94 protein-coding genes and 3 pseudogenes (1 of these 97 running past the window's edge) are annotated in these 115,343 nt (G+C 71.5%); 56 read left to right on the top strand and 41 right to left on the bottom strand.

Going from position 1 to position 115,343, the window contains the following annotated elements; genetic code table 11:
- Positions 1 to 145 precede the first annotated feature (145 nt).
- Together AB0877_RS06090 and AB0877_RS06095 are read right to left on the bottom strand one after the other, a co-directional pair.
- Positions 146 to 379 (bottom strand): hypothetical protein, encoded by a 234-nt coding sequence (locus AB0877_RS06090; protein WP_091402071.1) that lies wholly within the window; start codon positions 377 to 379, stop codon positions 146 to 148.
- A gap of 245 nt (positions 380 to 624) precedes the next feature.
- Positions 625 to 2,229 carry an RNA polymerase sigma factor gene (locus AB0877_RS06095; RefSeq protein ID WP_366607129.1) on the bottom strand — a complete coding sequence of 535 codons (1,605 nt, stop codon included), beginning with the start codon at positions 2,227 to 2,229 and terminating at the stop codon, positions 625 to 627.
- 657 nt (positions 2,230 to 2,886) lie between these two features.
- On the opposite strand from AB0877_RS06095, the gene AB0877_RS06100 reads away from it, so the two are divergent.
- Positions 2,887 to 3,702, top strand: coding sequence for an inositol monophosphatase family protein (locus AB0877_RS06100; RefSeq protein ID WP_366607131.1), 816 nt, complete (start codon positions 2,887 to 2,889; stop codon positions 3,700 to 3,702).
- 228 nt (positions 3,703 to 3,930) lie between these two features.
- Here the strand turns inward: AB0877_RS06100 and AB0877_RS06105 are convergent, their stop codons facing one another.
- Positions 3,931 to 4,443: a LytR C-terminal domain-containing protein gene (locus tag AB0877_RS06105; RefSeq protein WP_366607668.1), complete on the bottom strand. Its 513-nt coding sequence runs from the start codon at positions 4,441 to 4,443 to the stop codon at positions 3,931 to 3,933.
- A gap of 432 nt (positions 4,444 to 4,875) precedes the next feature.
- Between AB0877_RS06105 and AB0877_RS06110 the strand changes: the two genes are divergently transcribed.
- Together AB0877_RS06110 and AB0877_RS06115 are read left to right on the top strand one after the other, a co-directional pair.
- Positions 4,876 to 5,172, top strand: a complete 297-nt coding sequence (locus AB0877_RS06110) for a DUF4193 domain-containing protein (protein WP_007075406.1) — start codon at positions 4,876 to 4,878, stop codon at positions 5,170 to 5,172.
- A gap of 119 nt (positions 5,173 to 5,291) precedes the next feature.
- Positions 5,292 to 6,170, top strand: a complete 879-nt coding sequence (locus AB0877_RS06115) for a hypothetical protein (RefSeq protein WP_366607133.1) — start codon at positions 5,292 to 5,294, stop codon at positions 6,168 to 6,170.
- Between the two features lie 80 nt (positions 6,171 to 6,250).
- On the opposite strand, the gene AB0877_RS06120 is transcribed toward AB0877_RS06115, so the two are convergent.
- Positions 6,251 to 6,778, bottom strand: coding sequence for a DUF3093 domain-containing protein (locus AB0877_RS06120; RefSeq protein WP_366607670.1), 528 nt, complete (start codon positions 6,776 to 6,778; stop codon positions 6,251 to 6,253).
- Between the two features lie 89 nt (positions 6,779 to 6,867).
- On the opposite strand from AB0877_RS06120, the gene dut reads away from it, so the two are divergent.
- The 4 genes from dut to AB0877_RS06140 all read left to right on the top strand — a co-directional run bounded on the left by dut (position 6,868) and on the right by AB0877_RS06140 (position 9,296).
- Positions 6,868 to 7,404 (top strand): dUTP diphosphatase, encoded by a 537-nt coding sequence (gene dut, locus AB0877_RS06125; RefSeq protein ID WP_366607135.1) that lies wholly within the window; start codon positions 6,868 to 6,870, stop codon positions 7,402 to 7,404.
- 25 nt (positions 7,405 to 7,429) lie between these two features.
- Positions 7,430 to 8,092 carry a DUF3710 domain-containing protein gene (locus AB0877_RS06130; RefSeq protein ID WP_366607137.1) on the top strand — a complete coding sequence of 221 codons (663 nt, stop codon included), beginning with the start codon at positions 7,430 to 7,432 and terminating at the stop codon, positions 8,090 to 8,092.
- A gap of 114 nt (positions 8,093 to 8,206) precedes the next feature.
- Positions 8,207 to 8,587, top strand: coding sequence for an OB-fold nucleic acid binding domain-containing protein (locus tag AB0877_RS06135; protein WP_124816055.1), 381 nt, complete (start codon positions 8,207 to 8,209; stop codon positions 8,585 to 8,587).
- Between the two features lie 25 nt (positions 8,588 to 8,612).
- Complete coding sequence (locus tag AB0877_RS06140) at positions 8,613 to 9,296, top strand: DUF3159 domain-containing protein (protein WP_366607139.1); 684 nt, start codon at positions 8,613 to 8,615, stop codon at positions 9,294 to 9,296.
- 38 nt (positions 9,297 to 9,334) lie between these two features.
- Here the strand turns inward: AB0877_RS06140 and AB0877_RS06145 are convergent, their stop codons facing one another.
- Positions 9,335 to 10,024 carry a TrkA family potassium uptake protein gene (locus AB0877_RS06145; RefSeq protein WP_366607141.1) on the bottom strand — a complete coding sequence of 230 codons (690 nt, stop codon included), beginning with the start codon at positions 10,022 to 10,024 and terminating at the stop codon, positions 9,335 to 9,337.
- Between the two features lie 3 nt (positions 10,025 to 10,027).
- On the bottom strand, positions 10,028 to 10,693 hold the full coding sequence (locus tag AB0877_RS06150) for a TrkA family potassium uptake protein (RefSeq protein WP_366607143.1): 666 nt from the start codon (positions 10,691 to 10,693) through the stop codon (positions 10,028 to 10,030).
- 163 nt (positions 10,694 to 10,856) lie between these two features.
- Here AB0877_RS06150 and AB0877_RS06155 point away from each other — a divergent pair, with 163 nt between their 5' ends.
- From AB0877_RS06155 to dxs, 3 genes are all read left to right on the top strand, one after another.
- A complete protein-coding gene (locus tag AB0877_RS06155) occupies positions 10,857 to 12,941 on the top strand; it encodes an APC family permease (RefSeq protein WP_366607145.1) in 2,085 nt (694 codons plus the stop codon).
- A 94-nt stretch (positions 12,942 to 13,035) separates the two neighbouring features.
- The gene (locus tag AB0877_RS06160) at positions 13,036 to 14,232 is read left to right on the top strand and encodes a TRAM domain-containing protein (RefSeq protein WP_366607672.1); all 1,197 of its coding nucleotides are present in this window, start codon (positions 13,036 to 13,038) and stop codon (positions 14,230 to 14,232) included.
- 114 nt (positions 14,233 to 14,346) lie between these two features.
- On the top strand, positions 14,347 to 16,293 hold the full coding sequence (dxs, locus tag AB0877_RS06165) for a 1-deoxy-D-xylulose-5-phosphate synthase (RefSeq protein WP_366607146.1): 1,947 nt from the start codon (positions 14,347 to 14,349) through the stop codon (positions 16,291 to 16,293).
- A 619-nt stretch (positions 16,294 to 16,912) separates the two neighbouring features.
- On the opposite strand, the gene AB0877_RS06170 is transcribed toward dxs, so the two are convergent.
- Positions 16,913 to 18,106, bottom strand: coding sequence for a hypothetical protein (locus AB0877_RS06170; protein WP_366607148.1), 1,194 nt, complete (start codon positions 18,104 to 18,106; stop codon positions 16,913 to 16,915).
- A 454-nt stretch (positions 18,107 to 18,560) separates the two neighbouring features.
- On the opposite strand from AB0877_RS06170, the gene AB0877_RS06175 reads away from it, so the two are divergent.
- A complete protein-coding gene (locus AB0877_RS06175; protein WP_366607674.1) occupies positions 18,561 to 20,324 on the top strand; it encodes a hypothetical protein in 1,764 nt (587 codons plus the stop codon).
- Positions 20,324 to 22,120, top strand: coding sequence for a hypothetical protein (locus AB0877_RS06180; RefSeq protein WP_366607149.1), 1,797 nt, complete (start codon positions 20,324 to 20,326; stop codon positions 22,118 to 22,120). Before AB0877_RS06175 ends, AB0877_RS06180 begins: the two co-directional genes overlap by 1 nt.
- Here AB0877_RS06180 and AB0877_RS06185 read toward each other — a convergent pair whose 3' ends face one another.
- The gene (locus AB0877_RS06185; protein ID WP_366607151.1) at positions 22,121 to 23,983 is read right to left on the bottom strand and encodes a hypothetical protein; all 1,863 of its coding nucleotides are present in this window, start codon (positions 23,981 to 23,983) and stop codon (positions 22,121 to 22,123) included. It lies immediately after the preceding gene.
- Positions 23,984 to 24,116: 133 nt separating this feature from the next.
- Here AB0877_RS06185 and AB0877_RS06190 point away from each other — a divergent pair, with 133 nt between their 5' ends.
- Together AB0877_RS06190 and AB0877_RS06195 are read left to right on the top strand one after the other, a co-directional pair.
- Positions 24,117 to 25,415, top strand: a complete 1,299-nt coding sequence (locus tag AB0877_RS06190; protein ID WP_366607152.1) for a PQQ-binding-like beta-propeller repeat protein — start codon at positions 24,117 to 24,119, stop codon at positions 25,413 to 25,415.
- Positions 25,412 to 26,689 (top strand): PQQ-binding-like beta-propeller repeat protein, encoded by a 1,278-nt coding sequence (locus AB0877_RS06195; protein ID WP_366607153.1) that lies wholly within the window; start codon positions 25,412 to 25,414, stop codon positions 26,687 to 26,689. The genes AB0877_RS06190 and AB0877_RS06195 overlap by 4 nt, the downstream gene beginning before the upstream one ends.
- Here AB0877_RS06195 and AB0877_RS06200 read toward each other — a convergent pair whose 3' ends face one another.
- Positions 26,690 to 27,844, bottom strand: coding sequence for a peptidase C39 family protein (locus tag AB0877_RS06200; RefSeq protein ID WP_366607154.1), 1,155 nt, complete (start codon positions 27,842 to 27,844; stop codon positions 26,690 to 26,692).
- A 141-nt stretch (positions 27,845 to 27,985) separates the two neighbouring features.
- Here AB0877_RS06200 and AB0877_RS06205 point away from each other — a divergent pair, with 141 nt between their 5' ends.
- The 3 genes from AB0877_RS06205 (at position 27,986) to AB0877_RS06215 (ending at position 30,492) form a co-directional block, all read left to right on the top strand.
- Positions 27,986 to 28,654 carry a response regulator transcription factor gene (locus tag AB0877_RS06205; protein ID WP_366607156.1) on the top strand — a complete coding sequence of 223 codons (669 nt, stop codon included), beginning with the start codon at positions 27,986 to 27,988 and terminating at the stop codon, positions 28,652 to 28,654.
- On the top strand, positions 28,651 to 29,814 hold the full coding sequence (locus tag AB0877_RS06210) for a HAMP domain-containing sensor histidine kinase (protein WP_366607158.1): 1,164 nt from the start codon (positions 28,651 to 28,653) through the stop codon (positions 29,812 to 29,814). The genes AB0877_RS06205 and AB0877_RS06210 overlap by 4 nt, the downstream gene beginning before the upstream one ends.
- Before the next feature lie 240 nt (positions 29,815 to 30,054).
- A complete protein-coding gene (locus AB0877_RS06215) occupies positions 30,055 to 30,492 on the top strand; it encodes a VOC family protein (RefSeq protein WP_366607160.1) in 438 nt (145 codons plus the stop codon).
- A 64-nt stretch (positions 30,493 to 30,556) separates the two neighbouring features.
- Here the strand turns inward: AB0877_RS06215 and AB0877_RS06220 are convergent, their stop codons facing one another.
- The 5 genes from AB0877_RS06220 to AB0877_RS06240 all read right to left on the bottom strand — a co-directional run bounded on the left by AB0877_RS06220 (position 30,557) and on the right by AB0877_RS06240 (position 37,051).
- The gene (locus AB0877_RS06220) at positions 30,557 to 31,396 is read right to left on the bottom strand and encodes a hypothetical protein (RefSeq protein WP_366607162.1); all 840 of its coding nucleotides are present in this window, start codon (positions 31,394 to 31,396) and stop codon (positions 30,557 to 30,559) included.
- Positions 31,397 to 31,565: 169 nt separating this feature from the next.
- Complete coding sequence (locus tag AB0877_RS06225) at positions 31,566 to 33,626, bottom strand: 3-hydroxyacyl-CoA dehydrogenase NAD-binding domain-containing protein (RefSeq protein ID WP_366607164.1); 2,061 nt, start codon at positions 33,624 to 33,626, stop codon at positions 31,566 to 31,568.
- Positions 33,623 to 34,819: a thiolase family protein gene (locus tag AB0877_RS06230; RefSeq protein ID WP_366607166.1), complete on the bottom strand. Its 1,197-nt coding sequence runs from the start codon at positions 34,817 to 34,819 to the stop codon at positions 33,623 to 33,625. Before AB0877_RS06230 ends, AB0877_RS06225 begins: the two co-directional genes overlap by 4 nt.
- Positions 34,820 to 35,054: 235 nt before the next feature.
- Positions 35,055 to 36,302: a ribonuclease D gene (locus tag AB0877_RS06235; protein ID WP_366607675.1), complete on the bottom strand. Its 1,248-nt coding sequence runs from the start codon at positions 36,300 to 36,302 to the stop codon at positions 35,055 to 35,057.
- Positions 36,303 to 36,478: 176 nt separating this feature from the next.
- Positions 36,479 to 37,051, bottom strand: a complete 573-nt coding sequence (locus tag AB0877_RS06240) for a DUF3000 domain-containing protein (RefSeq protein ID WP_366607168.1) — start codon at positions 37,049 to 37,051, stop codon at positions 36,479 to 36,481.
- Between the two features lie 137 nt (positions 37,052 to 37,188).
- Between AB0877_RS06240 and hemE the strand changes: the two genes are divergently transcribed.
- The 3 genes from hemE to hemQ are packed head-to-tail and all read left to right on the top strand — an operon-like array spanning position 37,189 to position 40,401.
- Positions 37,189 to 38,286: a uroporphyrinogen decarboxylase gene (gene hemE, locus AB0877_RS06245; RefSeq protein ID WP_366607169.1), complete on the top strand. Its 1,098-nt coding sequence runs from the start codon at positions 37,189 to 37,191 to the stop codon at positions 38,284 to 38,286.
- Positions 38,287 to 38,293: 7 nt separating this feature from the next.
- Positions 38,294 to 39,703: a protoporphyrinogen oxidase gene (gene hemG, locus AB0877_RS06250; protein WP_366607171.1), complete on the top strand. Its 1,410-nt coding sequence runs from the start codon at positions 38,294 to 38,296 to the stop codon at positions 39,701 to 39,703.
- A complete protein-coding gene (gene hemQ / locus AB0877_RS06255; protein WP_366607173.1) occupies positions 39,700 to 40,401 on the top strand; it encodes a hydrogen peroxide-dependent heme synthase in 702 nt (233 codons plus the stop codon). The genes hemG and hemQ overlap by 4 nt, the downstream gene beginning before the upstream one ends.
- A 277-nt stretch (positions 40,402 to 40,678) precedes the next feature.
- Here the strand turns inward: hemQ and AB0877_RS06260 are convergent, their stop codons facing one another.
- The 4 genes from AB0877_RS06260 to AB0877_RS06275 form a co-directional block, all read right to left on the bottom strand.
- A complete protein-coding gene (locus AB0877_RS06260; RefSeq protein WP_366607175.1) occupies positions 40,679 to 41,185 on the bottom strand; it encodes a GNAT family N-acetyltransferase in 507 nt (168 codons plus the stop codon).
- 91 nt (positions 41,186 to 41,276) lie between these two features.
- Entirely contained in the window at positions 41,277 to 42,371 is a 1,095-nt protein-coding gene (locus tag AB0877_RS06265; RefSeq protein ID WP_366607177.1) for a lytic polysaccharide monooxygenase, read from the bottom strand.
- A gap of 117 nt (positions 42,372 to 42,488) precedes the next feature.
- Positions 42,489 to 42,944 (bottom strand): GNAT family N-acetyltransferase, encoded by a 456-nt coding sequence (locus tag AB0877_RS06270; RefSeq protein WP_366607179.1) that lies wholly within the window; start codon positions 42,942 to 42,944, stop codon positions 42,489 to 42,491.
- A gap of 97 nt (positions 42,945 to 43,041) precedes the next feature.
- A complete protein-coding gene (locus tag AB0877_RS06275) occupies positions 43,042 to 43,302 on the bottom strand; it encodes a Prokaryotic metallothionein (protein ID WP_355009369.1) in 261 nt (86 codons plus the stop codon).
- Between the two features lie 123 nt (positions 43,303 to 43,425).
- Between AB0877_RS06275 and AB0877_RS06280 the strand changes: the two are divergent.
- From AB0877_RS06280 to AB0877_RS06290, 3 genes and pseudogenes are all read left to right on the top strand, one after another.
- Positions 43,426 to 43,575, top strand: a pseudogene (locus tag AB0877_RS06280) (glycoside hydrolase); the annotation flags it as partial.
- 109 nt (positions 43,576 to 43,684) lie between these two features.
- A complete protein-coding gene (locus AB0877_RS06285; protein WP_366607181.1) occupies positions 43,685 to 44,425 on the top strand; it encodes a lytic polysaccharide monooxygenase in 741 nt (246 codons plus the stop codon).
- Between the two features lie 64 nt (positions 44,426 to 44,489).
- On the top strand, positions 44,490 to 45,098 hold the full coding sequence (locus AB0877_RS06290; RefSeq protein WP_366607183.1) for a DUF305 domain-containing protein: 609 nt from the start codon (positions 44,490 to 44,492) through the stop codon (positions 45,096 to 45,098).
- Positions 45,099 to 45,110: 12 nt separating this feature from the next.
- Here the strand turns inward: AB0877_RS06290 and msrB are convergent, their stop codons facing one another.
- Positions 45,111 to 45,515 carry a peptide-methionine (R)-S-oxide reductase MsrB gene (msrB, locus tag AB0877_RS06295; protein ID WP_030336225.1) on the bottom strand — a complete coding sequence of 135 codons (405 nt, stop codon included), beginning with the start codon at positions 45,513 to 45,515 and terminating at the stop codon, positions 45,111 to 45,113.
- A gap of 47 nt (positions 45,516 to 45,562) precedes the next feature.
- Here msrB and ligD point away from each other — a divergent pair, with 47 nt between their 5' ends.
- The gene (gene ligD, locus AB0877_RS06300; RefSeq protein WP_366607185.1) at positions 45,563 to 46,594 is read left to right on the top strand and encodes a non-homologous end-joining DNA ligase; all 1,032 of its coding nucleotides are present in this window, start codon (positions 45,563 to 45,565) and stop codon (positions 46,592 to 46,594) included.
- 12 nt (positions 46,595 to 46,606) lie between these two features.
- Here the strand turns inward: ligD and AB0877_RS06305 are convergent.
- Positions 46,607 to 46,862 (bottom strand): annotated as a pseudogene (locus tag AB0877_RS06305) (hypothetical protein).
- Positions 46,863 to 47,028: 166 nt separating this feature from the next.
- Here AB0877_RS06305 and AB0877_RS06310 point away from each other — a divergent pair.
- The 11 genes from AB0877_RS06310 (at position 47,029) to AB0877_RS06360 (ending at position 59,268) form a co-directional block, all read left to right on the top strand.
- Positions 47,029 to 47,184 carry a hypothetical protein gene (locus AB0877_RS06310; RefSeq protein WP_357203258.1) on the top strand — a complete coding sequence of 52 codons (156 nt, stop codon included), beginning with the start codon at positions 47,029 to 47,031 and terminating at the stop codon, positions 47,182 to 47,184.
- Between the two features lie 74 nt (positions 47,185 to 47,258).
- Complete coding sequence (locus tag AB0877_RS06315; RefSeq protein ID WP_366607187.1) at positions 47,259 to 48,509, top strand: DUF222 domain-containing protein; 1,251 nt, start codon at positions 47,259 to 47,261, stop codon at positions 48,507 to 48,509.
- Positions 48,510 to 49,124: 615 nt separating this feature from the next.
- Entirely contained in the window at positions 49,125 to 49,835 is a 711-nt protein-coding gene (locus AB0877_RS06320; RefSeq protein WP_366607189.1) for a hypothetical protein, read from the top strand.
- Positions 49,836 to 49,992: 157 nt separating this feature from the next.
- Positions 49,993 to 50,607 carry a YdeI/OmpD-associated family protein gene (locus AB0877_RS06325; protein WP_366607191.1) on the top strand — a complete coding sequence of 205 codons (615 nt, stop codon included), beginning with the start codon at positions 49,993 to 49,995 and terminating at the stop codon, positions 50,605 to 50,607.
- 62 nt (positions 50,608 to 50,669) lie between these two features.
- Positions 50,670 to 51,149: a DUF2975 domain-containing protein gene (locus tag AB0877_RS06330; protein ID WP_366607193.1), complete on the top strand. Its 480-nt coding sequence runs from the start codon at positions 50,670 to 50,672 to the stop codon at positions 51,147 to 51,149.
- Complete coding sequence (locus AB0877_RS06335) at positions 51,149 to 51,364, top strand: helix-turn-helix transcriptional regulator (RefSeq protein ID WP_030336216.1); 216 nt, start codon at positions 51,149 to 51,151, stop codon at positions 51,362 to 51,364. Before AB0877_RS06330 ends, AB0877_RS06335 begins: the two co-directional genes overlap by 1 nt.
- On the top strand, positions 51,361 to 51,525 hold the full coding sequence (locus AB0877_RS06340) for a hypothetical protein (RefSeq protein ID WP_366607196.1): 165 nt from the start codon (positions 51,361 to 51,363) through the stop codon (positions 51,523 to 51,525). Before AB0877_RS06335 ends, AB0877_RS06340 begins: the two co-directional genes overlap by 4 nt.
- 115 nt (positions 51,526 to 51,640) lie before the next feature.
- A complete protein-coding gene (locus AB0877_RS06345) occupies positions 51,641 to 54,829 on the top strand; it encodes an ABC transporter permease (protein WP_366607198.1) in 3,189 nt (1,062 codons plus the stop codon).
- Entirely contained in the window at positions 54,826 to 57,534 is a 2,709-nt protein-coding gene (locus tag AB0877_RS06350) for an FtsX-like permease family protein (RefSeq protein ID WP_366607200.1), read from the top strand. The genes AB0877_RS06345 and AB0877_RS06350 overlap by 4 nt, the downstream gene beginning before the upstream one ends.
- A 1-nt stretch (position 57,535) precedes the next feature.
- A complete protein-coding gene (locus AB0877_RS06355; protein ID WP_366607201.1) occupies positions 57,536 to 58,531 on the top strand; it encodes an ABC transporter ATP-binding protein in 996 nt (331 codons plus the stop codon).
- An 11-nt stretch (positions 58,532 to 58,542) separates the two neighbouring features.
- Positions 58,543 to 59,268, top strand: coding sequence for an ABC transporter ATP-binding protein (locus tag AB0877_RS06360; protein ID WP_366607677.1), 726 nt, complete (start codon positions 58,543 to 58,545; stop codon positions 59,266 to 59,268).
- A gap of 214 nt (positions 59,269 to 59,482) precedes the next feature.
- Here the strand turns inward: AB0877_RS06360 and AB0877_RS06365 are convergent, their stop codons facing one another.
- On the bottom strand, positions 59,483 to 59,935 hold the full coding sequence (locus AB0877_RS06365; protein ID WP_366607203.1) for a GNAT family N-acetyltransferase: 453 nt from the start codon (positions 59,933 to 59,935) through the stop codon (positions 59,483 to 59,485).
- A 297-nt stretch (positions 59,936 to 60,232) separates the two neighbouring features.
- On the opposite strand from AB0877_RS06365, the gene AB0877_RS06370 reads away from it, so the two are divergent.
- The 4 genes from AB0877_RS06370 to AB0877_RS06385 all read left to right on the top strand — a co-directional run bounded on the left by AB0877_RS06370 (position 60,233) and on the right by AB0877_RS06385 (position 72,271).
- Positions 60,233 to 64,213 (top strand): LamG domain-containing protein, encoded by a 3,981-nt coding sequence (locus AB0877_RS06370; RefSeq protein WP_366607205.1) that lies wholly within the window; start codon positions 60,233 to 60,235, stop codon positions 64,211 to 64,213.
- 89 nt (positions 64,214 to 64,302) lie between these two features.
- Positions 64,303 to 70,944 carry a polymorphic toxin-type HINT domain-containing protein gene (locus tag AB0877_RS06375; RefSeq protein ID WP_366607207.1) on the top strand — a complete coding sequence of 2,214 codons (6,642 nt, stop codon included), beginning with the start codon at positions 64,303 to 64,305 and terminating at the stop codon, positions 70,942 to 70,944.
- Positions 70,945 to 71,087: 143 nt separating this feature from the next.
- Positions 71,088 to 71,384, top strand: coding sequence for a DUF2695 domain-containing protein (locus AB0877_RS06380; RefSeq protein WP_366607209.1), 297 nt, complete (start codon positions 71,088 to 71,090; stop codon positions 71,382 to 71,384).
- A gap of 386 nt (positions 71,385 to 71,770) precedes the next feature.
- A complete protein-coding gene (locus AB0877_RS06385) occupies positions 71,771 to 72,271 on the top strand; it encodes an ion channel (RefSeq protein ID WP_366607211.1) in 501 nt (166 codons plus the stop codon).
- Here the strand turns inward: AB0877_RS06385 and AB0877_RS06390 are convergent.
- Entirely contained in the window at positions 72,210 to 73,751 is a 1,542-nt protein-coding gene (locus tag AB0877_RS06390; RefSeq protein ID WP_366607679.1) for an alpha/beta hydrolase, read from the bottom strand. The two genes, AB0877_RS06385 and AB0877_RS06390, sit on opposite strands and share 62 nt — an antisense overlap.
- An 88-nt stretch (positions 73,752 to 73,839) precedes the next feature.
- Positions 73,840 to 74,955: an ATP-dependent DNA ligase gene (locus AB0877_RS06395; protein ID WP_366607214.1), complete on the bottom strand. Its 1,116-nt coding sequence runs from the start codon at positions 74,953 to 74,955 to the stop codon at positions 73,840 to 73,842.
- A gap of 135 nt (positions 74,956 to 75,090) precedes the next feature.
- On the opposite strand from AB0877_RS06395, the gene AB0877_RS06400 reads away from it, so the two are divergent.
- Together AB0877_RS06400 and AB0877_RS06405 are read left to right on the top strand one after the other, a co-directional pair.
- The gene (locus AB0877_RS06400) at positions 75,091 to 75,303 is read left to right on the top strand and encodes a hypothetical protein (protein WP_124858806.1); all 213 of its coding nucleotides are present in this window, start codon (positions 75,091 to 75,093) and stop codon (positions 75,301 to 75,303) included.
- A 147-nt stretch (positions 75,304 to 75,450) separates the two neighbouring features.
- On the top strand, positions 75,451 to 75,873 hold the full coding sequence (locus AB0877_RS06405; RefSeq protein WP_366607216.1) for an SRPBCC family protein: 423 nt from the start codon (positions 75,451 to 75,453) through the stop codon (positions 75,871 to 75,873).
- On the opposite strand, the pseudogene AB0877_RS06410 reads toward AB0877_RS06405, so the two are convergent.
- Positions 75,848 to 76,099, bottom strand: a pseudogene (locus tag AB0877_RS06410) (GNAT family N-acetyltransferase); the annotation flags it as partial. The gene AB0877_RS06405 and the pseudogene AB0877_RS06410 overlap by 26 nt on opposite strands.
- A gap of 87 nt (positions 76,100 to 76,186) precedes the next feature.
- Between AB0877_RS06410 and AB0877_RS06415 the strand changes: the two are divergent.
- Positions 76,187 to 76,690 (top strand): DUF1990 domain-containing protein, encoded by a 504-nt coding sequence (locus AB0877_RS06415; RefSeq protein WP_366607218.1) that lies wholly within the window; start codon positions 76,187 to 76,189, stop codon positions 76,688 to 76,690.
- Between the two features lie 21 nt (positions 76,691 to 76,711).
- Here the strand turns inward: AB0877_RS06415 and AB0877_RS06420 are convergent, their stop codons facing one another.
- Positions 76,712 to 77,632 (bottom strand): DNA-3-methyladenine glycosylase 2 family protein, encoded by a 921-nt coding sequence (locus AB0877_RS06420; RefSeq protein WP_366607220.1) that lies wholly within the window; start codon positions 77,630 to 77,632, stop codon positions 76,712 to 76,714.
- A 399-nt stretch (positions 77,633 to 78,031) separates the two neighbouring features.
- Between AB0877_RS06420 and AB0877_RS06425 the strand changes: the two genes are divergently transcribed.
- From AB0877_RS06425 to AB0877_RS06435, 3 genes are all read left to right on the top strand, one after another.
- Complete coding sequence (locus AB0877_RS06425) at positions 78,032 to 79,849, top strand: stealth family protein (protein WP_366607222.1); 1,818 nt, start codon at positions 78,032 to 78,034, stop codon at positions 79,847 to 79,849.
- Between the two features lie 67 nt (positions 79,850 to 79,916).
- A complete protein-coding gene (locus AB0877_RS06430; RefSeq protein ID WP_366607224.1) occupies positions 79,917 to 82,646 on the top strand; it encodes a CDP-glycerol glycerophosphotransferase family protein in 2,730 nt (909 codons plus the stop codon).
- Positions 82,643 to 84,400: a stealth family protein gene (locus tag AB0877_RS06435; RefSeq protein ID WP_366607226.1), complete on the top strand. Its 1,758-nt coding sequence runs from the start codon at positions 82,643 to 82,645 to the stop codon at positions 84,398 to 84,400. The genes AB0877_RS06430 and AB0877_RS06435 overlap by 4 nt, the downstream gene beginning before the upstream one ends.
- A 79-nt stretch (positions 84,401 to 84,479) precedes the next feature.
- Here the strand turns inward: AB0877_RS06435 and AB0877_RS06440 are convergent, their stop codons facing one another.
- The 8 genes from AB0877_RS06440 to AB0877_RS06475 all read right to left on the bottom strand — a co-directional run bounded on the left by AB0877_RS06440 (position 84,480) and on the right by AB0877_RS06475 (position 94,214).
- Positions 84,480 to 85,127, bottom strand: a complete 648-nt coding sequence (locus tag AB0877_RS06440; RefSeq protein WP_366607228.1) for a hypothetical protein — start codon at positions 85,125 to 85,127, stop codon at positions 84,480 to 84,482.
- Positions 85,128 to 85,333: 206 nt separating this feature from the next.
- On the bottom strand, positions 85,334 to 86,116 hold the full coding sequence (locus AB0877_RS06445; protein ID WP_366607230.1) for a zf-HC2 domain-containing protein: 783 nt from the start codon (positions 86,114 to 86,116) through the stop codon (positions 85,334 to 85,336).
- Positions 86,113 to 86,805 carry a sigma-70 family RNA polymerase sigma factor gene (locus tag AB0877_RS06450; RefSeq protein ID WP_030488630.1) on the bottom strand — a complete coding sequence of 231 codons (693 nt, stop codon included), beginning with the start codon at positions 86,803 to 86,805 and terminating at the stop codon, positions 86,113 to 86,115. Before AB0877_RS06450 ends, AB0877_RS06445 begins: the two co-directional genes overlap by 4 nt.
- A gap of 125 nt (positions 86,806 to 86,930) precedes the next feature.
- Complete coding sequence (locus AB0877_RS06455) at positions 86,931 to 87,788, bottom strand: fused MFS/spermidine synthase (RefSeq protein ID WP_366607232.1); 858 nt, start codon at positions 87,786 to 87,788, stop codon at positions 86,931 to 86,933.
- 18 nt (positions 87,789 to 87,806) lie between these two features.
- Positions 87,807 to 88,766: a hypothetical protein gene (locus AB0877_RS06460; RefSeq protein WP_366607234.1), complete on the bottom strand. Its 960-nt coding sequence runs from the start codon at positions 88,764 to 88,766 to the stop codon at positions 87,807 to 87,809.
- A gap of 55 nt (positions 88,767 to 88,821) precedes the next feature.
- The gene (locus AB0877_RS06465; protein ID WP_366607236.1) at positions 88,822 to 91,296 is read right to left on the bottom strand and encodes an SMC family ATPase; all 2,475 of its coding nucleotides are present in this window, start codon (positions 91,294 to 91,296) and stop codon (positions 88,822 to 88,824) included.
- The gene (locus tag AB0877_RS06470) at positions 91,296 to 92,444 is read right to left on the bottom strand and encodes an exonuclease SbcCD subunit D (protein ID WP_366607238.1); all 1,149 of its coding nucleotides are present in this window, start codon (positions 92,442 to 92,444) and stop codon (positions 91,296 to 91,298) included. The genes AB0877_RS06465 and AB0877_RS06470 overlap by 1 nt, the downstream gene beginning before the upstream one ends.
- An 18-nt stretch (positions 92,445 to 92,462) precedes the next feature.
- The gene (locus tag AB0877_RS06475; RefSeq protein ID WP_366607240.1) at positions 92,463 to 94,214 is read right to left on the bottom strand and encodes an ATP-binding protein; all 1,752 of its coding nucleotides are present in this window, start codon (positions 94,212 to 94,214) and stop codon (positions 92,463 to 92,465) included.
- A gap of 234 nt (positions 94,215 to 94,448) precedes the next feature.
- Between AB0877_RS06475 and AB0877_RS06480 the strand changes: the two genes are divergently transcribed.
- Together AB0877_RS06480 and AB0877_RS06485 are read left to right on the top strand one after the other, a co-directional pair.
- The gene (locus AB0877_RS06480; protein WP_366607242.1) at positions 94,449 to 94,967 is read left to right on the top strand and encodes a SigE family RNA polymerase sigma factor; all 519 of its coding nucleotides are present in this window, start codon (positions 94,449 to 94,451) and stop codon (positions 94,965 to 94,967) included.
- Positions 94,960 to 95,709 (top strand): hypothetical protein, encoded by a 750-nt coding sequence (locus tag AB0877_RS06485; protein WP_366607244.1) that lies wholly within the window; start codon positions 94,960 to 94,962, stop codon positions 95,707 to 95,709. Before AB0877_RS06480 ends, AB0877_RS06485 begins: the two co-directional genes overlap by 8 nt.
- A gap of 4 nt (positions 95,710 to 95,713) precedes the next feature.
- Here AB0877_RS06485 and AB0877_RS06490 read toward each other — a convergent pair whose 3' ends face one another.
- Positions 95,714 to 96,460, bottom strand: coding sequence for a pyrimidine reductase family protein (locus AB0877_RS06490; RefSeq protein ID WP_366607246.1), 747 nt, complete (start codon positions 96,458 to 96,460; stop codon positions 95,714 to 95,716).
- Between the two features lie 150 nt (positions 96,461 to 96,610).
- Between AB0877_RS06490 and AB0877_RS06495 the strand changes: the two genes are divergently transcribed.
- From AB0877_RS06495 to AB0877_RS06520, 6 genes are all read left to right on the top strand, one after another.
- A complete protein-coding gene (locus AB0877_RS06495; protein WP_366607248.1) occupies positions 96,611 to 97,174 on the top strand; it encodes a plasmid pRiA4b ORF-3 family protein in 564 nt (187 codons plus the stop codon).
- 325 nt (positions 97,175 to 97,499) lie between these two features.
- Positions 97,500 to 98,789: an extracellular solute-binding protein gene (locus tag AB0877_RS06500; RefSeq protein WP_366607250.1), complete on the top strand. Its 1,290-nt coding sequence runs from the start codon at positions 97,500 to 97,502 to the stop codon at positions 98,787 to 98,789.
- A 109-nt stretch (positions 98,790 to 98,898) separates the two neighbouring features.
- Entirely contained in the window at positions 98,899 to 99,870 is a 972-nt protein-coding gene (locus tag AB0877_RS06505) for a sugar ABC transporter permease (RefSeq protein WP_366607252.1), read from the top strand.
- 10 nt (positions 99,871 to 99,880) lie between these two features.
- Positions 99,881 to 100,723: a carbohydrate ABC transporter permease gene (locus AB0877_RS06510; RefSeq protein ID WP_357206990.1), complete on the top strand. Its 843-nt coding sequence runs from the start codon at positions 99,881 to 99,883 to the stop codon at positions 100,721 to 100,723.
- Positions 100,720 to 102,141 (top strand): GH1 family beta-glucosidase, encoded by a 1,422-nt coding sequence (locus tag AB0877_RS06515; protein ID WP_366607255.1) that lies wholly within the window; start codon positions 100,720 to 100,722, stop codon positions 102,139 to 102,141. The genes AB0877_RS06510 and AB0877_RS06515 overlap by 4 nt, the downstream gene beginning before the upstream one ends.
- 82 nt (positions 102,142 to 102,223) lie before the next feature.
- On the top strand, positions 102,224 to 103,270 hold the full coding sequence (locus AB0877_RS06520) for a LacI family DNA-binding transcriptional regulator (protein ID WP_366607257.1): 1,047 nt from the start codon (positions 102,224 to 102,226) through the stop codon (positions 103,268 to 103,270).
- A gap of 234 nt (positions 103,271 to 103,504) precedes the next feature.
- Here the strand turns inward: AB0877_RS06520 and AB0877_RS06525 are convergent, their stop codons facing one another.
- Both AB0877_RS06525 and AB0877_RS06530 read right to left on the bottom strand, forming a co-directional pair.
- Entirely contained in the window at positions 103,505 to 104,716 is a 1,212-nt protein-coding gene (locus tag AB0877_RS06525; RefSeq protein ID WP_366607259.1) for an acyl-CoA dehydrogenase family protein, read from the bottom strand.
- Positions 104,716 to 105,795 (bottom strand): phosphotransferase family protein, encoded by a 1,080-nt coding sequence (locus AB0877_RS06530; RefSeq protein ID WP_366607261.1) that lies wholly within the window; start codon positions 105,793 to 105,795, stop codon positions 104,716 to 104,718. Before AB0877_RS06530 ends, AB0877_RS06525 begins: the two co-directional genes overlap by 1 nt.
- A 150-nt stretch (positions 105,796 to 105,945) precedes the next feature.
- Here AB0877_RS06530 and AB0877_RS06535 point away from each other — a divergent pair, with 150 nt between their 5' ends.
- Both AB0877_RS06535 and AB0877_RS06540 read left to right on the top strand, forming a co-directional pair.
- Entirely contained in the window at positions 105,946 to 106,647 is a 702-nt protein-coding gene (locus AB0877_RS06535) for an amino acid-binding protein (protein ID WP_366607263.1), read from the top strand.
- An 89-nt stretch (positions 106,648 to 106,736) separates the two neighbouring features.
- Complete coding sequence (locus tag AB0877_RS06540; protein WP_366607265.1) at positions 106,737 to 107,801, top strand: GNAT family N-acetyltransferase; 1,065 nt, start codon at positions 106,737 to 106,739, stop codon at positions 107,799 to 107,801.
- A 10-nt stretch (positions 107,802 to 107,811) separates the two neighbouring features.
- On the opposite strand, the gene AB0877_RS06545 is transcribed toward AB0877_RS06540, so the two are convergent.
- Positions 107,812 to 108,210 carry a VOC family protein gene (locus tag AB0877_RS06545; protein ID WP_366607267.1) on the bottom strand — a complete coding sequence of 133 codons (399 nt, stop codon included), beginning with the start codon at positions 108,208 to 108,210 and terminating at the stop codon, positions 107,812 to 107,814.
- Between the two features lie 262 nt (positions 108,211 to 108,472).
- Between AB0877_RS06545 and AB0877_RS06550 the strand changes: the two genes are divergently transcribed.
- On the top strand, positions 108,473 to 111,403 hold the full coding sequence (locus tag AB0877_RS06550) for a glycoside hydrolase family 9 protein (RefSeq protein ID WP_366607269.1): 2,931 nt from the start codon (positions 108,473 to 108,475) through the stop codon (positions 111,401 to 111,403).
- A 68-nt stretch (positions 111,404 to 111,471) separates the two neighbouring features.
- On the opposite strand, the gene AB0877_RS06555 is transcribed toward AB0877_RS06550, so the two are convergent.
- From AB0877_RS06555 to bioB, 4 genes are all read right to left on the bottom strand, one after another.
- The gene (locus tag AB0877_RS06555; protein WP_366607271.1) at positions 111,472 to 113,625 is read right to left on the bottom strand and encodes an acyltransferase family protein; all 2,154 of its coding nucleotides are present in this window, start codon (positions 113,623 to 113,625) and stop codon (positions 111,472 to 111,474) included.
- Positions 113,626 to 113,702: 77 nt separating this feature from the next.
- Positions 113,703 to 114,209 carry a GNAT family protein gene (locus AB0877_RS06560; RefSeq protein ID WP_355007074.1) on the bottom strand — a complete coding sequence of 169 codons (507 nt, stop codon included), beginning with the start codon at positions 114,207 to 114,209 and terminating at the stop codon, positions 113,703 to 113,705.
- Between the two features lie 5 nt (positions 114,210 to 114,214).
- Complete coding sequence (locus AB0877_RS06565) at positions 114,215 to 114,406, bottom strand: hypothetical protein (protein ID WP_366607273.1); 192 nt, start codon at positions 114,404 to 114,406, stop codon at positions 114,215 to 114,217.
- A gap of 5 nt (positions 114,407 to 114,411) precedes the next feature.
- On the bottom strand, positions 114,412 to 115,343 hold the 3' portion of the coding sequence (bioB, locus tag AB0877_RS06570) for a biotin synthase BioB (RefSeq protein ID WP_366607275.1). Its footprint extends 64 nt past the window's final position; only the last 932 of its 996 coding nucleotides appear in the window; the start codon falls outside the window, past its right edge; it ends in the stop codon at positions 114,412 to 114,414.

A 115,343-nucleotide genomic window follows, 5' to 3' on the forward strand; every position in this document is an offset into this window, starting at 1 on the left:
GGGGGGGGGGGGGGGGGGGGGGGGGCGGGGGGCGGGGGGCGCGGGGCGCGGGGCGCGGGGCGCGGGGCGCGGGGGTGTCCAGGCAGAAAAAGCTGACCGGAGGCACCCTCGGGGTGCCTCCGGTCAGCTATGTCGGTTTGCGGATTTAGTTCGCCATCAGATCGGCGCCACGCCAGCTGAAATCGGGCTCCGTTGCGAACCGCTCGGTGATCTTCACGAGATCCTCCGCGTACTTGTTCGCGTGGTGCCCGCAGAACACCAGCTCGCTCCCACCCGCAAGAGTGATCCGGAGCTTTCCGGCAGCATTGCAGCGGTCGCACCGTTCATCGGCGGCTGGGGGAGCCGCCGTGACGGGCGGCGGCGTGAGGGTCGGGGTCATCGCCTTCCTCCTCTGGTCGTCACCGATGAACAATCTCTTCGGTCGTTGCTCACCTATCGTGCAACACCCTTACTAGGCACTGCCTTCCCTGTGTGCCCGCGGGGGACCGAGGTCACACCTGGAAGGAACAGTGTGCCGTGCACCCAGGGTGCCACGTCAACGATCACATTCGTGCATCCGGACGATCACCATCTGGTGTTGCACACCAGGTGGTCAAAACGACACGTTCGGTTGACGAAACCCGCTCAGTCCAGGTAATCCCGGAGGACCTGCGACCGGGACGGGTGACGCAGCTTGGACATCGTCTTGGACTCGATCTGCCGGATCCGCTCCCGGGTCACCCCGTAGACCTGGCCGATCTCGTCGAGCGTGCGCGGCTGGCCGTCGGTCAGGCCGAAGCGCAGACGTACCACACCCGCCTCACGCTCGGAGAGCGTCTGCAGCACCTGCTGGAGCTGGTCCTGCAGGAGCGAGAACGAGACGGCGTCGACGGCGACAACGGCCTCGGAATCCTCGATGAAGTCCCCGAGCTGGCTGTCGCCCTCGTCACCGATGGTCTGGTCCAGTGAGATGGGCTCCCGAGCGTACTGCTGGATCTCCAGCACCTTCTCGGGTGTGATGTCCATCTCCTTGGCCAGCTCCTCCGGAGTGGGCTCGCGGCCCAGGTCCTGAAGCAGCTCACGCTGTATGCGGCCGAGTTTGTTGATGACCTCGACCATGTGCACGGGGATGCGGATGGTGCGGGCCTGGTCGGCCATGGCGCGGGTGATGGCCTGTCGGATCCACCAGGTGGCGTACGTGGAGAACTTGTAGCCCTTGGTGTAGTCGAACTTCTCCACGGCCCGGATCAGACCGAGGTTGCCCTCCTGGATCAGGTCGAGGAAGGCCATGCCACGGCCCGTGTAGCGCTTGGCCAGCGACACCACCAGTCGGAGGTTCGCCTCCAGGAGGTGGTTCTTGGCCCGCTCGCCGTCGCGGGAGATCCAGCCCAGGTCACGGACCATCTCCCGGACGAGCTTCTCCTCGCCCTCGTCGGCGGCCCGCAGCCGCTCGGCGGCGTAGAGCCCGGCCTCGATCCGCTTGGCCAGCTCCACCTCCTGCTCGGCGTTGAGCAGCGGAACCTTGCCGATCTGCTTCAGGTACGCCCGGACGGAGTCGGCGGAGGCGGTCAGCTCGGCGTCGCGTCGCGCCTGCTTGAGGGCCTCGGACTCCTCGTCGTCCCACTCGAAGTCGTTGTCGGTCGCCGAGGCGGCGGCGTCGGTCTCGGCTGCCTGGGCCAGCTCGGCCGGCTCCTCGACCACCACGTCCTCGATCGCGGCGGCCAGCTCCTCCGGGTCGATCTCGCCCTCGGCGCCCTCGCCCTTGGCCTTGCCGCCAGCCTTGGTCGGTTTGGCTCCCGCAGCCGCTGCCACCGTCGCCTTGGTGGCTCGGGTCGACTTGGTCGCCTTCGTCGGCGTCGCCGTTGCGGCCTCGGCACCGGTCACCTTGCGAGCGGCCACCTTGCGCGGGGCCGACGTCGCCGGGGCGTCGTCGCCGGCGGGGGCCTGCTTCGGGGCCGGCGCGGCGGCCTTCTTGGTGGTCTTGGCGGTGGTGGCCCGGGACGCCGGCGTGGTCGAGCGCGCCGCGGCGACGCGGCGGCGGGTGCTCGCCGAGCCGTCCACCACGACGGTCACTCCCGCCTCGGAGAGCGCCCGCAGGATCTTCTTGGCCTGGGCCGGAGTCACCTCGGCGGACTCGACGGTGCGCGCGAGCTGAGCCGACGTGAGCTGACCACCGGCGCTCTGGGCGTGGGCGATCAGGGTGTCGGTGAGCGAGCGAACGTCGGCGCCGGGCTGGCGGGGTTCTGTCACGAATGACCTTCCGGAGGCGAAGAGCGGGCACGGCGGGTTCGTCCAGCGCAGCGAGGGTTACCGTGCCGGGCGATGTGGTTGAGGGACCCTCGTGTCACGGTCCGGCCGGTGGTCGGCGGTCCGTGCCGCGTGGGCAGGGGTGAATTGTAACGCCGTCTGCGGCGATCATCCTGCTCCGCACCGCGTACCGCCGGTGGGGACCGTCGGTGGGGTGGAGATATGGGCTTCGCGGCAATGATAGCCGCGCGGCCGGCGAAGGGTTTCCGTCGTCGCGCCCGGCGGCGCGTACAACGTGTCCGAACTGCCGCTTGAGCAGGCAGTACGTGGTCGACGTGGCGTTTGCGAGGGTGCGCGTGTGGATCACCGTGATCGTTGTCGGCCCGGCCGGTGGCGTCCCAACCAGGTCGCGGTTGGGCATCGGTTGTGAGCCGAGCGTGGACAGGGTGGTAAGCACTTAAACGACATTACCAACCGAAAGGGGCATATTGCCGGAGGTCGGCCGCTCAAGCTGCGTGGACGGTGCGGTGCGCCCACGTCACGGCGGTTCCCGACGCCAAAAGATCCTGCTCTGGCGCCGTTGCGCGGCGTCGGGAACGATGATCTTCGGAGGTAGTTTCACCCACTCACATGCACCCGGAGTGCGGAAAGAGGCGAATCATGACCAACTCGGCTACGACACCGTCGGAGCTGCTGACCATCGCGGTGAAGGTGGCCCGGGACGCGGCGGACACCGCGTACCGGATGCGCGCCGAGGGGGTCGTCGTCGCCGCCACCAAGAGCACCGTCACCGACGTGGTCACCGCCGCCGACCGCGCGGTCGAGCGGCAGATCCTCGCCGCGTTGGCCGCGCTACGCCCCGGCGACTCGGTGCTGGGCGAGGAGTACGGCGAGGAAGCCGGAGCGGCGCGCAGCGGAGTGCGTTGGATCGTCGACCCGATCGACGGCACGGTGAACTACCTCTACGGGCTGCCGTACTCGGCTGTCTCGCTGGCCGCCGAGGTGAACGGGGTGGTGGTTGCCGGGGTCGTGCGCAACGTGAGCACCGGCGAGGAATGGACCGCCACGGCCGGCGGCGGGGCCTGGCGTGACGGTGCGCGGCTGCGCTGCTCCGGCGAAATGGACCTGGGGCAGGCGCTGGTCGGCACCGGCTTCGGGTACGACGCCGGCCGTCGGGCGCACCAGGCGCAGGTGGTGGCCGGGCTGATCGCACACGTCCGGGACATCCGCCGGCTCGGTGCCGCGGCGCTGGACCTCTGCCTGGTCGCCGAGGGGCGGCTCGACGCGTACTTCGAGAAGGGTCTTGCGGCTTGGGACCTGGCGGCTGGCGGACTGGTGGCCGCGGAGGCGGGGGTCCGGGTCGCCGGCCTGGCCGGCCGGCCGCCGGGACCCGACCTGGTGGTCGCGGCCCCTCCTGCGCTCTTCGCGCCGCTGCACGACCGGTTGGCTGCGCTGGACGCCGCCGGCGGTCCCTGATCGGCGGGCCAGGTCAGCCGGCTCTGAGTGGCCGGCTCCGCCCTCCTGGCACCTGGTTCCGGCCTTCCGGCTCCGGTCGGTGGGCCCGGCTCCGGCTCCGGTGGGTGGGCCTGGCTCCGGTGGGTGGGCCTGGCTCCGGTGGGTGGGCCCGGCTCCGGCGGTCGGGCATGGCATGGCACCGGCCGCTGCCGGTCGCCGGCCTGGCGTTGCGGGGGACCGGTTACGGCGTCACTTGGCGGGTGGGGACGCGCAGGCGCCCTTGGGTGCCTCCGGGGGGCCCGAGTCGCCGAGCGACTGGTTGACCTCGGTCGTGGTGGCGAGCTGCTGGAAGCGGTTGCCCAGCACCACGTCCACGGTGTCGTCGGCGCGCTTCGGGTCGTAGCCCGGCACGGCGTTGTTGAGGAAGTACGCCTGGAGCAGGTGGGCGGAACCGACACCCTTCGGGCCGTACCGCAGCACCGCGATGCTGTCGACCTTCTTCTCGTTCCCGGTCTTCTTGACCTGGAACTGTCGATTGCTGAACTCGTCGGCGACGGTGTGGGCGAGGCCGGGCTGGTCCGTGGCGTTGAAAACGTTGATCTTGACGTCCTTGCGCTCGCGCAGGGTCAGATCCGCCAGCGGCCAGCCCTCGGGGCAACCCGCCGCGGTGCCCGCGTTGCCCTGGCTGTCGCGGACCACGGCCACGACGACGAAGACCAGGGCGATGATCGCCAGCAGGCCTACGACGACGAGTGCTCGCACGCGCGCAAAACTCATCAGGGCGCTCCCCGGACCTCAGTGAGTGGTGGCGGCCGGGAACGATCGCTCAGGCCGCCGGCCGTCGAATACGCCGCTGAGGTTAACGGTTGTCCGGCCGTCGCGTGGAAACAGCCCGACATGCCGGCGCGCCGACCGCGAACCGGGTACTACTACCCCTATCTTCGTGTCGCCTGAATCACATTGGGAACAATCTCGCGTGCGGGGGCGTACATCTCAGCCGCAAGGGCGGTATACATGCCTCGCCCAAGGGGGGGTAAGGTTCCGCGCTCGCAGGGGAGTCGCCCCGGCGGGCTCGACCTGTTCGGTCCTCGGGTCGGGTGCCCGACACAAGTGATGGCCGGCCAGCGGAACCGAAACAGCGTCGTCCGGCGTTACAACCGGAAGCGACAACATCGATATGGGAGAGTGAAACCGATGGCCACCGACTACGACGCCCCGCGTCGCGACGAGGTCGACCTCGGCGAGGACAGCCTGGAAGAGCTCAAGGCACGGCGCGTCGACTCACAGTCGGGCGCGGTGGACGTCGACGAGGCCGAGGTCGCCGAGAGCTTTGAGCTGCCCGGTGCCGATCTGGCCGACGAGGAGCTCACGGTCAAGGTGCTTCCGATGCAGCAGGACGAGTTCCGGTGCGCCCGCTGCTTCCTGGTCCACCACCGTAGCCAGCTGGCGGTCGAGCGAAACGGCGAGCTGATCTGCCGCGAGTGCGTCTGACAACCACGACAACACCGGCGGCGGCCTCCTGAACGGGGTCGCCGCTGCCGGTGTAGGCATGCGGCTGCGGTGGGTACCTGCTTGACTCGTAGCGGGTAGCCACAGCACCGGGAGGTCCGATGAGCGATCGAGGCGGCACCACCGAGGGCGGCACGGAGGGCCTCGGTGCCACCCGTGGCACGGACGGCCTCAGTGCCACCCGTGGCACTGACGACCTCGGCGCCGACGGTGGCTCGGACGACCTCGGCGCCACGGTCGCGGCGTTGACCGCGGACGACATCGCGCCGGCACGACGCCGCCAACTTCTGACCCGGATGGTCGGGCAGGCCCGTGCGCGGGGCATCTCCGACCTGTTCAAGCCCCGCGCCGCCGTGCGGTGGATGGTCGACACCGTCGCCGAGATCGCCCCGCACGTGCCGGTACGGGATCTGGACACGTTGCGCCGGCACTTCCCCGGCCTGGACGACGCCGCCCTGGCCGATCGCCTCATCCGTAACGCGTCGAGGACCACCGCCGCCATCGGCGCGGCCGGTGGAGGCGTCGCCGCTGTCGAGTGGACCGTGGCCCCGACCCTGCTCTCCGCGCCGGTGCTGCTGGCCGCCGAGACGGTGGCCGTGGTGGCGGTGGAGCTGAAGCTCGTCGGCGAGCTGCACGAGATCCACGGCGTGACGCTACCGGCCGCCGGCAGCCAACGGGCGGTCGCGCTGGTGCACTCCTGGGCCACCCAACGCGGCGTCAACCCGATGGTGCCCGGCGTGGGAGTGGGAGCGGTGCTCGGCACCGCCGCCCGCAAGGAGCTGCGGGACATGCTGCTGCGGCGCTTCGGTCGCAACCTCACCACGCTCGGGCCGTTCCTGACCGGAGCGGCGGTCGCCAGCTTCCTCAACCGCCGGGCCACCCAGCAGATGGCCGACCAGCTCCAGGTGGACCTGCGTCGGCGGGGCATCGCCCGCCCCGCCCCACCGCCGGCCCTCCCAGGCCCACCGACCGGCACCTGAGCGGGCCCTTCGCCTTCAGACCGGCAATAGCGCGGCCCTTCGCCGTCGGACCCGCGCCTGAGCGGGCCTTCGGCGTCGGGTCAGCCCGGCTCGCCCGCCCTCGGGTGGGAGGCCGACAGGGCGTCCCGTGCGGTCAGCACCGCCTCGGCCAGTTCGACCGGGTGGCGGGTGCTCACCACCCAGAACGGGGTCGGGTCCGCGGGATCGTCGAGGATCACCTGCACGGCACCGCCGATCCACGGCCGCTGCACCACGAAGGCGAGCGGGTCCGCGCCGACTCCGAGCACCTCACGTCGGCCGGCCACGTCCAACGGCACCACGTCGGCCACGAAACGGACCGGCAGGCGGGCGTCGTCCACCCGCAGCTCGGCGTCGGCCACCGCGACCCGGATCCGGCCCAGCCACCACAGCCCCACCGCGGTGAGCGGCATCAGCACGGCGAACGGCAGCCAGGCGCGGACGCCGGAGGCGCCCATCCAGATCTCGACGGCCAGCAACGCGGCGGCCACCAGCCCGGCCAGCCACAGCCACCAGGGCAGATCCAACCGCTCGGTGTACGCCGAGCGGGCGGCGACCGGCGGCTGATCGGCGGACGGGGAGGGCGACATGCTCACTCCTGCGAGGGTACGGCGCACGGCGGCCCGACGAACCGGCAGGATGGCAGGGTCACCCCGCGAACCGGACGGAAGAGGGGCCTGTGACCGACGTCGTACCCGTGCCTGTGCAGTTGCTCGACCCGGAGCTGCCGTTGCCCACGTACGCCCATCCCGGCGATGCCGGGGCCGACCTGGTGGCGGCCGCGGACGTGGAGCTGCCACCCGGCGGCCGTGCCCTGGTGCCCACCGGCGTGGCCATCGCGCTGCCGGAGGGGTACGTGGGCCTGGTCCACCCCCGCTCCGGTCTGGCGGCCAGGCTCGGCGTGACGGTGCTCAACGCGCCCGGTACGGTCGACGCCGGCTACCGGGGTGAGATCCTGGTCAACCTGATCAATCATGATCGGGATGTGCCGGCGAAGATCTCCCGCGGCGATCGGATCGCTCAGCTCGTGGTCCAGCAGGTCGCGCGGGCGCGGTTCGAGCCGGTGGTCGAGCTGCCCGCGTCCCGGCGCGGGACCGGTGGGCACGGGTCCACCGGTGGGCACGCCGGGCTGGTCCCGTCGCCGACGGGCCAGGACCGGGTCGATCGGCGGCCGAGCGAGCCGGGCCGCGGGCAGACGGAAGAAGTGGCAGGGTGAGTGTGAACAGCGGAGGGCAGGCGCAGTGATCTTCTCCCGAAAGCGGGCCGATGCGGACCGGCAGACCCGTGACGAGCGGGCTACCCAGGTCCCGGACCAGGGCGATGCGACGCCGACGTTGGAGCGCGGCCCGTACGACATCTCCGAGAGCTACGACGACGTGCAGCGCCTCGACCTGGGCAGCCTGCACATCCCGGCGATCGCCGACGTCGAGGTGCGGGTGCAGGCCGACCCGCAGGGTGTGATCCAGCAGGTGGTGCTGGTGCACGGTGACAACGCGCTCCAGCTGGGCGTTTTCGCCGCCCCCCGGTCCGAGGGCATCTGGGACGAGGTGCGCGAGGAGATCCGGCAGTCGTTGCTCCGCGACGGCGCGAGCGCGCAGGAGGTCGCCGGCGAGTACGGCCCGGAGCTGCACGCACAGGTGAACACGCCGGACGGCGTGACGAACCTGAGGTTCGTCGGAGTCGACGGGCCGCGTTGGATGGTCCGGGGCGTCTTCCAGGGCCCGGTGGCCACCGATCCGGCCATGGCCGGTCCGCTCGTCGAGTGCCTGGACGGCCTGGTGGTCGACCGTGGGCAGGAGGCCAAGCCGGTCCGCGAGCCCCTGCCGCTGCGGCTGCCTCGGGAGATCGCCGACCAGGCCGGGGCCGAGGCGGGCGACGCTGCCGCCGCGCCGCGTCAGGTCTGACCGGCGCGCACCGGCCCGCCGGAACCAGCCCTGTCGGCGTACGCTGGCGGCACGGTTCCGGCGCCGCCGGGGCCGGCCGGGGACGGCGAGCGTGGAGAGGGTGACGCGGAGGTCATGACGACCGACGAGGGCCGGGTGTCGCTGCGGCGCATCCTGCAGAGGTTCACCGCCAGCGAGGCCGAGATCGACGCGCAGGAGCTGCGTCGGGAGAGCGCCGAGTGCGGCGGGATCCCCGCCCAGCAGTGTTCCCGGGGTCAACTGGTCTCGGTCGCCGGTCGGCTGCGCACCGTGGTCTACACGCCGCGCACCAACCTGCCCACCCTTGAGGCCGACCTGTACGACGGCAGTGACGTGGTCACCCTGGTCTGGCTGGGGCGACGGCACATCGCCGGGATCGAGCCGGGGCGGCATCTGACCGCCCGTGGCCGGGTGGCCGTGCGGGACGATCGCAAGGTCATCTACAACCCCTACTACGAGCTGGACTCGCCCAAGTGACGGCACTGCGGACGGAAGGCCGGCGATGACGACGGGACAGGACCGGGCGGCACAGCCGGATACCGACCCTCAGGACGAGGAGCCGCTGCCGACGATCGCCGAGCAGATGGCCGACCAGCTCGGCGGCTGGCGAGGGCTGGTCGAGTCGAGCATCCCGGTCGTGGTGTTCGTCGTCGCCAACATCATCGGCGAGCTGCGGCCGGCGGTGATCGCGTCGATCGCGGTCGCCCTGCTGATCGCGGGGCTGCGGCTGGCCCAGCGTCGACCGATCCGGCACGCCGTCAACGGGCTCTTCGGCGTCGGTGTCGGCGCGGCCATCGCGTGGCGCACCGGCGACGAGCGTGACTTCTACCTCCCCGGCATCCTCTACGGCATCGGCTACGGCGTAGCCCTGCTGATCTCGGCCGCGATCCGGCAGCCGTTGGTGGGCTGGATCTGGTCGGTGTTGGTGGCCAAGGGCCGTTCGGAGTGGCGGTCCGACCCGAAGCTGGTGCGCACGTTCACCCAGCTGACGGTGCTCTGGGGCGTGGTCTGGCTGGCCAAGGTGGGCGTGCAGGCGGGGCTCTACCTGGCCCACCAGGACACCGCGCTGGGCGTGGCCCGGCTGGCGTTGGGCTACCCGCCGTACGCGCTGCTGTTGCTGATCACGGTCTGGACGGTGCGCCGGGTCACCCGGGAGTCCCCGCCGACCCCGCTGCCCAGCGCCTGAGCGACGTCGGGCGGCCGGCCGCTCAGTGCCCCGTGGGGTCAGCGTGAGCCGCGGGTCCGTTCGACGCTGTCCGCTCCGAGGATCACCGCGCGGACGGCGTCCTCCACCTCGGCGGTGCAGACGAAGATCAGCTCGTCCCCGGCCTCGATCGGGTCGTCCGGGCTGGGCACCAGGACCCGCTTGCCGCGCAGGATGGCCACCAGCGCGGCGTCCCGGGGCAGCGGCACGGCGTGGATCGGCTCACCGACGTACGGGGCGGTCGGCGGCAAAGTGATCTCGACGAGGTTCGCCTCGCCCTGTCGGAAGGTCATCAGCCGGACCAGGTCGCCGACGGTGACCGCCTCCTCGACGAGCGCGGCCATCACCCGCGGCTTGCTCACCGCGACGTCCACGCCCCACTGCTCGGTGAACAGCCACTCGTTCTCGGCCCGGTTGACCCGGGCGACCACCCGGGGCACCGCGAACTCGGTCTTGGCCAGCAGCGACAGCACCAGGTTGGTCTTGTCGTCGCCGGTCGCCGCGACCACCACGTCGCAGCCGGCGACGTCGGCCTCCTCCAGGCTGCTCACCTCGCACGCGTCGGCCAGCACCCACTCGGCGGCCGGCACCCGGTCCGGGCGAAGCATCTTGGGTTGACGCTCGATCAACATCACCTGGTGGCCGTTGTCGATCAACTCCTGGGCGATCGAGCGGCCCACGTTGCCCGCGCCCGCGATGGCGACCCGCATGGCTCAGTGCCCTCCTTCCGGCGGCGTCGCCGCCACCGACGTGACAGTCGCCACGATGTCATCGCTGACCAGCATGAACGCCTGGTCACCCTCCTGCATGACGGTGGAGCCGGTGGGCAGCGTGCCGATGCCGAAGCGGATCAGGTAGGCCACCCGCGCCCCGGTCGCGTCCTCCAGCGTCCGCACCGGTCGGCCGATCCAGTCCTTGTGTACGGGCACCTCGACGATCGACACCGTGCTCGTGGGGTCGCGGAAGATCTCCACGTTGCCCTCCGGGACCAGGTGTCGCAGCATCCGGTCCGCCGTCCACCGCACGGTCGCCACGGTGGGAATGCCCAGCCGCTCGTAGACCTGCGCCCGGCGCTGGTCGTAGATGCGGGCGGCGACCCGGGACACGCCGAACGTCTCGCGGGCCAGCCGGGCCGAGATGATGTTGGAGTTGTCGCCGCTCGACACCGCCGCGAAGGCGTCCGCGCGCTCGATGCCGGCCTGCCGGAGCACCTCGCCGTCGAAACCGGCCCCGGTCACGGTGATCCCGGCGAAGTCGGGGCCGAGCCGGCGGAAGGCGTCGGCGTCCTGGTCGATCACCGCCACCGAGTGCCCTCGGGACTCCAGGCTGTGGGCGAGCGTCGACCCGACCCGACCACATCCCATGATCACGACGTGCACGCTGTCCCTCCCAAGGTGCGTACCGCTCCCGCTGCCGGTGGTCTTCGAGTGCGAGCCTGCCACGTCCCGGTCACGAGCGGGGACCGACCGTACCCCGCCGTCGCGAGCAGCGGTGATCGCCCACCCCCGCGCCCCCGCCGTGGTGGTCGTACTCTTGGCGTTCGTGGCCAGTCCCACCTCGCTGCTGAAGCGGCTTCTTCTCGGTCGACCGTTCCGGTCCGACCGGCTCCAGCACACCCTCCTGCCGAAGCGCATCGCGCTGCCCGTGTTCGCCTCCGACGCGCTGTCCAGCGTCGCGTACGCGCCCGACGAGATCCTGCTGACCCTCTCCATCGCCGGTGCCTCCGCGTACGTCTTCTCGCCGTGGATCGCGCTGGCCGTGGTCGTGGTCATGCTGACCGTGGTGGCGAGCTACCGGCAGAACGTGCACGCCTACCCGTCCGGTGGCGGCGACTACGAGGTGGCCACCGTCAACCTGGGTCCGAAGTTCGGCGTCGGGGTGGCCAGCGCGTTGCTGGTCGACTACGTGCTCACGGTGGCCGTGTCGGTCTCCTCCGGCGTGGCCAACCTGGGCTCGGTGGTGCCGTTCGTGGCCACCCACAAGGTCCTGATCGCGGTGATCGCGGTCGTCCTGCTGAGCGCGGTCAACCTGCGCGGTCTGCGCGAGTCGGGCACGGCGTTCGCCATCCCCACCTACGGCTTCGTGATCGTGATGGGTGGGATGCTGCTCACCGGTCTGTTCCGGGTCTTCGTCATGGGTGACGAGCTGCGCGCGCCGAGCGCCGACCTGGTGATCCAGGCCGAGCACAGCGTGACCGGTTTCGCGCTCGTCTTCCTGCTGCTGCGGACGTTCAGCTCGGGCGCCGCCGCGCTCACCGGTGTCGAGGCGATTTCCAACGGGGTGCCGGCGTTCAAGGCGCCGAAGAGCCGCAACGCCGCCACCACCCTGCTGCTGCTCGGCGGCATCTCGGTGAGCATGCTGGTCGGGATCATCTGGCTGTCCCGGCTGACCCACCTCCAGTTCGTGGAGGACCCGGGCCTCCAGATCGTTACCGGCCCCGAGGGGTACGTGCAGAAGACGGTCACCACCCAGCTCGGTGAGACGGTCTTCGGCTCCGGGTCGATCCTGCTCTACGTGGTGGCCGGGATGACCGCCCTGATCCTCTTCCTGGCCGCGAACACCGCGTTCAACGGTTTCCCGGTGCTCGGCTCGATCCTCGCCCAGGACCGCTACCTGCCCCGCCAGTTCCACACCCGGGGCGACCGGCTGGCCTTCTCCAACGGCATCGTCTTCCTGGCCGTCTTCGCGATCGTGCTGATCGTCGGCTTCCAGGCCGAGGTGACCCGACTCATCCAGCTCTACATCGTCGGGGTCTTCGTCTCGTTCACCGTCTCCCAGGCCGGCATGATCCGGCACTGGAACCGGCACCTGCGCACCGAGCGGGACCCGGAGGCGCGCCGCCGGATGCAGCGCTCGCGCGCCATCAACACCTTCGGCGCGGGCCTGACCGGCGCGGTGCTGGTGATCGTCCTGATCACGAAGTTCCTGCTCGGCGCCTGGATCGCCATCGCCGCGATGGCGGTGATCTACGTGCTGATGCTGGCGATCCGCCGGCACTACGACCGGATCGCCGTCGAGCTGACCCCACCGGACGAGGGCCGGGCCGTGCTGCCCGCCCGCAACCACGCGATCGTGCTGGTCAGCAAGCTGCACCAGCCGACGCTGCGGGCCATCGCCTACGCCCGCGCCACCCGGCCGGACACGCTCACCGCGGTGACGGTCAACGTGGACGAGAAGGACACCCGGGACCTGCAGGCCGACTGGGAGCGACGGGAGATGGCGATCCCGCTCACCGTGATCGACTCGCCGTACCGGGAGATCACCCGCCCGATCCTGGACTTCGTCGCCTCCACCCGCCGCACGTCGCCCCGGGACGTGGTCACCGTGTTCATCCCCGAGTACGTGGTCGGCCGTTGGTGGGAGAACCTGCTGCACAACCAGAGCGCCCTGCGCCTCAAGGGCCGGCTGCTCTTCGAACCGGGAGTCATGGTGGTCAGCGTGCCGTGGCAGCTCGCGTCGACAGCGAGCAAGAACCTGGACCGGCTGGACGCCACACTGTCCCGGACACCGGCGCGTGGACCACGCAGCGCCGTGCCGCCACCGCTCGCCGCATCGCCGGTGGCTGCCACGCCGCCCGGTGAGGATGGGCCCGAGAACAGCGCAACGATGGGGAACACTCGTGACTGAGCCCGGCGGTCAGCGGACCGCGGCAACCGGGACGCCGTCCGCGTCGGCGTCACCGGCGTTCGAGCGGGGCCCGGCCGAGACGGACCGGGTCGAGCTGACCGTCGACGCGGTCGCGCCCGGCGGGCACTGTGTCGCCCGGGTGGACGGGCAGGTGGTCTTCGTCCGGCACGCGCTGCCGGGTGAGCGGGTCGTCGCCGAGGTCACCGAGGTGCACCGGGGGTTCGTCCGGGCCGACGCGGTGACAGTGCTCGAGCCCTCACCGGACCGCGTCGAGCCGCCCTGCCCGTACGCGAGGCCGGGTGCCTGCGGGGGCTGCGACCTCCAGCACGTCGCGCCGGCCGCCCAGCTGGCCTGGAAGACCGCAGTGGTCCGCGAGCAGTTGGTCCGCCTCGGTGGGCTGACCGATGACGAGCTGGACCGGCTCGGCGTGCGCGTCGAGGCGTTGCCCGGTGGGCTGCTGGGCTGGCGCTCCCGGGTCCGTTACGCGGTCGACGCCGCCAACCGTGCCGGCCTGCTCAAGCACCGCTCGCACGAGGTGGTCCCGATCGACCGCTGCCGGATCGCCCACCCGGCCATCCAAGAGCTGCCGGTGCTCATTACCAGCGGGGCGCGCTGGCCGGCCGCCGAGGCGGTGGAGACCGTCGCCAGCACCGGCGGGGACGTGACCGTCACGGAGATCCGCGACGGGGCGCCCGCCCCGGTCAGTGGCCCGACCGAGGTCCGCGAGGTCGCCGCCGGACGGGACTGGACGCTGCCCGCGTCCGCGTTCTGGCAGGTGCACCCCGCCGCCGCGGACGCCCTCTCCGCTGCCGTGCTGGAGCTGCTGGACCCGCAGCCGGGCGAGGTCGCCTGGGACCTCTACGGCGGCGCCGGGCTGTTCGCCGCCGGTCTGGCCGCACGGGTCGGCGCGACCGGCCGGGTGACCCTCGTCGAAGCGGCGGCGCAGGGTGTCGCCGCCGCCCGGGAGAACCTCGCCGACCAGCCCAGCGTCGAGGTGGTGTCGGCCCGGGTGGAGACCGCGCTGGCCCGCCGACGGATCACCGGCCCGGTCGACGTGGTGGTGCTCGACCCGCCGCGCTCCGGGGCCGGCGCCCAGGTGGTCCGCGCGCTGGTCGCCGCGGGCCCGCGGGCGGTCGCGTACGTGGCCTGTGACCCGGCCGCCTTCGCCCGGGACGTGCGTACCTTCGCCGACCTCGGTTGGCGACTGGCGGCGCTGCGGGGCTTCGACCTCTTCCCGATGACGCAGCACGTCGAGCAGGTCGGGCTGCTGCTTCCCCCGGACGCGCGGTAGAACCCGCCGCCTGGCACCTGACCGGGTGCTCAGCCACCCACTCCCGGCCCGGCCGGGGTGCCTGGGGCTCGGGCCGGGCTGCGGAGTACCGGGGGGCCGATAGACTCTCCGGTCATGAGTGTTGAAGAGGACACGGCCAACCACGGCCGGCTGCTGGGGACGGTTCGCGGTCCGCAGGACGTGAAGCGGATGTCCGGCGAGGAGCTGGACGTCCTCGCCGCCGAGATCCGGGACTTCCTGATCACCAAGGTCTCCCGTACCGGCGGGCACGTCGGGCCCAACCTCGGTGTGGTCGAGCTGACGCTCGCCATGCATCGCGTCTTCGACTCACCCCGGGACCGGCTCCTGTTCGACACCGGCCACCAGGCGTACGTACACAAGATCCTCACCGGGCGTCAGGCCGGCTTCGACAAGCTCCGCCAGCGCGGTGGCCTCTCCGGCTACCCCAGCCAGGCGGAGAGCGAGCACGACCTCATCGAGAACTCGCACGCTTCCACAGCGCTGTCCTACGCCGACGGCCTCGCCAAGGCGTACGCCCTCCGGGGCGAGGCGCGCAGCGTCGTGGCCGTGGTCGGCGACGGCGCGCTGACCGGCGGCATGTGCTGGGAGGCGCTGAACAACATCGCCACCGCCGGCAACTCCCTCGTGATCGTGGTCAACGACAACGGCCGCTCCTACTCACCGACCATCGGCGGGCTGGCCGACCACCTCTCCTCGCTGCGGCTCAACCCCGGCTACGAGAAGGTCCTCGACACCGTCAAGGACGCCCTCGGCTCCACGCCGCTCGTCGGCAAGCCGATGTACGAGGTGCTGCACGCGGTCAAGAAGGGCATCAAGGACGCGGTCGCCCCGCAGGCGATGTTCGAGGACCTGGGCATCAAGTACGTGGGCCCGGTGGACGGGCACGACGTGGGGGCGGTCGAGGCGGCGCTGCGCGCGGCCAAGAACTTCGGCGGCCCGGTCATCGTGCACGCCGTCACCCGCAAGGGCTACGGCTACCGTCCCGCCGAGGAGGACGAGGCCGACTGCCTGCACGGCCCCGGCAGCGCCTTCGACGTGGAGACCGGCGCGCTGCTGGCCGCCCCGTCGGTGAAGTGGACGCACGTCTTCGCCGACGAGCTGCTGGCCGTCGCCGACGAGCGCCCGGACGTGGTGGGCATCACCGCCGCCATGGCCGAGCCGACCGGCATCGCCAAGCTGGCCCGCAAGTACCCCGAGCGGGTGTACGACGTGGGCATCGCCGAGCAGCACGCGGCCACCTCGGCGGCCGGGTTGGCGCTCGGTGGCCTGCACCCGGTGGTCGCGGTCTACGCCACCTTCCTCAACCGCGCCTTCGACCAGGTTCTGCTGGACGTGGCGATGCACAAGCTCCCGGTGACCTTCGTGCTGGACCGGGCGGGCATCACCGGCCCGGACGGGCCCAGCCACTACGGCATCTGGGACATGTCGGTCTTCGGGGTGGTGCCGGGGCTGCGGATCGCCGCTCCCCGCGACGCCGCCACCCTGCGCGAGGAACTGCGCGAGGCGCTGGCCGTCGACAACGGCCCGACAGTGGTGCGGTTCCCGACCGGCGCGGTCGCCGCGGACCTGCCGGCACTGCGCCGGGTCGGCACCGTCGACGTGCTGGCCGAGTCCGCCCGTACCGACGTGCTGCTCGTCGCCGTCGGCTCCTTCGGCCAGTTGGGCATGGAGGTGGCCGCCCGGGTCGCCGAGCAGGGCTACGGCGTCACCGTCGTCGACCCCCGCTGGGTGCGTCCGGTCCCGGCGGAACTGGTCGACCTGGCCGCCCGCCACCGGCTCGTGGTCAGCGTCGAGGACGGCGTACGGGTCGGCGGGGTGGGCGACGCGCTCGCCCAGGCGATGCGCGACGCCGACGTCCGGGTGCCGCTCAAGGACCTGGGTGTACCGGCCGACTGGCACCCGCACGGCACCCGCGCGCAGATCCTCGCCGACCTGGGCCTGACCGCTCAGGACGTGGCCCGCAACGTCACCGGTTGGATCTCCGGCCTGGACGCCACCCCGGACCGCCTCACCCCCAGCGACGCGGCCGCACAAAACTGACGAGAACGACCAACGGCGGGCGTCCCGAGGGGCGCCCGCCGTTCGCATATCCACCCCGGCCCCCACCCCTCAACCCACCCCCCACAGCGCCCGAGCCGTTCAGCCCTCCGGCCGCCCCAGCCCCGCACCCCGCAGCGCCCAAGCCCTTTAGTCCTCCGGCCGCCCCAGCCCCGCAACCTGCACCCCGCACCACTCAGCCCGGGGCGACCGAGCCCCCCCAGGCCCGCCTCGGCTGCGTCGATCAAGGACTTGTGGTGCCCCGCAAAAGGTGCATATGGCCAGCAGTTGCCCACCACAACTCCATGATCGGCTCTCTTGGAGGGGTGGCAGGGAGCGCGCCGGGGTGCGGGGCGGTGTTGCGGGTGCCTGGCGTCGCCGATACACCCCACCTCCACCCGCCCCCCAGTCCTCTCACCCTCACCGCCCAGCCTTCCCGACCCCACTGCCCCGCCCGAGCCCCCTGCCTGCGCCGATCTTGCACTTTCGGTCGGCGTAATGCGCCTTGAGCCCGTTTTGTCGGCACAGAAAGTGCAAGATCGCGGGGGCGAGCGGGGCGAGCGGGGCGAGCGGGGGCGAGCGGGGCGGGCGGGGCGAGGGGGGACCGGCGGGGTGGGGTGGGTTAGCGGGGGGAGATTGAGCGGTAGTGGGTCTTGTCGGTGTTGGCGAGGCTGTAGGTCTGGGAGCGGGCCGGGGCGGGAACGACCACCAGGCCGGGGCGCTCGACGAGCAGGGGAGTGCCCGGCGGGACGGACAGGGAGCTGTCCCGGGTGGCCCGCCAGCTCAGCACCACCAGCGGCTGACCGGGTACCGGCAGCTGGTACGCCTGCAACGGGGTGGCCCGGTCGGCGGGTGAGACGACGGGCGCGCTCCCGTCGGCCGGTCGATAGATCACCGCCGTCATCGCGCCGGCGTCGGTGTCCCAGCTGAGCTGCTGCAACTCGGCCGGCTCGCCGCCACCGAGGGCGACTTCGCCGAGCGAGCGCACGGTGAGCTTCGCCATCGGCCAGGACGTCGGCACCGAGCGTGGGGCGTCCCGGTCCCCGATCCGGCGCGGGATGCTGCCGAAGGGGCCCCGGTCGCCGGACAGCACGCAGGTGTCCAGACCAGTGAGCGCCCGCCGGCCGGTGCCGGACTCGTCGCGGACCAACGGGTAGCGCGGGTCGACGGTGCCGGTGCCCAGGTCGAGCAGTCGGTCGGCGGCGCGTCCACGGGGGAGGGACTCCGTGGTTCGCAGGGTTGCGGTCACGCCGACGGCCGTGCAGGACGGCACGTCGACCGGTGCGCTGAGACCGTCCGCGATGGTCAGCGTCCGATCCTTGGGCCCGAGGAGGCTCTGCACCCGGGAAGAGACCAGGTAACGCCGGCCGCCGGCAGTCTGCACCGGCAGCACGTCGGAGTAGACGAGGTAACCCGGGTCGGTGTACTCGGCGGCGCGGGTCACCGCGTACCGGTCGCCCTCACGAGTCAGTTGCAGAAGCCAGGACGCGCTTTCGCCGGGCACGTCGGCGGCCACCAGGGCCACCGGGACGCCGTCGACCCGACCGGAGAAGAGGATGCCCGACGAGGGCAGGTGCGCGCGGTCGTCGGCCGGCGACCGCCAGCTCCGGACCGCCGTGGTGACCGCCGCCGTCGCCGCCGCGTCCCCGGAGAGGTCGCCGCGGGGCGGCCACACAGCGAGCGTGCCGTCCAGGCTGTCGTAACCGACCCGGAGGTCCTGCGGCTTCCGCTCGGCTACCGGACCGCAGGCCGTGCCGGCCAGCAGCGCGCTCAGCAGGACGGGAAGCGCCCTGCCGTACCGACGGCCTGGAGTCACCTGGCCCGCCCCCGATCGCTCGCCGTCGCTGTCGGAAAGCGCCATAGTACGAGATGTCCGATGCGACGCCTCAGTTGGCCGCCACCCGAGCCACCACAATGGACGGCACCGGGGGTTTAGGGCGTTTTGGTTGCTCCGGTAGACTCCGCCGACTGTGACGCCTGCCGAGTCCCGCGCCCTGCCCGCGCCGCACCCGGAGGCGGTAGACGACTCCGCCGAGCTGGTGAGCTACCGCACACCGGCCGGGCTCTTCGCCGGCCCGCCCGCGCTCGCCGTCCCCAGCACAGCACCGGCCAAGCCCGAAACCCCGGCCGACGCCGCCGCAGCGCCGGCCAGGCCCGAAACGCCGACCAAGCCCGCCACACCGCCGGCCGAGCCCGAGACGCCGGCCGAGCCCGAGACGCCGGCCACCTCCGGAACGCCCGCCGAGTCTGAAACGTCGGCCGAGAGCGCGGTGCCGACGCGAGCGCGGTGGCGCCGGTGGACCCGGCGTCGGCAGCACCTGGCGGTGGGCGGGCTGTTCCTGCTCGCCGCGCTCTGGGTGACCAGCCGGATCTGGCTGGACCCCTCCGGTCGGGTGGCCTCGCTCTACACCGGTGACCCGGCGCAGGTGCAGTTCTTCCTCGCCCACTCGGTACGCGTGGTGCTGCACGGCGAGTACCCGTTCTACACCGAGCAGTTCAACTACCCCGACGGCGTCAACCTGATGGCCAACACCGCCGTGTTGGCGCTGGGCATCCCGATGGTTCCGGTGACGTTGCTCTTCGGGCCGGCGGTCTCCTTCGTGGTGCTGGTCACGCTCGGGCTCGCCGGCACCGCGATGGCCTGGTACCTGATGCTCTCCCGCCACCTGGTGCGTACCCCGCTCGCGGCGGCGGTCGGCGGCTGGTTCTGCGGGTTCTCGCCCGCGATGCTCTCGCACGCCAGTTGGCACCCGAACATCATCAGCCAGTTCCTGTTGCCGTTCATCGTGTGGCGGGTGCTGGTGCTCACCCGCTCCGGAAGACCGATTCGGGACGGGGCACTGCTCGCCCTGCTGGTCACCGCGCAGGCGTTCATCAACGAGGAGATCCTGCTCTTCACGGCGTTGGCCTGCGGCGTCTTCCTGTTGGCGGTGCTGGCCCAGGAGCCGGCCCGGTGGCGGGCGGCATGGCGACCTCTGGGCGCCGGCGTGTTGACCTGCGCGTTGCTGGCGGGGGCGTTGCTGGCGTACCCGCTCTACGTGCAGTTCGCCGGGCCGATGGCCTACCACGGGCTCAGCGACGCGGTGAAGGACTACGGCAACGACATCGCGGCCTTCTTCGCCCCCGGCTCGCCCACCCTCGGCGGCAACCAGCGAGCCAACATCAACCTGGCGCCGAACTACTCCGAGGAGAACGCCTTCTTCGGCTGGAGCCTGTCGATGCTGGCCATCGGCATCGTGGTCTGGCTGCGCCGGGAGTTGATCGTTCGGGCGCTCGCGGCGACCGGCGTGTTCTTCGCCGTGCTGTCCCTCGGCGAGCGGGTCTCCTGGTGGGACCGTGAGCTGATCACCGGGCCGTGGCAGTGGTTGGTCCACCTGCCGCTGTTGGACGCGGTGGTGCCGACCCGGTTCGGGCTCATCACCAGCGTGGTGATCGGCCTGCTGTTGGCGCTCGCCGTCGAGCGGGCCTGGGCGCTACGCCCGGCCGACCGGCGTACCGTCCGGGTGCTGACCGCCGCGGGCCTGGCCTTCGCGCTGCTGCCGATCGCACCGATGCCGCTGCGGATGGTCTCCCGGCCGCCGGTGCCGGACTTCATCACGGCGGACCGGTGGCGGGCGTACGTCGGGCCGGACCAGACGCTGGTGCCGATCCCGGTGCCCAGCATGGGCAACACGCACGGTATGCGCTGGGCGGCGTCCACCAACCTCGACTTCAAGATCCCAGGCGGTTACTTCCTCGCGCCCCGCAACGGCAACACCGGTGACCCGGGTCGGTTCGGCGGCCGTCCCAGCGGGGTGGGTCAGCTGCTGGAGGAGGTGGCGACCACCGGCCGTACGCCCAAGCTCGACGACCGGCAGCGTCGGCGCTTCGCCGACGAGCTGCGGCACTGGCGGGCGGCGATCCTGGTGCTGCCGGTGCGGCAGCAGAACGTCGAGCCACTGCGACGTACCGTCGAGGAGCTGGTCGGTCCGGGCCGCCAGGAGTTGGACGTCTGGGTCTGGGACGTGCGGACGCTCACCGACCGTTCGGTCTGATGACCACCGGGACGACGTCCCCGAACATCCCACCTCCGGCGACGGTCGGCGCGTCCCGCGCGGGCTGGCTGCGGGACGCGCTGGTGGTGGCCGGCTATCTGGGTCTCGCGGTGCTGCTGACCAGCGGGCAGTGGGGTCACCCGTGGCGGCTGTTCCACCAGGCGGGTGACCAGATCCTCTTCGAGTGGATGCTGGCTCACGCGGCACATGCGGTGGTCGAGGGGGAGAACCCGCTCTTCAGCACCGGGTTGAACGCGCCCGACGGGGTCAACCTGATGGCGAACACGTCGGTGCTCGGCCTGGGTGTTCCGCTCACCCCGGTCACGGTGCTCTTCGGCTCGCAGGTGGCGTTCTGCGTGGCGGTCGTCTGCTGCCTCGCCGGGACCGCCGTCGCCTGGTACGTGCTGCTGCGCCGCCGGCTGGTCGGCACCCGGGCCCCGGCCGCGGTGGGTGGGCTGATCTGTGGCTTCGCCCCGGGCATGATCGCCCAGGCGGGGGCCCACCTGCACATCGCCGCCCAGTTCCTGGTGCCCGCGATCCTCGCCCTGGTGTTCCGGCCGGCCGCGGAGACGAGGCTGCACGGCGTGTGGCGGCCCGGCGTCGGCCTGGGGCTGCTGCTCGTCTGGCAGGTCTTCATCGGCGAGGAGGTGCTGGTCTTCCTGGTGCTCGCGGCCGGCGTCTTCGCGCTGGGTTACGCGCTCGCCGACCGGGTGGCCGCACGGCGGCTGGCACCGGCCCTCTTCGGCCGGCTCGCGGTGGCGGCCGGCGTGGCGGGGGTGCCGCTGGCGTACCCGCTGTGGTTCCAGTTCCACGGCCCGCAGCACTACTCCGGGATGGCGTTCGCCACGCAGGGCTTCCAACTGGACGTCGCCTCGTTCACCGCGTCGGCCCGGCAGACCGTGCTGGGTGACGACTGGCTGCCGGGGCTGCTCTCGCCGAATCCGACCGAGGAGAACTCGTTCTTCGGCCCGGGCCTGCTGGTGCTCGCCGTGGTGATCGTGATCTGGCAGTGGCGACGACCGCTGGTCCGAGCGCTCGCCGCCTGCGGCGTGGTCTTCGCCCTGCTCCCGCTCGGCGACGAGTTGCGGGTGGACGGTGCGGCCACCGGCATTCCGGGGCTGTACCGGCTGGTCGGCGGGCTGCCGTTGCTCGATCTCGCGGTGCCGGCCCGGTTCGCGCTGGTCTGCGTACCGGTGCTGGGGGTGCTGGTGGCGCTGTCAGTGGACCGGGTCCGGGCCGCGCGGGGGCCGGATGTGGCGCCGGGCCTACCGGTGCGGCTGCTGTGGGCCGGCGCGGTCGCCGCCGCGTTGCTGCCGTTGTTTCCGACGCCGATCCGCGTGGTGCCGGTCGCGCCCGTGCCGGCGTTCGTCGCGGCTGGTGGCTGGGGTCCTATGGTGCCGCCCGGCCGGACGGTGGTCGCGGTGCCCCCGGTCACCGGTGCCGGGCGCAGCCCGGCGATGCTCTGGTCCGCCCGTACCGGCCTGGCGTTCGCCGCGCCGGGCGGTTACTTCATCGGCCCCAGCGGCCCGGCCGACCCGGCGGCCCGCTGGGGCGCGCCGGACCGGCCCACGTCGGTGCTGCTGCGGCAGGTCGCCGAGACCGGCGTGGTGCCGGTGCTCGACGACGCCGACCGCCGCCAGGCGGTCGAGGACCTGCGGCACTGGCGTGCCGCGGTGGTCGTCCTCGGGCACCTGGAGCACGGTGACCCGGTCCGCCGAACCGTCGACGACCTGCTCGGCCCAGGCCGACCGGTCGACGGCGGATGGTTGTGGGACGTCCGGGACCGGGTCGGCTGACTAACCCACCAGGGCGCGCACGTCCCAGACCCAGACGTCGTCGACCCGCTGCGGTGGCCCGATCAGGGCGGTGACCAGCTCACGGAGCACCGCCTCGCGGGGGTGCGCCCCGAGCACCACCACCGACGCCCGCCAGAACCGTAGGTCCTCGACGGTCTGGCGGCGGTTCTCGTCGGTCAGCGCCGGAACCGTGCCACTGTCCATGGTGGAGTAAATGAGGGTGCTGGTCGGCCGGTTCGGCGCGCCGAAGACCCCCTCACCCAGCTCGTTCGGGCCGATGAAGTAGCCGCCCGGAACGGGGAACTCCTGCCCGGTCAGCGCACTCCACCGCAGCGTCGGCAGACCGTGCACGTTGCTCGGGATCGGCACCGGCACCAGGGTGCGGCCCGCCGGCACGTACGGTCGCCAGCCGCCCGCGGTGATGAAGTGCGGCGGCGGGTCGATCTGCTGGGCGGGCAGCGGGCGGGGGAAGAGCGGCAGCACGGCGAGGGCGACCGCCGCGTACCCCACCGGGCGCAGCCAGCGGCGGCGCGTCGCGGCCGGCGCGGCCGGCTCGTCGTCGGACGTCGCCGGGGTCGCTTCGCCGACGCGCTGGGCCGGCACCCGCGGCCGGTCGGCCACCGCGCGCCCCTGGCGGTGCGCGGCGTCCCAGGTCAACGCGAGGAGTACGCCCACCGCGGCCGCGACCACCAGCGTCAACCGGGTCGGCATCATCATCTCGACCAGCGGCAGGTCGTCCGACACGTACGACCACGGGCCGCGTACGCCGGTCTCCTCACCGTTGAAGCGCACGAACGGCCCGATCGCGGCCACGCTGAACACCACGATGAGCACCGCGGCGATCCGGGCGGCCAGCGAGCGGCGGACGAGCAGCACCAGCGCCACCACCGAGAGCAGCACCAGCGGCCAACCGAACCAGGTGTTCTGCTCGGTCAACCCGATCGTCTTCTCCACCGCCGGGTCGCCGGCCCAGGTGTCCCGGGCGAAGGTGACGAAGGCGACCAGGTCCTCGCCCCAGTTGTGGAACACGCCGCCCTGCAGGCCCCGGTAGGACTGCGGGCCGTTGAATTGGAACCAGATCGGGTATGCGGTGAGCACCAGCGCCAGCCCGCCGGCGACGCCGAGCCCGGCCAGGAAGGTGCCGGCGGCGGCCCGGGTGGCCCGCGGCCGCTGCACGGCGTACGCCACCACGATGACCAGGCAGGCCAGCGCGGTGAGCAGCAGCATCTCCTCGTTGATGAAGATCTGGTACGCCACCAGCGCACCGAGCACGAGGCCGTTGCGTCGCCACCGGCCCGGCTCGGCCAGGGTCAGCACCCGCACCACGATCAGTGGGAGCAGGAAGTTGGAGACGAAGTTCGGTTGGCCGTTGGCGTGGTGGATGATTCCCGGCGCGAAGCCGAGGAACGCGCCGCCGACGAACGCCGCCGCCCGGGAGCGCACCAGGTGGCGGGAGAGCATCCAGTACCCGGTGCCGGCGGTGGCCGCCAGCGCCGCGCCCAGGTAGAGGGCGTACATCACCTGGGGGCCGAGCAGCATGGTCAGCGGAGCCAGCGGCAGGGTCACCCCGAGCAGCGAGGTGTTGGCCATCATGTTCACCCCGTCCGGGGCGTTCTGACGGGCCGTGAACAGCGGGTTCTGCAGGTGCCGTACCGAGTACTCGCCGTGCGCGAACAGCCACTCGAACCAACTGTGGTCGGTGGGCAGGTGCGAGGAGACCCGGCCGTTGACGTCACCCCAGTAGTTGAGGCAGACGAAGACGCCCAGCAGCACATAGGCTCCGAGGGCCAACAGGTCGGCTCGGGCCGGACGGCGTCGAGGCCGCCGTGTCGACTCGGCCTCGGCCGGGTCGGCGTCGGTCACGGGATTCAGCGAAGGGTCTACCACCGGCACAGCCACGACGCGCCATCGTACAGGCGGGTTTCCGTCGCTTTTGCCGGGCCGGTGCGCTGACGGTCGGTTTGCCGGACGGTGACTCGTCGGCCAGCCTTACCTGGTGACGGAGGGACGGTCGTTGTCGATCATCGAGCTGGGCGAGATCACCGACGAGCCCGCGTCGGCACCTCCGGTTCGCCGCCCGCGCGCCGTCGGCCGCCCGTTGCGCAGCGCGACCGTGTTGTTCCTCAGCCTGGTGATGCTCGCCGGTGCCGCACCGCCGACGGGGCGCACGGTGACCGTGGTGCCGGCGTCACGAATGGCCACCGCCTATCTGGCCGGGGACGGCGTCTACGTGGTCGATCCGCCGACACCCGACGGGGACCGGTACCTGACCGCGTACGCCCAGCCGGCACCGACCGGTGCCGGGGCGCGGCGGCGGTGGCAGGCGCCGGTGGCCCGTACGGGCAACTACCTCGACGTCCGGGTCGAGCGGGGTCTGGTGCTGGCGGTGACGGTCAACGCCCCCAACCGGCTGCTCCAGACCACCGCCTTCGACCCCGCGACGGGCCGGCAACGCTGGCAGCATCCCGGTGCTTTCCAACCGACGCCCGGCGGTGGCCTGCTGGTGACCAACGGCCGGGAGAACGGGTCGGGCACGATGAGCGGGGTGGAGCCCGACACCGGGCTGGTGCTCTGGTCGGTGCCGATCCCGCCGGCCGCCAGCCCCACCTACCACCTCACCCCCGAGGGGCAGGTCGACCAGTTCGTGCTGCTGCAACCGACCGGCGAGGTGCAGGTGCACGACGCCGGCACCGGCCGGCTGCTGCGCAGCATCGACACGCTGCCCGGTGACCGGTCGGCGTACCAGCGGGTGCAGATCGTCGACGACCTGGTGCTGCTCGTTCCACCGGGCAGCACCCGGCTGGTCAGCTTCGGGCTGGCCGAGTTGGAGCCACGGTGGACGGCGGAGGTGACGTTGGTGTCGCATGTGCTCGAATGCGGTGGTCTGCTCTGCGCGGTGCCGCAGACCGGCGGCCTCCAGGTGCTCGACCCGGCCACCGGCTCGGTGCGGTGGTCGGAACCGGGCCAGGACGTCCTGGCCGACGTCCGGTACGGTCGACTGCTGATGGCCCGGCCCGGCCAGGGGTACGCGGTGCGGGACGCGGCCACCGGGCAGGTGCGAACCGAACTCGGCGTGTGGAGTCTGATGCCGGTGCTGGGACCGGACGATCCGCTGGTCGGCGTGCGGCGGGGTGACGACGGTCGGATGGTCGTCGCCGAACTGGACCTGGTGGCTGCTCGGACGCGTATCGTGGACGTGCTGCCGGGCATCGCCGGCAGCTGCCAGGCGTCCCTGCCGGTCCTGCTCTGCCAGCGCCTCGACGGCACCACCGCGCTGTGGCGGTTGACGCGATGACCGGGCCGGTGATCGACCTCGGTGAGCTGCGGCACGACCCCGACCCGGACCCGGTGATCCGCCCGCCCCGCGCCCATGGTCGCCCGCTGCGCTGCGCGCTGGTCGTGGTGCTCGCGCTCGTCACGCTCGCCGGCTCCGTCGTCGCGCCGTCCCGGGCGGCCCCGCTGACGCTGCCGGTCCGGTCCGGGTCCGACGTCATGGTCGACGGTGACCTCCTCCTGGTCCTGGAGCCGACCACCACCGCGACCCGACGGGCGCGGGTGTCCGCCTATCGGTTACCCAAGGGCGAGCTCGTCTGGCAGGCGCCGCTGTCGGCGGAGGCCAGATACTGGGGGATGACCCCACTGGCGGGGATGTTGCTGGCCACCGGCTACGAGATCGGCCCGCAGGGTCGGGAGACGATCACCGTCGCAATGGACCGGGCGACCGGGGCGTACCGGTGGCAGCAGCCAGGCACCGTCTCCAAGCTGACCGACGGCAACGTGCTGCTGCGCAGCGGCGGCGAGACCGTACCGTCCACTCTGCGCGTGGTCGATCCGTGCTGCGGCACCGTGCGTTGGGAGCTCTCCGGCACCAGCGCCGAGACGACTGTGCGGGGCACCGAGCGCGGGGTGGACCGGGTGGTGCTCAGCGAGGCGGACGGGCCGGTCGAGGTACGCGACGCGATCACCGGCACGGTGCTGGCCCGCGCCGACCTGCGCCCGCCCGACGGTGGTCGGATCGGCCTGGACCTGACGAAGGACCTGTTGCTGGCCATCGACAGAGGCTCGGGCACGGTCACCGCGTACGGGCTGGACAAGCTTGAGGCCCGCTGGACCCGCGCCCGCCTCCACGTCGACTTCGCGCTGGACTGCGGCCCCGTTCTGTGTGTGCGCACCGGCAACAACGAACTACAGGCGCTCGACCCGGCAACCGGCGAGGTGCGCTGGAGCAGCACCCAGTGGGGGTGGGCCTGGCCGACCGACGGCCGGCTGATGGCCAACATCAGCGGTATCGGCCCGTTGGAGCAGTACATCGTGCTCGATGCGCTGACCGGCCAGCAGGTGGCCGACCTGGGCCGGTGGGAGCTGTACCAACTCGGTCCCGGCGGTCGGTTGGTCGGCATCCGGCGGCACCCCGACGCGGGGGTGCTCGTCGGTGAGTTGGACGTCGGCGCCGCAGAGGTGCGCATCGTGGACGTGCTGCAAGACGCCACCGGGGAGTGTCAGGCGATCACCGGCTACCTGGTGTGCAGTGCGGCCGGCGGGTACCAGCTCTGGAAGCTGACCGACTGATCACCAGTTGGCCTGGGCGGGTGGCGGGGGCAGCGGCACCGACGTGGTTCGCAGCACGTACGCCACCCCACCGCTGCCCCGTTGCCAGACCGCCTCGAACGCGTGCCGGGGCACTGTGCGACGGACCGCGTCGTCGTCCGGGGCGTACGGGTCGTTGAGCACCGGGTCGCCGTCGGCGCTGAAGCCGACCAGGACCATCAGGTGCCCACCGGTGTCGTACCCGAGCCCCGGCACCTCGTCGGCCCGGAACGCGGCGGAGACGATCAGGGGGATGCCGGCGGCGACGAACTCCTCCGCCTCGACCAGCGACCGCAGCCGGGTGACGAACGCGTCCACCCCGTGCAGACCGGCGTACGCGGTGTTGAACGGCCAGTTGCCGGCCCCGGCGTACGCGTGGTCGTAGCAGTGCCGGGCGGCGTGTACCACCACCGGACGCGGGCCGGACGGCTCCACCCAGGCGTATCGGTCCGACGTCGGCTCGGCGCCCCAGTAGGCGAGCACCATCGAGGTGCAGGTGGGGCTGCACCAGGAGTCCCCGCCACCACCCCACTGCGGGTACTGGCCGGCGTGCAGCCGCTGCGAGTAGCGGGGCACGTCCAGCACCCGGCCCCAGGCGGCGGACGGGACGACGGGTTCCCCCGCGTACCCCTGGTCGACCGTCGTGGGGCCGGTGGCGACCGCGCCGACGCTGCGCAGCACCGGGCCGGTGGGGCTGCCGGCGGGCCGGCACAGGGTCACCCGGGTCTGCCAACCGGTGACCGTCGCTCCGGTCACGATCAGGGTGTCGGTGTCGACCCGGGCGGCGCTGTCGCGCTGTCCGGGCAGCGAGGTGCGCCGTACGGTGTGGTCGCCGGCGGCCCAGCGGGCCAGCCGGTACCAGTCGGTGCTGGGCCCGTCGTCGTGCCAGCCGCGCAGGTCGACCTCGATCCAGCAGCCGTCGGGGGTGTCCGCCGTCCAGGACGGCACCACCTCGGCGACGGCGAAGCCGACCGGTACCGCCGGCGACGTCCAGGTGCCCCGTTCGGCGACGCCGTCGAGGACGAGCCCTCGACCGCCGGCCAGCAGGCCCTCGCCACTGCCGCTGGTCAGGTCGGCCGGCAGGTGGAAACCTCGGTAGGAGATGTCCCGCCGGGTGGGTGGTGCCGCAGTGGTCATGCCAGTCCGTCCGTCGCTCGATACCGCCGGCCAGCATCGCGTACCCCGCGGTGGCCCGCAACGCCGGCCGGCGCGGACGACGAGGGACGATGGTTGCCCGCCGGCACTAGGTTGTCGGTGGTCAGCAGCGAGGAGGCCGGGATGCGGGTACTGGTGGTCGAGGACGAGCGCAACCTCGCCGACGCGATCGCGCGAGGGTTGCGCAAGCGGGGCATGGCGGTCGACGTGGCGTACGACGGCGACGCCGGCCACGAGGCGGCCTTCGTCACCCGGTACGACGTGGTGGTGCTCGACCGCGACCTGCCGGGTGTGCACGGCGACCAGATCTGCGCCGACCTGGCGTCCTCCGGCGCGTTGACCCGGGTGCTGATGCTCACCGCCAGCGGCACGGTGGCCGACCGGGTGGAGGGCTTGCAGCTCGGAGCCGACGACTATCTGCCCAAACCGTTCGCCTTCGACGAGCTGGTCGCCCGGGTGCAGGCGCTGGGCCGGCGGGCCACCCCGGCCGCGCCTCCGGTGCTCGAACTGGCCGACCTGGTGCTCGACCCGGCCCGCCGGGTGGCCACCCGCGCCGGGGTGCCGGTGGACCTCACCAACAAGGAGTTCGGGGTGCTCAGCGAACTTCTCAAGGCGCGGGGCGCGGTGGTCTCCAGCGAGGAGCTGCTGGAGCGGGTCTGGGACGCGAACACCGACCCGTTCACCACCATCGTGCGGGTCACCGTGATGACGCTCCGCAAGAAGCTCGGCGATCCGCCGTTGATCGAGACGGTGGTCGGTGCGGGCTACCGCACCGCCGAGGTGAGCGCGTGAGCCGCCGGTTGCGACCCACTCTGCGGTTGCGGCTGACCCTGCTCAACGGGGTGCTGCTGGTCGGGGCCGGAGCGATCCTGGTGGTGCTGGCCTGGCTGCTGGTCCGCGACGCGTTGCGACCCACCGACGAGTTGGTGCCCGGCACGATCGTGCTGCTCTCGGACGGCCGGCGGATGGACGCCGCCGAGTGGCAGCGGCAGTTGGTCGACGCCGCCTCCGGGGAGCTGCTGGCCAAGGGCCTGGTCGCGCTGTTGGCGATCAGTGTGGTCGGGGTGGCCGGCGCGTACGCGGTGGCCGGCCGGGCGTTGCGCCCGCTGCACCAGGTCACTGCCACCGCGCAGCGGCTCGGTGAGGCGACCCTGGACCAGCGGATCGGCTACTCGGGCGCGGACGACGAGGTGGCTGAGCTGGCCAAGACGTTCGACGCCATGCTGGACCGGATCGCGTCCGCGTTCGAGGCGCAGAGACGTTTCGTGGCGAACGCTTCCCACGAGCTGCGGACCCCGCTCGCCGTGATGCGCACCGAGATCGACGTGACGCTCAGCGACGACGACGCGGACGCCGCCGAGTACCGACGGATGGCGACGGTGGTCCGCGACGCCTCCGAGCGGGCCAACGGTCTGGTGGACGCGTTGCTGGTGTTGGCCCGCAGCGAGGCGCAGGCCGGGCGGCAGCTGGGCCGCAGGACCGAGTGTGACCTCGCGGCGGGCACCGCCAACGCGCTGTCGGCGATGCGCCGCGAGGTGGAGCGGATCGGCCTGCGGGTGCAGACGTCGCTGGAGTCCGCGCCGGTCGTCGGCGATCCGGGGCTGCTCGACCGGCTGGCCGGGAACCTGATCGAGAACGCGGTCCGCTACAACCACCTGCACGGCCGGCTCTGGGTGCGTACCGGCACCGACGGTGACACGTCCTGGCTGGTGGTGGGGAACACCGGCTTCGAGGTGGACCAGGCCGACGTGCCGGGGTTGTTCGAGCCGTTCCGTCGTGGGGGTCGGGAACGCACCGGCGCCCGTGGTTCCGGGTTGGGGTTGTCCATCGTCCGGGCGGTCTGCACGGCGCACGGTGGCGCCGTACGGGTGATCGCGCAGCCCGGCGGGGGTCTGGAGGTCACCGTCACCCTCCCGTCGTCGGACGCCGCGACGGTGTCCGCAGCCGGCTGATCGGGGTTGCGCGTCCCGCTCGGCGAATGGCAAGATCGCGTCGTCAGCTCGACAGGGAAGGGGGTGCGTCGATGTCCACCAGTCTCGGCTCCGCACCCCGGGTCAGCGTCGGCTGACGTCCCGGAGGCGGAGCGCCCCCACACGGGTCGGACGCTGATCGCCCACTCGAAGGGGAACCAGTTCCTGCGTGGCGCGCCGGGTATCCGAGGCCGCGCCACGTCGCCACCGTGGAGGACCACTGTGAGTTCGACGATCCACAACATCAGCATCGACTGTCACGACACGTACGCCCTCGCCGGCTTCTGGTCGCAGGTCTTCGACTGCCCCCGCCAGCCCGACGACTTCCCCGGCGACCCGGAGGCGATGCTCCTACCGCCGGGCGGTCCGGAGGTGCTGTTCATCGCCGTGCCCGAGGGCAAGACGGTGAAGAACCGGCTGCACCTGGACCTGCAACCGGCCGACCGGACCCGGGCCGAGGAGGTCGAACGACTGCTCGGCATCGGCGCGACGCTCGTCGCCGACCACGTCAGCCCGACCGGTGGTGGCTGGGTGGTGCTCGCCGACCCCGAGGGCAACGAGTTCTGCGTGCTCGGCAACGCCGCCGAACGGGCGGCAGCGGCGGCGGCGCGGGCCGCGGCGGCGGCGCTCGCCACCTCGGAGGTTGCCGAACCGGCCTGACCGTCGACGGACGGCACGGGGCCCCGGCCACTCTCAGGTGGCCGGGGCCCCGGTCTCGTACGGCTCAGGACTGCTGCTCGACCTGGCCCCGGATCGTGGTGAACTCGGCCTTCGCCTGGTCGGCGGACTTGAAGTACATCACCACCATGCCCAGGCTGCCCCGGTCGGCCCAGACGCAGATGCCCAGCGGCACGGTCTCGGCCTTGCCGTCGCCGCAGCGCGCCTCACCGCCGAGCGGGCCGGCGTCGACGGCCGTCATCGTGTCCACCGTCAGCTGCTTGGACAGGCCGTCCACATAGGCGTCCAGCTCCTTCTTCGGGTCCGACAGCAGCCCGGACACGCCAGCGATCATGACGAGGTCCTGCTTGGCCGGATCGCCGTAGAAGGCGGCGACCGTGCTCGTCTCGTTCCCCGCCGCCGTCTTCATCCCGGCGACCGCCTGCTCGGCGGCCGTCAGGAGCTCCGGGTTGGTGAGCTTCGGCCGGCCGGCGAGGGTGGTCGGCGCGACCACCCGGGTCTTGCTGGCGTCCACCACGGCGCCCACGTCGTCCTTGACGACGAGCCAGGTGATCGCCGCGCCGCCGACGCAGAGCACCAGCACCACTGCCAACACGATCAGCACGATCTTGCCGACGTTCGACTTCTTCGCCGGGGGAGGACCGCCGGCCAGGTTCGGGTCACCGTACGGCTGACCCGGCTGCGCGTACGGGGAACCAGGCTGCGCGTACGGGGAACCAGGCTGCGCGGGCGGGAAGCCCGGCTGCGCGGGCGGGTAACCACCGGGCTGCTGCGGCTGTCCCTGCTGCTGCGGCGGCGGCCACCCGCCAGGCTGCTGGCCGGGCTGCTGCGACGGGTCGGGGGAATCGTGCGGCGGGCCGTAGGGATTGGCCGGCGGCTGAGACATTCAGTCAGCTCCAAGATGGGGTTGCGAAACGCGTGATCCTAACCCGGCGCGATGCCCGCCGCCGTCCCCGCGGAAACCCCATCCGCAATCGGCTGATCACAAACGGTCGCGGTGGCCGGTCCGTCCGACAGGGACGGTCCGACCACCGCGACGACGGTGCTGCGATCTGTCAGGAGGGCAGGCTCGCCGCGCCGGGCGGTAGGAACCGCTGGCCGGTGACCCGCTCGGAGGTGCCGGTGCGGTCCAGGTACGGCGTGACACCGCCCAGGTGGAACGGCCAGCCGGCGCCCAGGATCATGCACAGGTCGATGTCCTGCGCCTCGGCGACCACGCCCTCGTCCAGCATCAGCCGGATCTCCTGCGCGAGCGCGTCGAGGGCGTTCTGGCGTACCTGCTCGGCGGTCAACGGCTGGTCACCCACCACGAGCAGCTTGGCGACCTCCTCGTTGACCTCGTCGTCGACCACGATCGGCTGACCGGAGTCGGCGATCCGCTTGAGGTTCTCGCTGACCCCGAACCGGTCCGGGTACGCGGCGTGCAGGGTGCCGCCCACGTGGTACGCGACGGCCGGCCCGACCAACTGGAGCAGGGCGAGCGGACGCATCGGCAGGCCCAGCGGGTCCAGTGCGCTGTTCGCCACGTCCAGCGGGGTGCCGGCGTCGACGGCGGCGAAGACGGTGCCCAGGAAGCGGGTGAGCAGCCGGTTCACCACGAACGCCGGAGCGTCCTTGACCAGCACGCTGGACTTCTTGAGCTGCTTACCCACGGCGAACGCGGTGGCCAGGGTGGTGTCGTCGGTGCGCTCGCCCCGGACGATCTCCAGCAGCGGCAGCACCGCCACCGGGTTGAAGAAGTGGAAGCCGACCACCCGCTCCGGGTGCGCCAACTCGGCGGCCATCTCGGTGATCGACAGCGAGCTGGTGTTGGTGGCGAGCACCGCCTCCGAAGAGACGATCTTCTCCAACTCGGCCCAGACCTGCTTCTTGACGCCCAGGTCCTCGAAGACCGCCTCGATGACGAAGTCAGCGTCGGCGAAGGCGCTCTTGTCGACAGAGCCGCTGACCAGGCCGTACAGCTTGGCGGCGGTGCCCTTGTCCATCCGGCCCTTGGTGACGGCCTTCTCGATCTGGGTGTGCACGTAACCGACACCCTTGTCCACCCGGGACTGGTCGAGGTCGGTCATCACCACCGGCACCTGGAGGCGGCGGGCGAACAGCAGCGCCAGCTGGCTGGCCATCAGACCCGCGCCGACGATGCCGACCTTGGTGATCGTGCGAGCCAGGCCCTTGTCCGGTGCGCCGGCCGGGCGCTTGGCCCGCCGCTGCACCAGGTCGAACGCGTACAGGCCGCTGCGCAGCTCCTCGGAGAAGACCAGGTCCGCGAGGGCCTCGTCCTCGGCGGCGGTGCCGGCGGCGAAGTCGCCGTCCTTCGCCGTCTCCAGCAGGTCGAGCGCCTTGTACGCGGCCGGGACCGCGCCGTGCAGCCGCTGGTTCAGCGTCTCGCGGGCGAAGTAGAGCACGCCCGCCCACATGTCCTTGTCGACCTCGGGCCGGGTCACGGTGACCTGACCCCGGACCACGCCGGCGGCCCACTCCAGGGACCGCTCCAGGAAGTCCGCCGGCTCCAGCAGGATGTCCGCGATGCCCAGCTCGGCGGCCTGCTTGGGCTTGAGCATCTTGTTCTGCATCAGCGGGTTCTGAATGATCACCTGGGTCGCGGCGGGGATGCCGATCAGGTTCGGCAGCAGCTGGGTGCCGCCCCAGCCCGGCACCAGACCCAGGGACACCTCGGGCAGCGCGAGCGCCGCCGCGCCCCCGGAGAGCGTCCGGTAGTGGCAGTGCAGCGCCAACTCCAGGCCACCGCCCATCGCCGCGCCGTTGACGAACGCGAAGGTGGGAACGGTGCTGTCCTTGAGCCGGGCGAAGACCCGGTGCCCGAGCCGGCCGATCTCCAGCGCCTGCGCGCGGTCGGCGAGCTGTGGCAGGCCGACGATGTCCGCGCCCACGCAGAAGATGTACGGCTTGCCGGTGACCGCGATGAACGCCGGGTCGGCGGCGAGCGCTGCGGTGATCGCCTCGTCCAGGCTGGCCAACCCGGCCGGGCCGAAGGTGTTCGGCTTGGTGTGGTCGAAGCCGTTGTCCAGCGTGATCAGCGCGGCGGGACGGTCCAGCCCCGGCACGTTCACCTGGCGCAGCAGCGCCCGGGTGACGACCTCGTTCGGTGCCTTCACTTGTCGCCACCTTCCCAGTGCGGGTTCTCCCAGATGACCGTGCCGCCCATACCGATGCCGATGCACATCGCCGTGAGGCCGTAGCGGACCTCGGGGTGCTCGGCGAACTGGCGGGCCAGCTGCGTCATCAGCCGCACGCCGGAGGACGCGAGGGGGTGACCGATGGCGATCGCGCCGCCCCACGGGTTGACCCGTGCGTCGTCGTCGGCGATGCCGAAGTGGTCGAGGAAGGCGAGCACCTGAACGGCGAACGCCTCGTTCAGCTCGAACAGGCCGATGTCGTCGATGCTGAGCCCGGCGAGGCGCAGCGCCTTTTCCGTCGACGGGATCGGGCCGACGCCCATCACCTCCGGCTCGACACCGACGAAGCCGAACGACACCAGCCGCATGGCGACCGGCAGGCCCAGCTCGCGGGCGGTGGCCTCGTCGGCCAGCAGGCTCGCGGTGGCGCCGTCGTTCAGCCCGGCCGCGTTGCCCGCGGTGACCTTGCCGTGCGGGCGGAACGGGGTCTTCAGGGTGGCGAGCTTCTCCAGCGACGTGTCGCGCGGGGCCTCGTCCACCGTCGCCAGGCCCCAGCCGCCCTCCGCGTCGCGGATCGACATCGGCACCAGGTCGTCCTGGAGCTTTCCGTTGGCGTACGCCTTGGCGGTCTTCTGCTGTGAGGCGAGCGCGAACGCGTCGGTGCGTGCCTTGGTGATGTGCGGGACCAGGTCGTGCAGGTTCTCCGCGGTGGAGCCCATCACCAGCGCGGACGGGTCGACCAGCTTCTCCGCGATGATGCGCGGGTTGGGGTCGACGCCCTCACCCATCGGGTGGCGTCCCATGTGCTCGACTCCACCGGCGATGGCGACGTCGTACGCGCCCATGGCGATACCGCTGGCCACGGTGGTGACCGCGGTCATCGCCCCCGCGCACATCCGGTCGATGGCGAAGCCGGGGACGGTCTTGGGCAGCCCGGCCAGCAGGGCGGCGGTACGGCCGATGGTGAGGCCCTGGTCGCCGATCTGGGTGGTGGCCGCGATGGCGACCTCCTCGACCCGCTCCGGGGGCAGCTGCGGGTTGCGACGCAGCAGTTCCCGGATGCAGCGGATCACCAGGTCGTCGGCGCGGGTGTTGGCGTACATGCCACCCGCCTTGCCGAACGGGGTACGGACGCCGTCGACGAAGACGACGTCGCGAACTTCACGGGGCACTTGAGCCTCCTAGCCGAGGGGCACGTTGCCCCGAATGCTACTCGTCAGTAACCAACCCCGTCCCCACCCCCCACTGTGGCCCACCCCACACCGAAACGCGCCAACCCCTCCGTTGATCATGAAGTTATTGCCACTGGCATCGGCGTGTCCTGGCAATAACTTCATGATCAACGGGCGGGGCCGGGCGGGGCCGGGCGGGGCGGGGCGGGGCCGGGCGGGGTTGGGAGGGGTGGGGTTAGGGGGTTGGGGTTTTTGGGGCCAGGGCTTCGGTCAGGTCGGGGTTGAGCAGGGCGATCTGCCACTCGCGGGCGTTGAGGCCGCGGAGGGTCTCCGCCACCGACCCCTCGGTGATCTCCTCCGGCGGGGTCCAGGCCAGCCGGCGGACCGAATCCGGGGTGATCAGGTTTTCCGGCGGCAGATTGTGCTCGCCGGCGATGCGGATCACGACCTCCCGGCAGCGGGCCAACCGACCGGCCGCCACCGGGTCCCGCTCGGCCCACCGGTGTGGCGGGGGCGGGCCCTCCACGGCCGGCGAGACCGGCAGGGAATCCTCCGGTAGCTGCCGGGCGTCGTCGAGCGCGGCGAGCCAGGTGCGGGCCAGCCGACGGACCGACCGACCGCCGAAGCCGGGCAGGGTCAGCAGGGTCTTCTCGTCCTTCGGGTCCAGCTCGGCCGCGGCGATGATCGCCGAGTCGGGCAGCACCCGACCGGGAGCGGCGTCGCGCCGGGACGCGATCTGGTCCCGGGCGTACCACATCGAGCGGACCCGGGCCTGCGCCCGCGCCCCCCGCAGCCGGTGGATGCCCGAGGTACGCCGCCACGGCTCCGCCCGAACCCGGGGCGGGCGTGCCCCGGTGCGGACCAGCGCGGCGAACTCCTCCGCGGCCCAGGCCGACTTGCCCTGCCGGGTCAACTCGGCGTCCAGCGCGTCACGCAGGTCGGTGAGCAGCTCCACGTCGAGGGCGGCGTACGTCAACCACGACTCGGGCAGCGGTCGGCTCGACCAGTCGGCCGCCGAATGGTGCTTCTCCAGGGTGAACCCGAGCAGCTGCTCGGTGAGCGCGGCCAGCCCGACGCGCTCGAACCCGGCCAGCCGGGCCGCCAGCTCGGTGTCGAACAGTCGGCGTGGACGCAACCCCACCTCGGCCAGGCAGGGCAGATCCTGGCTGGCCGCGTGGAGGACCCACTCGGCCTCACCGATCACCGCGTCCAGCGCGCTGAGGTCGGGCAGGGGCAGCGGGTCGATCAGCGCCGTGCCCGCGCCGGCCCGGCGAAGTTGCACGAGGTAGGCCCGTTGGCTGTAGCGGTAGCCGGAGGCCCGTTCGGCGTCCAGCGCGACCGGGCCGGTGCCCGCCGCGAAGCGGGCCACGACCTCGGCAAGCTCGGCCGGGGTGGCCACCGGATCGGGGGTGCCGTCACGCGGGGCGGTCAGCGGAACGGGCCCACCGTCGGCCGGGTCAGCCCCCTCGCCCGCCGGCTGCAGCTGGGCCGACGGCGGGTGCTGGGGTGCGTTTCCCGGAAGTTCTTCGGTGGGCCGACGGCGCAGGGGTGGTTCGTCGGTCACCTGCCAACCCTAGTGCGCGCGGAGATCCGGCGGGTGCAGCCGGTCCGGCGTGTGTCGATCAGGTGTCCGCAAGATGTCCTCCCGAGGGCCGAACGTCAGGCTGCGCCGGCCGGGCGGCGGTCGGCGAGGGCGGTGACGCCCGGTGGGGGGAGACCGGCGGTGGAGGCGAGCAGGGCGCACCAGCCGAGCAGGTGTGGGGTCAGGTCGTCGTCGACCGGCGTCCAGGACGCGCGGATCTCGATGTCACCGATGGTGGGTGGCCCGGCGAGGTCGCCGAACCGGGTCGACATGGTCTGCGTCACCGTCCCGCCGATCGCCCGGTGGCCGGCGTCCTGGGCGTCCAACGCGTCGGTCAGCCACGTCCAGCCGACCCCGGGCAGCAGCGGGTCGGCGGCCAGATCGACCTCCAACTCGGCTGTCACGTAGGTGACCAGCCGCAGGGTGCCCTGCCATGCCTCGTGCCCGACCGGGTTGTGCAGCAGGATCAGCCGGCCGGTCGCCACCTCGTCGTCGTCGCGCAGCACTGTCGCGGCGAGCGCGAACGCGTACGGGGCCAGCCGCTGGGGGGCGCCGACCTCCTCCAGGGTGATCTCCGGCCGGGGTGCGGCCGACCGCAGCCCGGCGACCGCGCGGGCGAACGTCTCCGGGAGCGCGATCGGGGGGGGCATGTCGGCAGCCTATGCCGCCGTCCGTCGCCCGCTTCGACGGCGCGCCGACGCTCGTGAAGGGCGCCGGGCGTAAGGAACGGTGCCCTTCCTCTCACCCCCACCCGGTTGGAGGTGGTGGGCGTGGCACGATTGCGGCGATGACCACGGACACCACGGGCACTGCCGCCCGAGACGGAGAATCCCGCCCCGGCGGACCGGCCGACTCGCCCTTCATCCGGGCCTGCCGACGTCGGCCTGTCCCGCACACCCCGGTCTGGTTCATGCGCCAGGCCGGCCGCTCCCTCCCGGAGTACCGGGAGATCCGGGCGAGCGTGCCGATGCTGGAGTCCTGCCGGCGCCCCGAGCTGGTCACCGAAATCACCCTCCAGCCGGTGCGCCGCCACGGTGTGGACGCGGCGATCCTGTTCAGCGACATCGTGGTGCCCGTCGCCGCCGCCGGGATCGACCTGGACATCGTGCCGGGCACCGGCCCGGTGGTCGCCGAGCCGATCCGCACCGCCACCGACGTGGAGCGGATCCGCCTGATCACCCGCGACGACGTCTCGTACGTCGACGAGGCCGTCCGGCAGTTGGTGGTCGAGCTCGGCGACACCCCGCTGATCGGCTTCGCCGGTGCGCCGTTCACGCTGGCCAGCTATCTGGTCGAGGGCGGGCCGTCGCGCACCCACGCGAAGACCAAGGCCCTGATGTACGGCGACCCGGAGCTGTGGCACGCGCTGTGCGCCCGGCTGGCCGAGGTGACGCTCGCCTTCCTGCGGGTGCAGATCGAGGCCGGCGTCTCCGCCGTGCAGCTGTTCGACTCGTGGGCCGGCGCGCTCTCCGAGGCCGACTACCGCCGTTTCGTGCTGCCACACTCGACCACAGTGCTGAGCGGGCTCGTTGACGCCGGGGTACCGCGGATCCACTTCGGGGTGGGCACCGCCGAGCTGCTCGGCGCGATGGGCGAGGCCGGGGCCGACGTGGTCGGCGTCGACTGGCGTACGCCGCTGGACGTGGCCACCGGCCGGATCGGCGCGGACAAGGCGGTGCAGGGCAACCTGGACCCGACCGTGCTGCTCGCGCCGTGGCCGGTGGTGGAGGCCGAGGTGCGCCGCATCCTGGAGCAGGGCCGGGCGGCCCCCGGGCACGTGTTCAACCTCGGTCACGGGGTGCTGCCGGAGACCGACCCGGAGGTGCTGACCCGGGTGGTGGCGCTGGTGCACGAGCTCTCCAGCCGCCGGGCCGACCAGGGCTGAGAAGGCGATGCGGCAGCCCTGGCGGGTGGCGGTGGTCGGCGGCGGGATCGCCGGGCTGGCCGCCGCGGTCCGCCTGCGCGACCGCGCGCCCGCCGGCACCGAGATCACGGTGTACGAGCAGTCCGGCGCGCTGGGCGGAAAGCTGCGCACCGGGGAACTGGCCGGTCAGCCGGTGGAGTTCGGCGCGGAGTCGTTCCTGATGCGGGACCCGACCGGCGCCGAGAGCGCGGCGGTGGCCCTCGCCCGCCGGCTCGGGCTGGCCGAGAAGATCGTGCACCCCACTGTGGGGCAGGCCGCGCTGGTCATCGACGGAGGGCTGCGCCCGATCCCGGGCGGCACCCTGGTGGGCGTACCCGGGGATCTGGATCGGGTGGCCAGCGTCGCCCGCCCGGCCGCGGACGCCGACGTCGACGGCGGTCGGCCGCTGGTCGGGCCGGACGCGGACGTCTCGGTGGGCGCGCTGGTCCGGTCCCGCTTCGGCGACGAGGTCGTCGAGCGGTTGGTCGACCCGATGCTGGGCGGCGTGTACGCGGGCCGCGCCGACGATCTGTCCCTGGTCACGACGATGCCGGCGTTGGCCCGCACGGCCCGGGTGGAGCACACCCTGGTCGGTGCGGTCCGGGCCGCGCAGGCCGCCGCGCCGCGCGCGCCCGGCGCCCCGGTCTTCGGCACCCTCGCCGGTGGGCTCAGCACCCTGGTCGAGGCCGCCGTGACGGCCAGCGGCGCGACGGTACGGCGGAACGCGGCCGTGCGTGAGCTGACAGCGACCGACACAGGTTGGCGGCTCACCGTCGGCCCGACCCGCGACCCCGAACTGATCGACGTGGACGCGGTGGTGCTGGCCGCGCCGGCGCGACCGGCGGCGCGGCTGCTGGCCGGCCCCGCGCCGGCGGTGGCGGCGGGCGTCGGAGCGCTGGACTACGCGAGCGTCGCGCTGGTCACCATGGCGTTGCCGCAGCCGCGGCTACCCGAGCTGTCCGGCTTCCTGGTGCCGAGCACCGAGGGTCTGCTGATCAAGGCGGCGACCTTCTTCACCACCAAGTGGGGGCACCTGCGCCAGCCGGACGGGTTGGCCCTGGTGCGCGCCTCGGTGGGCCGGTACGGCGAGGAGGCGCACCTGCAACGCCCGGACGCGGACCTGGCGGCCACCGTGCACCGGGAGTTGTCGGCGGTGCTCGGCACTCCGTTGCCCGCCCCGGTCGACGGGCACGTGCAGCGGTGGGGCGGTGCGCTGCCGCAGTACGCGCCGGGGCACGCCGAGCGGCTCGGCGCCGCCCGGACGGCGCTGCGGGCCGCGCACCCCACACTGGTCCTCGCCGGCGCCGGCTACGACGGCGTCGGCATCCCGGTCTGCGTCCGCTCCGGCGAGACGGCGGCCGAAGAGATCATCACAGCACTGGGAGGATCGGCGAGATGACCGAGCAGACCAACGCGGCCCGGTTGCGGGAGCTGAACGACAGCATCCGCTACACCATGTGGTCGGTGTTCCGGGCCAGCTCACCGCTGCCGTCGCTGCGGGACAACGTCACCGGCGAGGTGGTGTCCCTCTTCGACGAGCTGGCCGGCAAGGACGTCGTGGTGCGGGGCGTGTACGACGTCTCCGGGCTGCGCGCCGACGCGGACGTCATGATCTGGTGGCACTCCGCGTCCCCCGACGCGCTCCAGGACGCCTACCTGCGGTTCCGCCGCACCACGCTGGGCCGCGCGCTGACCCCGGTGTGGTCGCAGATGGCGCTGCACCGGCCGGCGGAGTTCAACAAGAGCCACATCCCGGCGTTCCTGGCCGGTGAGGAGGCTCGCCCCTACATCTGCGTGTACCCGTTCGTCCGCTCCTACGAGTGGTACCTGCTGCCCGACGCCGAGCGGCGCGAGATGCTCGCCGAGCACGGCAAGATGGCCCGCGGCTACCCGGACGTGCGGGCCAACACCGTCGCCTCGTTCGCACTCGGCGACTACGAGTGGATGCTCGCCTTCGAGGCCGACGAACTGCACCGGATCGTCGACCTGATGCGGGACCTGCGCGCCTCCGGCGCCCGCCGGCACGTCCGCGAAGAGGTCCCGTTCTACACCGGCCGCCGCCGCACAGTAGCCGAAATCGTCAACTGCCTGGTCTGACAGTCCCCGCCCCCCTCCCGCCCCCCCGCCCCCGCGCCCCCGCGCCCCTGCCCTCCCGGCCCCGCCCCGCCCTCCCGCCCCCGCGATCTTGCACTTTCTGTCCCGACGAAAGGGGCATAGGCCGCGATCTGGCGACCGAAAGCGCAAGATCGGCGCTATGACTGCCCGACCTGGTCGATCATGGAGTTGTGGTGCCTGGCTTGGGCACTCGTGAGCGCTTGTCGACCACCACAACTCCTTGATCGACGATGGGCGCGGGGGTGGCGGGGCGTCTCGCTTAGCGTGGCGGGGTGCGGTGGAGGGGGCGGAGCATGATCTGTTCTCGGCGTACGCCGTCGGGCATGAGGTCACCTGGCTCGTCGGTCAAGCGGAAGCCGGCGCGGTGGTAGAGGGACTTGGCGCGCGCGTTGTCCAGCCTGACGGAGAGCCGTAGCCGCTCGGCGCCGCGCCTCTGGGCCCAGTGCGCCACCTCGTTCACCAGGCGGTCGCCGACACCGCTGCCGCGGGCGTCGGGGTGCACCCACATCGAGATCAGGTCCAGCGTCAGCGGTTCCGACGTGGGTACGCCGCTCGACATCCCAACCGGACGCCCGGCCAGGACGGCCACCAGGTTGAGTGAGCCGGGGATGCTCAACCGGTCGCGCCAGCGCTGCTCGCGATCGCCGTCGCCCTGCCAATCGGCGAGCCGTGAGCCGAACGCTTCCGGTGCCTCGGCGAGGGCGGCCAGCCGCAGCTCCCGCCAGGTGGGCCAGTCGTCGGGGGTGAGCACCAAGATGTCGATCATGCGGAGATGGTGCCCGGACGGCTCGCCGGGCACCATCGCATTCCCGCCGGCCGGCGCCGCACCCCCGCCCGGGTGCGGCGCCGGTCGGGGATCAACTGGTCGTCGTACAGGAGACCAGCGGAACCGGGTTGCTGCCGTTCCACGAGCCGAGGAAACCGAACGTGGTGCTCGCTCCGGCGGCAAGTGTGCCGTTGTGGTTCGCGTTACGTGCGGTGACCAGCGTGCCGTTGCTGCTCACCGTCGCGTTCCACGACGAGGTGACCTGCTGGCCGTTGCCGTAGTTCCAGCTCACCGACCAGCCTCGGGTCGGTGATCCGCCGGCGGTCACCTTCACGTCGGCCTGGAAGCCGCCGGCCCACTGGCCGGTGACCTGGTACGTCGCCGTGCAGGCACCCGCCGGCGGCGGGGTGGTCGGCGGTGGCGTGGTCGGCGGTGGCGTGGTGGGCGGTGGGGTGGTGGGCGGCGGGGTGGTGGGCGGCTCGTTCGACCCGCCGCCGAAGTCGACGTCGCTGCACAGGTAGTACGACTGGTCGAAGTGGCTGGCCTGCCAGACGGTGTAGACGATGTGCCGTCCGGTGCGTCCCGGAGCGCTCACCGGGATCTGGATCGAGACACCACCGGTGTCCTTGTCCCACTGCGAGGCCGGGGTGTTGCCGATCTGGCCGGCCAACTCCAGGTTGCCCCAGCCGAGCGGCTGGGTGGCGGAGTTGAAGCCCTGCTTCGTCACGTACACCCGGATGTAGTCGGCGCCGTGGCTGGCCTGGTCGAAGAAGCGGAGCCGGAAGTTGTTCGACACCGAGGTGGTCTTCCAGGCGCCGACGGTGTCCAGCGAGTTGTAGCGGGGGCTCTGGGTACGTCCACCGCTGCACAGCTGGCCGTCGGGGACGGCGGCCTGGTGGTTGCCGCCGACTCCCTCGCGGAACAGGCCGTTCCAGTTCCACATGGCGGCCGGGTCGGCCTGCCAGGCCTGCCAGCACATCGGGTCCTCGGTGGCCATCCGGGGGTTCTGGAAGTCGCCGCCCCAGCGTTGCCAGCAGCTGTAGTTGCGCGAGGCCGGGTCGACGACCGAACCGTGCGCCGAAGCGGGCCTGGTCAGGATGGTGGTCAGTGCGGTCGTCAACAGGAGCGTGATGGTCGCCGCGACGGCGAAAAACCAGAGCACGCGTCGTGATCGGGTGAGAGACATGGAGCCCCCGGGGGGATGAGTCGGACGTCGACACCCGGATCATCGGGAGTTGCCCACTCCCGCGCCTGTTCGCTGGCTCCCGCGATGGCTCTACCCGGCACCATGCCAGCCCGATCGTCAGCCGTCAATGGCCTCGCGTCGCATGGGCGTGTGTGGGATGCCGTCCTCGACGTACTCGGGGCCGCTGACCGTGAAGCCGTGCCGGGTGTAGAACCCGACCAGGTGCGACTGGGCGTCCAGCACGCAGGGACGGTTGCCCACCACCTCCAACGCCGCCTCCATCAGCCGGCCGGCGTGTCCGCCGCCGCGTGCGGCCGGAGCCACCACGACCCGACCGATCCGGGCGACACCGTCCGGGTCGGCCAGAATCCGCAGGTACGCCAGCGGCGCGCCGCCCTCGGTGAGCCAGACGTGCCGGGTGCCCGGCTCGACGTCCCGCCCATCCAGCTCCGGGTACGGGCAGTTCTGCTCCACCACGAACACGTCGATGCGCAATTTGAGCAGGTCGTGGAGGGTGCGGGCGTTCAGGTCGGCGAAGGAGGCCGTCCGGAGTTCGGTGGTCTGCTGGGGCATCCACCGATGGTAGGTCGGGCGGGTTCACCGCGATCCCGCCTGGTCCGGTGCGAGGTGGGTGGCGGCGGCCGGGCGCGGTCAGGTCGGCCGGGCGCGGTCAGGCCGGGCGGGCGCCGACGGCGTCGCGGATCTCCGCGCCCACCGCTCCCTCGACGGCGCGGGCGCAGTGTGCGCAGCAGAAGAAGCGGCCGTTGACCTCGACGCCGTGCCCGGAGATCTTGACCTGGCAGTGCTCGCAGATCGGTGCCATGCGGTGGATCGCGCACTCGAACGAGTCGAAGGTGTGCACGTCGCCGCTGACGGTGTGCACCTCGAACGCCATCCAGTAGTCGTTGCCGCAGACCTCGCAGGTTGCCACCGAAAACCTCCGTTAAATGGACAAGTGCCTACAGAATCCTCCAGGTGGCACCGGCGCAGGGGCGGAACGTCCACGCCCGACCGCGACCGCGGCGTGTCGGCGTCGGCGTGTTGCCCGTTGTGCCTGGTGAACCGCCGCGACGGCACCCGGACGGTGACGGTGAAGCTGCCGCCGGGGGAGTACCGGTTCCGCTACCTCGGCACCGGCGGCGTCTGGTTGGACGACGAGTCGGCCGACGAGGTCGACGACGGGGGCAGCCTGCTCCGACTCTGAGAAGAAAACTGCCACCATCGATGCATTTATCGATGAGAGTCTTTACTGTTAACAATGTTTAAATTACTTTGAGGGGCACCTCACCGCACCCGAAGAAGGAGCTGCCCCGATGCGTCGAACAATCACCGTCCCGCTGGTGGCGGCGGGCGCCGTCGCCGCCACCCTCACCGTCGCCGCCCCCGCGCAGGCGCACGGCTACGTCTCCGCCCCACCGAGCCGGCAGGCGCTCTGCGCGCAGGGCCGGGTGCCCGACTGCGGGCAGATCAAGTACGAGCCGCAGAGCGTCGAAGGGCCCAAGGGCCTGCGCAGCTGCAATGCCGGAATCTCCCAGTTCGCCGTCCTCAACGACGACAGCCGGGGCTGGCCGGCCACCTCGGTGGGCAGCTCGCTGACCTTCACCTGGGTGAACACCGCCCGGCACGCCACCAGCAACTGGGAGTACTGGATCGGCAACACCCGCGTCGGCGTGGTCAACGGCAACAACCAGCAGCCGGGCGCCACGGTGTCGCACAACGTCAACCTCGGCGGCTTCTCCGGCCGGCAGAAGATCCTCGCCGTGTGGAACATCTCCGACACGGCGAACGCCTTCTACTCCTGCATCGACGTGCAGATCGGTGGCGGCGGGTCGAACCCGAACCCGACCCCGAGCCCGACCGCCACCCCACGGCCCACCCCGACCCCCACCCCGACCAATCCGCCCGCCCAGGGCGGCACGTGGGCGTCGGGCCGGGCGTACCAGGTCGGCGACCAGGTGACCTACGGCGGGGCGACGTACCGCTGCCGGCAGCCGCACACCGCGATCCCGGGCTGGGAGCCGCCGAACGTACCGGCGCTCTGGCTCCAGGTCTGACCGCACGGGTGCGGCCCCTGGCCGCACCCGTGTCGCCGCTCTCGCGTGAACGGAGGCAACCGGCATGCCCCGCCGTACCCCGCTGGTCTTTCTCGTCGCGGCCCTGCTGCTCACCGCAGCCTGCGCCGGACCGACCACGTCGAGCCCGTCGACCCTGCCGCAGCCGGCACCCGCGTCCCCGGCCGGCTCGGCGGCGGCCGGGTCCGCGGGTGCCGGGTCCCCGATCGAGGCGGACTCGATGAGCGGGATCGACGTGGTGTTCCTGAGCACGATGGTCGGGCACAGCGAACGCACCCTGCAGATCGTCCGGCTGGCCCGGGACCGGGTACGCGACGACGCGCTGCGCACCCTGGCCGCCGCCGTCGAGGCGACCGAGGCCGACGAACTGGCCGCCATGCGCGGCTGGCTGCCAACGACCGGGCCGGGCGCCAGCGCGGCCGCACACCACCACGACGGGCACGGCGACGACGCCGCGCTCGACCGGCTGCGCACCGCGCCGGACGCGGACGTCGACCGCGTGCTGCGCGAGGTGCTCGCCGAGCACCAGCGATGGGCCGCCGACCTGGCCCGGTCCCAGGTCGGTGTCGGCCGCAACGAGCAGGTCCGCGACCTGGCCCGCCGGATCGAGCAGTCCCGGACCGCCGAGGTCGAACTGCTCAGGGGTACGCCCTGAGCGGCTCCTCGCTCAGCGGGGTTCCAGCTTGATGGAGACCGAGTTGACGCAGTGCCGGGTGTCCTTCGGGGTGAAGCCCTCGCCGTGGAAGACGTGCCCGAGGTGACTGTCGCAGCGGGCGCAGCGGATCTCCGTACGGGCCATGCCCAGGCTGCGGTCCTCGATCTCCTTGACCCGGCCCGGGATGGCGTCGTCGAAGCTCGGCCAACCGCAGTGCGAGTCGAACTTCGTGTCGCTGGAGAACAGCTCCAGCCCGCAGGCGCGGCAGTGGTAGACCCCCTGGGTCTTCGTGTCCACGTACTCGCCCGTCCACGGGCGTTCGGTGCCGGCCTCCCGGAGAACGTGGAACTCCTCGGGGGTCAGTCGGACCCGCCACTCTTCGTCGGTACGGGGCAGCTCGTTGTCGTCAAGACTCACCCGTCAACGGTACGTCGAACGTCGGGGGCGTGGCATAAGGTCGCGGGATGGGTGGCACCAAGGCTGCGGCCGCCGAGATCGAAGTAGCCGGGCACACCGTCCGGTTGAGCAGTCCGGACCGGGTGATCTTCCCGCAGCGGGGGTTCACCAAGGCGGACGTCTTCCACTACTACCTCGCGGTCGGCGACGGGATCATGCGCGCCCTGCGGGACCGGCCGACCACCCTGCAACGCTTCCCCGAGGGCATCGAGGGCGAGGCCTTCTTCCAGAAGCGGGTGCCCACCCGGGGAGTGCCGCCCTGGGTGACGACCGCCCAGATCACCTTCCCGAGCGGTCGGAGCGCCGCGGAGCTCTGCCCGGCCGACCTGGCGCACGTGGCCTGGGCGGCGCAGATGGGCACGATCGTCTTCCACCCGTGGCCCGTGCGGGCCGCCGACGTCGACCGCCCCGACGAGCTGCGCATCGACCTGGACCCGCAGCCCGGCACCGACTTCGCCGACGCCGCGCGGGCCGCCGGCGAGGTCCGCGCGCTCCTCCACGAGCTGGGCGCGACCGGCTGGCCGAAGACCTCCGGCGGTCGGGGCGTGCACGTCTACCTGCGCATCCAACCCCGCTGGACGTTCACCGAGGTGCGCCGGGCCACCATCGCGCTGGCCCGGGAGGTGGAACGCCGCAACCCCGACCTGGTCACCACCGCCTGGTGGAAGGAGGAGCGCGGCACCCGGGTCTTCGTCGACTTCAACCAGATGGCGCGCGACCGCACGATCGCCTGCGCGTACTCGCTGCGGGCCAACGCGCGGGCCACCGTCTCCACCCCGGTCACCTGGGACGAGCTACCCGACGTCGACCCGGACGACTTCGACCTGCGCACCGTGCCGACCCGGCTCGCCGAGCGAGGTGACCCGCACGCCGGCATCGACGACGCACCGTGGGACATCACCCCGCTGCTGGAGTGGGCCGAGCGCGACGCCGCCGCCGGCCAGGGTGACCTGCCGTACCCGCCGGACCACCCGAAGATGCCCGGTGAACCCAAGCGGGTCCAGCCCAGCCGCGCCAAGCGCACCCCCGACGGCCCGTGACCGCCCGCTGCCTCACGGCGGCGGCGGGGCCGTCCACGCCAGGAACCTGGTGAACAGCTCCTGCGGGTCGGGTCCCGGCTCGCGGTTGAGCTGGTACAGGTCGGCCGTCGCGTCGAACAACTGGCTCGCCAGGTAGATCGACAAGTCACCCGATCCTTCCGTACTGCACCCGTAGCAACATCCGGGCGAGTGCGCACGGCCAGCCGGCGGCGCACACCCGACAGAGCCACGAGGGCCGGCGCGGCAGGTGCTGGTGTACCGGGTGCAGGGCTTCAAGTGGGTGAGGGCAGTGGCGGCTATTCGGCGTGGTCATACGCCAATCGTGGCGTCAACTATTGCCCCTGTCAACAGTCTGCGTAGTTGTCGCCGTCTAGCGACCGTGCCACTGTCATCGTCAATGTGTGGACCTTGTTGGCGTGTCGGAGATTCGGGAGATGCTGGGAAATGTGTCCCGGCAGCGCGCGTCCGTGATCGCCAACCAACGGAACTTCCCCGAGCCGGTCGCCGTGCTGGCCATGGGCAAGGTCTGGCGGAGGTCGGACGTGGTGGCCTGGATTCGGGAGCACCGGCCGGAGTTGGCCGAGGGCTGACCCGGGCCTGATTGGGTCGCCCAGGGCGCTTCGCGCGACCGCTTGTTGTCGTACACCTGTTCTAGAATTTGCTCGTGATCGATGAGTTGGCGCGGGTGGAGGGTGCGGTGGCGGCCTGCGCCGACGCCCCGGCCTGGGCCCTCTCCGAGCATGATCTGATCGCGGTGCTCGATGCCACGCACCGGTTGCAGCAGCGGCTGGCGGCGGTGCAGTTGGCGGCGGTCCGCGAGTTGGACGGGCGCGGCACTGCGCTCGCGCGGGGCGCGTCCTCGACGACCGTGTGGCTGCGGCATCGCCTGCGACTCGACGTCGCGGCCGCGCGCCGGCTGGTCGGCCTCGCGACCTCGCTCGACGTGGCCCCGCCCGCCGTGCGCGACGCCCTGGCGAGCGCGGCGGTCAGCGTGGAGCAGGCCCGGGTCATCGCCGACACGGCCGCCACGGTGACGGTGTCGGCGGGCGTCGAGGTGGCCGACAAGGCTGTCGGCGTGCTGATCGGGTGGGCCGGGCAGTTCGACCTGGCAGTACTGCGCCGATTGGGTGCCCGGATTCTCGACCATGTGGCGCCCGACCTCGCCGAGGCCGCCGCCGCGGCGGCCCTGGCCGCCGAGGCCGCCCGGGCGGCCCGCGACCGGCACGTCACCATTTCCACCCAGACCGACGGCCGGCTGCGACTCAGCGGCACCCTCGACGCCGAGTCCGCCGCCCTGCTGCGCGCCGCCATCGACCCGTTGAGCGCACCCGCCGGCCCGGACGACACCCGCTGCGCCGGGCAGCGTCGCCACGACGCCCTCGCGGACGTGTGCCGGCTGGCGCTTCGTGCCGGTGAGCTGCCCGAGAACGGCGGTGACCCGGCCCAGATTGTCGTCACGACCGACTACGACGGGCTGACGCGGCAGTTGGGTGCTGGCACGCTCGACGTCGGTCTGCGGCTCACCCCCGACGCGGTGCGCCGGCTCGCCTGTGACGCCGCCGTCCTGCCGACAGTGCTCGGCGGCGCGGGCCAGGTCCTCGACGTGGGCCGGCAACGCCGCCTGATCACGGGGCCGCTGCGGCGGGCACTGGTGTTGCGCGACGGCGGCTGCGCCTTCCCCGGCTGCGACCGGCCGGCGCGCTGGTGCGCCGCGCACCACATCCGGCACTGGGCCGACGGCGGCCCGACCAGCCTCGACAACGCCGTGCTGCTCTGCGGCCACCATCACCGGCATGTCCACCAGAGCGACTGGGCCGTCCGGCTCGGCGACGACGGGCACCCGGAATTCCTACCACCGGCCTGGCTCGACCCCGACCAACTCCCGCGCCGCAACCACTACCACCGACGGACGTAGCCATTCCGCGTGGCAGCCTGGGTTGTAGCGGAGGGACGGGTCCAATATCTCTGCAACCGCTGTGCGCCATAGGCCCAGCCTGAGAAGTGGTTGACCTTGACGCGCGGTCAACCGCTGTTGAACGCCGCCCACCTAAGGGCCCTGGACCCGGGGTAACGCGCCTGTTTGTGACGTACGCCTGCGGCAGGAAACCACTAATGGGCCAGCCGCGACGCCGAACGCCGGTGCAAGAGGCGCTGTCAAGTGGGTTCAGAAGGTGCACCGACCGGGACGATGCCGCTCTGGGGATTTGCCTCAGTCAGCGTAAGCATCACGGGCTTGACTGCCACCGGTGTGGGCGAGACGCGGCCTTTCGTAGAGTAGCGGTTGCCGACGAGGAGGGTCAGGCTCAGAGCCGGGCCATGCGCGCGTTATCAGCTGATCGAACCAAGCTGTGATCTTGGCAAGTCATCGAGGGTGTCCGGTTGTTGACACGACGTTGCTATCTTTCGATTGCGTGGGAAGGATTACTGCGCCCTCGGAACGTCCACCCATCGATTCGGCCGGGGGCGCCCGCTCCGACCTTCCGGTCACGCCGTGTGGATCAGCACTAGGCGCGCCCTCAGAGAGACTCTCATGTCAAAGATGCGTGAATTTTTAAGAGATAATCAGAAGATCGCGGTTGCCTCCCTCGCCGTTGCGGCCCTGTCGGCCCTGGTTGCCCTCGCTGCCTTTGGGCAGGACTACGTTAACGGGAAAGAGTCGTCTTCGATGGGAGCGGAAAGCCCCGCTGCCCCGACGTCCTCCGTGCCGAATCTTATCCCTAGCCCGACTGTGACTTTGCTAGAGGAGGGATCAACAAGTACCCCACCTTCGGGCGAATCGCCCTCGGCGCCTCCGATCGAATTGCCACCATCGGCCAGCCGGCCACTCATCGTGGATCTCACATCACTGGATCCCGCAGCCTTGCATGCAGTCCATAGAGTGGAACCCGCGACTATGGGTGGGGTCGAATATCCCGAGGCACTCAAGATCAAGTGCTCGACGTACGATGAAGTGTCGATGGAGTACACGCTTGGAAAGCAATATTCGTCTCTATCAGGTTGGATCGGCATCCAAGATGACGCAAGTAACAGCTATGCCGCAGCCAACATCAAGCTGACCGATGAGAACGAACGCGTCTTGACGCGGGTTTCGGGTCCCTATGCAAGCCCGAAGAAGATCAATAATGTTGACTTACGGAATGTGATGCGGCTTCGCATATACTGCCGCTTGTCAGATAGCAGAAAATTCTCATCGCAGCACTACGTGACACTTGCGGGTATGCAGCTCAAGACTGCCAGCTGAACAAGGATTGCAAACGCACTCGTGGCTTCGGTGTCGAATAGTCGGCGATCGGATCGCTTAACGACAGCAACTGGCCTGCCCGATGAGCGCTCCTGTTCCCGGTTGCATCACCAGTCGAACGCGGCCGGCTGTCGGACCCGGGCATTAGCCTGCCGGCATGACGAGCGCCGAGCTGGATGAGCTGATCGTCGCGGACGCCGACGCCCTGCGCGTGTGGTTGTCGGCCAACCACGCCACGTCCCCCGGTGTCTGGCTCGCCCTGACCAGGAAGGGCGGCACGGTCACGACGGTGACCTGGCAGCAGGCGGTCGACGAGGCTCTCTGCGTCGGCTGGATCGACGGGCAGGGTCGCAAGCGGGATGAGGAGTCGTCCTGGATCCGGTTCACCCCACGTCGGCCCCGCAGTGTCTGGTCCCAACGCAACGTCGCCAACGTTGCCCGGTTGGAGGAGCGGGGGCTGATGTTGGCGGCGGGCCGCGCCGCGGTGGACGCCGCGAAGGCGGATGGGCGGTGGGCCGCCGCCTACGCCCCGCCGTCCGAGGCGGAGGTGCCGGCCGACCTGTTGGCCGCCACCGCCGCCGAGCCCGCCGCCCAGGCCATGCTCGACGTGCTCACCAAGGCCAACCGGTTCGCTCTGATCCATCGTCTCAACGCCGTGAAACGGGCCGAGACCCGCGAGCGCAAGATCGGTGAATTCGTCGCCATGCTGGCCCGTCACGAGACGTTCTACCCCCAGAAGGCGAAGCCGGCACCCGAGCCGACGTTGCCGTGACCGTGCGGCCGTGACCGAGACAACCGATTGACTTTCGATAGGTAACGAGCGAAACTCGATGCATGGTTACAGAGCATCGAGCGGTTGCCGCTCTCCGAGTTTTCCTCGTGGTGTTGTTCGGGGTCCTGGTCGTCTTCCAGACCCTCTCGCTGCCCGGGCAGTTCGCGTACATGGCCCAGGAGTCTCCGGAGGACGCCTACCTCCGCTGGCCGGCCACGATCATCGCGGTGTTCTGGGTGCTGTGCGTCCAGGTCGTCATCGTCGCGACCTGGAAGCTGCTCACCTTGGTCAAGAGCGACCGCATCTTCACCGAGGCGTCCCTGAAGTGGGTCGACGCGATCGTGTGGGCCATCGCCGCGGCGTGGGTGGTGCTGGTGGGTGTCTTCCTCTACGTGGGGTTCAAGGCGGACGACCCGGGGCTGCCGCTGCTGCTGTTCCTGCTGACAGTGGGCGTCAGCGTGCTGGGGCTCCTCATGGTGGTGATGCGGGCGCTGTTGCGGCAGGCCACCACCCTGCGTACCGACATGGAAGCGGTGATCTGATGCCCATCGTCGTTCGCATCGACGTGGAGTTGGCCAAGCGGAAGATGAGCGTCGGAGAGTTCGCCGAGCGGGTCGGGCTCACCCCCGCCAACGTCGCGGTGCTGAAGAACGGCCGCGCCAAGGCGGTCCGCTTCAGCACCCTCGAAGCGATGTGCCGAGTGCTCGACTGCCAACCCGGAGACCTGCTGGAGTGGGTCGAGGAGGAAACCCCATGAGGTACGTCCTGATCGTCGGCGTCGTCCTCTCGGTGGCGCTCGGCATCACCGTCGTGGTGCTGGGCGGGGCCGACGACTCCCCGGGACTGCAGCTCATCGGCGTCATGCTGGTGCTCTGCGCGGTGGTCTTCGGCATCCGCAACCGTCGAGGCCGCAACTAGCCGTCCCACCCGGCAACTCTCTCCGTAATAACGATCATGTAACGGGCGCGAACCTTTCCCGGTAGGTGGCCTGTCTTGATGGTCGTCGGCCCGCCAGGGCCAGGGGAGGCGTCGGATGAAGCTGGTGTGGAGGCGGGCCCGCGAGGCACGAGGGTTGCTCGTCGCGGCGGTGATCGCCGCCCTCGTCGCCATCGCGTTGGTCACGGGGCTGTCCGACTACAACCGTCGAGCGGTGGACGCCGGGCAGCGGGCACTGGTCGCCGCCTCGCCGGCCGAGGAGCGCGGCCTTCTGGTCAGCGGCTCGGGTGGGCGGGACGCGGCCGAGTTCGCAACCCGGGACAAGGCGGTTCGAGCCGAGTTCGCCGGCGGGCTCGGCGGCGTCCCGGTCAGCGTCACCGCCGCCCGTTACGGCACCGGCCGGGAACTGACCGGCGACCTCGGGCAGATCCCGCGGACGGCCGACGAACCGGTCTTCGCGAACCTGGGCACGTTCGCCGACCTCGCCAGCCACGCGGAGCTGACCAGCGGGGCCTGGCCCAGCCCCGGAGCGAACCCCGTCCAGGTGAGCCTGCCCGAGCGGGTCGCCGGCGCACTCGGCCTGACCGTCGGCGAACGCGTCCCGGTGCGCGACCGGGCCACCGAACGACGCGGGGAGTTGGTGCTCGCCGGCACCTGGCGGCCCCGCGACCCGGCGGACGCGTACTGGCTGTTGGCTCCCGGTGTGGGCGCGGGCAGCGCCGGTTCCGGCACCTCGTACGGACCGTTCACGCTCGACCCGGCCGACTTCGCGGCCACCTTCCCCGGCTCGGTGTCGGCGTCCTGGCTGGCCCAACCGGACCTCGGCGCCGTGGACACCGCCGACCTGCCCGCCGTTCGGAAAGCCCTCGCCGAGGCGGTCACCGCAGTGCCCGAGGCCGCCCAACTGGGCAGCTCCGGGCAGACGGTGACCAAGATGCCGCAGTTGCTGGACCGGATCGGCCGCGCCGACCTGGTGGGTCGCTCGTCGCTGGCCACCCCGCTGCTGCTCATCCTGGTGCTCGCCGGGTACGCGCTGGTGCTGGTCGCCGCGCTGCTGCACGAGGACCGCCGCCCACAGACCGCGCTGCTGCGCGCCCGCGGCGCCGCCCGTCGGCAGTTGGCCGGCCTGGCCGCCCGCGAGGCGACCCTGGTGATCGCCCCGGCCGCCGTGCTCGGTCCGCTGATCGCCGGTGAGGCGTTGCGGTACATCCGACCCGGCGGGTCGGGTGACCTCTACACCGCCGGCGGCAACGCCACCCTGGTCTGGGCGGCGGCAGCGGCCACCGCGGCCGGCTGCCTCGTCGCCATGGTCCTTCCGACGCTGCGTGGCGCCGGGACGTACGTCGCCGACATGGCGGCCCGATCCCGGCCGAACCGGGCCGCGAACGTCCAACGCGCCAGCGTCGACCTGGTGCTCGTGGCGCTCGCCGTGCTCGCCTGGGTGCAGCTACGCCGGTACGCCTCCCCGCTGGCCGGCTCGGGTGGACAGCTCGGACTCGACCCGCTGCTGGTCGCCGCCCCGACGCTCGGCGTGCTGGCCGGTGCCGTGCTGGCGTTGCGGGTACTGCCGCCGCTCACCCGGTTCGCGGAGCGGTTCGTCGACCGACGTCCCTGGACCGCCACCATGTTCGGCATGTGGCAGGCCGGACGGCGTCCGCACGCCGGCCCGGTGCTGCTGCTCGCCCTCGCCGTCGGCGGCAGCACCCTGGCCTGGTCGCTGATCAGCACCGGCGAGCGGTCCCAGGTCGAGCAGGCCGGCCACACGGTCGGCGCCGACCTCCGGGTGACCGAACGGAGCGGGGGCGCCCCACCGACCCGGGCCGGTGAACTCGCCGCGCTACCGGGCGTGGACCGGGCTCTGCCGGTGTGGCGGGACGAGATCCGGGTCGGACGGGAGAACCTGCCGGTGACAGTGATCGGGGTCGACCCGGCCACCGCCCCAGGCGTCGTCCGGCTGGCCGACCGCCTCGGCGACGGATCGGTGTCGGAGCAGTACCAGCGCATGATCGACGGGCGCGGGACGCCCGCCGGTGTCGAACTGCCCACCGGGGCGCGGGCGATCACCGGCACGGTCCGTACCCCGGTGAGCAGCGCCGCCCGGTCGGTGAAGGTTGCGGTCACGCTCCTGGTCACCAGCTCCGACGGGCTCGCCCTGCGGCTGCCGGCGGCCAACGCCGACGGTGACGGCCGGGCCACCCGGTTCTCCGTGCGACTGCCCGACGTGGGTGGAGCGCGGTTGCGGCTGGCCGGGTTCGAAGCCGACGGTGGGCTGGCGGCCGGCAACGCCTACCGTCTCCAGGTGGACGGGTTGGCGGTGGTCGACGCCGACGGCACGAGCCGACCCGCCGACCTGAGCGGCGACTGGATGCTGACCGCCCCCGGTGTGGAGTCCACGCCGGTGCGGACCACCGCCGCCGGCTTCGCCGCCGTCCACTCCGTGGAGGTGATCCCCGGCGGGCAGTTCGCGTACCAGCCGCCCACCCGGTTCGCCGTGGTGGCGGGCGGGGAGAGCAGGCCCGCGCCGGTGCTGATGACCCCCCAGGTACGCGAAGCCCTGAGCCTGAACGTCGGCGACACCGTCGACCTCACGCTCCCCGGGGTGACGATGCCGGTGCACCTGGTCGGCGAGCTGAGCGCCGTGCCGACGACCAGCACCGCTGCCGGCGTGCTGTTGGACCTGCCGGCCGCGGTCGACGCGATGATCCGGAGCAGCGGCGCGGTGCGACCCGTACCGGAATGGTGGGTCGGCGCCGCCGACACGAACGCCGCCGCCCAGGCGGTCAGCGCGCTCCCGGGCGTCACGGTGCTCAACCGGGAGGCGGCCATCGAGGCGGCCGCCGACGACCCGTACTGGCGCGGCTCCCGAACCGGCATGCTCGCCGCCGCGCTCGGCGCGGTGCTCCTCGCCCTCGTCGGCCTGGTGGTGGACGTGTGGGCCACCGCCCGGCGTCGGCTCGGCGAGTTCGCCGTCCTGCACACCCTCGGCGCCACGCCTCGGCTGATGGCCCGGGCGCTGCTGGCCGAGCAGACGTTCCTCGCCGGCATCGGCGTGGGCGTCGGGTTGTTACTCGGCACCGCGGTCGGCGCGACGATGGCCCCACTGGTCATCCTCACCCCGGCCGCCGGTCGGCCGACACCCCCGGCGGCGTTCGTGCTGCCCTGGGTGCCGATCGGCCTGACCGCGGTCGGTCTGCTGCTGGCGGCGCTCGCCTTCAGCGCGTTCATCGCCGCAGGCATCCGTCAGCGGGTGGCGGCGGTTCAGCTGCGAATCGGGGGAGAACGATGAGCGTCGGGGCGCCCGTCCGGCGGGTCCGGGCGTACGGGGGGCAGTTCCTGCTGCTGGCGGTGCTGACCCTGGTGGTCACGCTGTTGATCAGTGGCGTGCCCCGGCTGGTCAACCGGCTCGCCGAACAGGGGCTGCGAGCACAGCTCAACAGCGAGCCGGCCGCCCGCCGGGACATCTCGTACACCACCAGACTGGAGCCCGCGACGTCTCGGCGGACGGCGATGGGCAACGCCGCCGAGCAGTTCGACGCCCTCGCCGCGGAGATGCCGCCGCCGGTGCGTTCGGCAGTGACCGAGCGGTGGTACAGCGTCGAGACCGCGGAGGCCCGCGTGGTCGGGCCGGACCTGGCGGCCCGCAACCTCCTGGTCGACATGGGCCTGCGGGCCATGCCCGACATCCAGGGCGCGAGCACCCTCGTCGAGGGAGCGTGGCCGAGCGAGACGTACGTCCCCGACCGACCGATCGAGGTGGCGCTCGACGTCGACGTGGCCCGCAAGCTCAACCTGCGCGCCGGCAGTCAACTGCGCATCGGCCGCGCCGACGACAAGGGCAGACTCGTCGACGCCGCCCCGCTGGTGGTGTCCGGGCTGTTCCGCCCCGTCGACCGCGCGAATGGCATCTGGGACGGGCTGCCGCAGCTGCTGCAGATCATCGAACCGCCCGGGGACGGCATGCCGTTCATTCTGTTCGGCGTCGTCGCGCAGTCGGCCTTCAACAAGCGGGCCGCGGCGGGCTGGCCGATCCAGTCCACGTGGCGGTACCGACTGGGCGTCGACCGGATCGACGCACAGAAGCTGGACGAGCTGATTGACGGTTTGCAGGTGATGCAGCGCAACCAGCCAGCGGAGGTCACGTTGACCCAGGGCGTCGACGTTCCGTTGCGCGCGTTCGCCGCCCAGATCAACGCCGTCCGGACGCTGCTCGCGGTGATCGCGGCCGGCGTCCTGGCCACCCTGGCGGGGCTCATCGTGCTCGCGGCCAGTCTCGCCACCAGACGGCGTCGCTCGGAGTTCGCGTTGCTGCGCGCCCGTGGCGGCGGGGCCACCGCCGGCGCCCGGCGCAGCCTCGCCGAATCGGTGCTGGTGGTCCCGATCGCCGCCGTGCTGGGCTGGTGGCTGGGCACCCTGGTCCCCGGTGCCCCGGACCCCACCACGCCGTACGTCATCGCGGTGACCGTGCTGGTGACGCTCGCGCTGCCCGTGGCGACACTGGCCGTACCGGCCGGCGGTGCGGCGCGCCGGGACCTGATCCGGGTGCGCCCGTCGGCCCGTCGGCTCACCGTCGAGGTCTCCCTGCTGCTTCTGGCCGGGCTCGCGGCGGTGCTGCTGCGTCGGCGTGGCCTGACCCTCGGCGAGGTGGACCCGCTGCTGGTGTCGGTGCCGGTGCTCCTGGCGGTCGCGGCGGCGGTGCTGGCGCTGCGCGCGTACCCCTGGCCGTTGTTGCTGGTCAGTCGGCTTGCCGCGCGGACCCGGGGCAGCGTGGCCTTCCTCGGCACGGCCCGAGCCGGACGCTCGGCGGTCGCCGCCCCGCTGGTCGTGGTGGTGTTGGCCATCGGCACCGCGGCGTTCTGCGCGGTGGTGGCCGCCGGCGTCGACGCCAGCCGGGAACGGGCCGCCGCGCAGATCGTGCCCGCCGACGCGGTGATCCGCGGGGAGCGCTTCGCACCCGACACCATCGACGAGCTGGGCCGCCTGCCGGGGGTCCGGGCCGTCACCCGGGTGCTGTACGAGGACGATGAGCGGTTGGCGTCCGACGAGGTCGGCACCGACGCCTTCATCGGGCAGACGGACGTGCTGCTCGTCGACGGCTCGGGGTTGGACAAGGTGGCCCGCGAATCGCAGGTGGACCTGTCGGTTCCGACCGCGCTGCGCACCGCCGCGCCCGGCCCGGGTCCGCTGCCGGCGATCGTCTCACCGGCGGTCGCCGCCGACCTGGCCAGGGCCGGGCTGGGCGACTCCGCCTTCATCTCGGTGCAGGGCCAGCGGTACGAGTTCCGGGTGGCCGGCACCGCCGACGGGTTCCCGATGCTGGCGGCGAACGCCAACCGCTTCGTGATCCTGCCCTGGCAGGCTCTGCCGACGCGGAACACCACACCCGTGCCGACCAGCCTGCTGATCGCCGGGAACTCGCTCGACGCCGAGGCCCTGCGGGTCGCCGGCGACCAGGGGCAGGAGCGTTACCAGCGGGACGGCGCGGTCACCGGTAAGGAACGGATGATCGGGGTCACCGTCGACACCCGGGCGGACGTCCGCCGGGACCTTGGCGAGGGCGGCGCGAACGGCGTGCTGGCCTTCGGCTTCGTGGCCGGGGCCGTCGGCGGCACCGTGCTCGGGCTGCTGGCCATCGCGTTCACCGTGCTGGCCGGAGCGCGCGCCCGGGGCCAGGTGCTGTCCCGGCTGCGTACCCTCGGCCTGTCCCGCCGGCAGTGGCGAGGGCTGCTGCTCGTCGAGTTGACCCCACTGGTCGCGGTGTCGGTGCTGACCGGCGCGCTGGTCGGTGCGGTACTGCCCCTGCTGCTCAACCCGGTGCTCGGCCTGTCCGCGTTCACCAGTGGTGTGCCGGTCCGGGTGGCTTTCGAGCCCAGCCTCGTCGCCGCGGTGCTCGCGCTCGGGGCGGTCGCCCTCGGCTTCGCGGTCGCCGTCGAGGCCCTGAACAACCGCCGGTTGCGCCTCGGAGAGGTGCTTCGGCTCGGAGAGGAGAGCTGAGATGACCGCTACCGCCCAGACTCCACTGGTGCCTGACCTGGCCGCCCTGCAACAGCGGGCCGCGCTTCGCGCCGCCGAGCGGGCCGGCGGGCAGGACCGCCTTCGCGGGCACATCGTCTGCGACGGCCTGGTGCGCATCTTCAAGACCGAGGGGGTGGAGGTGGTCGCCCTGCAGGGGCTCGACCTGGTCATCGACCGGGGTGAGCTGGTGGCGATCGTCGGTGCCTCCGGTTCGGGCAAGTCGACCCTGCTCAACATCCTCTCCGGCCTGGACACCCCGACCGCCGGCATCGCCCGGGTGGCCGACTACGACCTGCTCTCGCTCTCCGCGAAGCGACGGCTGAGCTACCGCCGGCAGCTGGTCGGGTTCGTCTGGCAGCAGACCGGCCGCAACCTGCTGCCGTACCTCAACGCGCTGGAGAACGTCGAGCTGCCGATGCAGTTGGCCGGCAAGCGCAGCAGCAGGGCCCGCCGGGAGCGGGCCCGGGAACTGCTCGACCTGGTCGGTGTCGGCTACTGCGCCGACCGGCGCCCCGGGCAGCTCAGCGGTGGCGAGCAGCAGCGGGTCGCGGTGGCGGTGGCGGTGGCCAACGACCCGGAGGTGCTCTTCGCCGACGAGCCGACCGGTGAGCTGGACGAGGCGACCGGCGCGGAGGTCTTCGCGGCGCTGCGCACCATCAACGCGGAACTGGGCGTGACCATCGTGGTCGTCACCCACGACCACGCCGTGGCCACGCAGGTCCGTCGGACCGTCGCGATCCGCGACGGCCGGACCGCCTCCGAGGTACGCCGGACCGCGCGGATCGACGCGGACGGCAACACCGAGCTGGTCAGCGAGGAGTACGCGGTGCTGGACCGCAACGGTCGGATGCAGTTGCCGGCGGCGTTCGTCGACGCGCTCTCGCTGAAGGAGCGGGTCCGGCTCGACCTGGAGCCGGACCATGTGCAGGTACGGCCCGGCGACCGGGCCTCGGACGGGCGGGGGGCAGGGGCATGAGCCGGCAGAACATGGTGGTGACCGGCGCGGCCGGGTTCGGCGGCGCGCCCGGGGAGCACCCCGACGAGGTGGTCCGGGTCAGTGGGGTGAGCCGGACCTTCGGTCGGGGCGAGCACGCCGTGCACGCCGTGCGGGACGTGTCGTTCAGCGCCAACCGGGGCGAGCTGGTCGCCATCCGGGGTCGGTCCGGGGCCGGCAAGACCACGCTCCTGAACCTGATCGGCGGGCTGGACCGGCCGGACAGCGGTCAGGTGGTGGTGGCCGGGCACGAGGTGACCTCGGCCGGGGAGGCGGAGCTGCTGCGGCTGCGCCGGGGCACTGTCGGGTTCGTGTTCCAGACCTTCGGACTGGTGCCGATCCTCTCCGCCGCCGAGAACGTGGGAGTGCCGTTGCGGCTGGCCCAGGTGCCGGCTGCGGAGCGGGAGGAGCGCGTCGCGGTGCTGCTGGAGCTGGTTGGCCTGGGCGGGCACGCCGCGCAGCGCCCGTACGAGCTCTCCGGCGGGCAGCAGCAGCGGGTCGCGGTGGCCCGCGCGTTGGCCAACGAGCCGGACCTGCTCATCGCCGACGAGCCCACCGGTCAGCTCGACTCGGAGACCGGGCGGTCCATCATGGACCTGCTGCGCGCGGTGGTGCACGCCCGCGGCATGACGGCCCTGGTGGCCACGCACGACCCGGCCCTGATCGACCTCGCCGACCGGGTGCTGGCCCTGCGCGACGGCCGCCTGGTCGACGGCTGACCGTGCCGGGCAGTGGCCTGCGCGGCTCGCTGTGGAGCTGATGTCGTCAACGAGTCGCCACGGGTGACTCGTCTACGACATCAGCTCCACAGCGTTCGTACTGACGAAGAGGTTCCCCTGCCATCTCTGGGCGTGGCCCGGTCGGCCAGGCGGCAGGGGACGCGCCCCGGTCGGAGCTACTTTCGCCCCCCGGCCGGGCGGGCGTGACGGCGGGTCAGAGCGCGAGCTTCATGCCCTCGTGGCTGGCGACGAAGCCGAGGCCCAGATAGAAACGGTGCGCGTCCTCGCGGGTCTTGTCGGTGGTGAGCTGCACCAGCGCGCAGCCACGCTCGCGAGCCTGCTCGACGGCCCAGATCATCAGCTGTCGGCCCAAACCCTGACCACGCCGGTCGGAACGGACCCGGACCGACTCGATCAGCGACCGCTCGGCGCCGTGCCGGCCGAGGCCGGGGACGTAGGTGATCTGGAGGCAGCCGACGAGGTCGCCGCCCTGCTCGGCGACGATCAGCGCGTTGCGCGGGTCGGCGGTGATGTCCGCGAACGCTCGCTCGTACGCCTCGTCGACCTCGGTGAAGTCACGGGCCTTGCCCAGCACGTCGTCGGCGAGCAGGGCGATGACGGCGGGCAGGTCCGCCCGGTCGGCAACCCGGAAGATCACGTCACTCATCCGGTGACAATCTCACAGTGCCGGGAATGGGAATGGGCCGGTGGCGACCGTTCAATTTCTGTCGATTCGCCATCCTTCGGTCCATCGCATCGCGCATATTTTCGCCGTTCTTGGATGATTTTCGATGCATCCCGACGGCCGTACGGTGAAGCCAATTGATGGACGATATTGATCGTTCTTACCCATGGTGTTGGGGTCGAACCCTCTGTAGCGTGTGCCGCACATTCGTTGATCACTTTGCCTCACGGGGGTTTGGCAGTGCCGTCGACTCGTTCTGTTTGGCGTGCGTCCACTGTGGTGTCTGCTCTGTTGGCGTCCCTGCTTCACGTGGTCTGGCAGGCTGATCGCGCCGCCGCGGAGCAGCCGGATTCCTGTGCGGTCAGGGTGTCGCCGACGGCCGAGTCGGAGCGCGCCGCCCAAGCCTTGGCAGAGTCGTGTGACACGTCCGTCGAGGTGCTCGCGGCGGCAACGGAGACGACCAAGGTCTTCGCCCAGCCGTCCGGTGACTTCACCTTGGAGGCGTGGGCCGAGCCGCGTTGGACCAAGCGGAACGGGTCCTGGCGGCAGATCGACACGACGCTGACGGTGGGGGCCGACGGCCTCGTGCGCCCTGTCGCGTCGACGGCCGACGTGGTGTTCTCGACCGGTGGGGCGGGCCCGTTCGCCACCATGGCCGGCGCCGGCACCACCTTCTCGCTCGGCTGGCCGAGCCCGCTTCCGGCGGGCGTCATCGACCGGGACACGATCACCTACCCCAACGTCCTGCCCGACGTCGATCTGGTCGTCCGCGCCGAGAAGTCGGGATTCGCCCACCTGCTCGTGGTGAAGACCCCAGCCGCCGCCAAGAACCCGGCGGTGCGTGAGACGCGGTACGTCGTGGGCGGCTCGGCCGACGTGGCAACCGGGAGCGGCGGAGTCGTCATCTCCGGTCCCGACGGAGTGCTCGCCGCCGCGCCGCCAGCGCTGGCCTGGGATTCGGCTCTGCCGCCGGTCAAGTCGGGGGCTCGGCGGTCGGGGCTCGGTTCGTCGAGCGACGCCCGTGCGCCGGGTGCGCGCTCCAGCGTCCGCGGCCCGGCGGAGACCGCTGCTGTCACTCCGGTCTCGGTACGGGTCGAAGACACGGCGATGACGGTGGCCGCAGCTCCGGAACTGCTGGCCAGTGACCACTTTCCGATCTTCATCGACCCCGCCTACGACAAGAAGCCGTCCCGGTGGGCACCGGTGAACGACTCGAACGCCGGTACGGCGTGGACCTCCGGAACGGCCTGGCCCCGGGAGATCGTGCGGGTCGGATCCAACTGGGACAACCACGGCGACATCTGGCGGTCGCATTTCCAGTTCGACACCACGGTTCTCGCCGGCAAGCGACTCACCGGGACGCCGAGCGTCGACGCGTACGCCGTGCACTCGGGTGACTGCGACGGCGAGTCGGTCGGCCTCTGGCAGACGGGGAACCTGTCCAGCTACACAAACAGCTGGGACGGCATGGCGGGCCGCTGGATGCACGGCGGCGCCCTGCAGACAAAGTTGGTCAAAGCCAACGGCGGATGCAGCGGCCAGTCGGCCAACTGGGTGGCGTTCAACGCGGCGGCGATCAAGGAGAAGATCCAGGACAACGCCGACGACGGACTGTCGGCGATGACGTTCGGTCTGCGGATGGGAACCGAGAGCGGCGGCCGCTGGGCGAAGTTCGACCCGAGCAACGTGAAGATGGTCGCGAGCTATCAGCACAAGCCGACATCTCCGGTTGCGATTCGTACGGCTCCGGGCGGCACCTGCAGCAAGACGTCGCCGGGTCCGTGGGTCAACGTCGCCACCCCGACGCTGTACGGGAAGGCCAGTGACGGCGACGGCTCGGTGAAGGTCGTCTTCGACCTGAACGGGCCGACGAGCCCGGCGGAGCACTTCTCCGCGTGGACCACGTCGGGCGAGGAGCGCGGCTGGGCCACCCCCACGCTTGCCGAGGGCGACTACAACTGGCGGGTACGCGGGACGGACGAAACCGACCCCACCGGCTGGACCGGCCTGTGCTACTTCCGGGTGGATCGCACCGGTCCCACCACCCCGATCGTCACGCGCACCTCGGGGACCCCGACCGTCGGGCAACCGGTGACGCTCAGCTTCACCTCGTCCGACGCACGATCCGGGATGAAGCAGTTCGCCTACGGCATCGGCGTCGACGCAAGGCAGACGTTCGTGGCTTCGACGGGTACGACGTCCATCACGTTCACCCCGGAGGCCGGCCGCACCGTCGTGTACGTGTGGGCGCAGGACAACGCCGGAAACTACTCCGCGAGGGCCGCCTTCAACTTCTTCACCGGCCGGATCACCGAGGCGCAGAACCAGGGTGCCTGGCGGCTCGACGGGGACGGCCTCGACGACTCCGGTGAGGGCCGTGACCTGGTGCTCGGCAGCGGGGTCGGCTACGGACCAGACCGGAAGGGGAGCGCGAACGCCGCGTTGACCTTCAGCAGCGCGGGCTGTGCTCAGGCGTCGCCGGCGGTGCGTACCGACGCCGAGTACACCGTCGCCGGTTGGGTGAACCTGGCCTCGAAGAATGGCAACAAGGCCATCGTCGCTCAGACCGGTTCCGTCGCTTCCGCCTTCGTCCTGAGCTACAACGCCGACGTCGATCGGTGGCGGATCTCGCTGACCAACGCCGACAGCTCCACCGTCACGTACGCGACGGCCGATGGGGCGGCTGCCGCCATTGGCGTGTGGCAGCACGTCGCCGCCACCGTCGACCCCGTGGCGAAGGTCGTCCGCCTCTACGTCGGCGGCGCGCTCGCGGCGGAGAACGCCATCCCCTTCACGCCGTGGAACGCCAAGTCGCGGCTCCTGCTCGGTTGTGCCGGTGGCGCGTCCACGACGTTCCACCACATGACCGGCTCGGTCGATCACGTCGGAGTCTGGCAGGGCCTGCTCTCCGAGGCGCAGATCGCGCGGGCGGCCACCGAGCTACCCGCCGGTCAGGTCGGTAGGTGGCAGCTGCGTGGTGACGGTGTCGACTCGACCGGCTTCGCCCGGGACGCCACTGTCCCAGCGGACCTGAACTGGGCGGACGACCCATTCGGCCGGGTGGAGTCGGCGGCGCAGCTGAACGGCAACCAGTGCCTCGGCACGCCCGGACCGGTGGTACGAACCGATGAGTCATTCACCGTCGCGACGTGGGTCAGACTGACCGATGTGTCGGCCGGTACGCAGACCGCGCTCGGTCAGGACAACGAGCAGGTCAGTGGCTTCCTGCTGGGCACCAGACAGGCCAACGACGGCGCGCGGGTCTGGTCGATGGTCATGAAGGACACGAGCAGTGTGTCGTCGGGTTCGGTGACGGCCAAGGGCAGTGCCGCCGGCAGTTCCGGTAAGTGGACGCATCTGGCAGGCACGTATGACGCCACCAGCAAACGGCTGAGCCTGTACGTCAACGGGACGCTGGCCGAATCCGTGACGCGCAACGCCGCGGGCTGGCAGGCCAACGGGCCGTTGACGATCGGCTGTGGGCGCTACGACAGCAAGGTGGTGGATCGGATCAACGGCGCGGTCTCGGATGTGCGGGCATGGCGTGGAGCCCTGACCGCTGCCGAGGTGGCCGCCGTGCACGGTGGTAACCCGGCGGTCAAGCTGGAGGGGATGTGGCCCCTGGACGGCCCGGCCAGCGACACGCCGACCTACCTGACCGACTGGTCCGGCAACGGCCGGGACCTCACCATCACCGGCCCGTACGCGTGGACCCGCGATCGCGGTTTTGGTCGGGACGGAGCGCTCGGGCTCGAACTGGCCGAGGGCTCCTGCGCGGAGACGTCCGGACCGACGGTTCGCACGGACGCCTCGTTCACGGTCTCGGCATGGGTTGTGCTGGACCAGACGACCGGCCACCACTCGGTCGTCACGCAGATCGCCACCGCCGCTCCCGGCTTCTTCTTCGGATACAACCCGGGGCCCAACCGCTGGCACTTCGGGATGCCCTCGGCGTCCGGTGGCACTCCCACCTGGCACATCGCCGAATCACAGCAGGCCCCGGAGCTCGGCAAGTGGACCCACCTGGCCGGCGTCTACGACCTGGCGAAGGGCAAGGTCCGTCTGTACGTCGACGGCGTGCTGCAGGACGAACAGGACGGCCCCTCCTCGCCCTGGATGGCGAGCGGCCCCACCCTCGTCGGATGCAACGGAAACGTGAGCGGTACCCGGTTCTCCCGGCTGGGCGGCGTCGTCGACGATGTCCGGCTCTGGACCTCCACAGTCGATCCGGACCGGATCGCTGATCTCGCAGCTGGCTGACCATCTCGGGGTGAGGGTGCGGCTGGACGCCGCGGGCCTCGCCGTACCTGCCGACCTCCCTTGCACCCCTCGCCCGTCAGGAAGAGGCCATGCCGAATTCTCCCGCCCTCCTTTCCCGTCCCCGACGGTTGATCGCCCTGAGCAGCCTCGCGGTGCTGGTGGCGTCGACTCTCACGGTTCCCCAAGCCGCTCAGGCCTCCCCGGTTCCTTCCGGGGACCGTCCCGTCAAGGCGACCAAAGCGGAGACCGCCCGCCGGGTGCCGGTCGACCGGACCCCGCTTCCGGACGACGGCGGTAGGTGGGCGGGGCCGAAGCACGCGACCTGGCCGAAGGCGGGTGCGACCACGCTGGCGGTCGCCGAGACGCGGCGCGAGCGGCAACTCGAGGGCGATCGGCAGTCGGCGTCGGCGGTGCGGGGCCTCGCCGGTGGCTTGCCGGTGACGGCCTCGACCGTCACCGGTAAGCGTGTCCCCACCCAGGCGCGCGTGGAACTCCTGGACGAGCAGCACTCACGCCGACTCGGGGTCAGCGGCCCGGTGGTCGTGGTGAACGGCGACGCCGGGACGGTCGACGCGGCCTTCGACTACGCACAGATCCGGCAGCTCTACGGCGCGGGCTGGGGTGAGCGGCTGACCCTCAAACGGCTGCCGGCCTGCGCGGCGACGACCCCCCAGCGGTCGGAGTGCCAGGAGACCGATCGGGTTGACGCGACCAACGACCCGGTCACCAGCACGTTGTCGACCAGGGTCGACCTCTCCGGTGCGGCGCCGATGGTCTTCGCCATCACCGCCGAGGAGTCCTCGGAGGAGGGCGACTACAAGGCCACCGACCTGAAGGCGTCCGGATCCTGGACCGCGGGAGACAGCTCCGGAGGGTTCTCCTACTCGAACCCGCTGCGCCTGCCGCCGGCAGAGGGCCCGCTGCCGGAGATGTCGTTGGACTACTCGTCACAGGTGGTCGACGGGCGGATGGCCGGCGCCAACAATCAGGCGTCGTGGGTCGGCGACGGGTGGGATTACGCGCCGGGCTTCATCGAACGTACCTACGCCACCTGCACCGACGACCGCGACGCGGTCGCCGGCAAGGATCCGAACAACAAGGACAAGAAGACCTACGACCAGTGCTGGAAGGGTGACTCACCGAACGTCACGGTCTCGCTCAACGGCACCAACACGTCCCTGATCAAGGATGACGCCTCGGGAGCCTGGCGGGCGCAGAGCGACAGCAACTGGCGGATCCAGTTGGACGGCAGTCCGGCGACGTCGGGCAGCGCCACGACCGAACGCTGGACGGTCACCACGCCCGACGGCACCCGCTACTTCTTCGCGGGCGAGGCCGCCGCGACCGACTCACGGTGGACGATGCCGGTCTTCGGCAACCACTCCGGCGAGGACTGCCACGCCACCGACTTCAAGGACTCGTCCTGCAAGCAGGCCTGGCGCTGGATGCTCGACAAGACCGTGGACGTGCACGGCAACACGGTCCGCTACTACTACCAGGGCGAGACCGGTCACTACGGCGCGGCTGACGACAAGAACAACCGGCAGTCGTTCACCCGGGGCGGTTACCTGACGCGGATCGACTACGGGCTGCACGCCAACTATTCGAGCGTCGCCGCCACCGGGCGGGTGGTGTTCAGCGTCGCCGACCGGTGCCTGGTGACCGAGTGCCACAAGGACGGCAAGCCGGTCAAGGCGAACTGGCCGGACGTGCCATGGGACAAGGAATGCGCCGAGGCCCCCTGCACGGACAAGCTGGCACCGGTCTTCTTCAGCACCAAGCGACTCACGAAGATCACCACCCAGGTACGTGACGGCAGCGCGTTCCCCGACGTCGAGTCGTGGAGTCTGAGCCACGAGTTCAAGGCGCCGAAGGTGGCCGGTTCGGCGTCGCTGTGGCTCAAGGAGATCGTGCACGCCGGGCACGTCGGTGGCACCGTCACGGACCCGCCGGTGCAGTTCACCGGGGTGGAGTTGGTGAACCGGGCCAATGTCCTGGCAGGTGCGCCGTTGTTTTCCCGGTGGCGGATCCAGAACATCCGCACCGAGTCGGGTGCTGACATTCACGTCACGTACTCCGAGGCTGACTGTGACCTGAACGACCTGCCGGGTTCACCGGAGACCAACTCACGGCTGTGTTACCCCGTGTACTGGACCCCGGACGGCTATACCGACCCGAAGCGGGACTGGTTCCACAAGTACGTCGTGACCGAGATCTCCGAGATCGACCGGACCGCCGACCAGCCGGCGATCACGACGCGGTACGAGTACAGCACCGACGGGGGTGGCACGAGCGTCCTGTGGGGCTACGACGACGGTGAGTTCACCAAGAAGAAGCACCGCACCTACGGGCAGTGGCGCGGCTACTCCCAGGTGGTCACGAAGGTCGGTGAGCCGGGTCGGGGCGTACCGCTGACGACTCGCAAGCGGTTCTACCGGGGCCTGGACGACCAGCCGTTGCCGGGCGGTGGCCGGCGCACCGTGCAGGTGTCCGACTCGGAGTCGGCCACGTTCTCGGACCATCCGGCGCTGGCCGGTTCCCCACTCGAGGAGGCGACCCTCGACGGGTCGGACGTCGTCGAGGCGTCCACCACGCAGTACTGGACCCGCCAGACCGCCGCGCGGACCCATGCCGGGGGCACCGACCGGGCGTACTTCACCGGCCCGTCGGTCGTGAAGACCCGCAAGTTGCTGGCGCCGAACAAGTGGGCGCGGACCGAGACCCGCACCACCTACGACTCGGACGGCCAAGCGGAGACGGTGTCCGATCTGGGGGACACCGCCCGTACCGGCGACGAGACCTGCAGCACCACCACGTACGCGAAGAACGGCACCGCGTGGATCCGCGCGGCGGTGTCCCGGGTGGAGACGGTCGCCACGTCGTGCGGGGCGACGGTGAACCGCCCGGCGGACGTGATCTCCGACGTGAAGACCTACCACGACGGATCGGACACCCACGGCTCCGCGCCCAGCAAGGGCCTGGTGACCCGCGAGGACACCCTCGACACCTGGAACGGCGGACCCGTCTACGCCACCACCTCCCGGAGCAGCTACGACGCGCTCGGGCGGATCGGAAGCGTGACGGACGCCCGGGGCGGGGTCACCACCACCACGTACACACCCGCCGGTCCGGGGCCGGTCACCCAGACGGTCACCCTCAACCCGCTGCAACACAAGACGACCACCACCCAACAGCCGGCCTGGGCCGAGCCGACATCGGTGGTGGACGCCAACGACAAGCGCACCGACCTGACACACGACCCGTTGGGGCGGCTCACCAAGGTGTGGCTGCCGGGCCGGGCCAAGGCGACCAAGACTCCGAACCTGGAGTTCGGCTACCAGGTACGCGCCGACGGGCCGCTCGCCGTCACCACCAAGCGACTCGGACCCAACGAGACCTACATATCCGAGATCGGGCTCTTCGACTCGCTGTACCGGCCTGTCCAGACGCAGGAGGACTCCCTCGGTGGGAAGCGCCTGGTCGAGTCGACCGGCTACAACGACCGTGGCCTGGAGGCGTATCGGGCAGGTCCGGCTTACCTCACCGGAGCGCCGGCCAACGAGCTGCTGCAACTCAACCCGGGCGAGGAGCGCGTCCGCACGGTCCTGAGTCATGACGCCCTCGGACGGGTCGTCAACGAGGGCACCTGGTCGGGCCACAGCCAGTTGTGGGCGACGGTCACCAGCTACGGCGGCAACCCGGACGGGTGGCAGGTGTCGGTCACCCCGCCGCGGGGCGGCACGGCCACCGCGACCATCAGCGACGTCCACGAGCGGACCACCGAACTCCGGCAGTTCCACGGCCTCACCCCGAGCGGCGGGTACGACGCCACGAAGTACACGTACACCCCGCGCGGAGACCTGGCGACCGTGACCGGCCCGACCGGCAAGGTCTGGGAGTACGGGTACGACCTGCGCGGCCGGGAGGTGCGCACGCTCGACCCGGACAAGGGCGAGACGACCCTCACCTACGACAACGACGACGACGTGACCTCGTCGAAGAACGCGCTCGACGACGTGGTCTCCACCGAGTACGACGTCCTCGGACGACAGAAGAAGCGCCTGGTCAACGGTCAGCTCGCCGCCGAGTGGGCGTACGACACGGTGGCCAAGGGGCACCTGTCCAAGCAGGTGTCGACCGTCGACGGGCACCAGTTCGTCCGGGAGATCTTCGCGTACAGCGACGCCTACCAGGTCGCCGACGAGGAGGCGCGCATCCCGGCGATGCCGGGCCTGGGGACAGCGGCCGGGACGTACGTCTCGACGTACACCTTCAAGGCCGACGGGTCGCCGGACCGGATGAACGTTCCCAAGATCGGTGCCCTGGAGCGGGAGACGATCGGCCACACCTACGACGACCTGGGCAATGTCACGCGACTGGTGGGCACGTCGTACCCGTCGGGAACCAACACCGTCTACGTCGACGCCGCCACCTACTCGCCCTACGGCGAGGTCCTGAAGCGCACCCTCGGCGTCAACAACAAGCCGCAGGCGTACCAGACCTACGTCTACGACGACCCGACCCGCCGGCTCAAGGAGTTCTATTTCGACCGGGACGCGACGGTCAACAACGTCGCCGCCCTCTCCTACGACTACGACCACGAGGGCAACGTCCTGTCGATGGCGAACACGCCGCTCGACAACGACGACAAACCTCGACCTGGCGACAGTGACGTCCAGTGCTTCCAGTACGACCAGCTGAGGCGTCTCACCCAGGCGTGGACGCAGGCGACCACGACCTGTGCCGCGGAGCCGACCGCCGGCGCCATCAGCGGTAAGTCGCCGTACTGGAAGGCGTACGCCTACCACGCGGACGGTTCCCGCAAGTCGGTCACCGACCGTCGTACCGGTGTCGCCTCCGACTACGGGTACGCCGCAGCCAACGCCGCCCAGCCACACGCGGTTCGGACCGTGACCACCGGCAGCCGGGTGGACCACTACGACTGGGATGCCACCGGCAACCTCACCTACCGCAAGGTCGACGGGGTCACCGAGAACCTGGAGTGGAACCACCAGGGCAAACTCCAGAAGATCACCGGACCGGGCGGCGAGACCCGGATGGTCTACGACGCCGATGGCAACCGGATCGCCCGGATCGACCCGAACGGTCAGGCCACCGTCTTCGTCGCCGGGCAGGAACTGGTCGTTCAAGGTCAGGACACCACGGCGACCCGGTACTACCAGCACGCCGGCGACACGATCGCCTCTCGGGCCGCGTCCACCGCGACGGGTCCCAAGGATCTGACCTGGCTCGCCTCCGACCAGCACGACTCGGCGCACTGGGCGGTCAACTCGGTCACCCGGGTGGACACGGTCCGATACTCCGACCCGTTCGGAAACGCCCGCTCGGGCGGCACCGGCGGCACCTGGCCCTCCGGTCAGCGCGGTTTCGTCGGCGGCATCAGCGACCCGACGGGCCTGTCGCTGCTGGGTGCCCGGTTCTACGACGCGGCGCTGGGCGCGTTCATCTCCGTCGACCCGGAGACCGACGAGTACGACCCGCAGCGGATGCACCCGTTCGCCTACGCGAACAACAACCCGGTCACCTTCGCCGACCCGGACGGCCTCTTCTTCGGAAAGATCAAGAATGCGGCCAGCCGGGCCGCAAACGCGGTGGCAAACACCGCCAAGTCTGCGGTCAAGACCGTGGTCAACAACGCCGGCACCATCTCCGCGGTCGCGGGCGGGATAGCCATGGTGGCGGCGGTGCTGCCGCCCCCGGCCCAGGTGGTGGCGGCCGCTGCCGCCGCCGTGTCGGCGGTGGCAGGCGCCATCGACACCGCGAAGACCTGCAAGGGTGGCGACACGGCGGGCTGCGCCATGGGCATCGCGTCGATGGTGCCGGGAGTCCGGCAGGCGAAGACAGCTGCTCGTGGCGCCGGCGCAGTCAAGAAGGCTGTGAAGGGGAAACGGCCGAGCGGTTGTAACAGCTTCCTGCCCGGTACGCCGGTCCTGATGGCCGATGGCAGCTACAAGGCCATTGAGGAGATTCAGCTCGACGACGTCGTGTGGGCGGCCGACCCGGAGTCGGGCAAGGAAGGCGGCCGACCGGTCACCGCCCTCATCACCGGCGACGGGCAGAAGAAGCTGGTCGACATCAGCATCGACTCCGACAGTGACGGCGTGGCCGACGGCACGGTGACCGCCACCGACGGTCACCCGTTCTGGGTCAGCAACCAGCAGGAGTGGCTGCGCGCCGAGCACCTGAAGCAGGGTGACCTGCTACTGAGCCCGGACGGCGCTCGGGTCAGCGTCATCGCGGTCGTCGCCTACGGCGCGGTCGCGACGGTTCACAACCTCACCGTCGACGACATCCACACTTATTACGTCCTGGTGGGCGACACCGACGTCCTCGTTCACAACGTCGGCGGCGATCCGGACGCCTGCCCGGTGGGATCCGGTTCGGTCGACAAGGGCCAACGGCTCCGTGAAATGGTCAACGATCCGAAGCTGCCCAGTCATTTCCGCGGCTGGATCAAGCAGGAAATCAACGCCAAGCGAGCCTATATTCGGAACCCGCCTGGCTACCAGTTGGCTCATCGCCGGACGCACGAAAGGGCGCGGGGGTGTGATTACCGGTGTGCGGTGCCCAATTACACGTCCCTTCACCGGCTGCAGCACAGACATGACAACTTCGGCAGAAGGCTCAGGAACCTGACGAGACTTGTCTTCCCCTCGTCTCTGGCTGCATTCATTACGCGCGCCTATCCACGCAACCTTTTGAAAGATTAGGAGAATGCTTCCGGGGGCAAGCGTCCAGATCCTTCAGGTCAAGATCCCAAGACTTGGCCGCTTCTTGCCAGTGCGCCAAGTTCGCTATGATTTGCCGGCCGGGTAAGGATAAGGTTCCACCGCTGACATTTAGGACATACGAGATGCCGTCGCCTGACAAGGATCGCCGGAAGGCTCTTCGATCTGCATATAAGAACGCCCAGCGCGAGGCGGGGTGGGCTGCTCTGGGTGTGGATCGTGGTTCGCTCGACTCGCTGTACGGTTACCTGGATGAGCGCCTGGTTCGTCGGGGATGCGACCACAGCCTCAGCCTGTGTGAGGAGTGGGCCGCGAAGCATCGCGAAGTGGATTGGCCTCGTTTGCGTGAAGGATTGAGGAACGCAGGCGGCTACTGTGATTGCGAGGTCCGTGCAAATACCGACCCTGATCAGACTCTCTAACTTGAACTTCAACTCTGTGGTGGCTCGTCGGTGTGCCCTCCCTGTCCTAAACATTGTCTCGTGAGAGGTGGCGTCCGGTACGGACTGTCGGCGATCAGCAAGCGCGCGTGTCGGCGGTCGCCCAAGCCCCCAGGCAGCGCAGGTAGAGGGGGTGGGTGTGCCGACCTCGCCGGGGATGCTCGGGTCGAAGATCGCTCGCAGGTGCTGCCGGCGATCAGCGCCACCGCAGGTGGCAGGTCCGGCTCCGGGAGCCCGATTCCTCGGTGACCGCCCCAGGGCGCCGACTCGCGACGATCACGCGCCGAGGTTAAGGGGCGCCTTGTAGCCCCGCGCGTTTGTTTGGTGTGGCTGGTCGGGCAGGATGCTTGCGGGCAGCATAGGGCGGCATGGAGCTCCTGCTGCTGCCGTTCCGGTGGATATACCGGGCTTTGGTGTGGTTCGCCAACTCGCCCCGCACGCTGATCACCTCGTACCTGCTGATGATCGTGGTGGCCGGTTTCATCTACGGCGAGGTCGAGGAGCGCAGCCCGGCCGACGCCGTCTGGTGGGCTGTGGTGACCGCCTCCACCGTCGGGTACGGCGACATCTCGCCGACCACCTGGGCGGGCCGCACACTGGCCGCGCTGCTCATCTCGACCATGGTGCTGCTGGTCATCCCACTTATCACCGCGCACTTCGCGAGCCGGCTCATCGTCGACGACAACGCCTTCGAGCATGAGGAGCAGGAACAGCTCAAGGCCGACGTGCGCCGGATGCGGGCGCTGCTGGAGGAGCTGGCCACCCGGCAGGGGATCGATCTGCCCCCACTGCCGCCGACCCAGCCTGTCAGCGGGCCGGGCAGCGCTGCCCCTCCGGTGGCACGGTCAGGTCGATCAGGTAGGCGTTGACCGCGTTGGTGATGCAGGACGTCTGCGGGTAGGCGGTGTGCCCCTCGCCCTCCCAGGTCAGCACCCGACCGACGCCCAGCATCGACGCGAGCCGGGGCGTCTGCTCGTACGGCGTCGCCGGGTCGCCGGTGGTGCCGACCACCACGATCGGCGGTGCGCCGTTCGCCTTCCCGGTCGGGTAGGGGTCACGCCCGCCCGGCCATTCGACGCAGCTCAGCATGCCGACCGCCAACGCCGGCCCGAACAGCGGGTACTTTCCACGCCACTCGGACTGCAACTGCCGGATCTGCTGCCGGCTCGGCTTCTCCGTCTCGTCGGCGCAGTTGATGGCCAGGTTGGCGTCGAACAGGTTCGAGTAGTGCCCGTTGTCCTCCCGGCCGGCATACGAGTCGGCGAGTCGGAACACGTCCTTCGGGTCGCCCTCGGCGAGCTTGTCGATCGCCTGGGCCAGCTCCTGCCAGCCGGATTCGGTGTAGAGCGAGGAGATGACGGCGTAGAACACCCAGCCGGCGGTGGCCTCCCGACCGTCGTCGCCGCGTACCGGGGAGACCTTGGCCTTGTCGATGGCCGAGGTGACGGCGGCGCGGGCGTCCGGGGCGATCGGGCAGCGGCCGGCGTTCGCCGCGCACCAGCGGGTGAAGTTGGTGAAGGCCCGTTCGAAGCCGCGGGCCTGGCTCTCCGAGCCCTCGACCAGCCGCTGCTGCGGGTCGACGGCGCCGTCGAGCACCAGTGCCCGCACCCGCTGGGGGTAGAGCTGGGCGTACGTGGCACCGAGCAGGGTGCCGTACGAGTAGCCCAGGTAGGTGAGCTTGTCGTCGCCCACGGCGGCGCGTACCGCGTCCATGTCGCGGGCGGCCTGTTCGGTGCCGTACAGCGGCAACTGGTCGCCGTAGCGGTCGCCGCAGCCGCGACCGATCCGCTGGCTCAGACCGACGAAGCCGTCAAATGCCGACTGGCTCGCCGGGTCCGGGTCGAAGCCGAAGCTGGCGTCCAGGTCGGCGTCGGAGATGCACTTCACCGGGCTGGAACGGGAGACCCCGCGCGGGTCGAAGCCGACGATGTCGAAGCGCTCGGTGATCGAGGCGGGCAGACCGCCGAACTGGGCGCCGAAGGAGAGGTAGACGGCGGTGTCGACACCGGAACCACCCGGGCCACCCGGATTGATCACCAAGGAGCCCACCCGGTCGCGCTGCTTGGTGGACCGGGCGCGCAGCAGGGCGATCTCGAAGGTCTGCCCGGCCCCTGGGCCGGCGCTCGCCCCGTTGCCGGTGCCCCAGTCACGGGGCACCTGAATCCGGCTGCACTCGTAGCGCATGTTCGGAGCGCTCCGCCCGACCAACTCGTCGGGCACCTCCGGACAGGGCCGCCAGTTCGGTGCGCTGCCGGTCGGGGCGGCCGCGCCCTCCACCTCGGTGCGTGGCGCGAAGGCCGGCAGCGTGCAACCGGCGGTGAGCAGCGCGGCGACGACGAAGGCGGCCAGAGTGCGACGGCCCCGGCGGCTGGACGCCCTCCGAGGCTGGTCGGCGGTGCGGATCACGTGGTCCTCCGGAATCGGGTCGACGGCCAGGCTACGCCGAGCCGGTGGCGGCCCGGTCCACGGTGGCCGTCGGGTCGCCGCGCAGCACCTGGTCCACGTCGAAGCGGATCGGCCGGTCGAGCTGGTCGTAGCGGCAGGATCGGGGGTCGCGGTCCGGGCGCCAGCGGACGAACTGCGCGGTGTGCCGGAACCGTTCGCCCTCCATGGCGTCGTAGCCCACCTCGACCACCAACTCGGGGCGCACCGGCTCCCACTCCAGGTTCTTCGTGCCGGTCCACCGGCTGACCCCGCCGGGGATGCGTTGGCCACGCTCGTGGTCGCCGTGCACCCACGGGTGCTCACCGGCGATGTCCCGATAGGGTGCCAGCTCGTCGAGCAACTCGGCGCGGCGGGCCATGCTGAACGACGCGCTCACGCCTACGTGGTGCAGGACCCCGGCGTCGTCGTACAGGCCGAGCAGCAGCGAGCCCACCACCGGCCCGGACTTGTGCCAGCGGAAGCCGGCCACCACCGCGTCCGCGGTGCGGGCGTGCTTGACCTTGAACATCAGTCGCTTGCCCGGCTCGTACGGCAGGTCGGCCGGCTTGACGATCAAACCGTCCAGCCCGGCGCCCTCGAAGACGTCGAACCAGCGCCGCGCGGTGTCCGGGTCGGTGGTGACCTGGGTGACGTGCACCGGCGGGCGCACCCCGGCCAGCGCCTCGACCAGCCGCTCGCGGCGGCGCGGGTAGGGCTGGTCGAGCAGGGCTTCGTCACCGATCGCCAGCAGGTCGAACGCGACGAAGTCGGCCGGGGTGGTCTCGGCCAGCATCTTCACCCGGGACGCGGCCGGGTGGACGCGCTGGGCCAGCAGCTCGAAATCCAGCCGGGGCTGGCCGCTCGGCCCGTCGCGCCGGATCACGATCAACTCCCCGTCGACAGCGCACCTCGGCGGCAGCTGCCGGCGGGCCTGCTCGACCACCTCGGGGAAGTAGCGGGTCATCGACTTGCCGCCCCGGCTGGCCAGCTCGACCTCGTCACCGTCGCGGAACACGATGCACCGGAACCCGTCCCACTTGGGCTCGTAGGTCACCCCGGGCGTGGTGGGCAGCTTGGGAACGCTCTTGGCCAGCATCGGCTCGACCGGCGGGTTGATCGGCAGGTCCACGCCGACCAGTCAATCAGACGGCGCCGACAGTCGTGAGGCAGATCACCGTGCGCGGCGGGGCGGCGTGTCCGCCCACGCGCCGCTCGTCCCGACCGGGCGAATCGAATATCCCCAGGTCAGAGCTACTTTCGCGAGGTGTCCGAGTGGGTCTGTGACTGCTGCGGGCGGTGGCGGGTAAGCGTCGAGCTGATCCGGGGCCGCTACCGCTTCCGACTGACCCGCCGCTATCCGGAGCGGTTCGGCGGCGGCCGCAACGTGCTCGGCGAGGTGGGTTCGGTGCCGGAGCTGGAGGAGCTGCTGCGGCGGCGTACCCCGCTCACCCTGGCCGACCTTCGCGAGGCCGCCTGATCCGTGCGTGGCGGCGGGCGACCGGACGTTCCCGGGAGCATCCACTGAGGAGGGACCGACGGCGGTGAACCTCGCTGTCACAATGCTTGCGGCGGCCTCGTCTGCACCCGTGGCGGTGCCGAGCGGCGCCGCCGGGGAGGGGACACCATGCGGTTCGAGGCTGATACCGAGATCGCGGCGGACGCCGAGCAGATCTGGGCGGTGCTTGTCGACGTGCCTCGCTGGCCCGAGTGGACGGACTCGGTCACCCGGGCCGAGCGGGGCGAGCCGGGGCCGCTGACCGTCGGTGCTACCGCACGACTGACCCAGCCGAAGCTGCGGCCGGCCCTCTGGCGGGTCACCGAACTGACCGAGCATCGGGAGTTCGTCTGGGTCTCCGACGTCCCGGGTGTGCGGACCACGGCAGAACACCGGCTGCTGCCGCTGCCCGACGGGCGTACCCGCGTCGAGTTGGCCTTCAGCCAGTCCGGCCCGCTGGCCGGCCTGATCGGCCGGCTGTACGGCGGGCTGTTCCGCCGGTATGTGCGGATGGAGGCCGACGGTCTCAGGAGTCGCTGCGAGCGGGGCTGACCGCCGGCTTCTCCAGCACCGCCAACGAGATGCCGTTCGGGTCCGGGCGGTGCGCCACGATCCGGTAGCCGTGCCGCTCGTACAACCGCAGGTTGCGCGCGCTGTCCGCTCCGGTGAACAGGGTGAAGCGGGCCGCCCGCCCGGCGCAGGCCCGCTCGATGGCGTTGAGCAGTTGCGCCCCGACACCCCGCCCCTGCTGGTCCGGGGCGACCGACAGGCGACCGACGTGCACAGCCGCCGCTGCCATCGACGGGCGGCCCGGCCGCACCGGCCGTACCCTGACCCGTGTCCGGTCGAGGTCGAGGGGGCAACGGTGGCCGAACTGACGTACCCGGAGGTGGGGTCGACCCGGCACGGGCCGTTGCCCGGCGGGTACCACCACCTGCGCCACCGGTATCCGTTGCCCGGCGGCTGCTTCGAGACCGCCGCCGACGCGGTGTTGAGCTGGCGGCTGCACCGCGCCGCGGGTGTCCGGATCCGCACCGACGCGCCGCGGGCCACCACCGGTGTGCTGGTGACCTCCGGCCTCGGCGTCGGCCCGGCCCGCCTCTGGGGGCCGTGCCGGGTGGTCTGGAGCGTCGACTCACCCACGCTCGCCGGCTTCGGCTACGGCACCCTGCCCGGGCACCCGGAGCGGGGTGAGGAGGCGTTCGAGGTGGTCCGCGACGACGCCGGCGCGGTCTGGTTCGAGGTCCGCGCGTTCAGCCTCCCGGACCGCTGGTTCACCCGCGCCGGCGGCCCGGCGGTGAGGGCCGTGCAGCACGCGTACGCCTGGTGGCTCGGCCGTACCCTGCGTCGGCTGTGCGCGGGTCGCTGAGCACCCTGGCGCCGCAGCGACTCAGAACCGGGCGAACGAGCGGATCGGGGCGCGTGGGCCGTACTTCGGTGCCCGGATGCCGGCCGCCTCCAGCAGCAGACACACCCGGCCCCGGTGGCCTCGGAACGGCTCCAGCAGGGCCATCATCCGGGCGTCGTCGCCCCTCGGTTCGCCGGCGAGCGCCCAGGCCACCGTGTTCGGGATGTGGTAGTCGCCGACGCTGACCGCGTCCGGGTCGCCGTACGCGATCCGGACCACCTCCGCGGCCGTCCACGGCCCGATGCCGGGGATGGCGGTCAGCCGGCGGGTGGCGTCGGCGGCGTCGGTGCTGCGCTCCAGCCGGTCGGCGAGCGCGGCGGCGCGACGGAGCGTGTCGGCTCGGCGCTGCTCCACCCCGAACGGGTGGAACACCCAGTACGGGGCCGCGGCGACGGTGGCTGCCTCGGGCGGCAGGAGCAGCGGCTGCAAGGGGCCGGGAGCCGGCTCCCGGAAGTGCCGCACCATCGCCGAGTAGGCCCGGTATGCCTCCTTGCCGGTGACCTTCTGCTCGAAGACCGCGCGCAGCAGTCGGGGAAAGACCTCCCCGGTGGCGGGCATCCGCAGCCCCCGGTGCTCCCGGGCCAGTCGGGCGACCAGCGGGTGCGCCGCGGCCAGTTCGGTGAAGCCGGTCAGGTCGTCGCGCAGCCCGGCGATCGCGTCGGCGCGGGCGAGGACGTGCTCCGCGCCGGGCCCGTACCCCTCGGCGAGCAGCTCGCCGCCGGCCGGTCGCAGCGCGAGCGTGGCCGGACCCTCCGGGGTGCGGGTGGCCCACCAGAAGGTGCCGGCCGCCACCCGGGCGCACGGGTCGTACGGGCTGAAGGTGAGGGCGCGGACCGAGGCGGTCAGCCGGTAGCCGACCGGCGGGTGCAGCACCCTGGTCGCGGCGGGTCCGGTCTCGGTCACCCCGCTACTCTGCCAGGTCACGGTGGCTGCTGGCGACCGCCGTACCGGTTCCGCCCGCGGTTGAGGAGCTTCGCGGGGATACGGCCGGCCGACCGTCCCGGTCTGGTTGATCACCCGAACGGCCAGGATTATTTTGGCAAACCCTCGCATACCGGCCTTATGCCATTTTTGGCGGTGGGTCAGGTATCGATGATGTGGTTGTTTGATGGCCGGCAGGTGAACGAGCGCCTCGGGTCATCTGCGCAGTGTCAACGGGGGATCTGTGGAAGGGCATGCAGTGATGGCTGCGCGAGTCTGTGTCGAATCATCGCGAGGGGGATCTCACCCCGCTGCCCGTCCGCAGGGCTGACGGGTGCCCGCTGACGAGGCGGCCGTCCCGAGCGGACGGCGGCCCAGCGCATGATCGCTCTGAAGATCTATCGACTCCTACCGTCGTCGGCACGGCGACGGGTGCTGGGTCTGCTGCCCGCACACCGGCGGATCGGCCTGGTGCAGACGCTTTCCCGCCCGCGCGGCAACGACACCGTGCATCACCTCGGAGCCCGGGTGGCCGTGACCGACGGTGGCGTTCGGACCCGGGCCGAGGTCGTCGCCACGGCGACCCCGTTGCAGCAGTGGCACCGCAACCTCACGGCCGTCACCACGGCGCTGCACGCCGCCGGCATCGAATACCACTGCATTCGTAACGACGACCACCTGCGCAGCACCGTCGCGGTCCTCGACGACCAGCGGACGGAGGTACGACGCCTGGTCCGCTCCGCGCCGGCACTGTCAGGCGCCGACGTCCGGGTGGTGCAGGTCCAGCCCCGTCGGGACCAACCGGACGGCGCCCCGACCGAGGTGATCCGGGTCTGCTTCCCGGTGACCGACGCTCGTGCCGGTGTCGTCCTCGGCGCCCAGTTCGCCTGCGAGATCGAGTTCTGGAGCCGACACGGGGACATGGTCCGCGCTCCCCGGCGCAACGGGGTCGTCGACGAGGCGCCCGCCCGGGCGCAGCCGGTCCGGGTGGCGGCGGCGCTGTTGAGCCACTTCGTGCCCGAGGCCGACGACCACACCTACGGCACCCGCCGGGACCTGGCCGTCCGGGCGCCGGACCGGATCGGTTTTCCGATCGACGCCGTCTACACCTGGGTGGACGGCTCCGACCCGCAGTGGCTCAAACGCAAGTCGATGGCGCTCGGCGCCCCCGGCGGCCCGTTGCACGCGGTCGCCGCCAACTCCTCGCGCTACCACAACCGCGACGAGCTGCGGTACTCGTTGCGGTCGCTGCACAGCTTCGCGCCCTGGCTGCGGCGGATCTTCCTGATCACCGACAGCCAACTGCCGAGCTGGCTCGACCCGAGCGATCCGATGATCACGGTCGTCTCGCACGCCGAACTCTTCGCCGACCTCGGTGGCCGGTCGTCGTACAACTCGCACGCCATCGAGTCCCGCCTGCACCGCATCGACGGACTGGCCGAACACTTCCTGTACCTCAACGACGACGTGTTCCTCGGTCGTCCGCTGCTGCCGAACCACTTCTTCCACGCCAACGGGATCGCGAAGTTCTTCCCCTCGCCGGCCCAGTTCGGCCTGGGGGAGGCGAAGCCGGAGGACCCGCCGGTGAAGGCCGCCGGGAAGAACAACCGTCGGCACATCCAACGGCAGTTCGGCGTGACCATCACGCAGAAGATGAAGCACACCCCGTTCGCGCTGCGGCGCAGCATCATGCAGCAGATCGAGGGCACACTGCCGGACGAGGTGGCGGCCACCGCGCGGCACCGGTTCCGGCACCACGGCGACCTGTCCATCCCGTCGTCGCTGCACCAGTACTGGGCGTTCCTGACCGCGCAGGCCGTCCCCGGCGACATCGAGTACGAGTACGCCGACCTGGGTCACCCCTCCACCCCCGCCCGGCTCGCCGAGCTGCTGGCTCGTCGCAACCGCGACGTGTTCTGCCTCAACGACACCGACTCAGACCCGCTGTCGTTCGCCGAGCAGGAGCGGATGCTGGCCGACTTCCTGCCGCGCTACCTGCCCTTCCCCGCCCCGTTCGAGCTGCCCGACGACGTGGTGGCGGAGCGACGGAACGTGGGCGCGGGGGAGCTGTGGCGGCGTTCGTACCGCCCGGTGCTGGATGCCCGTCGACGCGCCCCGGTCGACGCGCCCACCATGCCCAACAACATGCTCAACACGGTCACCGACTTCAAGTCGGCACTGCTCGGGCGCGACCAGTGAGCCCCAGTCAGCCCGCCGCGCCGCTGTTCCGCCCGCGTTCCCCGCACCCTCTTCAGTGGAGTCCAGAGTGGTAGACCCCGCCCCGCAGGTCACGATCATCGTTCCGGTCTACAACGTCGCGGACTACCTGCCCGAGACGCTCGAGTCGATCGAGGCACAGACCGTCTTCGGCACGTGCCACGTCATCCTGGTCGACGACGGCAGCACCGACGGCTCCGACCTGCTGGCCAAGCAGTTCGCCGCCGAGCACCCCAACGTGACAGCCCTGCAGCAGCGCAACAGCGGGCCGGGGGCGGCCCGGAACCTGGCGCTCGACCTGGCCGACACCCCGTACGTGGCGTTCGTCGACTCCGACGACCTGCTGCCACCGCGCGCCATCGAGGTGCTGCTCAAGGCGATCGTGACGCACAAGGCGAGCATCGCCATCGGCGACATGGACACCTTCCCGAAACCGACCGCGTTCCTGTGGAAGAAGCCGTTCGGCAAGGGTGACCGGCTGCTGGAGACCGTCGTCGACGCACCGGATCTGATCTTCGACGCCGGCCCGTGCCACAAGCTGTACGACCTCGCCCAACTGCGGAAGCACGGCCTGCGGTTCCGGGAGGGGGTGCACTTCGAGGACGCTTTCCTGGCCATCCCGATGCTGCTCAGGGCCGAACGGATCGCACTCGTCGACACGGTGGTCTACCAGTACCGCAAGCGCGCGGTCAGCAGCTCCATCATGGACAACCTCTTCGTCCGCGAACAGAACTTCTGGGACCACCTGGAGCTGTGCGAGACCCTTGCCGACCTACGGCCCGACCTGGACGTATTCCGCCGCGAGGTGCTCGAACGGTGGCTGGTCCGCAGCTACCAGGGCTTCGCCATGCGGGCGCACACCCTCTTCGAGGACGCGGACCTGTGGAAGATCTTCGAGAAGTGCACCCGGATCTACCAGGACATCGATCCTTCCTTCATCGCCAACTGGACGATCGACACCCGGCACCGGGTTCCGTACCTGGCGTTCAAGCTGTACGACTTCGAGCTGTTCGCCCGTCCGTGGCAACGGCTGCGCGGGGTGGTCGCCTGTGGTGGTGACCTGCACCTCGACTACCCGGTGACGCCGGCGCTGCTCCCGCTGACGAAGGTGACAGCGGTCGGGGTGCGGCTGGAGCAGATGCGGCTCGCGTCGTCGGGGGAGACGCTCAAGGTCTCCGGACACCTGGTGGTCAACGGTCTGCCGATGCGCGCCCCGCTGGACACCCCCATGGGTCTACGGGTGCGGGGCAGCAGCCTCACCGTGCCGGTCACCGCCGAACGGCGGGCGGACCTCAAGGCCGGGGACGACGACCGGGAGTGGTCGGGCTTCTCCGCCGAACTGCCGATCGGCAAGCTCCGCGGCGGCCAGCACGCGCTGCGGCTGGTGTTCCTGACCACGACCGGGCAGGCCTCCCGGCACTGCCTGATCTCGGCGGCCTACCTGCGCGACGCCACCACGAAACTGTCCGGCAACACCCGGGTCCTGCCCACCTTCAGCGGCCGGGAGAACGCCGAGCTGCTGGTCCAGCGCAAGGCCGGGGTGGCCGGACAGCGCCGGTGGCGACGTCTGATGCTCCGCAAGGATCTGCGGCACGCGGCCTCCAGAGGCCCGTTCTGGAAGCAGCGGCTGCTGCGGACGCTCACCGCGCCACTGATGAGCCGGCGCGACGTGTGGCTGGTCGGCGAGCGTACCGACACCGCGCAGGACAACTCCTCGCACCTGTTCCGGCACCTGCGGCAGGTGGAGCGTCGGCGCAACGTGTATTACCTGCTGGCGAAGGACAGCCCGGACCGGCACCGGGTGCAGGGGTTGGGCAACGTCGTCACCCACGGCTCGTTCCGGCACAAGTTCCTGATGCTGCACGCCACCAAGCTGATCAACTCGTACGATATCGACTCCTACATGCTGCCGGCGAGCTGGGAGCGGTCGCCCTTCCTCAAGCACCTGAACTGGCGGATCGCCCCCACCCGGGTGTTCCTCGACCACGGGGTGATCGAGAAGGACGTCAGCGCCGGCGTCCACCGTGGCCGGGCCTCCTTCGACCTCTTCGTGACCTCGGCCGACCGGGAGGCCGAGTACGTGGCGAAGAACCTCGACTACGGCGACATGGTCGCGAACACGGGCCTGCCCCGCTTCGACGCGTTGATCCCGGACCGGGGCCACCGTCGCATCCTGTTCATGCCGACCTGGCGTACGTATCTCGTCACCCCGTCGTACAACAAGGCCGCCCGACCTCGGGTCGCCTTCGAGGGCTCCGCCTATCAGGTGTTCCTCGCCGAGCTGTTCGGTGACGAGCGGTTGCGGCAGGCGCTGCGCCAGCACGGCTACACCCTCGAACTGCTGCCGCACTACGAGATGCGCTCGCTGCTGGCGGGGCTCGTGCCGACCGACGACTGCTTCACCATGGCGGACCAGAGCAGCCGGACGGTGCAGGACGCTCTGCGCCAGTGCGACCTGTTCATCACCGACTACTCCTCCACCGCCTGCGACGTCGCGTACCTCGGCACCCCGCTGATCTACGCGCAGTTCGACGCGGAGGAGTTCTGGAGCATCGGCGGCTACAAGAAGGGGTACTTCGAGCACCGGGAGGACGGGTTCGGCCCGGTCTGCGAGACCGCGTCGGGGACGGTGGACGCGATCATCAGGTACCTGGAGAGCGGGTGCGTCCGTGAGGAGGAGTACACCCGTCGGGCGACGGACTTCTTCGTCGCGCAGGACCGCAACAACTCCCAACGGGTGGCCACCGCCATCGCGGCGCTGCCGGGCCCGCAGCGGTGAGCGGCCCGACGCCCACGCCGGGGGAACCGCCCCGGGCGCTGGCCGAGCCCACCGGGTTCGTGGAGGTGTACCGCCGCGTGCTGAGCCCGCAGACCCGGCGGGCCATCGCGACGAAGGTGAGCCCCCGGGCCCGGCACCAGCTCAAGCAGTGGGTCGCCCGGGCCGCGCGGGACGGGCAGGTCTCCGAGCGCCGGAGCGAGCGGCTGGCCCGCCGCCAGCCGGAGTTGCTGGCCGGCGCGGACCGGGTGGTCGTCACCGCCGACCGGGGACCCCGGGTGGCCCGGATCGGGGCCGTCACCCCGCTGATGGCACGGCTGGACAACCTCACCGCGGTGACGGCGGCGCTCGACGAGGCCGGCGTACCCCACTTCCGGGTACGCGGCGAAACCCACCGCTCGTCGGTGGTCGCCGTCGACGCCGCGCACCGCACGCGGGCGTACGCCGCACTGGCCGCCGCCTGCGGTCGGGTCCCCGGCTACGTCGGTGTGCCGGACGGCACCGGTCAGCCGGCGGCCGGCTTCGAACCGAAGACCTGGGACCGGCTCGTCGACGCCGCGGTGTTGCGGCTGACCTGGTACTGGACCGACCCCCAGCGGCGGCTGGTGCTGGGGCAGGCGTACGGGTGCGACGTGGAGTTCTGGACCCGGGAGGGGGACAGCCTCGTCGCCCCGCGGCCCAACGCCGTCGCCGAACAGGTGACCGTGGCGGCGCCGCTGGTCCTCGTACCGGAGTCGCGGTTCACCGGCCTGGCGCCCGCCGCCGCGCCCGCGACCGCCTGGACCCGCCCCGAGTTCGCCGCACCGCGCCCCGACGACGTGCCGTTCCCGGTCGACGTGGTCTACACCTGGGTCGACGGTGCCGACCCGGCGTGGCTACGCCGACGGGCAGAGGTGGCCGGGGTGCCGTACCACGCGGAGGCGGCGAGCGCGGCCCGCTTCCTCAGCCGTGACGAGTTGCGCTACTCGCTGCGCTCGCTGCACCTGTTCGCGCCGTGGGTGCGCCACGTCTACGTGGTGACCGACGACCAGGTGCCGGCCTGGCTGGACCCGTCCGCCAGCGGGTTGCGGGTGGTCAGCCATCGGGAGATCTTCGCCGACCCGACGGTGCTGCCGACGTACAACTCGCACGCCATCGAGAGTCAGCTGCACCACATCGACGGGCTCTCCGAGCACTTCCTGTACTTCAACGACGACGTCTTTCTCGGCACCGAGGTGCTACCCCAGGACTTCTTCCTGGCCAACGGCATCTCCCGGTTCTTTCCGTCGCCGGCGCTGGTGCCGCCGGGCCCGCCCGCCGCCGGGGACATCCCGTCGTCGGCGGCCGGGAAGAACAACCGGGCGTTGATCGCGGAGCGGTTCGGCACCGTGCTGACCCAGAAGATGAAGCACATGCCGCACGCGCTGCGGCGCAGCGTGCTCCAGGAGATCGAGCAGACGTTCCCGCAGCAGTACCGGCGGACCGCGGCGAGTCAGTTCCGCAGCATGGACGACCTGTCGGTCGCCTCGTCGCTGCACCACTACTACGCGTTCCACACCGGTCGCGCGGCGCCGGGGAACCTGCGGTACACCATCGCCGAGCTGTCCCACCCGGACACGCCGGCCCGGTTGGCGCACCTGCTGGCCCGTCGGGACCGGCAGGTGTTCTGCCTGAACGACGCGTTCTCCGTCGAGGAGGACCTGGAGGCGCAGTTGGCGCTGCTCATTCCGTTCCTGGAGACGTACTTCCCGGTGCCGAGCCCGTGGGAACGGGCCTGACCCACCCCGGACACGACGGTGGCCGGTCGCGCCCTCCCCGGCGACGACCGACCACCGTGCCCTCGTGGGCGACCAAGGCTCAGTACGAGTAGCCCGAGCCGCCGGCGTCGTTCGAGTCGCTGTCCGCCGGCGGTGCGACCGCCTTCGGCGTGCCCTTGGGCAGGCAGCTCAGGTTCTTCTTGCCGTCCGGCTGGACCACGAACCAGGTGCCACCGACAGCCTGGCCCTTCCACTGGCCGGGCTTCTTGTCACCGATGTAGCGGTAGACCGGCCAGCCGCCGACGGTGAGCTGACGGGTGCCGTCCTGCCGGGTCACGCTGCTGACCTTGTCGTCCGAGACGCCGGTGAGCTCCGGGTTGCCGTCGGTCAGTGCCGGGGGCCACACCTCGGCGCACTTGTCGACGCAGTTCGACGACGGCGGGTCGGCGGTGTCCTTGTCGAAGCGGTACAGGATCCAGCCGTCCTGGTCGGTGACCACCTTGCCCATCCGGGCGACGCTCTTGCCGATCAACTTCTCGGTCAGGTCGACGTCCGCGGGCGGGGCGTCGGCGGCGGGCGCCTCCGCGGACGGCGAGGCCTCAGGTTCAACCGTCGCGGTGGGCTCGGCCGCGGCGACGGCGACCGGCTCAGCCGCGCTCGAGTTCGCCCCGTCGTAACCCGCGGGAGCGCAGGCCGTTAGTGCGACCATCGCGCTCGCGACGATGACGGTCCGCTTCATCTGTGCCACGTGCCCTCCTCATTCTTGACAGTTCACCCATAGGTACGGCGGATGGGCTGTCAAGGTTGAAGTAGTAACAGTGGTCAATTTCACTTAAATCAATTGAACCGTTTCCGGCTGCCATGCGTACGCACCCGCGAGGGGACCCTCCGCGCGGAACGACAGATCGGCGCCGGTCATTGTGACAATGACCGGCGCCGATGCGGTAGGCGCACTTACATGGGTACGGTGACCAGCGGACTCGCCACGCCGTTGGCATCCACCGACTGCACCTGGAGCTGCTTGATGTCCTTCGGCAGGGCCGACGTCGAGGCGCTCAGCTCGAGACCCTGCGGCCGGGTGTTGGTGCCGTAGCCACCATCCGGCACCGACCAGGTCGAAATGACCTCGGTGGTGGCGTTCTTGCGTACGACCACCAGTCGGCAGATGCGCGGGCCGGGCAGCTTCCGCAGACTGAAATTGACCCGGGTGCCGTAGTCCTTGGTCACCAGGAACATGGTGGTCTGCACACCGGTGGTCGGGTCGGTCGCCTCGACCTGGTCGCCCTCCACCTCGGTGCCGCCCACACCCGGGCCGCTCGGCGCGGCCGTCGGCACGCTCGTCGGAGGGTCGTTGGGCGCGCTCGGCGTCGACTCGGCCAGCACCCCCGGCGGTTGGTCGTTGCCGGTCACGCTGACGAAGCCGTACCCGGTCAGACCGCCGAAGACCACCACCGCGGCGGCCGTTGCGAGCAGGTGACGAAACCGGCTACGCCGTCGGTCGGCCCGGACCGCGCCGAGCGTGCGGTCCAGCAGAGCCGGGTCGGTCGCCGTCTGCTCCAGCGCCATCATCGTCTCGCCGTCGATGTCGGAGAGCAGCCCGACGACCGGCACCATCGTCTCCAACTCGGCGGCGCACGCCCAGCAGGTGGCGAGATGTTCCTCGAATCGCTCAGTGTCCTGCTCGTCGAGCACACCGAGCGCGTACGCCGCGACGTCCATGTGGTCCGGCCGGCTCATTCTGTCACCCCCCGCTCCTGCAGAGCCGTGCGCAGCGCGCGCAGCGCGTAGTAGACCCTCGACTTGGCGGTGCCCAACGGCAGGCCCAACTCCTCGGCCGCCTCCGGCACCGTCCGCCCCCGGAAGTACGTCGAGATCAGAATCTCCCGGTGCGACTGACTGAGCGTACGCAGCGCGTCCGCCACCGTCATGGTGCGCAGTACCCGGTCGGTGCTGTCCGCCTCGGCGAACGCGGTGAGGTCCCGGTCGTACGTCTCCGGCGGCCGGGCCTCCTGACTGCGGTGCTCGTCGATGGCGATGCGGCGGGCCACGGTGACCAACCACGGGCGCAACGAGCCCTGCCCCTGCGTGCCCAGCCGGTGCGCGTTGCGCCAGGCCCGCAGCAGCGTCTCCTGGACGATGTCCTCCGCGCGCTGCCGGTCCCCCCCGGTGAGGCGCATGACGAACATCAGCAACGGGCCGGCGTGTTCGGCGTAGAGCTGACGGATCAACTGGTCGGAGTGGCTGGCCTCGGTTGTCGTCGCCTGATGGCGTCCGGGCGCCGGTCGCGGCGTCACCGGACCATTCTGGCGAGTCGACGCCCGTGCGTCGACCCCTCGGGCAGACGAGGTCGACCGTGACGAGGGTCGCGCCGACAACCAGTCAGCGCGTACCGCGTCGCCATGCCAACCGGCCGCCACCGCGTGCATGCAGACCTCCGGGATGTCCGTGACCAACGCCGGCCCACGAGGTGGGCCGCCCGGTGGTACGCAGCGCCGGCCCCAGCGGATCAACAGACGACGAAAAAACTTCCCCGCCCCGATGGGGTGGACGGTCAGCGGCGTACCGAGAACAGCCCCGGCGGTGGCGGATCGGAGCCGGTGGCGTCCGCGTCCCGAACCACCTGCGCGCCACCGACGAAGCGGTCCAGGTCGTCGCCGGCCACCACCCGGCCGGGAAACCAGTCACCGGCGGCGCGTCTGGTCAGCTCCGGCACCGGAGGTGTGGACCGCCCGGCGACCAGCACCAGATTGCCGTACCGGCGCCCGCGCAGCACCGCCGCGTCCCCGACCAGACAGGCCTGCGGCAGCACCGACCGGACCGTGGCGACCTGCCCACGGGCGTGCCGCAGCGGCGGACCGTCGGCCAGGTTCGCCAGGTACCACCCGGTGGGGCGGAGCACCCGGGCCACCTCGGCGGCGTACTCCACCGACGTGAGGTGGGCCGGCGTACGCGCACCGGCGAACACGTCGGCGACCACCACGTCGTAGCTGGCCTCCCGGGTGGACGCGAGCACCGCCCGGGCGTCCTGGACCCGGACCCGCAACCGGGCGTCCGACGGCCACGGCAACGCCCGACGGACCAACTCGACCAGCGCACCGTCCACCTCGGACACCCGCTGGGTAGACCCGGGTCGGGTGGCGGAGACATACCGGGGCAGGGTCAGCGCGCCGCCACCAAGGTGCAACACCCGCAGCGGCTCACCGACCGGTGCAATCAGATCCACCGCGGCAGCCAACCGCCGCACGTACTCGAACTCGAGATGGGTGGGATCGGTCAGGTCGACGTGCGACTGCGGCGCGCCGTCCAGCAGCAGCGTCCACGAGCCGGCCCGGTCCGGAGCCGGCACCAGCTCCGCCAGCCCGGTGTCCACCTGCTCGACCACCCGGTCAGCCGCCCGTTTACGCCCCATCGGAACCAGTGTCCGCGCTCATCGGGCGGCGCGGGCCGCGGCGGTCAACGCACGGTGCAGCAACCGGGAATCGCCGAGCAGGGCCCGCAGCCGGCGCTCCAGGCCGGCGATCGGGATCAGGTTCTGCGGGGCCCGCGGATCCTTGTACGGGGTGGAGGCGAAGCGCGGCAGGGTCACCAGCGACAGGTCGGCCAGCTCGATCGCCGCCTCGACGGGCAGGTCGGCGGAGCACTCCACCCGAACGATGCCCGCCCACGGCGCGCCGATCGCCACCGGCAGCCGCAAATACCACGACCAACCGCCCCAGGCGGTGCCGAGCCGGAACACCGGGGAACGCTCACCCGATGCCATCCCCGTCACCACAGCGGTCAGCCGGGCGTCCAGGTACTGACTGTGCTGCGTCTTGATGTAGCCCAGCGTGCGCGGCAACTGCCGACGAGCGCGCAGCGGGCCGTCCACCACCAACAGATCGCCGTCGACCCGGGCGGCGTCGGACACCGCCACCTCCAACGCGGTCAGCGGACCCTGCACGGCGGCCGGCAACTTCGCCAGCTCACCGGTGCCACCCACCCGGTGCACCGGGTAACGGATCGCGCCCGCCACCACGTCCTGCGCCGACGGGCTCGCGGTGAACAGGCCCCGGCCAACCCGGGTGCCCGCCAACTGCGCCGCACCTCGCCCCAGGTCACACCGGACCACCCCGGCCGCGTACGAGGCGGCCAACCCGGGGAACGACAGGCCGTCGGTCTCCGCCGTCCAGATGCTGGCGTCGATGCGGCGAACCCCGTCGACGAGCAACACCACGTCCGGTGCCCGCACCCCGGGGCGGACCCCGATCGCCCGCCAGTCCACAGCCGGCAACTCCACGTCCGCGTCGACCTGGGCGCTGCTCGGCGCGGCCGGGCCGGCGGCGGACGCCTCGAACGACGCCCCGTACGCCGGATCCCACGAATCCACGAAGAACGCGGCGTCGCTCACCGGGCCGGCCCACCGTCAGCGACCGCGCTGCTCCCGTGCGCCGCGCTCCTCACGCTCACCGGCCGGTCCGTTCGATACGCGACGAGCGCGCGTCCTTACGCACCTCGAACCGGACCGGGATCCGCTCGGCCAGCGCCGGCACGTGGGTCACCACACCGACCATCCGATCGCCCCGGGCCGCCAGGTTCTCCAGGGTCGCCGCCACCGTGTCCAGGGTGGCGGCGTCGAGCGTGCCGAAACCCTCGTCCAGGACGATCGACTCCAGGCTCGCCGCCGTGGTCGACATGCCGGCCAACTGCTCGGAGAGCGCCAACGCCAACGCCAGCGACGCCTGGAACGTCTCACCACCGGAGAGGGTGCGCACGCCCCGGCGCAACCCCGCGTCGTGGTGGTCGACCACCACGAACTCGCCCTTGTCGTGCACCAGTTCGTACTGACCGGAGGAGAGCTCCCGCAGGATCCCCGACGCGCCGTCGACGAGCAGGTCCAACGCCTCGGCCAGCAGCCACCGCTCGAAGTTGTTGGCCCGCAGGTGCCCGGCGAGCGCGCGCGCCACCTGCGCCTCCCGCTCGTGGCCGGCCCGCTGCTCGCGCAACGTTCCGGCCTGCTCGCGACGCTCGTGCAGCCGCCGCCGGTCGGCGTCGGCCCGCTCCACCGCCACCGTCGCCGCGTGCACCGGGTCGTCCCCGACCGGCACCTCGGCGGCGGCGAAGATGCCGGCGATGCCCCGCTGCACCCCGTCGGCCACCGACTCGGCCTCCGCGACGGCGTCGGCCCGACCGGCCCGCTCGGCGCGGCGCAGGTCCGCCTCGGTGGTCGCCCACCCGGTCAGCGCCGCCCACGCGGCAGCCACGTCGTTCCGGTCGGTCGCCGGTGGGCCGAACCGGGCCAACCCGTCACGGGCGGTGTCGAAGGCCCGCCACGCCGCCCGCAGCCGCTCCTCGGCGGCGTCCACCCCGGCCCGGGCCTGCCGGGCGGCTTCGCGGCCGGCCCGGACCGCTGTCGCCGCCTCCTCCAGCGCGCGCCGCAAGCGGGCGTGCTCGGCCAGCTCCCGGCGCAGGACGGCCGGCTCGGCCGCGCCGGAGAGCTGCCCGTCCAGCTCGGACAGCCGGGCCTCCATCTGCTCCTGGCGGGCTCGCGCCTGCACCAGCAGCCGCTCCAGCTCCCGCGCCGCCGCGTCCCGCTCCTGCACCGTCGCCTGCGCGGCCTTGGAAGCGGCCCGCGCCGCCTTGCCCGCCGCCGTCGCGGCGGCCACCGCCGAATCGGCCGGCACCGCCGGCACCTCGGCCACCGGCTGCTCACACACCGGGCACGCCGCACCGGCGTGCAGGTGCACCCGCAGGCTCACCGCCAGGTCGGTGGCCTTCGCCTCCTCGTGCGCCCGGAAGGCCGCCTCCAGCTCGGCGTCGGCCCGCTCGGCGACCACCCGTGCGGCGGCCAGCGCCGCCACCGCGGCGGCGTGCTCGTCGTGCGCCGCGCGCACCGTCGCCCGGACCGTGTCGGCCTCGCCGGACAGCCGATCCCGATCGTCGTACGCCCGCAGTTGCAGTCGCAGCGCGCTCTCGTCACCGGCGGCGGCCAGCTCACCGCGCAGCTTGTCCTCCCGCTCCTCGGCCAGCGACACCGCGGTCGCCGCCGCCTCGGCGTCGGCCCGCGCCGCGGCGACCGCGCGAGCGACAGCGGTCACTCCACCCGGCGCGCGCACCCCGGTCAGCACTGTCAGCTCGTCGTCCAGCGCGGTCAACGCCGCCGCGGCCTCCCGTGCGGTGACCCGGGCCGCCGCCAGCTCCGGCACCGCCTCGGCCACCGCCGCCGCCAGCTCGGCCATCCGCTCGACCCGGGCGTCGGCCTCGGCCAACGCCTCGTCGTCCACGCCGGTCAACCCGACGAGCACCTGGTCGACCGCCTCCAGCCGGGCCTCCGCCTGCGCGGCGCGCGCCGTCGCCTTCTTCTGCACGTCCTCGTAGACGCCGAGGCCCAGCAGGTTGACCAGGATCTGTTGCCGGGTCGCCGGCTTGGCGTGCAGGAAGTCGGCGAACTGCCCCTGTGGCAGCACCACACAGCTGGTGAACTGCTCGTACGGCAGCCCGACCGCCTCCAGCACCGCCTGCTCCATCTCGGCGGGGGTGCCGGCCACCACCTCGCCGAGGTCGTCCGGGCTCAGACCGGTGTCCAGTTTGGTCACGTCGAAACCGGCCGGCATCAGCTGCAACCCGGCGTTCGCGGTCTTCACGTTGCCCCGGCCGTCCCGGCGGACCACCCGGGTCGCGACGTAACGGGCGCCGCCGGACTCGAAGACCAACCGCACCCGCGCCTCGGCCGCCGACGGCGCGAGCGCGTTCGCCAACCCCCGGGCGCCACCCCAGCGGGGCACCATGCCGTAGAGGACGAAGCAGATCGCGTCCAGCACCGTCGACTTGCCCGAACCGGTGGGGCCGATCAGCGCGAAGAAGTCGGCGTCGGTGAAGTCGACAGTGGTCTCGTCCCGGAAGACCGTGAAGCCGGCCATGTCCAATCGCATCGGACGCATCAGTGCTCGACCTCCTCGAAAAGCTCGTCGAAGAGCTCCCGGACACCCTCGTCGGCGTGGCCGCGGCTGTCCAGGTAGTCGGCGAACAACTCCCGAGGCGAACGCCCCGACCGCTGCGCGATGCGCGCGCCGCTGCCCGGCGCGGCCAACAGCTCCGGGTCGATCCGGATCTCCAGGGCCCGGGGGAGCAGCTCCTGGATCTCCTCGCGCAGGCCGGCGCGGGGCTGCTCCCGCACGTACACCCGCAGCCACGCGTCCGGTGCCTCGATCTCGGCGAGCTGGGCCAGGGTGCCGCGCACCGTCCGCAGCGCGCTCGCCGCCGTCACCGGCACCTCCCGCACCCGGGCGGCCGTGCTGGCCGTCACCTCGACCATCGTCACCGAGGGGACGTTCTCCTGCTCACCGAAGTCGACAGCGAGCGGGCTGCCGCTGTACCGCACCGGGCAGGGGCCGGCTACCCGTTGTGCCCGGTGCAGGTGACCCAACGCCACGTAGTGCGCGGTGGCCGGAAAGACCGTGGCCGGAACGGCGTAGCCCAACACGGTGTGCGCGTCGCGCTCGCCACCACCGGCGGCCGCGCCGGTCACCGTCACATGCGCGGTGACCAGGTGCACCCGGTCCGGCTCGGTGAAACCCTCGGTCAGTCGCCCCAGCACCCGGCCCAGGTGGTCGGCGTACGTCTGGTTGGTCTCCGCGGCGGTCAGCTCGTACATCTCCAACGCGCGCACCGCGTACCGCTGGGACAGGAACGGCAACGCGGCCAGCCGCCACCGCTCGCCACCGGCGGTGGTGCCGTCGATGACGTGCTCGTCCGGGTTTTCCCGCACCCCGCCGCGCAACGTGATGCCGGCGGCGTCGGCCCACGGACGCAACGCGTCCAGCGCCGGGCCGTTGTCGTGGTTGCCGCCGATCGCCACCACGTCCGCGCCGGTACGACGCAACGCCGTCAACGCCCTGGTGACCAGGCGGGTCGCCTCCGAGCTGGGCGCGGCGGTGTCGTAGAGGTCACCCGCGACGATCACCAGATCCGGTTGTTCCGCGCGGGCGATCTCGATCACCCCAGCCAGCACGGCCTTGTGCTCGTCGGCCCGGGACTGCCCCTTGAGCACCTTTCCCACGTGCCAGTCGGAGGTGTGCAGGATCTTCATGGCTGTGCCGGCCCCTACCTAGAACGGGATGTCGTCGTCGGTGCCGCCGCCGGAGCCCACCACGGCGAACGGGTCGGCGGACTGGGTGATCGAGCGCAGCGTGTCCGATGGTGCCCGGCCCGCCTCGGAGACCCGGGTGGCCCAGGCCGGAAACGGGAACTCCAGGCACAGCGGCACCGGGATGTCCGGTTGGTTGACGAACATGGTGCCCGGCTTGGCCAGCAACGCCCGCTGGCGCTGCGCGGGCGGCAGGAACCCGTACTCCGGGCGGGACGCCTCGGCCGGGTCGAGCCGGCCGACCACCCGGATCGCCGAGTTGGTGACGATCCGCCGCTCCACCTCGCTGGCCGTCTGCTGCGCGCCGATCAGGATCACCCCGAGCGAGCGGCCCCGCTCGGCGATGTCCAGCAGGACCTCCTTGATCGGCGAGGAGCCCTCCCGGGGGGCGTACTTGTTGAGCTCGTCGAGGACGACGAACAGCAGCGGCTTGGCGGTGCCGGACTTCTCCTTGCGCTCGAACTCGCTCTTGAGCGTCACACCGACCACGAACCGCTGCGCGCGGTCCGGAAGGTTGTGCAGGTCGACCACTGTGACCTGGGCCGACTCGCTCGTGTTGATGGAGTGGGGGCGGCGGGTGGCGAGGTCGCCACGGATCAGCCGGGCCAGGTCCTTCTTGCTGCCGATCAACCGCCGGGCGAACGCGTTGACGGTGCCCAGCCCCACGGCGCTGCCCGCCCAGTCGGAGCGGGTCTCGTCGTCGTTGAGCTGGTCGACGATGTGGTCGACCAGATCGCCGTAGGAGCCGAGCCGCACCCCGTCGATGCTCACTCCGCCGTCGGCGGGCTGGGCGTAGCGGGCCAGGTGCGCGGCCACCGAGTGGACCACCATCGTGTACTGCTGGCGCTCGTCGTCGGCGTCGGCGAAGACGTACGGCAGCAGGCGGTCGGTGCAGAACTCGCTCAACGTCCAGTAGAACGAGTCGACGCCGGTGAGCCGGCTGCTCACATCCGGCGTGCCGGCCGAGTCACCGACCCGGGGCGGGGCGTACACCCGCACGTCGGGGAAGGCGCCAGCGCTCAACCCGAGCTTCGCGTACGCGGCGCGGGTGGGCTCGTCGAGGCGGGTGTTCGGGTGGTCCAGGAAGAGCAGATCCTCGCCCTTGACGTTGAAGATCAGTGCCTTGGCGTTGACCGCGTCGCCGCCCAGCACGCCGGAGCGGAACACCGAGTAGAGCAGGAAAGTGGCGAAGCTGGTCTTGGTGGCCACCCCGGAGATGCCGGAGATCGAGACGTGCGCACCCCGGCTGCCGTCGAGGAAGTCGGCGTTGAGGTAGACCGGGACCCCGTCCCGACCCATCCCCATCGGGATGCGCCGCTCCATCCGGTCGAAGTGCAGCGCGCGGGCCCGCGCGTCGCCCTCGGCCCGGTGCACCACAGCGCCCGGGGTCGGCGGCACGTACAGCTCCGGATCGACCCGGGTGGTGGTCACCTCGGCTGCCTCCTGCACCTGCGCGGGCAGCGTGCCGTCGGCGATGGCGAACACGTCGGACTCGAACTGGGCGCCCTCGTGCCGAGCGCGGACCTGGGTGACCACCCCGGCGATCGTCACCGGTTCCCGGTCCGGCAGCTCGCGCCGGGTGACCACCACGTCGTCGAGCTGGAGGTAACTGCCCGGAGCGACGGCCGTCCAGAACTGCAACGGGGTGGCGTCGGCGGTGCCCAGCACGCGGCCGACCACCCCGCCCGGGCTGTCGAGCTCGGCGTCGGTCATCGGGCGGCTCGGGTCGGTCGGGCATCACGGTCGGCGCGCATGCAGTGCATCCTGCCCGAGGAGTACGACAGGTCGCCACGCGACGCGGCGGACGACACCATGCGCCGTCACACTCATGACGCTGGGTGTTCGACCGAGCGCATGAGGTGGGTGATGGTCGTGTCGGCGGGCACCGCGCGAGGTCCGGACTCAACTCCCGAGGCACCGGCCGCGTTACCTAGGCATGGAGCACGTATGAATGACGACTTCGGCGCGTTCGTCGCGACGAGCGGCCCACGACTGCTCCGCTTCGCCGTACTGATCACCGGGCAGCGGGCGGACGCCGAGGACCTGCTGCAGGAGGTGCTGGAGCAGGCGTACCCGCGCTGGCATGTGGTCCGGCAACGGCAGCCGGAGGCCTACCTGCGTCGCGCCATGACCAACCGGTTGGTCAGCCGGTGGCGCTCGCCGTGGAACCGACGTCGGGTCGCCGGTCTTCCGGAGGCTGTGCCGCAGCAGGATGAGCTGACCCGGGTCGACGACCGGGAGTTGCTTCTGACCGCGCTGCGGGAGCTTCCACCGCGGATGCGGGCGGTGGTGGTGGTCCGGTACTGGCTCGGCTTCTCCGAGGCGGAGGCCGCCGCCGAACTGGAATGTTCGGTGGGCTCGGTGAAGAGCCAGGCTTCTCGTGGTCTGCGCCGCCTGCGGGCCCGACTGGAGGCAGCCGGTGTTCCCCCACTCGACCTCGACCTCGCGGAGGAAAACCATGCGTGACAACGAGGTGGCCGCCCTGCTCGACCATGCCGTCGCGACAGTGGAGCTGCCACCCGGTCTCGCCCAACGGGTCGCCAGGAGAAGTCGGGCGCGTCGCCGTCGGCGTCTGCTGCTCTCGGGCGGCACGGTGGCCGTGGTGGCCGCCGTCGGGGCACTGCTGCTCCCGCGACTGGGGCCGACCGGTCGCGGTGGCGGCAGCGAGGGCGGGGGCACCGCGCCGAGCGCGGCTGCCGACGTTCCGGCCGGGATCGTCGGTCCCGACGGTCGACCGGCGACGCCGGCGCAGGTCGTCGCGGTCGGCCGGGTCGGGACGGAGACGCTGGTGCTGATCCGGCGCGAGCCGCGCGCCGAGGAGCGGGCCGCCGGGGGACAGGCGGCCGAGGTGGTGATCACCTCGGACGGGGGTGGTCCGCGCCGGTTGCTCGACCACCTCTCGTACGACCTGGCCTGCGTCGATGGTGACGCGGTGTGTACGGCCCTGCGATCCACCGGCAGCGGGCTGGGCGTGGCCGTGGCCCGGCGCTCCGGCGGTCGGCTCTACGTCCTGGTCCAGGCTCCGCAGGGGCGTACCGTCGAGGTCGTCGCCGGCGGCGTCTCGCATCCACTCGGCGCGGCACCGCGCGGCGCTGTGGCCGAGGTGGTCGCCGCCGAGCCGTACGACGAGGTGCAGGTCTGGGCGAGCACCACCGACGGCCGGCGCTACCGGATTCCGTGGGCTCCCGGGGCGGTGCTCACCGACTGAGGTCTCAGCGGCGGGCGTGACGGAGCATCAGAACGCCGTCGTCGGCGGCGAGCACGTGGCGAAGTGGCAGGTGCCGGGGCGGTGCGGTGTCGCCGGCGGTGATCCGGCCGGGGCCGGGCCCGGCCAGCAGCGGCGAGACGGTGAGGCACAGCTCGTCCACCAGGTCGGCGGCGGTGAGCGCGCCGAACAGGTGCGGGCCGCCCTCGCAGAGCAGTTGGGTGAGCCCGCGGCGGTGCAGCTCGACGAGACCGGCGGCCAGGTCGACCCGCTCGGCGCCGCAGCGCAGCAGGTCGGCGACGTCGGTCAGGCCGGGCGGGGGCTCCGCGTCGGCGTGGGTGAGCACCAGCGGGCGGGTCGGCGCGTCGGCGAAGGCGGCCTGCGCCGGGTCCAGGTCGAGGGAGTTGGAGACGACCACCAGCGTCGGGTACTCCGTCAGCCCGTTGGCCAGACGCCAGGTTCGGCGGCGCTCGCTGAGCCGGACCGCCCGGTACTCCTCGTGGCGCAGGGTGCCGGCGGCCACCACCAGCGCGTCGCAGACCATCCGCAGCAGACCGAACACCCGCTTGTCCGGCTCGCCGGAGAGCCCGGCCGAGTAGCCGTCCACGGTGACCGCGCCGTCCAGGCTGGCCACGAAGTTCACCCGCAGTCGGGGCTCGTCGACGCGGCCGTAGAGGGCGGTCAACGCGGCGTCGTCGAGCGGCTGCGTCGACGGCTCGGGCCAGAGTCGTCGGATCGGAATTCCGACGGTCATTCGTCGGCCGGACCGGTGACCGGAGGGGTGGGTTCGGCGGTACGGTGCTGGCAGTCGCACCAGTTCCGGCCCGGGCAGTCGTCGTGTCGCCGGGCCCGGCACGCTCGGCAGATCATGCTCGCAGCCTAAGCCGCGGGAGGACAGGACAGCATGGCGCGTCAGATCTTCCAGCTGAAGATGTCCCTTGCCGGGACCCGCCCGCCGGTGTGGCGTCGGGTGCTCGTGCCGGCCGGCTACACGCTGGATCGGCTGCACCGGGTGGTGCAGCACGCGATGGGTTGGCGGGACTGCCGCCTGCACTCGTTCGAGATCGACGCGGTGCAGTACGGCGAGCCGGACGCGGACGGGGAGTTGGCGTTGCACGACGAGCTGGACGTGCGGCTCGACGCGGTGCTCGGCAAGGGCAGCCGGTTCTCCTACACGTACGACTTCGGCGACTGGTGGGAGCACGACCTGGTCGTGGAGGACGCGTTGACCGCGGACCCCGACGAGCGGTACCCGGTCTGCCTGGCCGGGGAACGGGCCTGCCCGCCGGAGGGTGTCGGCGGGTCGTTGGGCTACCAGGCGCTCCTGGAAGCCGTGGACGACGAGAGCGACGCGGTCGACCTCGTCAGTTCCCGCCACGCGATGCTGCGCGACTGGGCGGGGTCGACCTTCGACCCGTCCCGGTTCGACGCCACCCGCGCGACCACCCTCCTGCGCCACTTCTGCTGATCCACCGCCGGCCCGCCACCCCGCCGCGCCCGACAGAGCGTTGTCGATCAAGAAGTCCGTGTCCGGGGACTCCGTTTCCTGGCCGAAAGTCCCTGGTCACCGCATTGGTGCGGGCGGTCTAGGTGGGGTCGGTGCGCTGGAAGTGGTGAGCGGTAACGATCTGGGAACGCTCCCAACGTCCTATTGACACTCCCGTTACCCGCCGGCAATCTCATGGGAGCGCTCCCGGAGGTGGCATGGGTCACTGATGCATCCCCGGCCTGGCGCGATGAGACACCCCCCACCACAACCACCCAGCCTCACCACCGGAAAGAGGGGTCAGCGCATGAGTGTCACCACGCGGCGTACCCGCCTGGCGGCCGCTGCCCTGGCCGCGATCACCGCAATCGGCGGTCTCGCGGCCTGCGGCAACGACGACGACAAGCCGGCGGCCGGCGAGAAGCCGGCCAAGCTGGTCGTCGACACCTTCGGCGAGATGGGCTACGACGAGCTCGTCAAGCAGTACGAGAAGGACACCGGCATCAAGGTCGAGCTGCGCAAGACCGCGCAGCTCGGCGAGTACCGGCCGAAGCTGGTCCGCTACCTGGCCACCGGCAAGGGCGCGGCGGACGTCACCGCCCTGGAAGAGGGCATCCTCAACGAGTTCAAGCCCAACGCGCGTAACTGGGCCGACCTCGCCCCGCTGGTCGCCGACCACTCCAAGGAATACCTGCCCTGGAAGTGGGAGCTGGGCAAGGCGCCGGACGGTCGACTGATCGGCCTGCCGACCGATGTCGGCAGCCTCGCCGTCTGCTACCGCAAGGACCTGTTCCAGGCGGCCGGCCTGCCCACCGAGCGTGACCAGGTGTCGGCGCTCTGGCCGGACTGGAAGGGCTTCCACGACGCCGGTCTGAAGTACAAGCAGGGCAGCGGCGGCAAGGCGTTCATCGACTCGATCACCGCCATCTCCAACGGTGTGCTGTTCCAGGGCAACGGTGACCTGTTCTACGACAAGGAAGACAACATCATCGCGGACACCAGCCCCGCGGTGAAGAACGCGTGGGACACCGCCACCTCGATGGCGGACATCTCTGCCAAGGCGTCCACCTGGTCGCCGGAGTGGTCGGGTGGCTTCAAGCAGGGCACCTTCGCGGCCACCTTCTGCCCGTCCTGGATGCTCGGCATCGTCTCGGACAACTCCGGTCCGGCCAACAAGGGCAAGTGGGATGTCGCGTCCGTGCCGGGCGGCGGCGGTAACTGGGGCGGCTCGTGGCTCGCGGTTCCGGCGCAGAGCAAGTACCCGAAGGAGGCGGCGAAGCTCGCCGAGTACCTGACCAACGCGAAGAGCCAGGTCGAGGCGTTCAAGCTCAAGGGCCCGCTGCCCACGAACTTGGAGGCGCTGAAGAACGAGGCGTTCATCGGCTACACCAACGAGTACTTCAGCAACGCGCCGACCGGCAAGATCTTCGGCGAGAGCGTCGCCAAGATCCAGCCGACCCACCTGGGCCCGAAGCACCAGGCGGTGAAGGAGAACGCGCTCGAGCCGGCACTGCGGGCGTTCGAGAACGGGCAGGCCGACAAGGCGAAGGCCTGGGAGCAGTTCACGAAGGACGCAAAGACTCAGGGTGCCTTCTGAGTGATTCCCTGCCGGTGGCGTTCGGGGCTTCCCGGACGCCACCGGCCGGTCCCCTCCGCGTAGCGCCCTGCGCGAGGGCCCCCGGGCCTCGCCGGAAAAGGAAATTCGCATGAGCCTGTCGGCCACGACGGCACGGCCGTCGCCAGCAGCACCGCCTTCTCCCGACGTCGATCGCCACCGTCGACGGGGAAGATTACTCAACCGCCTCGATGTCAAGTACTCGCCGTACCTCTACATCGCCCCGTTCTTCCTGATCTTCGGTGTGTTCGGGTTGTACCCGATGGTGCGTACCGCCTGGATGTCACTGCACGACTGGGACATGATCGGCGAGCACACGTTCATCGGCTTCGACAACTACACCCGGCTGGTGTCCGACGAGTACTTCTGGAACGCGCTGGTCAACACGTTCGGCATCTTCGCCCTGTCGACCATCCCCCAGTTGTTGCTCGCCCTCTTCCTGGCGAACCTGCTCAACCGGACCCTCCTGCGGGCCAAGACCTTCTTCCGGATGGCCATCTTCATGCCGAACGTGGTGTCGGTGGCCGCGGTCGCGATCGTGTTCGGGATGCTGTTCCAGCGGGAGTTCGGTCTGTTCAACTGGCTGCTCAGCTTCGTCGGTGTCGACCCGGTCGACTGGGACGGGCACCGGTGGAGTTCCTGGACGGCCATCTCCTCAATGGTCAACTGGCGGTGGACCGGGTACAACACCCTGATCCTGCTCGCCGGTATGCAGGCGATCCCGAAGGACCTCTACGAGGCCGCGGAGATCGACGGCGCCGGCCCGTGGCGACAGTTCTGGCAGATCACCCTGCCCATGCTCAAGCCCACCTTCATCTTCGTGGTCATCCTGTCCACGATCGGCGGCATGCAGCTCTTCACCGAGCCCCTGCTCTTCGGCAACGGCAACATCATCGGCGGCAACCAGCGGGAGTTCCAGACGCTGGCCATGTACATGTACGAGATGGGCATCGTGAACCTGAACACCGCCGGCTACGGAGCCGCGGTCGCGTGGGCGATCTTCATGATCATCATCGTGGTGTCGCTGTTCAACTTCCTACTCGTCCGCCGCTCGGCGAAGTGAGGAGAGATCGATGATCTCGGCTTCCCAGCGCCTGTGGCGCACCAGCCCGCTGACCTACCTGGCACTCGTCCTGGCGGCGCTGCTGTCGATCTACCCGTTCTACTACATGCTGGTGATCGGCAGCCGCAGCCTGGACAACATCAACGACGTGCCGCCGCCGCTGACCCCCGGTGGCGCGTTCGGTGACAACTTCCAGCGGGTGCTCGACAACGACGCCGCCAACTTCCTCACCGGCATGATGAACTCGATCATCGTCTCCTCGGTGGTCACCCTGTCGGTGGTGCTCACCGGTTCGCTGGCCGGGTTCGCCTTCGCCAAGCTGAAGTTCCGCGGCAGCAACGCCCTCCTGCTGGCGATCATCGTCACCATGATGATCCCGACCCAGATGGGGCTCATCCCGCTCTGGGGCATGATGCAGGACCTGGGGTGGTACGACACCCTCTACGCGGTCACCGTGCCGTTCCTGGTCACCGCCTTCGGCGTGTTCATGATGCGGCAGTACGCCAGCCAGGCGATCTCCGACGAGCTGATCGAGGCCGGTCGCGTCGACGGGGCGAGCACGTTCCGGATCTACTGGAGCATCGTGCTCCCCGCGCTGCGTCCCGCCGCCGGCGTCCTCGGTCTGCTGACCTTCATGGAGACCTGGAACTCGTTCCTCTGGCCGTACGCCATCCTCACCCCGGAGAACCCGACCCTGCAGGTCTCGCTCTCCTTCCTCTCGTACGCCTACTACACCGACTACTCCCAGGTGTTCGCCGCCACGGCGATCGGCACCATCCCCCTGGTAATCGTCTTTCTCGTGTTCGGCCGCCAGATCATTGGCGGGATCATGGAAGGTGCCGTCAAGTCGTGAGCAACCCCGCCAGCCCACCCGCCGTCGACGTCCTCGACGAGCGCCCCGGGCTGACCTTTCCACCCGGATTCCTCTGGGGGGCCGCGACGGCGGCGTACCAGATCGAGGGGGCGGCTGCCGTCGACGGTCGCACCCCGTCGATCTGGGACACCTTCAGCCACACCCACGGTCGGGTCGTCGCCGGGCACACCGGCGACGTGGCGTGCGACCACTACCACCGGCTCGGCGACGACGTCGCGCTGATGGCCGAGCTGGGCCTGAAGTCGTACCGCTTCTCGGTCTCCTGGTCGCGGGTGCAGCCCGGCGGCACCGGCGCGGCCAACCCGCAGGGCCTGGACTTCTACCGGCGACTCGTCGACGAGCTGCTGGCCAACGGCATCGAGCCGTGGCTCACCCTCTACCACTGGGATCTGCCGCAGCCGCTCGAAGACGCCGGCGGTTGGCCGGCCCGGGACACCGCGGCCCGCTTCGCCGACTACACCACCCTGATGGCCGACGCGCTCGGTGACCGGGTGCGCTACTGGACCACGCTGAACGAGCCGTGGTGCTCGGCGTTCCTCGGCTACGGCTCCGGCGTGCACGCCCCCGGCCGCACCGACGGAGCGGACGCGGTGCGCGCCGGCCACCACCTGATGCTCGGTCACGGCCTGGCCGTGCAGGCGCTGCGGGCCGCCCGGCCGGGCGCCGAGGTGGGCGTGACCGTCAACCTCTACCCGGTCGACCCGGCCAGCGACAGCCCCGCCGACGTGGACGCCGCCCGGCGTATCGACGGGTTGGCCAACCGGTTCTTCCTGGACCCGCTGCTGCGGGGGTCGTACCCGGAGGACCTGGTGGCCGACCTCAGCACGGTGACCGACTTCGCGCACATGCACGACGGCGACCTGGCGACCATCTCCACGCCGCTGGACCTGGTCGGGGTCAACTACTACAGCCGGCACGTGGTCGCCGCGCCGGTCGAGGGCGCGGAGGCCGACCCGGCCCCTTCGTGCTGGCCGGGCAGCGAGGACGTCCGCTTCGTCACCCGTGGCGTTCCGGTCACGGACATGGGCTGGGAGATCGACGCCCCGGGTCTGACCGAGACGCTGCGCCGGGTGCACGACTACACCGAGCTGCCCCTGTACGTCACCGAGAACGGCTCCGCGTTCGTCGACTCGGTGGTCGACGGGCAGGTCGACGACGTCGATCGGCTGGCCTACTTCGACGCCCACCTGCGCGCCGCCCACGAGGCGATCGACGCCGGAGTGCCTCTGCGGGGATACTTTGCGTGGTCGCTGATGGATAATTTCGAATGGGCCTGGGGTTACACCAAGCGGTTCGGCATGATCCACGTCGACTACGACAGTCAGGTCCGCACCCCCAAGTCCAGCGCCAAGTGGTACGCCTCGGTGATCCGGCGCAACGGTCTGGCCGCACAATAGGCTCGGGCCAGCCATCAGGACGGCCCCGGCGTCCACCTCCCGCAGGTGGCGCCGGGTCCGCCCGCCGTCGGAGGAGCACACGATGACAACGCAGCGCACCCGGTCGCTCGGGCGCCCGACCCTCGACGCGGTCGCGGCGCGTGCCGGCGTCGGTCGGGGCACGGTCTCCCGCGTGGTCAACGGCTCACCCCAGGTCAGCCCGGAGGCCCGGGCCGCGGTCCAACAGGCCATCGCAGAGCTGGGGTACGTGCCGAACCGGGCCGCCCGTGCGCTCGTCACCCAGCGGACCGACTCCGTCGCGCTGGTGGTGTCCGAGTCCGGCGAGCGGGTCTTCACCGAGCCGTTCTTCGCCTCGATCGTGCGGGGGATCAGCTCGGGGCTGCTGGAGACGCCGATGCAGCTCTGGCTGGCCATGGCCCAGTCGCCGGTGGAACGGGAGCGCGTCGAGCACCACCTCACCAACCAGCACGTCGACGGCGTACTGCTGCTGTCGTTGCACGACTCCGATCCGCTGCCGACGCTGCTGGAGGAGCGCGGCCTGCCGGCCGTGCTCGGCGGTCGGCCCGCCCGGATGCTGCAACCCGGCGCCCAGCCGGCCTGGTTTGTCGACGTGGACAACGTTGGCGGGGCCCGGCAGGCGGTGGAGTACCTGGCGAGGCAGGGCCGGCGACGCGTCGCCACCATCGCCGGTCCGCAGGACATGGGTGCCGGGCTGGCCCGCCTGGCTGGCTACACCGATGCGGTCAAGGCCACCGGTGCCAGCGTCAACCCCGACCTGATCGCGTACGGCGACTTCAGCGAGGGCAGCGGCGCGGCCGGGATGCGGCGACTGCTGGATGTCTGCCCAGACCTGGACGCGGTCTTCGTCGCCTCCGACCTCATGGCGTTCGGCGCGATGCGGACCCTGCGTGAGGCCGGCCGGCGGGTGCCCGAGGACGTCGCGGTGATCGGCTTCGACGACGCGACCATCGCCCGCCAGGCTGAGCCGCCGTTGACCACTGTCTTCCAGCCGGTGGAGGAGATGGGCCGGCAGATGGCCCGCCTGCTGGTGGCCCGGATCCGTGGCGAGGAGCTACCCGCCTCCCACATCCTCCTGGACACCCAACTGATCCACCGAGCCTCCGCCTAACCCCCACCCCCACCCCGCCCAGCGTGTGTCGATCATGGGGTTGGCCTGGACATTTCCGGCATTCCCGCCCGTCACCCTCATGATCGCGAAGGCTGGCGGGGAAGATCGCACTGGATCCTGGATGTAGTGGCCTCCGGGCGAGCGCACACCACTACATCCAGGATCGAGCGCGATCTTGGTGTGGGTGGCGGGCCGGGGGCCGCGGGCCGGGGGCCGGGGCGGGGGTGGGCGGGGTTACGGGGCCCAGCGGCGTAGTTCGCGCTTGGCCAGGGAGTTGCGGTGCACCTCGTCGGGCCCGTCGGCCAGGCGCAGGGTGCGGGTCTGCGCCCAGAGGGCGGCCAGCGGCGTGTCCTGACTGACACCGGCGCCACCGTGGGCCTGAATAGCCTTGTCGATCACCCACTCCGCCATCGCCGGCGTGCCGATCTTGATGGCCTGGATCTCGGTGTGCGCGCCCTTGTTGCCGACGGTGTCCATCAGCCAGGCCGTCTTGAGCACCAGCAGCCGAGCCTGCTCGATGCGGACCCGGGACTCGGCGATCCACTCCCGGACCACGCCCTGCTCGGCCAGCGGTCGGCCGAACGCGATCCGCTCCAGCGCCCGCCTGCAGAGCAGCTCCAACGCGCGCTCAGCCATTCCGATCAGTCGCATGCAGTGGTGGATCCGGCCCGGCCCCAGCCGGGCCTGGGCGATGGCGAAGCCGGTGCCCTCGGCGCCGATCAGGTTCTCCGCTGGCACCCGGACGTCGGTGAAGTCGATCTCGGCGTGGCCGCCGTGCGTACCGTCGGTGTAGCCGAAGACGGTCATGCCCCGGCGCACTGTCACCCCGGGGGTGTCCCGGGGGACCAGCACCATGCTCTGCTGGCGGTGCCGGTCGGCGGTGGGGTCGGTCTTGCCCATCACGATGAAGATCTCGCAGCGCGGGTCCATCGCCCCGGACGACCACCACTTCCGTCCGTTGATCACGTACTCGTCGCCGTCGCGGGTGATCCGGGTGGCGATGTTGGTGGCGTCGGAGGAGGCGACATCCGGCTCGGTCATGCAGAAGGCCGAGCGGATCTCGCCCTCCAGCAGCGGCATCAGCCAGCGTTGTTGCTGCGCCTGCGAACCGAACTCGGCCAGCAACTCCATGTTGCCGGTGTCCGGTGCCGCGCAGTTGACCGCCTCCGGCGCGAGGTGCGGGCTGCGCCCGGTCAGCTCGGCCAGGGGGGCGTACTGGAGGTTGGTCAGGCCGGCGCCGTAACGCGGGTCGGGCAGGAAGAGGTTCCACAGGCCGCGCTTGCGGGCCTCCGCCTTCAGTTCGGCCAACACCGGGGTACGCGACCACGGGTCCCCGGTGGCCACCTGTTCGGCGTGCACGGCCTCGGCCGGGTAGACGTGCTCGGTCAGGAACCGGGTCAGCTCGGCGCGCAGCTCTTCGGTCCGGCTGTCGTATGAGAAGTCCATCACCGCTCCCTGGCGGCGGTCAGCCCGTGCGCGACCAGCGGTGCCACCATCTCGCCGATCCGGTCGAAGCCCTCGCCGAGCGTCTGCCCGAGCGTGTGGCGGTAGTGGATGCCCTCACAGATGACCGCGAGCTTGAAACAGCCGAGCGCCACGTGCCAGTGCAGCGGCCCGACGTCGACATCGCTGCGGCCGGCGTACCTGTCGATCAGCTCGCTGCCGGTGGGGAAGCCGGCGCGCGGGCCGAGCCCGTCGGCGACGGGGTTGCCCGCTGCGGTGTCGCTGCCACCGAGCACGTCCCAGTAGGTCAGCAGCAGCCCCAGGTCGGCGAGGGGGTCGCCGAGGGTGGCCATCTCCCAGTCGAGCACCGCGTGGACGGCGACCGGGTCGGCCGAGGCGAGGAGGTTGTCCAGCCGGTAGTCGCCGTGCACGATCCGGCCGGCGTTCGCGCCCTCCGGCGCGGTCGCCGCCAGCAGGTCACGCAGCTCGTCGATGCCGGGCAGCGGCCTGCTGCGGGAGCGGTCGAGCTGCCCGCCCCAGCGGCGGACCTGCCGGGCGAGGTAGCCCTCGGGGCGGCCGAAGTCAGCCAACCCGACGCTGGACGGCTCGACGTTGTGCAGCGCGGCCAGCGTGTCCATCATCGCCATGGCGAGGCCGCGGCGACGCTCGTCGCCCAGCGGGTCGGTCTGCGCGCGGGTGCGGAACACCTCGCCGGGCATCCGCTCCATGAGGTAGAACGGCGCGCCGACCACCTCGGGGTCGGTGCAGAGCAGCAGCGCGCCCGGTACCGGCACCTCGGTCGGCGCCAACGCCGAGATGACCCGGAACTCCCGTGCCATGTCGTGCGCGGTCGCCAGCACGTGGCCCAGCGGGGGGCGGCGCAGCACCACCTCGCGGTCTCCGAGGCGCAACAGGTAGGTGAGGTTGGACTTGCCGCCCGCGATCAGGTGGGCTCGCAGCGGCCCGGCGGCCAGCTCGGGTCGGTGCTCCGCCAGGTAGTCGGCGAGACGGTCGAGGGCCAGCCCCGCCGGGGAGACGGGAACGGCCTCCGGCCGTGACGCATCGGCGGCCGGATCACTCATCGGACTAGTTGATGGCAGCCCGCTCACGTTGTCAAGGTCAGAATTTCCGCTCGGGACATGCCCCTGCAACAGGGACGAAATGGTCAACTACCAGGCTGTTGACAGCCTGCCGGCCGCTTCTTCGCCGGCCCGCCGAGCGGAGGGACAGACATGTTGCTGCGAGTTCGGGTCACCCTGCCGGACCGTCCGGGCACCCTCGGTCAGGTCGCCCGCACCCTGGGCGTCTCCGGGGCGGACATCGTCCAGGTGGTGGTGCTCGAACGGCTCGGCGGGCGCGCGGTGGACGACTTCACTGTCGTCTGGCCGGGTGCGGCGCGGGTGGAGCGGCTGCTGGCCGGGCTCGCGGCGATACCGGGCGTGCGGGTGGACGGTGTGTGGCGGGCGATCGGCGCGCCCACCACCACCGGCCAGGACGCGGAGCTGCTGGCCCAGGTCGCGGCCAACCCGGCCGACGGGTTGGCCACCCTGGTCGACGCGGTGCCGGGGCTGCTGGCCGCCGACTGGGCGGTGGCCGCCGTGGTGCCGGTCGACTGGGCCTCGCGCAGCGGGGGCGGCGGGGCGACCGTGGGGTACGCGAGCTGGCGTGCTCCCGTACCCCCGCGATTGCCGGAGGTGACCCCGCTGCGCGGTCGGTCGATGACCACGCCCGACGGGACCCACCACGCGATCGCGCCGTTCGGCCGGGCGGGCCTGGTGCTGGTGGTGGCCCGTGAGCGCAGCGAGACCCTCTCCGCCGCGGCGTTCCACGGCACCGAGGTGGATCGGCTCACCCAGCTCGTCCGCGCCTGCGCGGTGATCCTCGGTGACCGACTCGATCTCGTCGGTGCGCCGCCGGTGGTCGCCGGTCCCTGAGCGGCCCGAGGAGTTCCCGGGCCGACACCGCCGGGCAACCGGGCGGCAACAGGCGGGGGTGAGGCTCTTACCGGGGAAGGGAGCCAACCATGACGTTGTGGCGGATCCGAGCGACGGTGGACGACCGACCGGGTTACCTGTCGGTGCTCACGGCGAGCCTCGCGCTGCGTGGGGTCAACATCCTCACCGTGCAGGTGCAGCCCACCGAGCAGGGTGCGGTGGACGATTTCCTGGTCGACGCGCCGGATGCGCTCGACGAGGCTGAGCTGATCGCCGCCGTCGAGCGGGGTCGCGGCCGGGACTGCTGGGTGGCGCGCAGCGAGGCGCGTGGTCTGGCCGACCAGCCCACCCGGGTGCTCGGGCTGGCCAACCGGCTGGTGCGCGACCCGGATGCGACGGGCGAGGCATTGCGGACCCTGCTCGCCGCCGACGTCGTCAGCTGGCGGCCGGCGTCGGTCGGCGGCGAACGGGGGATCACCGGGGCCAGCATGGTGTTGGCGGACCCGGCGGGCGGTTCGTTCGCGCTGCGCCGGGCCGCCCCCGACTTCACCCCGGCGGAGTACGCGCGGGCGCAGGCCCTCGTCGAACTGGCCGCCACTGTGGCGCGTCGGACCGCCGAACAGGTGACCGTGGTGCTGCCCGACGGCGCGGAGGCGGCCGTCCGGCCGGCCGGCGTCCACGATCTGCCCGGCGTGGTGGAGCTGCACGAGGCGTGCTCGCCGGGTAGCCGGCAGCGGCGTTACCTGGGCGGGGCGGCGCTGCCGCAGCCGGCCCGCCTGCGTCGACTGCTGGAGCCGAGCCGCGGGCTGACGCTGATCGCCGGCACCACCGGCTCCGACGGCGCGACCGAGTCGGTGGTCGCCATGGCGAACCTGCTCGGCGAGGGCGACGAGGCGGAGGTGGCGCTGCTGGTGCGCGACGACTGGCAGCGGCGTGGGCTCGGCTCGGCGTTGCTGCGCCGGGTGGTCCAGCACGCCGACCGCTGCGGGTACGCGGCGCTGGTGCTGCACGTGCAGGCCACGAACGACCCCATGCTGCGGACGCTGCACCGGCTGGGCCGGCCCACCGATGTGGAACGCGACGGAGGGCTGCTCACCCTCACCGTCGCGCTCGCCGTCCCCGCCGGGGCGGACCGCACGGGCGCGTTCGCCTAGGGCCTCACGCTCACGGCTCGGGCGGCGCGCGGTGGCCCGAGACGCAGAACCGGTTGCCCTCCGGGTCGGCGAGCACCACGTACGGCGGCTCGGTCGGGTGTGGGTCGGTGGGGTAGTCCCGCCAGTCAACGATCCGCGCGCCGAGGGCCAGCAGCCGGTCGAGTTCCTCGTCGAGGGGTCGGTCGTCGGCGTCCAGATCCAGGTGGAGCCGGGGGAACTCCCGCACGGGGCTCTCGCTGAGGTCCATCGCGAGGGCTGCGCCCGACACGCCGGGCGGCGGTTCCAGCACGATCCACTCGTCGCCGGTGAATCGGGGCTCGCGGCGACGGTAGCCGAGGGCCGCGGCCCAGAACGTTGCGGCCCGTTCGGCGTCGGACACGCCCAGGGAGAGCTGTGCGATCAGTGCCATCTCCCGACGGTACGTGGCGACGGGAGCCCCTTGCGCCCGGCGAGCAGCACCGACGGCGCCACGTACGGAGGGCGCTGCGCGCCCCCGCCCTCATCGGCAGGCTTCCCAACCGGCGACCCGCCCATTACATTGTCGGTTATCCATGGGAGCGCTTCCACGCCCGTGGTCACACCGCCACCCCCGCTGTCGCCGGTGGCCGTGCCGCCCGTACGCCGTCCCGCGTCGGTGCGACCGCCGGCGGCGCCTCCGACAGGAGTCCGCCATGCGCCACCTGACCCGGCCGTTCAGCGGCCAGCCCGGCCGGTCGCCGGCCGCCGACCAGCCCTGGCCGCGGCGGCTGCTGGCCCTCGGCGTCGCGCTGCTCACCGGCGCGTCCCTCGCGGTGACCGCGCCACCGTCCGGGCCCGCCACCGCCGCCTCGGCGGCCAAGCCCGCGTCCGCCGCGCCGGCGGCCACCTACAACTACGCCGAGGCGTTGCAGAAGTCGCTGCTCTTCTACGAGGCGCAGCAGTCCGGGCGGCTGCCCGACTGGAACCGGGTCTCCTGGCGCGGCGACAGCGCGCTCACCGACGGGGCCGGCACGGGTGTGGACCTCACCGGCGGCTGGTACGACGCCGGCGACCACGTCAAGTTCGGTTTCCCGATGGCGTTCAGCGCCACGATGCTCGCCTGGGGCGCGGTCGAGTACCGCAGTGGTTACACCTCGTCCGGGCAACTGCCGCACCTGCTCAACAACCTGCGCTTCGTCAACGACTACTTCATCAAGGCGCACCCGTCGGCCAACGTCCTCTATGGACAGGTCGGCAAGGGCGACGACGACCACAAGTGGTGGGGTCCGGCCGAGGTGATGCAGATGGCGCGCCCCGCGTACAAGATCGACGCGAGCTGTGGCGGCGCGGACCTGGCCGGGGAGACGGCCGCCGCGATGGCCGCCTCCTCGATGGTGTTCCGCCCCACCGACGCGGCCTACGCCGACAAGCTGCTCGGCCACGCCCGGCAGCTCTACACCTTCGCCGACACGGTGCGGAAGGCCTACCACGAGTGCATCACCGACGCCACGAGCTTCTACCGCTCGTGGAGCGGCTGGCAGGACGAGCTGGTCTGGGCCGCGATCTGGCTGCACCGGGCCACCGGCGAGGCCAGCTACCTGGCCAAGGCCGAGAGTGAGTACGACAAGCTCGGCACCGAGAACCAGAGCACCACCCGCTCCTACAAGTGGACCATCGCCTGGGACAACAAGCAGTTCGGCGCGTACGTGCTGCTGGCCAACCTGACCGGCAAGCAGAAGTACGTCGACGACGCCAACCGGTGGCTGGACTACTGGACCGTCGGGGTGAACGGGCAGCGGGTGCCGTACTCGCCCGGCGGGATGGCGGTGCTCGACTCCTGGGGCGCGCTGCGCTATGCCGCGAACACCTCCTTCGCCGCGCTGGTCTACAGCGACAAGACCACCGACACCACCCGCAAGGCGCGCTACCACGACTTCGCCGTCCGGCAGATCAACTACGCGCTCGGCGACAACCCGCGCAACTCCAGCTACGTCATCGGGTTCGGCGCCAACGCACCGAAGAACCCGCACCACCGCACCGCGCACGGCTCCTGGTGGGACAGCCAGACCGTGCCGGTGGAGACCCGGCACACCCTCTACGGCGCGCTGGTCGGCGGCCCGTCCTCGGCCAACGACGCGTACAGCGACAGCCGGTCGGACTACGTGATGAACGAGGTGGCCACCGACTACAACGCGGGCTTCACGTCCGCGCTGGTCCGGCTGACCTCCGAGTACGGCGGCACGCCGCTGGCGAACTTCCCGGTCGCCGAGACGCCGGACATCGACGAGTTGACCGTGGAGACCACGGTGACGCAGGCCGAACCTCGGGCCACCGGGCTCAAGGTGATGGTCTACAACAAGTCCGCGTTCCCGGCCCGCGCGCTGACCGACGGCCGGTTCCGGTACTACTTCCGGCCCGACGGCACCGGCCCGGTGCAGGTAACCGCCGGCTACACCCAGGGCTGCCCGTCCCCGACCACCGCCAAGCAGTTCAGCGGCGACATCTGGTACGTCGAGGTGGACTGCGCCGGGTACACCATCGCTCCGGCCGGTCAGTCGCAGCACCGGATGGAGGTCCAGTTCAAGATCGGCGTGCCGGAGGGCGGCACCTGGGACCCGACCAACGACCCGTCGTACCAGGCCACGGCCGGGCCGAACCGGAAGGTCCCGCTCTACTCCGGCACCACCCGGGTGTGGGGTGAGGAGCCGGGCCCGGTGGTGCCGGACACCACCGCGCCGACCGTTCCGGGCACCCCGGTGGCGTCCAACCTCGGACCCCGCACCGTCACCCTGACCTGGGCGCCGTCGACCGACAGCGGCGGCAGCGGCCTGGCCGGCTACGACGTCCGCGAGGTCCAGGTCAACAGCGACACGGTCCTGGTCCGGCCGGTCACCGGCACGACGGTGACCATCACGACGCTGCTGCCAGCGACGTCGTACGAGTTCACCGTCGTGGCCCGCGACGGGGCCGGCAACACGTCGGCTGCCTCGCCGAAGCTCACGGTGACCACGCCGCCGGCCGGCACCGCCGACACCACAGCGCCGAGCACCCCCGGCACGCCGGTCGCCTCGGCCGTCACCGCCACCGGGCTCACCCTGGCCTGGACCCCGTCGACCGACAACGTGGGCGTCACCGGTTACCGGGTCTACCGCGAGGCCGGCGCCACCGACGTGCTTGTCGGCTCGCCGACCGGCAGCACCCAGGCGGTGTCCGGGTTGACCGCCTCCACGGCGTACCAGTTCTACGTGGTCGCGGTGGACGCGGCGGGCAACACCTCCGCGGCGTCCACGCCGGTCGCGGTGACCACGGCGGCCCCGCCGGTCGGTGGCACCTGCACGGTGGGGTACGCCACCACCGACTGGGGCAGCGGCTTCACCGCCAACGTGTCGATCACCAACACCGGCACCACCGCGATCAACGGCTGGACCCTTCGGTTCAGCTTCCCCGGCGGGCAGAGCGTCAGCCAGGGCTGGTCGGCGGCGATCAGCCAGAGCGGCGCGGCGGTCACCGCCACGAACCTGTCCTACAACGGCACGATCGCGGCCGGCGCGTCGGTGAGCTTCGGCTTCAACGGCACGTACAGCGGCGCCAACCCGAAACCGACCGCCTTCACCGTCAACAACACCACCTGCGCCATCGCCTGACCGGCACCGCGCACGAGATCGTGGACAGTTGCCGTCCCGCGCGGACGGCAACTGTCCACGATCTGCTCTCACGGCAGGTGTTCCGCCGCGAGGTGACGCAACCGGTCGTGCAGCCGTGGGGCGAGGCTGCGGGCGTACGTGGCGGTCAGGTGGTGCGCGTCCCGGTAGACGAGCAGCCCGTCGATCACCGCGGGGCACGGTTCGGTGGGGCAGATGGCGTCGTTGAGGTCGGCCAGGCGTACGCCGGGCACCGCCGCCGCGGCGCGCTCCTGCGGGACGCCCCAGGTGAGGGCGCGCTGCCGGGGCTGCGCGCAGGCGGTGAGCCGCTCGCGATGGGCCGAGACGCATTCGGCGATGTCCACGGTGAACGACGGGGTGTCCCGGATGACCACCAGTGGCAGCCCGGCCCCGGTCATCTCCGACCAGGTCTGCGACAGCGCGGCCGTCTGCGCGTCGGTCGTCGCCGGGCCCGGTGGCGGTGGGCTGCCGTCCACCAGCGGAATCTGGGTCACGCTGGAGACGATGAGCAGCCGGGGCCGCCGCTCACCGGTGAGGGCGGTTCGTAGATTGCGGTTCCATTCCGTGCAGCTGTGGTCCGGCCGGCCGGCGATGCCGATCGGCGCGGTCAGGAAGGAACACGTCGTCTTGATGTAGGTGACCAGCCGCCAGCCGCGCTGCGCCGCGATGACCTGGAGGGCCGGCACCCAGTGCGCCGCGTGTGAGTCACCGGCCAGGGCCACCTCGACCGACGAGTCCCGGTCGCCGTAGGTGCAGCTGCGCAGGCTCGCCTCCTGTGCCTGGGTGACGCAGTCGTCCCGGTAGACGTCGGGCAGGTCGTCGCGGGCTTCGAGCGGATCGGGTGTGATGCGGGCGAACCGGTCCACCGGTGCCGCTACCCGCGCGCCCCTGGGTGACGCGACCGGCGCGGCGGCCCCGGCCAGGGGTGCCTGGCCCGGGGCCGGTGGCCGGACCGCCAGTTGCAGTCCGATTCCGGTGAGAACCGTGACGCTGGTGGCCGCCAGTCCCATCCGCAGCACGCGGGCCCTGGAGAACTGCGCGTACCGGAACGGGTTCTCCACCAGGTGGTAGGTCAGCACCGCCGGGACGGCCGAACAGAGGATCATCGCGAGGCCGGCCGTGGTGCCCAGCGGTCCCCACCGGGCTTCCGCCACCACCAGCAGGGGCCAGTGCCACAGATACCACGAGTACGACACAGCGCCGATCGCGCGCGTCGGCCGTCTGTTGAGCAGGAGGGCGGGCCCGTAGCGTCCGGCGCCGGGTCCGGCCGCGATGATCGCCACCGCGCCGAGGGTGGGCAGCAGCGCCAGATGTCCCGGGTAGGCAGCCGTCTCCGGTCGGATCAGCGTCGCGGCGAGGGCGACAGTGGCCATCCCGGCCCAACCGAGTGCGATCGCGACGGGACGCGGCAACCGGGACAGGTGTCCACCCAGGATCGCCAGTCCACCGCCCAGCGCCAGCTCCCACATCCGGGTGGTGGTGACGAGGTACGCCCGCGCCGGCTCGGTCTGGCTGAGGTGAATCGACCAGGCCAGCGACGGGATGCCGACCATAGCGAAGGCGGTGAGCAGCCACGGGGACATCCGGTCGCCGAGGAACGGTCTGCGGTGTCGGCCGGGCCGACCGCCCGAGATCGGACGCCGCGCGTCGGTGTGCCGGGACGTGCGCCGCGAAACCTGGAGGGCGACGACGAGCAGGAGCAGCGGCCACACCAGGTAGAACTGCTCCTCCACGGCGAGCGACCAGAAGTGCTGGAGGATGCTGGGGGCCTCCTCGGAGCGCAGGTAGTCGGTCGACTGCTCCACCAGACGCCAGTTCATCGCGTACGCGGCGCTGGCCAGCGCGTCCCGGGCGGTTCCCGACCACCGGATCGGGGGCAGGAAGAGATAGGTGAGCAGGAGGCTCGCCACCAGGACGACGGTGGCGGCCGGCAGCAACCGCTTGGCGCGTCGGGCGTAGAAGTCGACGATGCGGATTCGGCCGGTCCGGCGGATCTCGTCGACGAGGAGTCCGGTGATCAGAAAACCGGAGATCACGAAGAAGACGTCGACAGCGACGAACCCGGCGGGGAGCGCGGAGATGCCCGCGTGCCCGACCAGCACCAGCGCCAGCGCGAGCCCACGCAGCCCTTCGATGTCGCCCCGGAACCGGCCCGCGAGGATCGGGCCGGCGCTCGCGTCCGACCCCCTCGTCTCCACCCTCATTCAAGGCACGATAAGCCTGATACGGGCGCTAGGGGATAAATGCCGCAAATGGGCCGACCCTGCGTGAGGGCTTCCGTTCACTCCACCAGGTCGTCGGCGAGCAGATCCATCAACAGGCCGTCGTGCCAGCGGCCGTCCGCACCGCGCTCGTAGCGCCGCAGCACCCCCACCGGGCGAAAACCAACCTTCGCGTACGCCCGGATGGCGGCGCTGTTCGCCGCGGCCGGGTCGATGGTGAAACGGTGGTGGCCGTACTCGTCGATCAGGTGTCGGGCCAGGGTGCGGATGGCGTCACCACCGAGGCCGGCGCCGCGCTCCGCCGGGTCGAGGAAGACGTCCAGGCTGGCGTGCCGGTAGTCCGGGTCGGCCTCGGCATACCACTGGATCGCCCCGACCACCCGACCGTCGTGTTCGATCGCGTAGACGTGCAGGTCGTCGTCGGCGAGGTCGGCGCGCACGGAGTCGGCCAGGTCGTCGCCGCCCCGCCACCACCGGCGTACCTCCGGGTCGGCCCGGATCGCGGCGAGGGCCGGCACGTCCGCGACCGTCGCCGGTCGTAGTGTCACCGCGCGCCCTCGCAACATCCGGCTCAGCCTCGCATCTCGCCGTGCTCGACACAGACCGCCGACCAGCCCACCGGCAGCACCTGAACCTTCATCCGGCGACGGCAGCGGGGGCAGAACCGGGGCGGCTCCAACTGGCGGGCCGACGCGCAGGCCGGGTGGACGGTGGCCGTCGCCGGCTCACCGCACCTGTCGCACCACAGCTCCGTCGTCGTCATCGTCGTCACAGCGTGGCGGAGAGCGCCTTGACCGGCATCTTCAACTCGTCCAGAAGCTCCAGGTCGGCCGTCGCCGGTCGACCCAGCGTGGTCAGGTAGTTGCCGACGATCACCGCGTTGATGCCGCCGAGCAGGCCGTCACGGGTGCCGAGGTCGCCGAGGGTGATCTCGCGGCCACCGGCGTACCGCAGGATGGTGCGCGGCATGGCCAGCCGGAACGCGGCGATGGCCCGCAGCGCGTCCTTGCCCTCCACCACCGGACGGTCACCGAGCGGCGTGCCCGGACGCGGGTTCAGGAAGTTGAGCGGCACCTCGTGCGGGTTCAGCTCGGCGAGCTGCGCGGCGAACTCGGCCCGCTGCTCGACGGTCTCACCGAGGCCGAGGATGCCACCACAGCACACCTCCATGCCGGAGTCGCGAACCATCCGCAGCGTCTCCCAGCGCTCCTCCCACGAGTGCGTGGTGACCACGTTGGGGAAGTACGACCTGCAGGTCTCCAGATTGTGGTTGTAGCGGTGCACACCCATGTCGACCAGGTCGTCCACCTGCTCCTTGCTGAGCATGCCCAGCGACGCGGCGACCTGGATGTCGACAGCCGCCTTGATGGCGGCGACGCCCTCGCGCATCTGCTTCATCAGCCGGGCGTCCGGACCGCGGACCGCGGCGACGATGCAGAACTCGGTCGCCCCGGTCGCGGCGGTCTGCTTCGCCGCCTCGACCAGCGACGGGATGTCCAGCCAGACCGAGCGCACCGGCGAGGTGAACAGGCCCGACTGCGAGCAGAAGTGGCAGTCCTCCGGGCAGCCGCCGGTCTTGAGCGAGACGATGCCCTCGACCTCGACCTCCGGGCCGCACCAGCGCATCCGCACGTCGTGAGCGAGCTGGAGGGCGGCGGGCAGGTGCTCGTCGGGCAGGTTCAGCACGGCGAGGATGCCGG

The sequence above is a fragment of the Micromonospora sp. NPDC047644 genome, from assembly GCF_040704315.1.
Lineage (GTDB): Bacteria > Actinomycetota > Actinomycetes > Mycobacteriales > Micromonosporaceae > Micromonospora.

Coding starts and splice junctions, on each gene's coding strand:
- AB0877_RS06090 (WP_091402071.1), bottom strand. CDS start 379: ATGACCCCGACCCTCACGCCGCCGCCCGTCACGGCGGCTCCCCCAGCC.
- AB0877_RS06100 (WP_366607131.1), top strand. CDS start 2,887: ATGACCAACTCGGCTACGACACCGTCGGAGCTGCTGACCATCGCGGTG.
- AB0877_RS06110 (WP_007075406.1), top strand. CDS start 4,876: ATGGCCACCGACTACGACGCCCCGCGTCGCGACGAGGTCGACCTCGGC.
- AB0877_RS06115 (WP_366607133.1), top strand. CDS start 5,292: ATGAGCGATCGAGGCGGCACCACCGAGGGCGGCACGGAGGGCCTCGGT.
- AB0877_RS06120 (WP_366607670.1), bottom strand. CDS start 6,778: ATGTCGCCCTCCCCGTCCGCCGATCAGCCGCCGGTCGCCGCCCGCTCG.
- AB0877_RS06135 (WP_124816055.1), top strand. CDS start 8,207: ATGACGACCGACGAGGGCCGGGTGTCGCTGCGGCGCATCCTGCAGAGG.
- AB0877_RS06140 (WP_366607139.1), top strand. CDS start 8,613: ATGACGACGGGACAGGACCGGGCGGCACAGCCGGATACCGACCCTCAG.
- AB0877_RS06145 (WP_366607141.1), bottom strand. CDS start 10,024: ATGCGGGTCGCCATCGCGGGCGCGGGCAACGTGGGCCGCTCGATCGCC.
- dxs (WP_366607146.1), top strand. CDS start 14,347: ATGAGTGTTGAAGAGGACACGGCCAACCACGGCCGGCTGCTGGGGACG.
- AB0877_RS06180 (WP_366607149.1), top strand. CDS start 20,324: ATGACCACCGGGACGACGTCCCCGAACATCCCACCTCCGGCGACGGTC.
- AB0877_RS06195 (WP_366607153.1), top strand. CDS start 25,412: ATGACCGGGCCGGTGATCGACCTCGGTGAGCTGCGGCACGACCCCGAC.
- AB0877_RS06200 (WP_366607154.1), bottom strand. CDS start 27,844: ATGACCACTGCGGCACCACCCACCCGGCGGGACATCTCCTACCGAGGT.
- AB0877_RS06205 (WP_366607156.1), top strand. CDS start 27,986: ATGCGGGTACTGGTGGTCGAGGACGAGCGCAACCTCGCCGACGCGATC.
- AB0877_RS06220 (WP_366607162.1), bottom strand. CDS start 31,396: ATGTCTCAGCCGCCGGCCAATCCCTACGGCCCGCCGCACGATTCCCCC.
- AB0877_RS06240 (WP_366607168.1), bottom strand. CDS start 37,051: ATGCCCCCCCCGATCGCGCTCCCGGAGACGTTCGCCCGCGCGGTCGCC.
- hemE (WP_366607169.1), top strand. CDS start 37,189: ATGACCACGGACACCACGGGCACTGCCGCCCGAGACGGAGAATCCCGC.
- hemG (WP_366607171.1), top strand. CDS start 38,294: ATGCGGCAGCCCTGGCGGGTGGCGGTGGTCGGCGGCGGGATCGCCGGG.
- hemQ (WP_366607173.1), top strand. CDS start 39,700: ATGACCGAGCAGACCAACGCGGCCCGGTTGCGGGAGCTGAACGACAGC.
- AB0877_RS06260 (WP_366607175.1), bottom strand. CDS start 41,185: ATGATCGACATCTTGGTGCTCACCCCCGACGACTGGCCCACCTGGCGG.
- AB0877_RS06265 (WP_366607177.1), bottom strand. CDS start 42,371: ATGTCTCTCACCCGATCACGACGCGTGCTCTGGTTTTTCGCCGTCGCG.
- AB0877_RS06270 (WP_366607179.1), bottom strand. CDS start 42,944: ATGCCCCAGCAGACCACCGAACTCCGGACGGCCTCCTTCGCCGACCTG.
- AB0877_RS06285 (WP_366607181.1), top strand. CDS start 43,685: ATGCGTCGAACAATCACCGTCCCGCTGGTGGCGGCGGGCGCCGTCGCC.
- AB0877_RS06290 (WP_366607183.1), top strand. CDS start 44,490: ATGCCCCGCCGTACCCCGCTGGTCTTTCTCGTCGCGGCCCTGCTGCTC.
- ligD (WP_366607185.1), top strand. CDS start 45,563: ATGGGTGGCACCAAGGCTGCGGCCGCCGAGATCGAAGTAGCCGGGCAC.
- AB0877_RS06310 (WP_357203258.1), top strand. CDS start 47,029: ATGCTGGGAAATGTGTCCCGGCAGCGCGCGTCCGTGATCGCCAACCAA.
- AB0877_RS06320 (WP_366607189.1), top strand. CDS start 49,125: ATGTCAAAGATGCGTGAATTTTTAAGAGATAATCAGAAGATCGCGGTT.
- AB0877_RS06325 (WP_366607191.1), top strand. CDS start 49,993: ATGACGAGCGCCGAGCTGGATGAGCTGATCGTCGCGGACGCCGACGCC.
- AB0877_RS06330 (WP_366607193.1), top strand. CDS start 50,670: ATGGTTACAGAGCATCGAGCGGTTGCCGCTCTCCGAGTTTTCCTCGTG.
- AB0877_RS06335 (WP_030336216.1), top strand. CDS start 51,149: ATGCCCATCGTCGTTCGCATCGACGTGGAGTTGGCCAAGCGGAAGATG.
- AB0877_RS06340 (WP_366607196.1), top strand. CDS start 51,361: ATGAGGTACGTCCTGATCGTCGGCGTCGTCCTCTCGGTGGCGCTCGGC.
- AB0877_RS06345 (WP_366607198.1), top strand. CDS start 51,641: ATGAAGCTGGTGTGGAGGCGGGCCCGCGAGGCACGAGGGTTGCTCGTC.
- AB0877_RS06350 (WP_366607200.1), top strand. CDS start 54,826: ATGAGCGTCGGGGCGCCCGTCCGGCGGGTCCGGGCGTACGGGGGGCAG.
- AB0877_RS06355 (WP_366607201.1), top strand. CDS start 57,536: ATGACCGCTACCGCCCAGACTCCACTGGTGCCTGACCTGGCCGCCCTG.
- AB0877_RS06360 (WP_366607677.1), top strand. CDS start 58,543: ATGGTGGTGACCGGCGCGGCCGGGTTCGGCGGCGCGCCCGGGGAGCAC.
- AB0877_RS06365 (WP_366607203.1), bottom strand. CDS start 59,935: ATGAGTGACGTGATCTTCCGGGTTGCCGACCGGGCGGACCTGCCCGCC.
- AB0877_RS06375 (WP_366607207.1), top strand. CDS start 64,303: ATGCCGAATTCTCCCGCCCTCCTTTCCCGTCCCCGACGGTTGATCGCC.
- AB0877_RS06380 (WP_366607209.1), top strand. CDS start 71,088: ATGCCGTCGCCTGACAAGGATCGCCGGAAGGCTCTTCGATCTGCATAT.
- AB0877_RS06385 (WP_366607211.1), top strand. CDS start 71,771: ATGGAGCTCCTGCTGCTGCCGTTCCGGTGGATATACCGGGCTTTGGTG.
- AB0877_RS06405 (WP_366607216.1), top strand. CDS start 75,451: ATGCGGTTCGAGGCTGATACCGAGATCGCGGCGGACGCCGAGCAGATC.
- AB0877_RS06425 (WP_366607222.1), top strand. CDS start 78,032: ATGATCGCTCTGAAGATCTATCGACTCCTACCGTCGTCGGCACGGCGA.
- AB0877_RS06445 (WP_366607230.1), bottom strand. CDS start 86,116: ATGAGCCGGCCGGACCACATGGACGTCGCGGCGTACGCGCTCGGTGTG.
- AB0877_RS06450 (WP_030488630.1), bottom strand. CDS start 86,805: ATGCACGCGGTGGCGGCCGGTTGGCATGGCGACGCGGTACGCGCTGAC.
- AB0877_RS06455 (WP_366607232.1), bottom strand. CDS start 87,788: ATGGGGCGTAAACGGGCGGCTGACCGGGTGGTCGAGCAGGTGGACACC.
- AB0877_RS06465 (WP_366607236.1), bottom strand. CDS start 91,296: ATGCGTCCGATGCGATTGGACATGGCCGGCTTCACGGTCTTCCGGGAC.
- AB0877_RS06470 (WP_366607238.1), bottom strand. CDS start 92,444: ATGAAGATCCTGCACACCTCCGACTGGCACGTGGGAAAGGTGCTCAAG.
- AB0877_RS06475 (WP_366607240.1), bottom strand. CDS start 94,214: ATGACCGACGCCGAGCTCGACAGCCCGGGCGGGGTGGTCGGCCGCGTG.
- AB0877_RS06480 (WP_366607242.1), top strand. CDS start 94,449: ATGAATGACGACTTCGGCGCGTTCGTCGCGACGAGCGGCCCACGACTG.
- AB0877_RS06485 (WP_366607244.1), top strand. CDS start 94,960: ATGCGTGACAACGAGGTGGCCGCCCTGCTCGACCATGCCGTCGCGACA.
- AB0877_RS06490 (WP_366607246.1), bottom strand. CDS start 96,460: ATGACCGTCGGAATTCCGATCCGACGACTCTGGCCCGAGCCGTCGACG.
- AB0877_RS06495 (WP_366607248.1), top strand. CDS start 96,611: ATGGCGCGTCAGATCTTCCAGCTGAAGATGTCCCTTGCCGGGACCCGC.
- AB0877_RS06500 (WP_366607250.1), top strand. CDS start 97,500: ATGAGTGTCACCACGCGGCGTACCCGCCTGGCGGCCGCTGCCCTGGCC.
- AB0877_RS06505 (WP_366607252.1), top strand. CDS start 98,899: ATGAGCCTGTCGGCCACGACGGCACGGCCGTCGCCAGCAGCACCGCCT.
- AB0877_RS06510 (WP_357206990.1), top strand. CDS start 99,881: ATGATCTCGGCTTCCCAGCGCCTGTGGCGCACCAGCCCGCTGACCTAC.
- AB0877_RS06520 (WP_366607257.1), top strand. CDS start 102,224: ATGACAACGCAGCGCACCCGGTCGCTCGGGCGCCCGACCCTCGACGCG.
- AB0877_RS06525 (WP_366607259.1), bottom strand. CDS start 104,716: ATGGACTTCTCATACGACAGCCGGACCGAAGAGCTGCGCGCCGAGCTG.
- AB0877_RS06530 (WP_366607261.1), bottom strand. CDS start 105,795: ATGAGTGATCCGGCCGCCGATGCGTCACGGCCGGAGGCCGTTCCCGTC.
- AB0877_RS06535 (WP_366607263.1), top strand. CDS start 105,946: ATGTTGCTGCGAGTTCGGGTCACCCTGCCGGACCGTCCGGGCACCCTC.
- AB0877_RS06540 (WP_366607265.1), top strand. CDS start 106,737: ATGACGTTGTGGCGGATCCGAGCGACGGTGGACGACCGACCGGGTTAC.
- AB0877_RS06545 (WP_366607267.1), bottom strand. CDS start 108,210: ATGGCACTGATCGCACAGCTCTCCCTGGGCGTGTCCGACGCCGAACGG.
- AB0877_RS06550 (WP_366607269.1), top strand. CDS start 108,473: ATGCGCCACCTGACCCGGCCGTTCAGCGGCCAGCCCGGCCGGTCGCCG.
- AB0877_RS06555 (WP_366607271.1), bottom strand. CDS start 113,625: ATGAGGGTGGAGACGAGGGGGTCGGACGCGAGCGCCGGCCCGATCCTC.
- AB0877_RS06560 (WP_355007074.1), bottom strand. CDS start 114,209: ATGTTGCGAGGGCGCGCGGTGACACTACGACCGGCGACGGTCGCGGAC.
- AB0877_RS06565 (WP_366607273.1), bottom strand. CDS start 114,406: ATGACGACGACGGAGCTGTGGTGCGACAGGTGCGGTGAGCCGGCGACG.